107 protein-coding genes and 1 pseudogene (2 of these 108 running past the window's edge) are annotated in these 113200 nt (G+C 60.0%); 59 read left to right on the top strand and 49 right to left on the bottom strand.

Features of this window, described 5'->3' with window-relative positions; genetic code table 11:
• A protein-coding gene (locus H097_RS05900) for a hypothetical protein (protein ID WP_032858198.1) crosses the window boundary here: on the bottom strand, positions 1 to 312 show its 5' portion. It extends 33 nt beyond the left edge of the window; only the first 312 of its 345 coding nucleotides appear in the window; the start codon lies at positions 310 to 312; its stop codon lies off the left edge, out of view.
• Between the two features lie 201 nt (positions 313 to 513).
• Between H097_RS05900 and ppc the strand changes: the two genes are divergently transcribed.
• The 6 genes from ppc to H097_RS05870 all read left to right on the top strand — a co-directional run bounded on the left by ppc (position 514) and on the right by H097_RS05870 (position 7085).
• On the top strand, positions 514 to 3159 hold the full coding sequence (ppc, locus tag H097_RS05895) for a phosphoenolpyruvate carboxylase (RefSeq protein ID WP_032858196.1): 2646 nt from the start codon (positions 514 to 516) through the stop codon (positions 3157 to 3159).
• Positions 3160 to 3452: 293 nt separating this feature from the next.
• Positions 3453 to 4100: an adenylate kinase gene (gene adk / locus H097_RS05890; RefSeq protein WP_032858195.1), complete on the top strand. Its 648-nt coding sequence runs from the start codon at positions 3453 to 3455 to the stop codon at positions 4098 to 4100.
• 90 nt (positions 4101 to 4190) lie between these two features.
• The gene (gene tsaB, locus H097_RS05885; protein ID WP_032858193.1) at positions 4191 to 4877 is read left to right on the top strand and encodes a tRNA (adenosine(37)-N6)-threonylcarbamoyltransferase complex dimerization subunit type 1 TsaB; all 687 of its coding nucleotides are present in this window, start codon (positions 4191 to 4193) and stop codon (positions 4875 to 4877) included.
• 159 nt (positions 4878 to 5036) lie between these two features.
• Positions 5037 to 5357, top strand: a complete 321-nt coding sequence (locus H097_RS05880; RefSeq protein ID WP_032858192.1) for a hypothetical protein — start codon at positions 5037 to 5039, stop codon at positions 5355 to 5357.
• Positions 5357 to 6217 (top strand): DUF72 domain-containing protein, encoded by an 861-nt coding sequence (locus tag H097_RS05875; RefSeq protein WP_032858191.1) that lies wholly within the window; start codon positions 5357 to 5359, stop codon positions 6215 to 6217. Before H097_RS05880 ends, H097_RS05875 begins: the two co-directional genes overlap by 1 nt.
• A 25-nt stretch (positions 6218 to 6242) precedes the next feature.
• Complete coding sequence (locus H097_RS05870; protein ID WP_032858190.1) at positions 6243 to 7085, top strand: isocitrate lyase/phosphoenolpyruvate mutase family protein; 843 nt, start codon at positions 6243 to 6245, stop codon at positions 7083 to 7085.
• Positions 7086 to 7215: 130 nt separating this feature from the next.
• Here the strand turns inward: H097_RS05870 and H097_RS05865 are convergent, their stop codons facing one another.
• Positions 7216 to 7836: a hypothetical protein gene (locus H097_RS05865; RefSeq protein WP_032858189.1), complete on the bottom strand. Its 621-nt coding sequence runs from the start codon at positions 7834 to 7836 to the stop codon at positions 7216 to 7218.
• 95 nt (positions 7837 to 7931) lie between these two features.
• Here H097_RS05865 and H097_RS05860 point away from each other — a divergent pair, with 95 nt between their 5' ends.
• Positions 7932 to 8714, top strand: a complete 783-nt coding sequence (locus H097_RS05860; RefSeq protein WP_032858188.1) for a class I SAM-dependent methyltransferase — start codon at positions 7932 to 7934, stop codon at positions 8712 to 8714.
• Here the strand turns inward: H097_RS05860 and H097_RS05855 are convergent.
• Positions 8704 to 9378, bottom strand: a complete 675-nt coding sequence (locus tag H097_RS05855) for a TetR/AcrR family transcriptional regulator (RefSeq protein ID WP_032858187.1) — start codon at positions 9376 to 9378, stop codon at positions 8704 to 8706. The two genes, H097_RS05860 and H097_RS05855, sit on opposite strands and share 11 nt — an antisense overlap.
• Before the next feature lie 92 nt (positions 9379 to 9470).
• Between H097_RS05855 and H097_RS05850 the strand changes: the two genes are divergently transcribed.
• The 3 genes from H097_RS05850 (at position 9471) to H097_RS05840 (ending at position 13979) form a co-directional block, all read left to right on the top strand.
• The gene (locus H097_RS05850) at positions 9471 to 10574 is read left to right on the top strand and encodes an efflux RND transporter periplasmic adaptor subunit (protein WP_032858186.1); all 1104 of its coding nucleotides are present in this window, start codon (positions 9471 to 9473) and stop codon (positions 10572 to 10574) included.
• A 6-nt stretch (positions 10575 to 10580) separates the two neighbouring features.
• A complete protein-coding gene (locus H097_RS05845) occupies positions 10581 to 13646 on the top strand; it encodes an efflux RND transporter permease subunit (protein ID WP_032858185.1) in 3066 nt (1021 codons plus the stop codon).
• A 138-nt stretch (positions 13647 to 13784) separates the two neighbouring features.
• Complete coding sequence (locus H097_RS05840; RefSeq protein ID WP_032858184.1) at positions 13785 to 13979, top strand: hypothetical protein; 195 nt, start codon at positions 13785 to 13787, stop codon at positions 13977 to 13979.
• A 95-nt stretch (positions 13980 to 14074) separates the two neighbouring features.
• Here the strand turns inward: H097_RS05840 and H097_RS05835 are convergent, their stop codons facing one another.
• From H097_RS05835 to plsB, 3 genes are read right to left on the bottom strand one after another with little or no spacing between them, the layout of a single operon-like run.
• Positions 14075 to 14761, bottom strand: coding sequence for a DUF4197 domain-containing protein (locus H097_RS05835; RefSeq protein ID WP_032858183.1), 687 nt, complete (start codon positions 14759 to 14761; stop codon positions 14075 to 14077).
• A 25-nt stretch (positions 14762 to 14786) separates the two neighbouring features.
• Positions 14787 to 15191 (bottom strand): YbaY family lipoprotein, encoded by a 405-nt coding sequence (locus H097_RS05830; RefSeq protein WP_029300136.1) that lies wholly within the window; start codon positions 15189 to 15191, stop codon positions 14787 to 14789.
• A 51-nt stretch (positions 15192 to 15242) separates the two neighbouring features.
• The gene (gene plsB / locus H097_RS05825) at positions 15243 to 17747 is read right to left on the bottom strand and encodes a glycerol-3-phosphate 1-O-acyltransferase PlsB (protein WP_032858182.1); all 2505 of its coding nucleotides are present in this window, start codon (positions 17745 to 17747) and stop codon (positions 15243 to 15245) included.
• 180 nt (positions 17748 to 17927) lie between these two features.
• Between plsB and H097_RS05820 the strand changes: the two genes are divergently transcribed.
• On the top strand, positions 17928 to 18137 hold the full coding sequence (locus H097_RS05820; protein WP_003189131.1) for a cold-shock protein: 210 nt from the start codon (positions 17928 to 17930) through the stop codon (positions 18135 to 18137).
• 143 nt (positions 18138 to 18280) lie between these two features.
• On the opposite strand, the gene H097_RS05815 is transcribed toward H097_RS05820, so the two are convergent.
• The 4 genes from H097_RS05815 to H097_RS05800 all read right to left on the bottom strand — a co-directional run bounded on the left by H097_RS05815 (position 18281) and on the right by H097_RS05800 (position 23507).
• Positions 18281 to 18658, bottom strand: coding sequence for a hypothetical protein (locus H097_RS05815; protein WP_032858180.1), 378 nt, complete (start codon positions 18656 to 18658; stop codon positions 18281 to 18283).
• Between the two features lie 73 nt (positions 18659 to 18731).
• Positions 18732 to 19541 (bottom strand): putative RNA methyltransferase, encoded by an 810-nt coding sequence (locus tag H097_RS05810; protein ID WP_032858179.1) that lies wholly within the window; start codon positions 19539 to 19541, stop codon positions 18732 to 18734.
• A complete protein-coding gene (gene dapE / locus H097_RS05805; RefSeq protein ID WP_029300128.1) occupies positions 19541 to 20692 on the bottom strand; it encodes a succinyl-diaminopimelate desuccinylase in 1152 nt (383 codons plus the stop codon). The genes H097_RS05810 and dapE overlap by 1 nt, the downstream gene beginning before the upstream one ends.
• 223 nt (positions 20693 to 20915) lie before the next feature.
• Complete coding sequence (locus H097_RS05800) at positions 20916 to 23507, bottom strand: glycosyltransferase (RefSeq protein WP_032858178.1); 2592 nt, start codon at positions 23505 to 23507, stop codon at positions 20916 to 20918.
• A gap of 202 nt (positions 23508 to 23709) precedes the next feature.
• On the opposite strand from H097_RS05800, the gene tcdA reads away from it, so the two are divergent.
• Entirely contained in the window at positions 23710 to 24525 is an 816-nt protein-coding gene (gene tcdA, locus H097_RS05795) for a tRNA cyclic N6-threonylcarbamoyladenosine(37) synthase TcdA (RefSeq protein ID WP_032858177.1), read from the top strand.
• 56 nt (positions 24526 to 24581) lie between these two features.
• Here the strand turns inward: tcdA and H097_RS05790 are convergent, their stop codons facing one another.
• The 4 genes from H097_RS05790 to H097_RS05775 form a co-directional block, all read right to left on the bottom strand.
• Entirely contained in the window at positions 24582 to 24995 is a 414-nt protein-coding gene (locus H097_RS05790; protein ID WP_032858176.1) for a SufE family protein, read from the bottom strand.
• A complete protein-coding gene (locus H097_RS05785) occupies positions 24992 to 26197 on the bottom strand; it encodes a cysteine desulfurase (protein ID WP_032858175.1) in 1206 nt (401 codons plus the stop codon). The genes H097_RS05790 and H097_RS05785 overlap by 4 nt, the downstream gene beginning before the upstream one ends.
• Before the next feature lie 69 nt (positions 26198 to 26266).
• Positions 26267 to 27301, bottom strand: coding sequence for a 2,3,4,5-tetrahydropyridine-2,6-dicarboxylate N-succinyltransferase (gene dapD, locus H097_RS05780; protein ID WP_032858174.1), 1035 nt, complete (start codon positions 27299 to 27301; stop codon positions 26267 to 26269).
• Between the two features lie 32 nt (positions 27302 to 27333).
• The gene (locus tag H097_RS05775; RefSeq protein WP_229689212.1) at positions 27334 to 27642 is read right to left on the bottom strand and encodes an arsenate reductase; all 309 of its coding nucleotides are present in this window, start codon (positions 27640 to 27642) and stop codon (positions 27334 to 27336) included.
• 264 nt (positions 27643 to 27906) lie between these two features.
• Here H097_RS05775 and H097_RS05770 point away from each other — a divergent pair, with 264 nt between their 5' ends.
• Entirely contained in the window at positions 27907 to 29544 is a 1638-nt protein-coding gene (locus H097_RS05770) for a Na+/H+ antiporter (protein WP_032858173.1), read from the top strand.
• A 16-nt stretch (positions 29545 to 29560) separates the two neighbouring features.
• Here the strand turns inward: H097_RS05770 and H097_RS05765 are convergent, their stop codons facing one another.
• The 5 genes from H097_RS05765 to map form a co-directional block, all read right to left on the bottom strand.
• Positions 29561 to 30280: a M12 family metallopeptidase gene (locus H097_RS05765; RefSeq protein ID WP_032858172.1), complete on the bottom strand. Its 720-nt coding sequence runs from the start codon at positions 30278 to 30280 to the stop codon at positions 29561 to 29563.
• A 58-nt stretch (positions 30281 to 30338) separates the two neighbouring features.
• Complete coding sequence (locus H097_RS05760) at positions 30339 to 31091, bottom strand: M12 family metallopeptidase (protein ID WP_050593309.1); 753 nt, start codon at positions 31089 to 31091, stop codon at positions 30339 to 30341.
• 116 nt (positions 31092 to 31207) lie between these two features.
• Positions 31208 to 32407, bottom strand: coding sequence for a succinyldiaminopimelate transaminase (gene dapC, locus H097_RS05755; RefSeq protein ID WP_032858171.1), 1200 nt, complete (start codon positions 32405 to 32407; stop codon positions 31208 to 31210).
• A gap of 178 nt (positions 32408 to 32585) precedes the next feature.
• Positions 32586 to 35288 (bottom strand): [protein-PII] uridylyltransferase, encoded by a 2703-nt coding sequence (locus H097_RS05750; RefSeq protein WP_032858169.1) that lies wholly within the window; start codon positions 35286 to 35288, stop codon positions 32586 to 32588.
• 67 nt (positions 35289 to 35355) lie between these two features.
• Positions 35356 to 36138 (bottom strand): type I methionyl aminopeptidase, encoded by a 783-nt coding sequence (gene map / locus H097_RS05745; protein ID WP_032858167.1) that lies wholly within the window; start codon positions 36136 to 36138, stop codon positions 35356 to 35358.
• Positions 36139 to 36524: 386 nt separating this feature from the next.
• Between map and rpsB the strand changes: the two genes are divergently transcribed.
• The 23 genes from rpsB (at position 36525) to ispD (ending at position 62686) form a co-directional block, all read left to right on the top strand.
• A complete protein-coding gene (gene rpsB, locus H097_RS05740; protein WP_029297291.1) occupies positions 36525 to 37265 on the top strand; it encodes a 30S ribosomal protein S2 in 741 nt (246 codons plus the stop codon).
• 193 nt (positions 37266 to 37458) lie between these two features.
• Positions 37459 to 38322, top strand: a complete 864-nt coding sequence (gene tsf / locus H097_RS05735; RefSeq protein ID WP_003172264.1) for a translation elongation factor Ts — start codon at positions 37459 to 37461, stop codon at positions 38320 to 38322.
• 211 nt (positions 38323 to 38533) lie between these two features.
• Positions 38534 to 39277, top strand: a complete 744-nt coding sequence (pyrH, locus tag H097_RS05730; RefSeq protein ID WP_019692086.1) for a UMP kinase — start codon at positions 38534 to 38536, stop codon at positions 39275 to 39277.
• On the top strand, positions 39274 to 39831 hold the full coding sequence (frr, locus tag H097_RS05725; protein ID WP_032858165.1) for a ribosome recycling factor: 558 nt from the start codon (positions 39274 to 39276) through the stop codon (positions 39829 to 39831). Before pyrH ends, frr begins: the two co-directional genes overlap by 4 nt.
• A 17-nt stretch (positions 39832 to 39848) precedes the next feature.
• Complete coding sequence (uppS, locus tag H097_RS05720) at positions 39849 to 40604, top strand: polyprenyl diphosphate synthase (protein WP_029297283.1); 756 nt, start codon at positions 39849 to 39851, stop codon at positions 40602 to 40604.
• Positions 40604 to 41410 (top strand): phosphatidate cytidylyltransferase, encoded by an 807-nt coding sequence (locus H097_RS05715; RefSeq protein ID WP_032858164.1) that lies wholly within the window; start codon positions 40604 to 40606, stop codon positions 41408 to 41410. The genes uppS and H097_RS05715 overlap by 1 nt, the downstream gene beginning before the upstream one ends.
• Entirely contained in the window at positions 41407 to 42597 is a 1191-nt protein-coding gene (gene ispC / locus H097_RS05710; protein WP_032858163.1) for a 1-deoxy-D-xylulose-5-phosphate reductoisomerase, read from the top strand. Before H097_RS05715 ends, ispC begins: the two co-directional genes overlap by 4 nt.
• 35 nt (positions 42598 to 42632) lie before the next feature.
• Positions 42633 to 43985 carry a sigma E protease regulator RseP gene (gene rseP / locus H097_RS05705; protein WP_029297276.1) on the top strand — a complete coding sequence of 451 codons (1353 nt, stop codon included), beginning with the start codon at positions 42633 to 42635 and terminating at the stop codon, positions 43983 to 43985.
• A gap of 74 nt (positions 43986 to 44059) precedes the next feature.
• On the top strand, positions 44060 to 46447 hold the full coding sequence (bamA, locus tag H097_RS05700) for an outer membrane protein assembly factor BamA (protein WP_032858162.1): 2388 nt from the start codon (positions 44060 to 44062) through the stop codon (positions 46445 to 46447).
• 45 nt (positions 46448 to 46492) lie between these two features.
• A complete protein-coding gene (locus H097_RS05695; RefSeq protein ID WP_003219314.1) occupies positions 46493 to 46996 on the top strand; it encodes an OmpH family outer membrane protein in 504 nt (167 codons plus the stop codon).
• Positions 46997 to 46999: 3 nt separating this feature from the next.
• The gene (gene lpxD, locus H097_RS05690; RefSeq protein WP_032858161.1) at positions 47000 to 48055 is read left to right on the top strand and encodes a UDP-3-O-(3-hydroxymyristoyl)glucosamine N-acyltransferase; all 1056 of its coding nucleotides are present in this window, start codon (positions 47000 to 47002) and stop codon (positions 48053 to 48055) included.
• Positions 48056 to 48165: 110 nt separating this feature from the next.
• Positions 48166 to 48606, top strand: coding sequence for a 3-hydroxyacyl-ACP dehydratase FabZ (fabZ, locus tag H097_RS05685; RefSeq protein ID WP_029297270.1), 441 nt, complete (start codon positions 48166 to 48168; stop codon positions 48604 to 48606).
• Entirely contained in the window at positions 48603 to 49379 is a 777-nt protein-coding gene (gene lpxA / locus H097_RS05680; protein WP_032858160.1) for an acyl-ACP--UDP-N-acetylglucosamine O-acyltransferase, read from the top strand. Before fabZ ends, lpxA begins: the two co-directional genes overlap by 4 nt.
• Positions 49379 to 50521: a lipid-A-disaccharide synthase gene (gene lpxB / locus H097_RS05675; protein ID WP_162237634.1), complete on the top strand. Its 1143-nt coding sequence runs from the start codon at positions 49379 to 49381 to the stop codon at positions 50519 to 50521. Before lpxA ends, lpxB begins: the two co-directional genes overlap by 1 nt.
• Positions 50518 to 51150: a ribonuclease HII gene (gene rnhB, locus H097_RS05670; RefSeq protein WP_032858158.1), complete on the top strand. Its 633-nt coding sequence runs from the start codon at positions 50518 to 50520 to the stop codon at positions 51148 to 51150. Before lpxB ends, rnhB begins: the two co-directional genes overlap by 4 nt.
• Positions 51151 to 51227: 77 nt before the next feature.
• Positions 51228 to 54749, top strand: coding sequence for a DNA polymerase III subunit alpha (dnaE, locus tag H097_RS05665; protein WP_032858156.1), 3522 nt, complete (start codon positions 51228 to 51230; stop codon positions 54747 to 54749).
• Between the two features lie 139 nt (positions 54750 to 54888).
• Positions 54889 to 55836 carry an acetyl-CoA carboxylase carboxyltransferase subunit alpha gene (locus tag H097_RS05660; RefSeq protein WP_032858155.1) on the top strand — a complete coding sequence of 316 codons (948 nt, stop codon included), beginning with the start codon at positions 54889 to 54891 and terminating at the stop codon, positions 55834 to 55836.
• Positions 55837 to 56010: 174 nt separating this feature from the next.
• Positions 56011 to 57330 (top strand): tRNA lysidine(34) synthetase TilS, encoded by a 1320-nt coding sequence (gene tilS, locus H097_RS05655; RefSeq protein ID WP_032858153.1) that lies wholly within the window; start codon positions 56011 to 56013, stop codon positions 57328 to 57330.
• 273 nt (positions 57331 to 57603) lie between these two features.
• Positions 57604 to 59235, top strand: a complete 1632-nt coding sequence (locus H097_RS05650) for a CTP synthase (RefSeq protein WP_029297256.1) — start codon at positions 57604 to 57606, stop codon at positions 59233 to 59235.
• Between the two features lie 5 nt (positions 59236 to 59240).
• A complete protein-coding gene (gene kdsA, locus H097_RS05645) occupies positions 59241 to 60086 on the top strand; it encodes a 3-deoxy-8-phosphooctulonate synthase (RefSeq protein WP_010212442.1) in 846 nt (281 codons plus the stop codon).
• Positions 60087 to 60242: 156 nt separating this feature from the next.
• A complete protein-coding gene (eno, locus tag H097_RS05640; RefSeq protein ID WP_032858151.1) occupies positions 60243 to 61532 on the top strand; it encodes a phosphopyruvate hydratase in 1290 nt (429 codons plus the stop codon).
• Between the two features lie 171 nt (positions 61533 to 61703).
• Positions 61704 to 61982, top strand: a complete 279-nt coding sequence (gene ftsB / locus H097_RS05635; RefSeq protein WP_029297251.1) for a cell division protein FtsB — start codon at positions 61704 to 61706, stop codon at positions 61980 to 61982.
• Positions 61979 to 62686 carry a 2-C-methyl-D-erythritol 4-phosphate cytidylyltransferase gene (gene ispD / locus H097_RS05630; protein ID WP_032858149.1) on the top strand — a complete coding sequence of 236 codons (708 nt, stop codon included), beginning with the start codon at positions 61979 to 61981 and terminating at the stop codon, positions 62684 to 62686. Before ftsB ends, ispD begins: the two co-directional genes overlap by 4 nt.
• A gap of 118 nt (positions 62687 to 62804) precedes the next feature.
• On the opposite strand, the gene H097_RS05625 is transcribed toward ispD, so the two are convergent.
• Complete coding sequence (locus H097_RS05625) at positions 62805 to 63701, bottom strand: LysR substrate-binding domain-containing protein (RefSeq protein ID WP_032858147.1); 897 nt, start codon at positions 63699 to 63701, stop codon at positions 62805 to 62807.
• Between the two features lie 109 nt (positions 63702 to 63810).
• On the opposite strand from H097_RS05625, the gene H097_RS05620 reads away from it, so the two are divergent.
• The 8 genes from H097_RS05620 to rpoS all read left to right on the top strand — a co-directional run bounded on the left by H097_RS05620 (position 63811) and on the right by rpoS (position 71011).
• Entirely contained in the window at positions 63811 to 64923 is a 1113-nt protein-coding gene (locus H097_RS05620) for an S-(hydroxymethyl)glutathione dehydrogenase/class III alcohol dehydrogenase (protein WP_032858146.1), read from the top strand.
• Positions 64924 to 65007: 84 nt separating this feature from the next.
• The gene (gene fghA, locus H097_RS05615; protein WP_191982818.1) at positions 65008 to 65859 is read left to right on the top strand and encodes an S-formylglutathione hydrolase; all 852 of its coding nucleotides are present in this window, start codon (positions 65008 to 65010) and stop codon (positions 65857 to 65859) included.
• 54 nt (positions 65860 to 65913) lie between these two features.
• Complete coding sequence (gene ispF, locus H097_RS05610; protein WP_012722614.1) at positions 65914 to 66387, top strand: 2-C-methyl-D-erythritol 2,4-cyclodiphosphate synthase; 474 nt, start codon at positions 65914 to 65916, stop codon at positions 66385 to 66387.
• A complete protein-coding gene (gene truD / locus H097_RS05605) occupies positions 66384 to 67442 on the top strand; it encodes a tRNA pseudouridine(13) synthase TruD (RefSeq protein ID WP_032858141.1) in 1059 nt (352 codons plus the stop codon). Before ispF ends, truD begins: the two co-directional genes overlap by 4 nt.
• Positions 67430 to 68179: a 5'/3'-nucleotidase SurE gene (gene surE, locus H097_RS05600; protein WP_029297237.1), complete on the top strand. Its 750-nt coding sequence runs from the start codon at positions 67430 to 67432 to the stop codon at positions 68177 to 68179. Before truD ends, surE begins: the two co-directional genes overlap by 13 nt.
• Before the next feature lie 41 nt (positions 68180 to 68220).
• Entirely contained in the window at positions 68221 to 68856 is a 636-nt protein-coding gene (locus H097_RS05595) for a protein-L-isoaspartate(D-aspartate) O-methyltransferase (protein WP_169865481.1), read from the top strand.
• Positions 68857 to 69067: 211 nt separating this feature from the next.
• Positions 69068 to 69901 (top strand): peptidoglycan DD-metalloendopeptidase family protein, encoded by an 834-nt coding sequence (locus tag H097_RS05590; protein ID WP_032858339.1) that lies wholly within the window; start codon positions 69068 to 69070, stop codon positions 69899 to 69901.
• 105 nt (positions 69902 to 70006) lie between these two features.
• Positions 70007 to 71011, top strand: coding sequence for an RNA polymerase sigma factor RpoS (gene rpoS, locus H097_RS05585; RefSeq protein ID WP_032858137.1), 1005 nt, complete (start codon positions 70007 to 70009; stop codon positions 71009 to 71011).
• Positions 71012 to 71205: 194 nt separating this feature from the next.
• On the opposite strand, the gene H097_RS05580 is transcribed toward rpoS, so the two are convergent.
• Positions 71206 to 71415 (bottom strand): cold-shock protein, encoded by a 210-nt coding sequence (locus H097_RS05580; RefSeq protein ID WP_002554837.1) that lies wholly within the window; start codon positions 71413 to 71415, stop codon positions 71206 to 71208.
• A gap of 390 nt (positions 71416 to 71805) precedes the next feature.
• Here H097_RS05580 and dcd point away from each other — a divergent pair, with 390 nt between their 5' ends.
• Positions 71806 to 72372 (top strand): dCTP deaminase, encoded by a 567-nt coding sequence (gene dcd / locus H097_RS05575; protein ID WP_003219273.1) that lies wholly within the window; start codon positions 71806 to 71808, stop codon positions 72370 to 72372.
• A gap of 107 nt (positions 72373 to 72479) precedes the next feature.
• Positions 72480 to 72677, top strand: a complete 198-nt coding sequence (locus tag H097_RS05570) for a hypothetical protein (RefSeq protein ID WP_032858134.1) — start codon at positions 72480 to 72482, stop codon at positions 72675 to 72677.
• A 3-nt stretch (positions 72678 to 72680) separates the two neighbouring features.
• Here the strand turns inward: H097_RS05570 and H097_RS05565 are convergent, their stop codons facing one another.
• The 11 genes from H097_RS05565 to H097_RS05515 all read right to left on the bottom strand — a co-directional run bounded on the left by H097_RS05565 (position 72681) and on the right by H097_RS05515 (position 82335).
• A complete protein-coding gene (locus H097_RS05565) occupies positions 72681 to 73442 on the bottom strand; it encodes an ATP-binding cassette domain-containing protein (RefSeq protein ID WP_032858133.1) in 762 nt (253 codons plus the stop codon).
• 13 nt (positions 73443 to 73455) lie between these two features.
• Positions 73456 to 74574, bottom strand: a complete 1119-nt coding sequence (locus H097_RS05560) for a succinylglutamate desuccinylase/aspartoacylase family protein (RefSeq protein ID WP_032858131.1) — start codon at positions 74572 to 74574, stop codon at positions 73456 to 73458.
• Between the two features lie 9 nt (positions 74575 to 74583).
• Entirely contained in the window at positions 74584 to 75294 is a 711-nt protein-coding gene (locus H097_RS05555; protein ID WP_032858129.1) for an ABC transporter permease, read from the bottom strand.
• On the bottom strand, positions 75291 to 76019 hold the full coding sequence (locus H097_RS05550) for an ABC transporter permease (protein WP_032858127.1): 729 nt from the start codon (positions 76017 to 76019) through the stop codon (positions 75291 to 75293). Before H097_RS05550 ends, H097_RS05555 begins: the two co-directional genes overlap by 4 nt.
• Positions 76020 to 76079: 60 nt before the next feature.
• Positions 76080 to 76862: a transporter substrate-binding domain-containing protein gene (locus tag H097_RS05545; protein ID WP_032858125.1), complete on the bottom strand. Its 783-nt coding sequence runs from the start codon at positions 76860 to 76862 to the stop codon at positions 76080 to 76082.
• A gap of 243 nt (positions 76863 to 77105) precedes the next feature.
• On the bottom strand, positions 77106 to 79547 hold the full coding sequence (locus H097_RS05540) for a penicillin acylase family protein (RefSeq protein WP_032858124.1): 2442 nt from the start codon (positions 79545 to 79547) through the stop codon (positions 77106 to 77108).
• Positions 79548 to 79754: 207 nt separating this feature from the next.
• Positions 79755 to 80399 (bottom strand): glutathione S-transferase N-terminal domain-containing protein, encoded by a 645-nt coding sequence (locus H097_RS05535; protein WP_032858123.1) that lies wholly within the window; start codon positions 80397 to 80399, stop codon positions 79755 to 79757.
• A gap of 152 nt (positions 80400 to 80551) precedes the next feature.
• Complete coding sequence (locus H097_RS05530) at positions 80552 to 80752, bottom strand: SEC-C metal-binding domain-containing protein (RefSeq protein WP_032858122.1); 201 nt, start codon at positions 80750 to 80752, stop codon at positions 80552 to 80554.
• Positions 80749 to 81240 (bottom strand): LEA type 2 family protein, encoded by a 492-nt coding sequence (locus H097_RS05525; RefSeq protein WP_032858121.1) that lies wholly within the window; start codon positions 81238 to 81240, stop codon positions 80749 to 80751. The genes H097_RS05530 and H097_RS05525 overlap by 4 nt, the downstream gene beginning before the upstream one ends.
• Positions 81241 to 81364: 124 nt before the next feature.
• Complete coding sequence (locus tag H097_RS05520) at positions 81365 to 81835, bottom strand: YchJ family protein (protein WP_032858120.1); 471 nt, start codon at positions 81833 to 81835, stop codon at positions 81365 to 81367.
• Between the two features lie 2 nt (positions 81836 to 81837).
• The gene (locus H097_RS05515) at positions 81838 to 82335 is read right to left on the bottom strand and encodes a DUF6231 family protein (protein WP_032858119.1); all 498 of its coding nucleotides are present in this window, start codon (positions 82333 to 82335) and stop codon (positions 81838 to 81840) included.
• 190 nt (positions 82336 to 82525) lie between these two features.
• Here H097_RS05515 and H097_RS05510 point away from each other — a divergent pair, with 190 nt between their 5' ends.
• From H097_RS05510 to H097_RS05500, 3 genes are all read left to right on the top strand, one after another.
• Positions 82526 to 83221, top strand: coding sequence for an OmpA family protein (locus H097_RS05510; RefSeq protein ID WP_032858118.1), 696 nt, complete (start codon positions 82526 to 82528; stop codon positions 83219 to 83221).
• A 180-nt stretch (positions 83222 to 83401) separates the two neighbouring features.
• Entirely contained in the window at positions 83402 to 83698 is a 297-nt protein-coding gene (locus tag H097_RS05505; RefSeq protein ID WP_032858117.1) for a DUF1145 domain-containing protein, read from the top strand.
• Positions 83691 to 84449 (top strand): hypothetical protein, encoded by a 759-nt coding sequence (locus H097_RS05500; RefSeq protein ID WP_032858116.1) that lies wholly within the window; start codon positions 83691 to 83693, stop codon positions 84447 to 84449. The genes H097_RS05505 and H097_RS05500 overlap by 8 nt, the downstream gene beginning before the upstream one ends.
• A gap of 110 nt (positions 84450 to 84559) precedes the next feature.
• Here H097_RS05500 and H097_RS05495 read toward each other — a convergent pair whose 3' ends face one another.
• A complete protein-coding gene (locus tag H097_RS05495; RefSeq protein ID WP_032858115.1) occupies positions 84560 to 85024 on the bottom strand; it encodes a CopD family protein in 465 nt (154 codons plus the stop codon).
• Between the two features lie 99 nt (positions 85025 to 85123).
• Between H097_RS05495 and dinG the strand changes: the two genes are divergently transcribed.
• The 5 genes and pseudogenes from dinG (at position 85124) to pdxH (ending at position 92610) form a co-directional block, all read left to right on the top strand.
• Positions 85124 to 87268 (top strand): ATP-dependent DNA helicase DinG, encoded by a 2145-nt coding sequence (dinG, locus tag H097_RS05490; RefSeq protein WP_032858113.1) that lies wholly within the window; start codon positions 85124 to 85126, stop codon positions 87266 to 87268.
• An 89-nt stretch (positions 87269 to 87357) separates the two neighbouring features.
• Positions 87358 to 89562 (top strand): annotated as a pseudogene (locus H097_RS05485) (beta-galactosidase); the annotation flags it as partial.
• A gap of 77 nt (positions 89563 to 89639) precedes the next feature.
• Complete coding sequence (locus H097_RS05480) at positions 89640 to 90785, top strand: EstA family serine hydrolase (RefSeq protein WP_032858336.1); 1146 nt, start codon at positions 89640 to 89642, stop codon at positions 90783 to 90785.
• A gap of 139 nt (positions 90786 to 90924) precedes the next feature.
• Positions 90925 to 91935 carry an OmpA family protein gene (locus H097_RS05475; RefSeq protein WP_032858111.1) on the top strand — a complete coding sequence of 337 codons (1011 nt, stop codon included), beginning with the start codon at positions 90925 to 90927 and terminating at the stop codon, positions 91933 to 91935.
• Positions 91936 to 91962: 27 nt separating this feature from the next.
• A complete protein-coding gene (pdxH, locus tag H097_RS05470; RefSeq protein WP_032858109.1) occupies positions 91963 to 92610 on the top strand; it encodes a pyridoxamine 5'-phosphate oxidase in 648 nt (215 codons plus the stop codon).
• Between the two features lie 60 nt (positions 92611 to 92670).
• Here pdxH and H097_RS05465 read toward each other — a convergent pair whose 3' ends face one another.
• On the bottom strand, positions 92671 to 92916 hold the full coding sequence (locus tag H097_RS05465; protein WP_032858107.1) for a hypothetical protein: 246 nt from the start codon (positions 92914 to 92916) through the stop codon (positions 92671 to 92673).
• Positions 92917 to 93073: 157 nt separating this feature from the next.
• Here H097_RS05465 and H097_RS05460 point away from each other — a divergent pair, with 157 nt between their 5' ends.
• A complete protein-coding gene (locus H097_RS05460) occupies positions 93074 to 93538 on the top strand; it encodes a glycine zipper 2TM domain-containing protein (protein WP_029297142.1) in 465 nt (154 codons plus the stop codon).
• Positions 93539 to 93620: 82 nt separating this feature from the next.
• On the opposite strand, the gene nhaA is transcribed toward H097_RS05460, so the two are convergent.
• Positions 93621 to 94808, bottom strand: a complete 1188-nt coding sequence (gene nhaA / locus H097_RS05455; RefSeq protein WP_032858105.1) for a Na+/H+ antiporter NhaA — start codon at positions 94806 to 94808, stop codon at positions 93621 to 93623.
• Between the two features lie 216 nt (positions 94809 to 95024).
• Here nhaA and H097_RS05450 point away from each other — a divergent pair, with 216 nt between their 5' ends.
• Positions 95025 to 96119 (top strand): PLP-dependent cysteine synthase family protein, encoded by a 1095-nt coding sequence (locus H097_RS05450; protein ID WP_032858103.1) that lies wholly within the window; start codon positions 95025 to 95027, stop codon positions 96117 to 96119.
• An 82-nt stretch (positions 96120 to 96201) separates the two neighbouring features.
• Here H097_RS05450 and H097_RS05445 read toward each other — a convergent pair whose 3' ends face one another.
• From H097_RS05445 to H097_RS05435, 3 genes are all read right to left on the bottom strand, one after another.
• On the bottom strand, positions 96202 to 97815 hold the full coding sequence (locus H097_RS05445; RefSeq protein ID WP_032858102.1) for an NAD(P)/FAD-dependent oxidoreductase: 1614 nt from the start codon (positions 97813 to 97815) through the stop codon (positions 96202 to 96204).
• Between the two features lie 106 nt (positions 97816 to 97921).
• Complete coding sequence (locus tag H097_RS05440) at positions 97922 to 98593, bottom strand: membrane protein (RefSeq protein ID WP_032858100.1); 672 nt, start codon at positions 98591 to 98593, stop codon at positions 97922 to 97924.
• Positions 98594 to 98668: 75 nt separating this feature from the next.
• Entirely contained in the window at positions 98669 to 99268 is a 600-nt protein-coding gene (locus tag H097_RS05435) for a short chain dehydrogenase (protein ID WP_032858098.1), read from the bottom strand.
• Positions 99269 to 99373: 105 nt separating this feature from the next.
• Here H097_RS05435 and H097_RS05430 point away from each other — a divergent pair, with 105 nt between their 5' ends.
• Positions 99374 to 100282, top strand: a complete 909-nt coding sequence (locus H097_RS05430) for a LysR family transcriptional regulator (RefSeq protein WP_032858096.1) — start codon at positions 99374 to 99376, stop codon at positions 100280 to 100282.
• On the opposite strand, the gene H097_RS05425 is transcribed toward H097_RS05430, so the two are convergent.
• The 9 genes from H097_RS05425 to H097_RS05385 all read right to left on the bottom strand — a co-directional run bounded on the left by H097_RS05425 (position 100279) and on the right by H097_RS05385 (position 107994).
• Positions 100279 to 100764: a DoxX family protein gene (locus tag H097_RS05425; protein ID WP_032858094.1), complete on the bottom strand. Its 486-nt coding sequence runs from the start codon at positions 100762 to 100764 to the stop codon at positions 100279 to 100281. The two genes, H097_RS05430 and H097_RS05425, sit on opposite strands and share 4 nt — an antisense overlap.
• Positions 100761 to 101525, bottom strand: a complete 765-nt coding sequence (locus H097_RS05420; RefSeq protein WP_032858092.1) for a DNA-binding domain-containing protein — start codon at positions 101523 to 101525, stop codon at positions 100761 to 100763. The genes H097_RS05425 and H097_RS05420 overlap by 4 nt, the downstream gene beginning before the upstream one ends.
• Positions 101522 to 102403 (bottom strand): DUF692 domain-containing protein, encoded by an 882-nt coding sequence (locus H097_RS05415; RefSeq protein ID WP_032858090.1) that lies wholly within the window; start codon positions 102401 to 102403, stop codon positions 101522 to 101524. The genes H097_RS05420 and H097_RS05415 overlap by 4 nt, the downstream gene beginning before the upstream one ends.
• Positions 102404 to 102425: 22 nt before the next feature.
• On the bottom strand, positions 102426 to 102728 hold the full coding sequence (locus H097_RS05410; protein ID WP_032858087.1) for a DUF2282 domain-containing protein: 303 nt from the start codon (positions 102726 to 102728) through the stop codon (positions 102426 to 102428).
• Between the two features lie 270 nt (positions 102729 to 102998).
• Entirely contained in the window at positions 102999 to 103700 is a 702-nt protein-coding gene (locus tag H097_RS05405) for an ABC transporter ATP-binding protein (protein WP_029297115.1), read from the bottom strand.
• A complete protein-coding gene (gene livG / locus H097_RS05400) occupies positions 103701 to 104468 on the bottom strand; it encodes a high-affinity branched-chain amino acid ABC transporter ATP-binding protein LivG (protein ID WP_032858084.1) in 768 nt (255 codons plus the stop codon).
• Positions 104465 to 105718, bottom strand: a complete 1254-nt coding sequence (locus H097_RS05395) for a high-affinity branched-chain amino acid ABC transporter permease LivM (protein WP_032858082.1) — start codon at positions 105716 to 105718, stop codon at positions 104465 to 104467. The genes livG and H097_RS05395 overlap by 4 nt, the downstream gene beginning before the upstream one ends.
• Positions 105715 to 106638, bottom strand: a complete 924-nt coding sequence (livH, locus tag H097_RS05390; protein ID WP_032858079.1) for a high-affinity branched-chain amino acid ABC transporter permease LivH — start codon at positions 106636 to 106638, stop codon at positions 105715 to 105717. The genes H097_RS05395 and livH overlap by 4 nt, the downstream gene beginning before the upstream one ends.
• A gap of 228 nt (positions 106639 to 106866) precedes the next feature.
• Complete coding sequence (locus tag H097_RS05385) at positions 106867 to 107994, bottom strand: branched-chain amino acid ABC transporter substrate-binding protein (RefSeq protein ID WP_032858077.1); 1128 nt, start codon at positions 107992 to 107994, stop codon at positions 106867 to 106869.
• Between the two features lie 183 nt (positions 107995 to 108177).
• Here H097_RS05385 and H097_RS28395 point away from each other — a divergent pair, with 183 nt between their 5' ends.
• Positions 108178 to 108339 (top strand): hypothetical protein, encoded by a 162-nt coding sequence (locus tag H097_RS28395; RefSeq protein WP_167360813.1) that lies wholly within the window; start codon positions 108178 to 108180, stop codon positions 108337 to 108339.
• On the top strand, positions 108336 to 108641 hold the full coding sequence (locus H097_RS05380) for a DUF2288 domain-containing protein (protein WP_032858075.1): 306 nt from the start codon (positions 108336 to 108338) through the stop codon (positions 108639 to 108641). The genes H097_RS28395 and H097_RS05380 overlap by 4 nt, the downstream gene beginning before the upstream one ends.
• Positions 108642 to 108946: 305 nt before the next feature.
• Here H097_RS05380 and H097_RS05375 read toward each other — a convergent pair whose 3' ends face one another.
• Positions 108947 to 111127 carry a hypothetical protein gene (locus H097_RS05375; RefSeq protein WP_032858072.1) on the bottom strand — a complete coding sequence of 727 codons (2181 nt, stop codon included), beginning with the start codon at positions 111125 to 111127 and terminating at the stop codon, positions 108947 to 108949.
• A gap of 208 nt (positions 111128 to 111335) precedes the next feature.
• Positions 111336 to 113200 carry the 3' portion of an EAL domain-containing protein gene (locus tag H097_RS05370; RefSeq protein WP_032858071.1) on the bottom strand. 361 nt of this gene lie beyond the right edge of the window, so the window shows 1865 of its 2226 coding nt (coding positions 362–2226); the start codon falls outside the window, past its right edge; it ends in the stop codon at positions 111336 to 111338.

The raw sequence follows: 113200 nt of genomic DNA, 5'->3' as shown, positions 1-113200 counted from the left end.
GTCGTGCAGATAGCGCCGTGACAGCGACAGGAAACGCGGCGTCGGGCCTACGTCTTCATACAAGGGATCACCTTCTTCATCGGTGGCCACCACGTTTCGGCCCTGGATATACGGAAAGCTGGCTTCCAGCTCTTCCAGGGCGGCGCCGATCAGTTCGCCGAGCAATTCCTCGGTGCTGCGCTTGGGGTACATCTCGCGGATGGCCGCCAGCCGTGCGGCGGCCTCTACATCCAGGTGGATGGCATATTCGGTCTTGGTCAATCGACCCTTGGCGGTCTCTTCCCATTGCTGGGCCAGTTCTCGGATTTTCATGGCAACCTCAGTAAAGCCCAGGGTAGCGGGCGGTGATGAGTGACCGGTCGCGGCGTGGATAACGCGTCGACGTAACCTTGAGACTAGCTGCAACCCACAAAGTTGTAGGAGCCGGCTTGCCGAACATTGCTTGTAAGACCGCGCCTTGATCGGCACTCTTGAAGGTCAAAGCATCCCGGATTCCTGGCTGGAGATTGGCTGATGAGCGATATCGATGCACGTTTGCGTGAAGATGTTCACCTGCTGGGTGAGCTGCTGGGCAATACGATTCGAGAACAATACGGTGATGAGTTTCTCGACAAGATCGAGCAGATTCGCAAGGGCGCCAAGGCCGATCGCCGTGGCGGGGCAACGGAGGCGGCGGCTGGCGAAGAGCTCAGCGCCAGCCTCAATCAGTTGCAGGAAGACGAACTGCTGCCAGTGGCGCGTGCGTTCAACCAGTTCCTTAACCTGGCCAATATCGCCGAACAGTACCAACTGATTCATCGACGCGATGAATCCCAGCCGGCGCCGTTCGAATCGCGGGTGCTGCCCGAGTTGTTGGCGCGTTTGCAACGTGAAGGCCATAGCAGTGAATCCCTGGCCCGGCAGTTGGCGCGCCTGGACATCGAACTGGTGCTCACTGCCCACCCCACCGAAGTTGCGCGCCGTACCCTGATCCAGAAATACGACGCCATCGCCGCACAATTGGCCCTGCAGGACCACCGTGACTTGACCTGCGCCGAGCGCGAGCAGATTCGCCAACGCCTGCAACGCCTGATCGCAGAAGCCTGGCACACCGAAGAAATCCGTCGTACCCGGCCCACGCCGGTGGACGAGGCCAAGTGGGGTTTTGCGGTAATCGAGCATTCGCTGTGGCATGCCATCCCCAACTATCTGCGCAAGGCCGATCAAGCCTTGCATGCCGCCACTGGCTTGCACCTGCCCCTGGAGGCGGCACCGATCCGTTTCGCTTCGTGGATGGGCGGCGACCGTGACGGCAACCCCAACGTCACCGCACCGGTCACCCGCGAAGTGCTGCTGCTGGCGCGCTGGATGGCGGCAGATCTGTACTTGCGTGATATCGATCACCTGGCGTCCGAATTGTCGATGCAGCGGGCCAGCCCCGAGTTGCAGGCCAAGGTCGGTGATAGCGTCGAGCCTTACCGGGCGTTGCTCAAGCAATTGCGCGAACGCCTGCGTGCCACCCGCAAGTGGGCGCATGCGGCGTTGACCAGCAGCCTCCCGGCGCCGGCCGATGTACTGCAAAACAATCGTGACCTGCTGGAGCCGCTGGAACTGTGCTATCAGTCCTTGCACGCCTGCGGCATGGGGGTAATTGCCGACGGCCCGCTGCTTGATTGCCTACGTCGCGCGGTAACGTTCGGTCTGTTCCTGGTGCGCCTGGATGTGCGCCAGGATTCCAGCCGGCATTCGGCGGCGATGACCGAGATCACCGATTACCTGGGCCTGGGTCGCTATGAAGACTGGGACGAGGATGCGCGCATCACCTTCCTGATGAAGGAGCTGGCCAACCGCCGCCCCTTGTTGCCGGGCTATTTCAAGCCTTCGGCCGATACCGCTGAAGTGCTCAATACCTGTAAGGAAATTGCCGCCGCGCCGGCGGCCTCCCTTGGCTCCTATGTCATCTCCATGGCGGGCGCGGCGTCCGATGTGCTGGCGGTGCAGTTGTTGCTCAAGGAGTCCGGGGTGCAGCGGCCAATGCGCGTGGTGCCGTTGTTCGAGACCCTGGCCGACCTGGACAACGCCGGCCCGGTGATCGAACGCCTGTTGCTGTTGCCTGGCTACCGTGCGCGGTTGCAAGGTCCGCAGGAGGTGATGATCGGTTATTCCGACTCGGCCAAGGACGCAGGCACCACCGCTGCGGCCTGGGCGCAATACCGCGCCCAGGAACGCCTGGTGGATATCTGCCGCGAGCAGCAAGTGGAACTGCTGTTGTTTCATGGTCGCGGCGGCACCGTTGGCCGTGGCGGCGGCCCGGCCCACGCGGCGATTCTGTCGCAGCCGCCGGGTTCGGTGGCAGGGCGTTTCCGTACCACCGAGCAGGGCGAGATGATTCGCTTCAAGTTCGGCTTGCCGGATATCGCCGAGCAGAATCTCAATCTGTACCTGGCCGCAGTGCTGGAGGCGACCTTGTTGCCACCACCGCCACCTGCGCCGGCCTGGCGGCATTTGATGGATGAATTGGCGGCTGATGGCGTCCGTGCTTATCGTGCGGTGGTGCGGGAAAATCCGCAGTTCGTCGAGTACTTCCGCCAGTCCACACCCGAGCAGGAACTGGGCCGTCTGCCCCTGGGCAGTCGTCCGGCCAAGCGCCGTGCCGGGGGGATCGAGAGCCTGCGGGCGATCCCGTGGATTTTCGGCTGGACCCAGACCCGCTTGATGCTGCCGGCCTGGCTGGGTTGGGAGGCGGCGTTGAGCAAGGCGCTGGAGCGGGGCGAAGGTGAGTTGCTGGGGCAGATGCGTGAACAATGGCCGTTCTTCCGCACCCGTATCGACATGCTGGAAATGGTCCTGGCCAAGGCTGACGCGGATATCGCCCGGCTGTATGACGAGCGTCTGGTACAGCCCGACCTGCTGCCATTGGGTGCGCATTTACGCGACCTATTGTCGCAGGCGTGCGCCGTGGTGCTTGGCCTGACCGGCCAGTCGCAGTTGCTGGCCCACAGTCCCGATACCCTGGAGTTCATCCGCCTGCGCAACACCTACCTCGACCCGTTGCACCTGTTGCAGGCCGAGCTGCTGGCCCGGTCCCGCCAACAGGAAGCGACACAGGACAGCCCTCTGGAACAGGCGCTGCTGGTGTCCGTGGCCGGTATTGCCGCCGGGCTGCGTAACACCGGCTGACATTTGTCGCGTGTTCTCAAGGGCTTGCAGACAAAACCGCCGGCTGACCCGAAAGGGCTGTGCCGGCGGTTTTGTGTCGGGGTTGCACCAAGGGATACCGCGACCAAAAGGCTTGTGTGGTGCGGGTTCTTCCGACTTTTGGCGGCTTGTGTGGTTAGGGCTCGCTGTGTATCTTGATCAGCCTTTGGCCGTTTGGGCGGCCTGGATTCGTATTTTTACGAGCATATTCTACGAGATTGGCCCCATGCGGCGAATCCGAGCGTCATCTCTATAAAAAATTGAGGAGCACATCGATGCGCGTCATTCTGCTGGGAGCTCCCGGGGCCGGTAAAGGTACTCAGGCAAAGTTCATCACTGAAAAGTTCGGCATTCCACAAATCTCCACTGGCGACATGCTGCGCGCAGCCGTCAAGGCCGGCACCGAACTGGGCCTGATCGCCAAGAGCGTGATGGACAGCGGTGGCCTGGTCTCCGACGACCTGATCATCAACCTGGTCAAGGAACGCATCAGCCAGGACGACTGCAAGAACGGTTTCCTGTTCGACGGTTTCCCTCGCACCATTCCCCAGGCCGAAGCCTTGGTGAAAGCCGGTGTTGAGCTGGATGCCGTGATCGAAATCGCGGTTGAAGATGAAGAGATCGTCCAGCGTATCGCTGGTCGTCGCGTGCACGAAGCCTCGGGCCGCGTTTACCACATCGTCTACAACCCGCCAAAAGTGGCTGGCAAGGATGATGTGAGCGGTGACGACCTGGTGCAGCGCAAAGACGACACCGAAGAAACCGTGCGTCATCGCCTGTCGGTCTACCACTCCCAGACCAAGCCACTGGTGGAGTTCTACCAGAAGCTGTCGGCAGCCCAGGGCAAGCCGAAGTACAGCCACATCCCAGGCGTGGGCTCGGTTGAAGCCATCACTGCCAAGGTGATGCAAGCGTTGAGCTGATCTGACGATTGGCTTGATGTTCAACGGCCCGCTTGCGGGCCGTTGTTGTTTATACTGGCGAACTTTTTTTCGATTTGGACACCCACACCGATGAGCACCCTGCTGGCCCTGGACACCGCGACTGAAGCTTGCTCCGTTGCCCTGCTGCATGACGGCAAGGTCACGAGCCACTATGAGGTGATCCCGCGCCTGCATGCGCAAAAGCTGTTGCCGATGATCAAGCAGTTGCTGCTCGATGCCGGCACCACTTTGTCGGCGGTGGACGCCATCGCCTTTGGCCGCGGCCCGGGTGCGTTCACGGGGGTGCGTATTGCTATTGGCGTAGTGCAGGGGCTGGCGTTCGCCCTGGAGCGGCCGGTATTGCCGGTGTCCAACCTGGCCGTGCTGGCCCAGCGCGCGCTGCGCGAGCATGGCGCGCAGCAAGTCGCGGCAGCCATTGATGCGCGGATGGATGAGGTCTATTGGGGCTGCTACCGCGAGACTGCCGGCGAGATGCGCCTGGTGGGTATCGAAGCCGTGCAGCCACCCGAGGCCACTGCATTGCCGGCCGAGGCCACGGGTGACTGGTTTGGCGCCGGCACAGGTTGGGGTTATGGCGAGCGCATCGCCGTACCCACGGTCGGCCAGGATGCCGCGATGCTGCCCCATGCCGAAGACCTGCTGACCCTGGCGCGTTTTGCCTGGGAACGCGGCGAGGCGATTCCCGCCGACCAGGCCGCGCCGGTATACCTGCGCGATAAAGTGGCGCAGACCAAGGCCGAACGTGGGATTGTTTGACGTCAAAAAACGGGGATTTAGCGACGAATTTCACCAATCGTCAGAATTTGGCCGGGTGTTTAAACCTTTCTTCATTTATGTGTTCTAGTTATCACCAGAGCATTTGCGTGCCAAGGAAAGTGCCGCTAAATTGCCATCATTGATCGCGGATCTGCATGCATGCGTATAGACGGCTTTTCCTCCCAGTCCTACCCCCTCAAGCGCAAGCCACGCAAGGCGAACGTGACGGTAGATGAGTCCGTCGAAGAATCCCCCGACTTTATTGAAGTCCAGCCCGAAACATCCCAGGGCGCGGCGCTTTCCGCACGTTCCCAAGGGGCCAGCGGTGCGCGTATCGGCGGCGTTCCGGCCCGCCAGCAAGACATGGTCTTCCCGCGCTCCATGAGCAAGAACGTCGCCACGGCCCTGGCCAGCTACCTGACCACAGCCGGCTTTGTCGAATGGGATATGGAAGTGCTGGGTCTCGATATCCACATCTGATGTTGCTGCCTTATTTCCTCGGTTGCCCGTCCTGGAGTGAAAACGCCTGGCGCGAGTACCTGTACCCACAGGACGCCCGCACCACGGATTTTCTCGGCCTGTATTGCCAGGTGTTCAATGCCTGCGAAGGCAACACCACGTTCTATGCGCGGCCTTCGGTCGCGACGGTGCAGCGCTGGGCCGAGATCATGCCCGCGCACTTTCGGTTTACCGCCAAGTTTCCCGGTGATATCAGCCACAGCGCTGACCTGCGCGAACAACTACCCGCTGCCGAAAGCTTCCTCGGCTTGATGAGCCCGCTGGGCGGGCGGGTTTCACCGCTGTGGCTGCAACTGCCGGCCAGCTTCACCCCACAGCGCCTGGGTGAGTTGGCAGGCTTTATTGACGGCCTGGAGCGCCCGCTGGCGGTGGAAGTGCGTCACCGCGACTTCTTTGCCAAGGGTGAAGCCGAGCGCAGCCTCAACCGCCTGCTGCGTGACCGTGGAGTGGAGCGCATCTGCCTGGACCCTCGGGCCTTGTTCAGTTGCACTTCAACCTCGGCCGCCGTGCTCCATGCCCAATCGAAAAAGCCCAAGGTGCCACCGCGTCCGGCCGCGTTGACGCAGTTTCCCCAGGTGCGTTTTATCGGCCATCCAGAGTTGGAGGCCAACGATCCGTTCCTGGTGCCGTGGGTTGAGAAAGTTGCGGGCTGGATCGAGGAGGGGCGAACGCCCTACGTGTTCCTGCACACCTCGGATAATCGCCTGGCGGCCCAGTTGGCGATGCGCTTTCATCAGCAATTGATGGCGCGTTTGCCGGGGTTGCCGGCGTTGGCGCAACTGCATCGGGAGCCCGCGGTGGAGCAGTTGGGGTTACTCTAGGATTCTTTTGTGCCTGGAGTCAGTCATGGATGCCCAAACCCTTCGCGCCGAATCCTTTAGAGCCCTGCACGAGCGTGATCGTGCATTCGTGATGCCCAATCCCTGGGACGCCGGCTCCGCCAAGATGCTCGCCAGCCTCGGCTTTGAAGCCTTGGCCACTACCAGTGCGGGGTTTGCCTTCAGTCTTGGGCGTCCGGATGCCGAGGGTGCGCTTTCGCTGGAAGATACCCTGGGCAACGCTGAGATGATCGTCCAGGCTACCGCGTTACCGGTGGCAGCGGATCTGGAAAACGGCTTCAGCGATACGCCTCAGGGTTGCGCCCAGAGCCTGTTGCGCGCCGCCGCTACCGGCATCGTTGGTGGCTCCATAGAAGACGCCACCGGGATTGCGGTCGATCCAATCTATCCTTTTGACCTGTCCGTTGAGCGGATTGAAGCGGCCGTCGTCGCCGCGCGCAGCTTGCCATTCCCCTTCATGCTGACGGCCCGTGCGGAAAACCTCCTGCATGGTCGCCTGGATTTACCCGACACCATTCGCCGTTTGCAGGCCTACGCTGAAGCGGGCGCCGACGTGCTATATGCCCCCGGCCTGCGCAGTGCCGAGGAAGTATTGGCGGTGGTGCGGGCGGTGGCACCCAAACCAGTGAATGTGTTGATGTCCGGTGGCCTCAAGCTCTCGGTGGTGCAATTGAGCGAGATGGGCGTCAAGCGCATCAGCGTCGGCTCGGCTATGGCCCTGGCTGCCTATGGCGAGTTCTTCAGGGCCGCACGGGAGGTTCAGGAGCTGGGAACCTTTACCTTTACCGAACGCTCGATGCCGTTCAGCCAGGCCAATCAGTTGTTCAAGGGGGAAGCGCCGAGTACGTAAGTGTCGTCGCCGTTACCGAGCTTGGGCGAGCCAGCGTTTTGCCGCGAAGCGGTCGTAAGCCATCTTGCACGGTCTAGCGGGTGGAGTGAGATCACCTGGATGGCGAGTGCTACGCGAAGGCGTAATCTGATCAAGCCGCCAGGCGCAGGTTCTGCAGGATCAGCGGGCGCGCCCAGCCGCAGTCGAAGTCCAGGGCCTTTTGCTGCTGCACCAATTCTTCTTGCGGGTACGGTTCGGCCGCAGGTGGCAGCAGGTCCAGTTCGAATTCGGCAATCGGCAGAAACAGCGGCTTGGGTTGCGGCGCAGGGCCGGGCTCGGGCAGTGGCTGGCCGGCAGTCAGCACGATTGGCCGCACCCAGCCACTTTCGAAGTTCTGCTGGCGCTGCTGGGCGACGATTTCATCCTCGGGGAACGGCACGGCCGCCGGTGGCAGCAATTGCAGTTCGAACTCGGCAATTGGCAGGAACAGCGGTTCAGGCGGGGCGATCTCGGTGTCCTGAACATCGCAATGGCGCTGGGTAACGATTTGCGTCAGCAGGTCGCTGCCGGCGCTGGGTTCGACCGAGGCGTCCACCGGCACCGGATCTGCGGCCACCTGCGCACCTGGCTCCTGGCCAAGCTGCTCGGCCAGCGCCCGGGCGAAGAAGTCCTGCCACACATGACTGACGCCGGCCAGCGCTTGGGTATTGCGCAGGCCGAAGTGGTTGTGGGTCGGCAGTACACCGGTGAATAGGGAATGAATGTCTGACATTTCTCTCGGTCGACGCTCAGGGTCTGGCAAAATGCCTGATCCTTTTTTATCGGCCGCTGTTTGCCGATCCTTAATATTTTTGAGCGTAGTAAACGATGAGCGAACAACCTGCGGCCAGCCGCATTCGGGTCGAGGCCCTGGCCGATGGTTTCCAGGCCCGTGCCGAGCACTGGGCCGAGCAGTTGGGTCTGCCCTTACAGTTGGCAGACGCCGATTTTTCCCTGCAAGTGGGGGAGCATGGCTTGCAACTGCAACAGCTGGGGCCTGATGCACCGGGTGCGGTGCGGGTGGATTTTGTCGAAGGCGGCGCAGCTCATCGCCGGCTCTATGGCGGGGGCAGTGGGCAGATGATCGCCAAGGCCGTGGGGGTGTCTCAAGGCGTGCGCCCGCGAGTACTGGATGCCACGGCTGGCCTGGGCAAGGACGCGTTTGTGCTGGCCAGCCTGGGTTGCGAGATGAGCCTGATCGAACGTCAGCCGTTGATTGGTGCCTTGCTTGAGGATGGCTTGGCGCGCGCGGCAGATGATTTTGAAGTGGCGCCGATTGTGGCGCGGATGACCTTGCTCAAGGGCAACTCCATCGAGGTCATGCGCAACTGGGAAGGTGAGCCACCGCAAGTGATCTACCTGGACCCGATGTTTCCCCATCGTGAGAAAACCGCTTTGGTGAAGAAGGAAATGCGCCTGTTTCGCCCGCTGGTGGGCGACGACCCGGATGCCCCGGCGCTGCTGGCCGCGGCATTGGCCCTGGCCAGCCATCGGGTGGTGGTCAAGCGCCCGCGCAAGGCACCGTGCATCGATGGGCCCAAGCCGAGCCACGCGCTGGATGGCAAATCCAGCCGGTACGATATTTATCCTAAAAAAGCGCTCAAGAATTAAGCGACAAGCACTGGCCGCTTGCCGCTGCGTCAGCCCTATAAGCCCGCATAAACAACCCCACCACTTCCTGCACGTGCTCCTCGGCGGCCGCTTCGCTCAAGCGTTCGCCACAGCCATACAGCAAGCGGAAATTCGCCGTGCCCTTGAGCAGGCAAAAGAAGTGCTCGGCAGCGGTAAACGGTTTGTCGATATTCAGCGCCCCGCTCTGGTTGATCTTGCCCAGCAAGCGCTCCATCCCCTGCAACATCCGCATGGGGCCGGCTTCGAAGAAAATCTGCGACAGCTTGGGATCCTGATTGCCCGACGTCATCATCAGGCGATGCAGGTTCACTGATTCATCGCTGTTGATCAGCAGGTGAAAGCCACGGGCGATGTTCAGCAGCACCTTCTCCACCGGCACGCCGTCTGGCAGCTCGAAATACATCACCGGCAGTTGTGCTTCGCACTTGGCTTCGACGGCAGCGGTGAACAGTGTCTCTTTGTCGGTGAAGTGGCTGTAGACCGTCAACTTTGACACGCCAGCCTCAAGGGCCACGGCATCCATGCTGGTGCTTGCATAACCGTTGCTCAAGAACAGGATTTTCGCTGCGTCGAGGATTGCCTGGCGTTTTGCCATGTCCTTGGGACGCCCGGGGCTATTGGTGTTTACAGGATTGTCAGACATTTTCACTTTAATACTGGACTGGTGAGTTTGGTATTAATAACATACTGACCAGTATAATTACTCCAAGCACCATTTGCGAAAGGTCCTTCAGCATGCGCAGCACTTTCCTGCCCCTCGCGTTGCCTGTCAGCCTGGCTTTTTTATTGGCCGCCTGCGGCCATGAAGAAGTGCCCCCAACCACCGTGCGCCCGGCGATGGTGGTGCAGCCGCAGCCCTCGGCGCTGGCAATGGACAGCTATCCTGGCGAGGTGCGTGCCCGTTATGAGCCGGACCTGGCCTTTCGCATTGGTGGCAAAGTCAGTCGACGACTGGTGGAGGAGGGCGAGCGCGTCAAGGCCAACCAACCGCTGGCAGAGCTCGATCCCCAGGATGTGCGCTTGCAGCTGCAGGCCACGCGGGCCCAGGTCACGGCAGCCGAGGCCAACCTGAGCCTGGTGCGGGCCGAGCGTGATCGCTACAAGACCCTGATGGACCGTCAGATGGTCAGTCGTTCCCAGTACGATAATTCCGAAAACCTCTACCGCGCAGGTGTCGCGCGCTTGCAGCAGATCAAGGCCGAATTCGACGTGGCCAACAACCAGGCCGGGTATGCCGTGCTGCGCGCCCCCCAGGACGGAGTGGTGGCCAAGCGTGCGGTGGAAGTCGGGCAAGTAGTGTCTGCCGGGCAAACCGTGTTCACCCTGGCCACCGATGGCGAGCGTGAAGTACTGATCAGTTTCCCGGAACAAAGCTTCGGCCGCTTCAAGGTGGGCCAGCCGGTCTCGGTGGAGTTGTGGAGCCAACCCGAACAGCGTTTCGAGGGGCGCATTCGCGAGCTGTCGCCAGCGGCGGATCCCAAATCGCGCACCTTTGCCGCCCGTGTGGCCTTCAACGCCGGCAAAGTCCCGGCAGAGCTGGGGCAAAGCGCGCGGGTCTTCATACAGGCCGACGGTGTCATTCCCCTGTCGGTGCCGTTGTCTGCCCTCAGTGCAGAGAACGGTGCGTCCTACGTCTGGTTGGTAAAGCCGGACAACACCCTCAAGCGCACAGCCGTGCGTATCGGCGCGTTCGGTGAGAAAAACGTGCCGGTGCTGGAAGGCCTGAGCCCGTCCGACTGGGTGATTGCCGCCGGTGTCCATGTGCTCCATGAGGGCCAGCAGGTGCGCCCGGTGGATCGTTCCAACCGGGTGGTGAATCTGGCGGCCAACAAGGAGTAGTCCCCGATGGGTTTCAATCTTTCCGAATGGGCGTTGCGAAATCGCCAGATCGTGCTGTTCCTGATGCTGTTGCTGGCTGTTGTCGGTACGTTGTCCTACACCAAACTGGGGCAAAGCGAAGACCCGCCGTTCACCTTCAAAGCCATGGTGATCAAGACCAACTGGCCCGGTGCTACAGCCCAGGAAGTCTCGCGCCAGGTCACCGAGCGCATTGAAAAGAAATTGATGGAAACCGGCGAGTACGAACGCATTGTCTCGTTCTCCCGTCCGGGCGAATCCCAGGTTACGTTCATGGCCCGGGACTCGATGCACTCGGCGCAGATTCCTGACCTCTGGTACCAGGTGCGCAAGAAGATCAGCGATATCCGCCAGACCCTGCCGCCGGATATCCAGGGCCCGTTTTTCAATGATGAGTTCGGCACCACCTTCGGCAATATCTACGCCTTGACCGGCGAGGGTTTCGACTACGCAGTGCTCAAGGACTACGCCGACCGCATCCAGATCCAGCTGCAACGGGTGCCGGATGTAGGCAAGGTCGAGTTGCTCGGGTTGCAAGACGAGAAGATCTGGATCGAACTGTCCAACCTCAAGCTCGCCACTCTCGGCCTGCCCCTGGCGGCGGTGCAGCAGGCGTTGCAGGAGCAGAACGCGGTGTCCACCGCCGGCTTCTTTGAAACCCCGAGCGAGCGCGTGCAACTGCGGGTGTCGGGTAACTTCAAGACGGTCGAAGAAATCCGCAATTTCCCGATCCGCGTGGGTGATCGCACCTTCCGTATTGGCGATGTGGCCGAGATTCACCGTGGCTTCAACGATCCTCCCGCGCCGCGTATGCGCTACATGGGGGACGACGCGATCGGCCTGGCCGTGGCCATGCGCGATGGCGGTGACATCCTGGTGCTGGGTAAGGCTCTGGAAGGTGAATTCGCACGTCTGCAGAAGAACCTTCCGGCCGGGATGGAACTGCGTAAGGTGTCGGATCAGCCAGCGGCGGTGAAGACCAGTGTGGGCGAATTCGTCCAGGTGCTGGCCGAAGCGTTGGCGATTGTGTTGCTGGTGAGTTTCTTCTCCCTTGGCGTGCGTACTGGCATGGTGGTGGCACTGGCGATTCCGCTGGTGTTGGCGATGACCTTTGCCTGCATGTATTACCTGGGGATCGGCCTGCACAAGATTTCCCTCGGCGCCTTGGTCCTGGCCCTGGGCTTGTTGGTGGATGACGCGATCATCGCCGTGGAAATGATGGCGATCAAGATGGAGCAAGGCTACGACCGGCTCAAAGCCGCCAGTTTCGCCTGGACCAGTACAGCGTTTCCGATGCTGACCGGCACGTTGATCACTGCGGCCGGCTTCCTGCCAATTGCTACCGCGCAATCGAGTACCGGCGAATACACTCGGTCGATCTTCCAGGTAGTGACCATTGCGCTGCTGGCCTCGTGGGTGGCGGCCGTGGTGTTTGTGCCTTACCTTGGGGAAAAGCTCCTGCCAGATCTGGCGAAGATTCATGCAGCCAAGCACGGCACCGATGGCCCGGATCCCTACGGCACGCCGTTCTATCAGCGCGTACGGCGCTGGGTGGAATGGTGCGTGCGCCGCCGCAAAACCGTGATCGTGCTGACGGTGCTGCTGTTTATCGGCTCGGTGGCGCTGTTCCGCTTTGTCCCGCAACAGTTCTTCCCGGCCTCCGGGCGCCTGGAGCTGATGGTCGACCTGAAACTGGCTGAAGGCACCTCCCTGAGCAATACCGCCGAGCAGGTCAAGCGCCTCGAAGGTTTGCTCAAGGAACATGCGGGGATCGACAACTATGTGGCCTATGTCGGCACCGGCTCACCGCGTTTCTACCTGCCGTTGGACCAGCAACTGCCGGCGGCCAGCTTTGCCCAGTTTGTGGTACTGGCCAAGACCATCGAGGAGCGTGAAAACCTGCGCACCTGGTTGATTGAGACCCTCAACGAGCAATTCCCCGATGTGCGCTCGCGGGTTACCCGCCTGGAAAACGGCCCACCGGTTGGTTATCCGGTGCAGTTTCGCGTGACTGGCGAGCACATCGAAGAAGTGCGGGCCCTGGCGCGTAAAGTTGCAGCCAAGGTCCGTGAAAACACTCATGTGGCCAATGTGCATCTGGATTGGGAAGAGCCGAGCAAGATCGTCTACCTCAATGTCGATCAGGACCGTGCTCGTGCCCTGGGCGTGAGCACGGCCAACCTGTCGAAATTCCTCCAGAGTTCCCTGACCGGTTCCAGCGTCAGCCAATACCGGGAGGACAACGAGTTGATCGAGATCCTCCTGCGCGGCACCGTGCATGAGCGCACCGAGTTGTCGCTGCTGCCGAGCTTGGCGGTACCGACCGACAACGGCACCAGCGTGGCGCTGTCGCAGATTGCCACCCTGGAGTATGGTTTCGAGGAAGGCATTATCTGGCATCGTAATCGCCTGCCGACGGTGACTGTGCGTGCCGATATCTACGGCAAGGAGCAACCCGCGACCCTGGTCCAGCAGATCCTGCCGACCCTGGCCGAGGTGCGTGCCGAACTACCGGACGGTTATCTGTTGGACGTAGGTGGCACCGTGGAGGATTCCGCCCGTGGGCAGAACTCGGTGAAGGCCGGTGTGCCGCTGTTCATCGTGGTCGTACTGACCTTGCTGATGCTGCAACTGCGCAGTTTTTCGCGCACGGCCATGGTGTTCCTTACCGCGCCGCTGGGGCTGATCGGCGTGACGCTGTTCCTGTTGGTATTCCGCCAGCCGTTTGGTTTTGTGGCCATGCTGGGGACTATCGCGTTGTCGGGGATGATCATGCGTAACTCGGTGATCCTGGTGGATCAAATCGAGCAGGACATCAAGGCCGGCCTGGATCCGTGGCAGGCAATTATCGAGGCCACCGTGCGGCGCTTCCGGCCGATTGTGCTGACGGCACTGGCGGCGGTGCTGGCGATGATCCCGTTGTCGCGCAGCGTGTTCTTCGGGCCGATGGCGGTGGCGATCATGGGCGGGTTGATTGTGGCGACGGCGTTGACCTTGCTGTTTTTGCCGGCGCTTTATGCGGCGTGGTTCCGGGTCAAGCCGAAGTCGGTATAGGCCTGCGTAAATCGGCTACAGGATTAGGAACTGTTTCTTGCGGATCTGCCACTCAGGGAAACCTGGAATGCAGGTACCTTTTTCTGGGTGACGGAGTTGCCACAGGACTAGGTTCTATTAAACCGTGAGGAGTTACCTATGGGCTTATTTGCGATGGGTGGAATAGGTATTGGTATCGGTATGATGCCGATGATGGGCTTCAAAATGGGGAAAGGTTTCGGCAAGGGCAAGGGCAAATCCAAGCCTCCGCCCTGCCATCATCACCACCACCACCACGCTCAACCGCCGTTTTCTAATAGCGTAAAGTTCGAGGGAAAAATCACCTACGGCTGATGATGGCCAGGTGCATACCCCTCGTGCAGTAACACAAACGCCCCGATTATTCGGGGCGTTTGTGTTTTGTGTCCGGCAGGCTGGGTGCAGCGTACTTACAGCGCGCCAAACACTTTTTTTGCCAGGCTGGTCGCGGCGGCTGCCGGGTTCTGGCGAATGCTTTCTTCCTGTTGGGCAATCATCTTGAACAAACCGTCCAGCGCTTGTTCAGTCACGTAGTTTTCGACGCTGTCGGCCTTGCCACCGAGCAAGCCCATTGGGGCTTTTTTGGCGAGTGCGTTGTACTGCTGGGCGACACCGACCTTGTCCGTGGATTGCTTGACGATCGGCAGGAACTTGGCGCGGATCTGCTCACGGCTGCTTTTGTCCAGGTATTGGGTCGCCGAGTCCTGGCCGCCGCTGAGGATGCCCTTGGCATCGCTCACGCTCATGTTTTTCACGGCATTCACCAGAATCGGCTGGGCCTGGGTCACGGCGGATTCGGCCGCTTTGTTCATGCTGGCTTCAAGTTGGGTGATCTGATCGCCCATGCCGAGCATTTTCAGGGCGCCGGAGGCTTTTTCCAACTTGCCGGGCAAGCCGATCTTGACCTCGGGGTTATTGCTGAAACCACCAGGAGCTCCCAGTTGCTTGACGGCAATCTGCGCGCCCTGGGTCAGTGCGTCCTTGAGGCCACCGGTTGCGTCGCCCTGGGACAGATCGCCCAGGGACAGGGCCATGGCGTTGGCGCCGAGCAGCAGGCCGGCACACAAGGTGGTGAGGCGAAGAGAGGTACGGAGCATGGGCGCTTCCTTTTAGTCGACGGGATCAGTGGGCAACGGCGTCAACGCGCAGGCGAAGCGGCTGCGGATCCTGGCCGTTCAACTGCACCGAATGGCGCTCGGTGGTGATAAACATTAGCTTGCCATCCAGCTCGATGCGAGCACTGACCGAATAGCTGTGGCCAGGCTTGACCTGTGCAGGGTCGTAGCTCAGGTGGAAGGGCAGCGGTACCTGCTTGCCATTGACCGGGCCTTTTTGCTCGGCCAGGGTGACGGCCGGTGCATCGGCCAGCGAAACATCTTGCAGGCTCACGCTCAGGGTCGCGGTAGGTGGCAGGGCTATGCGTTGCAGGTAGAACACTTCGCCATCAAGGCTGGCTTTAGGGGCAGGGTTCATCGAGTGACAGGCTCCCAGCAGGGCGGTCAGGCCCAGGAGAATGATTTTTTTCATGGTACAGCTCCTTGTCAACGGCGCCAGAAACACCCTGGCGCCTGGGTAAATCTAGCGGGTTTCGACCGGCTCGGCGTCCGGCGCGGACGTTTCCTCGTTGCGGTGCAACGCCACCTGGCGAATCGACAGGCGAATTTCCGCCGGCAACACCCGTTTGGCCGCGCCTTCGGCCAGCTCGCCGAGCAGGTCGTGGTAACTCAACTTACCGGCTTCATCGCGGCGCAGCACATCTTGCTCCAGCAACGTCTGAATGAAATGTCGGAAAAGGCTCTTATCGAAGAACTCCGGGGCATTCAAACCATGCAGGATCGACAGGCGCTGGGCCATGACCGTGCACAAGTCTTCCAGCTCTTCGGCGCTGATGCTGTTCTGGCCACTGTTGAGCAGCAGGGAAATGGCCATGTAGAAGCGTTGCAGGGTCTGGGCAATGCTCTTGGACAGCAGGGTCAGCAGTACAAAGTTGCGTGAGCTGGGGGCCGGGCGCAGGTAGATGTTGTTTTCAAAACGCAGCAGGCCTTGTTCCACCAGGGCTTGGAGCCATTGATCGACCACGGCGTCCAACTCGTCCAGGGACCAGCGGATAAACAGTTCCGACTGCAGGTACGGGTAGAGCGCGCGGGTGTAGCGCAGGATCTGTTCGCGGCTCATGCGCGAGCTGCTCTGGAAGAAGCTGGCGAGCAGCGCAGGCAGGGCGAAGATGTGCAGCACGTTGTTGCGGTAATACGTCATCAGGACCGCATTTTGCTCGTCCAGATACAGGATCTTGCCCAGGGCATCGCTTTGTTCCGACAGCAGGTCCATGTCCTTGACGTGCTTGATCAGGGCCTGGCCATCGCCCTCGGGCAGCGTGGTGTGGGGCGAGTAGGGCACCCGGCGCAGCAGCGCCAGGTACAAGTCCAGCACCCGCGCCATGGCCTGGTCGTCCAGGGCCAGGCGGCTGGTAGACAACAGCGCCAGCGCCACCAGGTTCACCGGGTTGATCGCGGCGGCCTCGTTGAGGTGCTGGGCCACGCGCTCGCCGAGGCGGTTGGTGGTTTCATTGAGCCAGGCCGGCTTGTAGTTCGGTGCCAGTTCCTGGGCGCGCCAGTCTGGTTGTTCCTGGTCGAGGAACTCAGCCAGCTTGATCGGCTCGCCAAAGTTGACCGCCACCTGGCCAAAACGCTGTTTCAAGGCGCCAATGACCTTGAAGATATCGAAGATCGACTCTTTCTTTTTCGTCGCGCCACGCAGCTCGCCCAGGTAGGTACGGCCTTCCAGCACCCGCTCGTAGCCGATATACACCGGTACAAACACAATCGGCATGCGTGAGGAGCGCAAAAAGCTGCGCAGGGTGATCGCCAGCATCCCGGTCTTGGGTTGCAGCATGCGCCCGGTCCGTGAACGTCCGCCCTCGACGAAGTACTCCACCGGAAAGCCTTTGGTGAACAGGGTGTGCAGGTATTCGTTGAACACTGAGGTGTACAGCGGGTTGCCCTTGAACGTACGGCGCATGAAAAACGCCCCGCCACGGCGCAGCAGGCTGCCGATCACCGGCATATTGAGGTTGATCCCAGCGGCAATGTGCGGCGGAGTCAGGCCGTTCTTGAACAGCAGGTACGACAGCAGCAAGTAGTCGATATGGCTGCGGTGGCAGGGCACGTAGATCACTTCGTAACCCTGGGCGACCTTTTGCACACCCTCGATATTGTTGACCTTGATGCCGTCGTAGATCTTGTTCCAGAACCAGCTCAGGACCACTTCGAGGAAGCGGATCGCGGTGTAGGTGTAGTCCGAGGCGATTTCGTTGCCATAGCGCAGGGCCTGGGCCTTGGCTTTTTCCGGGGCGATATTTTCCCGTTCGGCTTCATCGAGGATCGCCTGGCGCACCAGCGGCATATTGACCAGGCCTTTGACCAGGTTGCGTCGGTGGGACAGGTCGGGGCCGATCACCGCGGTCTTCAGGTTGCGAAAATGCACCCGCAGGATCCGTTGGGCCATGCGCACCGTGCGTTCGTGGCCTTTATTGTGCTCGATCAATTCACGCAGGTTGATTGGCGCGGAGAATTGCACCCGAGTCTTGCGCCCCAGGATCAGGATGCTCAACAGACGGCGCAGGCGCCCGGTGACGGCCCAGCTGTCGGCGAACAGCAGTTTCCAGGGGCTCGACTCACTGGCTGGCGACTGGCCCCAGAACACACTGACCGGGATGATCTGCGCATTTTCTTCGGCATGTTCGGTCAAGGTGTTGACCAGGCGCGTCAAGGTCGGCGGTGCGCCGCGCTTGTCCTGGCGGCCGAGCCAGTCCGGGTCGGGGGTCAGGTAAAAGAATGCCGCCGGCTCCATCAATGGGCCAACGGACACCGGCAGCACCGGGCGCGGCAAGCCGGCCTTGGTGCACTCGGCATCCACTACGGCCAGTTCGGTCAGGGAGGGCGATTGCAGGACGTAGAACACCGGCCGGCTGCGGTCCAGGTTAAGGGTGAGGGACGACTGGTTGATCGTCTCGGAGCGAACCCAGAGGTACAACAGTCGGCGCAAGGTGCCAAATACCAGACGGCGGAACGGGGAGCGGGTCATAGGCGTGCTGCTTTGAGTGGAAAAAACCGAGCAGGCGCTCGGGCGGGTAGTGTGCCGTATTCGCCGAAAATCGGCAAAAAAGCAGCGATGTAAACTTGAGTTGATCGTTTTTGAGCCTGTCTTATACTCGGCAGTTCAATGCGAGCGACTCAACAATAAAAAGCATGTGGGAGTAAACAGATGACAACGCGCGAAACCGGTAATGTGAAGTGGTTCAACGACGCCAAGGGTTATGGCTTTATCCAGCGTGAAGATGGCAAGGATGTGTTTGTACACTACCGCGCCATTCGTGGTGAAGGCCACCGCTCCTTGGCAGAAGGCCAGCAGGTGGAGTACGCCGTGGTGACCGGCGAGAAGGGCTTGCAGGCTGAAGATGTAGTCGGTCTTTAAAGCAGATTTCTGCACCGCTGCTGAACCCATGTGGGCGCGGGCTTGCTCGCGATAGCGGTGAGTCAGTCACTGTAGAGGTTGACTGATTGACCGCTATCGCGAGCAAGCCCGCTCCCACATTTGATTGGGTTCACAGGTCAGGATCAGGCAGTTTTCCAGGTGATCTGTTCTTCACCGTCTTCGCTGATGCGGATCCAGGTATCGGCGCTTTCTTCACCTTCCTCTTCGACCCACGTACCCGGCGCGCAGCGCACTTCAACGTTCAGTGCGGCAAAGGCGGCACGCGCGCAGGCGATGTCGTCGTCCCACGGGGTCTGGTCGCTTTCCAGGTACAGGCTGTTCCATTTGCCCACGGCTTTGGGCAGCCAGGTCACAGGCACGTTGCCGGCCTTGCACTTGTAGGTCTGGCCCTTTTGTACCCAGTCAGTACACGGCCCCAGGGCGCCGCCGAGCCAGGCAGCGATGGCCTTGTAGTCGACGTCGGCGTCCTTGAGGTAAATCTCGATATCGGGTTGGCGCATGGATGTTCCTCGTTGCGGGATTCGAAAATCCATTCGCGGATTCAGGTTGGGCATTGAATGCCCGGAAAGTCGGTTATTGAAGCACGAAATAGTCGTAGCGCATGGATACGGTGACCAGCAGCGGTTCGTCCTGCTCGATCACCTGGGCGCGGCGCTCGGCACTGGCACGCCAGCCGTGGGGCGTCATCGCCAGTAGGTTGGCGCGGTCCCTGGGCTCGGCCAGGCTGAGCTGGAACTCCAGGACTTCGCTGTGTTGCAGGCTCATGCCATCCGGTACCAGGGCCAAATGCTTGTCGTCGGTGTATTCGCGCACTTCGTCGTACAGGCGTTCGCGCAACTCCATCAGGTGGCCGCTGGTCGGGCCGACCTTCATCAAGCCGCCGCCCGGGCTGAGCAGGCGCTTGGCCTCTTGCCAGTCCAGCGGGCTGAACACACTGGCGAGGAATTGGCAGCTGGCATCGGCCAGCGGCACACGGGCCATGCTGGCGATCAGCCAGGTCAGTGTCGGGTTGCGCTTGCAGGCGCGCTTGACCGCTTCCTTGGAGATATCCAGGGCATAACCATCGGCGCGCAGCAGGGCGTCGGCGATTTGCGCGGTGTAATAACCTTCGCCACAGCCGATATCCAGCCAGCGCTGGGGCTTGCGCTCGGCGGCAAGTGCCGCCAGGCGTTTGGCCACGGGGGCGTAATGCCCGGCATTGAGAAAGTCGCGGCGCGCTTCAACCATCGCCAGGTTATCGCCTGGGTCACGGCTGTTCTTGTGCTGCACCGGCAACAGGTTCAGGTAACCCTGGCGAGCCCGGTCGAAACGATGCCCGGCCGGGCAGGCCACGCCGTTGTCCACTTCATTGAGTGGCGCGCTGCAAATGGGGCAAGCGAGCATCAGGCGAGCAACTTGATCAGGGTCTGGTAGTAGATTTCGGTCAGCACATCGAGGTCGCTGGCCAGAATGCGTTCGTTGACCTGATGGATTGTCGCGTTGACCGGGCCCAGTTCCACCACTTGGGTGCCGAGGGTCGCGATAAAGCGCCCGTCGGAGGTGCCGCCACTGGTGGACGCCTTGGTCTCGCGCCCGGTGATGGCCTTGATGCTGGCCGACACCGCGTCGAGCAACGCGCCCGGCTCGGTGAGGAACGGCAGGCCCGACAGCGCCCACTCCACATGCCAGTCCAGGCCATGTTTGTCGAGAATCGCCGCGACCCGCTGTTGCAGGCCTTCGACGGTGGACTCGGTGGAGAACCGGAAGTTGAACACCGCCGTCAGGTCGCCGGGGATCACGTTGGTCGCGCCGGTGCCGGAATTGAGGTTGGAGATCTGGAAACTGGTCGGCGGGAAGAAGGTGTTGCCGTCGTCCCAATGTTCGGCGGCCAGTTCGGCCAGGGCCGGGGCGGCCAGGTGGATCGGGTTTTTGGCCAGGTGCGGATAGGCCACATGGCCTTGCACGCCGCGTACGGTCAGGGTGGCACCGAGGGAGCCACGACGACCGTTCTTCACCACGTCGCCCACCAGGGTGGTGCTCGACGGTTCGCCAACGATGCACCAGTCCAGGCGCTCCTTGCGCGCGGCCAGGCGCTCGATCACGGCCTTGGTGCCGTGGTGGGCCGGGCCTTCTTCATCACTGGTGATCAGGAAGGCTACCGAGCCCTTGTGATCCGGGTAGTCCTTCACGAAGCGCTCGGAGGCGACGAGCATGGCGGCCAGGCTGCCTTTCATGTCGGCGGCGCCACGTCCGCAGAGCATGCCGTGCTCGTCGATCAGCGCGTCGAACGGGTCATTCTGCCAGGCTTGCACCGGGCCGGTCGGGACCACATCGGTATGGCCGGCGAAGCACAGCACCGGGCCTTCGTGCTTGCCGTGGGTGGCCCAGAAGTTATCCACATCTTCGATACGCATCGGCTCAAGCGCAAAGCCGGCGTCGCCCAGGCGCTGCATCATCAGCTTCTGGCAATCAGCGTCAACAGGTGTCACCGACGGGCGACGGATCAGGTCGATAGCGAGTTGGAGGGTCGGCGAAAGGTCGGCGTGGGCCGTCATGGGAAAACTCCGGAAATCGAGGCGGCGATGTTCTAACTGTAGGAGCGAGCTTGCTCGCGAAAAACGCCAAGGCACCGTGTGCATTCAGGATGCACACGTCATCGTTAGCGATTTTCGCGAGCAAGCTCGCTCCTACAGTGATGGGCGTAAGGCACACAAAAGGGCCGTTATCTTATAGCAAAACGGCGGCCAGAGGCCGCCGTTTAGTGGATTGCGCAAGTTTTTACGCCGCCGTTGCAGGCTCCGGCGCTGCCGCCGGCTTGGGCAGCGATGACAGGAACGCCATGATCAGCGCGGCGACATACGGCAGCGACTGCACCAGCAGCATCACCACCCAGAAGCGCATGTCATTGCTCGGCAGGCCTTGCACCAGGTAAATCCCCAGTGCTGCGCCCCACAGCAGCAACATGATGAACATTTCTTCGCGGGCTTCGGAAATCGCGACCCAGAAGCCGTGGTTATCCGCGTTTTTCGGTGTACGAAAGAACGGAATACTGGTGGTGAAGAAACCATACAGCACCGCCTTGGCAATGGTATGGGACAACGCCAATCCGGCCAGGGCCGCGCAGAACGCATCCTTGAGGTTCACGCCAACGGCGCGACGGTAGAGGAAGATGATCTTGCCGACCTTGAACACGAACAACGCCAACGGCGGGATCGCGAAAATCAGCAACGGCGGATCAACCCGCGTTGGCACAATGATCATCGCCGCCGACCACAACAGGGCACCGACGGTGAAGAAGATGTTCATGCCATCGGCCACCCACGGCAGCCAGCCCGCGAGGAAGTGATAGCGCTGGCCACGGGTCAGTTCGGTGTCCTTGCCGCGCAGCAGGCTGGCGGTGTGGCGCTTGATGATCTGAATCGCGCCATAAGCCCAGCGGAAGCGCTGTTTCTTGAAGTCGATAAAGGTGTCGGGCATCAGGCCCTTGCCGTAGCTGGTGTGGTAGTACGCAGCCGACAGACCTTTCTCGAATACCCGTAGGCCCAGCTCGGCGTCCTCACAGATGCACCAGTCGGCCCAGCCCAGTTCTTCGAGCACCGAGCGCCGGGTCATGGTCATGGTGCCGTGCTGGATGATCGCGTCACGGTCGTTACGCGTGACCATGCCGATATGGAAGAATCCCTTGTATTCGGCGTAGCACAGCTTCTTGAAGGTGCTTTCGTTCTGGTCGCGATAATCCTGGGGCGATTGCACCACGGCAATTTTCGGGTCGGCGAAGTGCGGCACCATGTGTTTGAGCCAGTTCGGCGATACGCAGTAGTCGGAGTCGATCACCGCGATCACTTCGGCATCCTTGGCGGTATGCGGGATCAGGTAGTTCAGCGCGCCGCCCTTGAAACCGGCCAGGGGCGCGACGTGGAAGAACTTGAAGCGCGGGCCTAGCGTCTCACAGTAGTCGCGCACCGGTTCCCACACGGCAGGGTCCTTGGTGTTGTTGTCGATGATCAGGACTTCGTAGTCCGGGTAATCGAGGGCGGCCAGGGCGTCGAGGGTCTGTTTGACCATCTCGGGGGGCTCGTTGTAGCAGGGCACATGGATCGACACTTTCGGGCGGTAGTCCGAATCCCCCTCAACCGGCAGGAATTCACGCCGGCGCTTGTGGGTCCAGACCGCTTCCGCCAACTCATGAGCCTCGGTCAGCAGCACGATAAACACCCCGAGCGCACCGAGTGCCAGGAGGAAACCCACTGTCAGGCTGAACCAGGTGCTGTATTGCTGGCTGTAGTCGTAGCCGATCCATACCAGCACCGAGCCACACAGGAACGCGATAAAGGTCAGGAAGGTGCGGCCACGCTGGCGCAGGGCCGAGCCGTCGATCATCAGTAAGGTCAGCGACAACAGCGCCAGCACCACCGAGCCGATGGCCAGCACCCGCCATTGCGGAATCGCCACCACCGGGCCTTCGAAGTTGAATTTCTGCTGGCGCGCGGCGTTGAACACGCCCCAATAGGCGCCGACCGAGCCTTCATCACTGGCTTTCCAGGGTTGGTCGAAGGCTTCGATCACGAAGTAGTTGTAGCCCTGGCGATTCAGCTTGTTCACCAGGGTACGCAGGTAGATCGCCTGGTCGGCAGGGGACGCGTCCGCGCCACCGCGCATCCGGCCATTGCTCGGCCAGCCGACTTCCGACAGCAGCAGCGGCTTTTTCGGGAAGGTCTTCTTCAGATCCTTGGCGCGGTCAAGGACGAATTGCCCGGCCTGGGCCATCGGCACATGTTCCCAATACGGCAGGACGTGCGCGGCGATCAGGTCGACATGCTTGCCCAGTTGCGGGTTGTGTTCCCAGATGTGCCACTGCTCGGAGGTGGTCACGGGCACTTTGACGGCGGCGCGCACCCGGTCCAGCAGGACAATCAGCTCTTCGGGGGTGATCTCCTTGCGGAAGATCGCCTCGTTACCAACCACCACGCGGACCACGCTACGCGAGCTGTTGGCAATCTCGATGGCGCGCTGGATTTCCCGCTCGTTGCGCTCAAGGTCCGGGCTGATCCAGATCCCCAGGGTCACCCGCAGGCCGAACTCTTCCGCCAGCTTGGGGATATTCCCCAGCGGGCCGTCGACCGAATAGGTCCGGATGTTGTCCGTCAGCTTGCTCATGATCGCAAGGTCCTGACGCATCTGCTCGTCGGTCGGGTACTGGTCTTTCTGCGGGTACTGGCCTTGCTGGAACGGCGAGTAGGAAAAACCGGAGATTTGCTGTGGCCAGTTGGGGGTGGTGACCGGGCGGTTGATCAGCGCCCAGAAACCGGTGAACAGCGCGGCAATCGCCAGCACTACCACCAGGTTGAGTCCAAATTTACGCGATGACATAGCTGTTTCGGGTTCCAAAGGGTGTGGAACGAATGGAGGTGTCGAACGGCGCGCATCCTACACCGGCCCTTCCCTGACCGTACAGCAAGCCAGGAAAAACCGGGCATTGGGCAGCGAAAGCACGAGTAAGTTCTTTACTTATAGCTTGTAGCTTAGAACTTATCGCTGCGTAGCCCTATAATGCGCGCCGGTTTTTGGGGTAATGGTCATGAGTACAGAAGATCCACGGTTTGCAGGCGTCGCCCGTCTCTATGGCATTGACGGCCTGGAGCGCTTGAAAGCGGCCCATGTGGCCATCGTCGGCGTGGGCGGTGTCGGCTCGTGGGCGGCGGAAGCCATGGCCCGTTGCGGTGTGGGCGAAATCTCGCTGTTTGACCTGGACGATGTGTGCGTCAGCAACAGCAATCGTCAGTTGCATGCGCTGGACAGTACGGTGGGCAAGCCCAAGGTCGAGGTAATGGCCGAACGCCTGCGCGCGATCAACCCCGATTGCACCGTGCATGCGGTGGCGGATTTTGTGACCCGCGACACCATGGCCGAGTACATCACGCCTGACATTGATTGCGTGATCGACTGCATCGACGCGGTCAACGCCAAGGCGGCGCTGATTGCCTGGTGCAAGCGTCGCAAGATCCAAATCATCACCACCGGCGGCGCGGGCGGGCAGATTGATCCGACGCTGATTCAGGTGTGCGACCTGAACCGTACCTTCAATGACCCGCTGGCTTCGAAAGTGCGCTCCACCTTGCGCCGCGACTATGGGTTCTCGCGCACCGTGACCCGCCATTACAGCGTGCCGTGTGTGTTTTCCACCGAACAGCTGCGCTACCCCAAGCCGGACGGCAGCATCTGTTTGCAGAAGAGTTTTGTCGGTGATGGCGTGAAGTTGGACTGCGCCGGCGGATTTGGCGCGGTGATGATGGTCACCGCGACGTTCGGCATGGTCGCGGCGACCAAGGCGGTTGACAAGATTGTGGCCGGGGTGCGCAGGCCTTCGGAACGGGTCAAGCCTGCATAAATATCACGACCCTGCATCAGTCAAAAATGTGGGAGCGAGCAAGCCCGCTCCCACATTTAGTGTTGTGTATGGCTCAAGTCGCGCATGCGTTGCAGGACTGCGTTCAGGCCATTGCTGCGCGACGGCGACAACTGGCGGGAAAGCCCCAGTTGGTTGAACCAGTCGGGCAGGTCGACCGCTTGTAACTCGTCCGCCGACAGCCCATTGACCCGCGCCAGTAGCAAGGCCACCAACCCGCGAATCAAGCGCGCTTCGCTGCTGGCAGCAAACTGCCAATGGCCGTCGTGCAGTCGCCCCACCAGCCACACCAGGCTTTCACAGCCTTGTACCAGATTGGCGTCGACCTTATCGGCATCAGCCAATGCCGGCAGCCGCTCACCCCATTGCATCAGCATTCGCGCGCGTTGTTCCCAGCTTCCAACGGCCTGAAAGGCTTGCAGCGCGGCCAGCGCATCCACTGGCACGTTCATCGCAGCATGTCCAGCGCCTGATCCAGCGCTTCAAAAAAGCGCTCCAGGTCGTCGGAGTCGTTGTACAGCGCCAAGGACACCCGGATTGCCCCCGAGAGCTGCAGGCGTTTGAGCAGCGGCATCGCACAGTGATGACCGGCGCGCACGGCGATGCCTTGTTCGGTCAGCAAGTGGGCGAGGTCGGCGTTGTGTACGCCCTCGACGACGAAGCTGGCCAGGGCCACTTGGGGCGCACCCAGCAGGCGCACGCCATTGCGTGCCCGCAAACCGCGCAGCAGATAGTCGTGCAGCGCGGCTTCATGGGCGATCACCGCCGATTGATCCAGGGAACTCAGGTAATCCAGGGTCGCGCCCAGGCCAATCACCCCGGCAATCGGCGGCGTACCGGCTTCGAAGCCCAGGGGGGCGGGACGGAAGCTGGCACTGTGGTAATCCGCCTGTTGCACCATCTCGCCACCAAACTGCCAGTGGCGGAGCAAATGCAAGGCTTCGATGCGGCCGTAGAGCACGCCGACGCCGTCCGGGCCATAGAGCTTATGGCTGGAAAATACATAGAAATCACAGCCCAGCGCCTGCACGTCGTGGCGCCCGTGGACAATGCCCTGGGCGCCATCGACCACGGTCAGTGCATCGTGGGCCTTGGCCAGCGCCAACAGTTGCGGCAGGGGTTGCCAGACGCCCAGTACATTGGACAGTTGGCTCACCGCCAGCAAGCGGGTCTGCGGGCCGATAAGCTGGGCTGCGGCTTGTAGGTCGATCAAACCCTCGTCATCGAGGGGCAGCACCACCAGCTTCAGCTCGCGACGCTTGGCCAGTTGCTGCCAGGGCAGCAGGTTGGCGTGATGCTCCAGGGCGCTGATGACAATCTCATCGCCCGGGTTGAAAAGGGGCTCAAGGCCATAGGCCAGGAGGTTCAGCGCAGATGTCGCGCCGTGGGTAAAGATGATCTGCCCGCTGTCACCGACGTTGAGCCATTGCGCCACTTTGCTGCGACTGTCCTCGAACCCTTGAGTCGCATGGGCGCCCGGCAGATGCTGGGCGCGATGCACATTGGCTGCGCCATTGGCGTAGTAATGGTTCAGGGCGTCCAGCAGGGCTTGAGGTTTTTGCGTGGTGGCGGCGTTGTCCAGGTAGGTCTGGTCTTGCCGTTGCAAGGTAGCGATAGCCGGGAAGTCGGCGCGCCAGGGCGAGGGCACAAGCATGGTTTCAAGACTCATATGAACAGGCCGCGTTTTCGAGCGCGGCCTGTTCCGGTGGCATCGAGTCGCTGCTTAGTTGTGAGCGTGCAGCGCTGCGTTCAGTTCGATGGCCGACTTGTGGGTTTTGCACTCCACGGCACCGGTCTCGGAGTTACGACGGAACAGCAGGTCTGGTTGACCGGCCAATTCGCGGGCCTTGACCACCTTGACCAGTTGGTTCTGCTCATCGAGCAACGCCACTTTAGTGCCGGCAGTCACGTACAGGCCGGACTCCACGGTGTTGCGATCGCCCAACGGGATGCCGATACCGGCGTTGGCGCCGATCAGGCAGCCTTCGCCCACCTTGATCACGATATTGCCGCCACCCGACAGGGTGCCCATGGTGGAGCAACCGCCGCCCAGGTCCGAACCCTTGCCGACAAATACGCCGGCCGATACACGACCTTCGATCATGCCCGGGCCTTCGGTACCGGCGTTGAAGTTGACGAAACCTTCGTGCATCACGGTAGTGCCTTCACCCACGTAAGCGCCCAGGCGCAGGCGCGCGGCATCGGCGATACGCACGCCAGCCGGCACCACGTAGTCGGTCATTTTCGGGAACTTGTCCACCGAGAACACTTCCAGCAGCTCGCCACGCAGGCGCGCTTCCAGTTGACGCTCGGCCAGTTCGCCGATGTCGATCGCACCCTGGCTGGTCCAGGCCACGTTCGGCAGTTGCGGGAACACACCGGCCAGGCTCAGGCCGTGAGGCTTGACCAGGCGATGGGACAGCAGATGCAGCTTGAGGTAGGCCTCGGGGGTAGAGGTCAGCGCAGCATCTTCGGCCAGCAGCGTGGCGACCAACGGCTTGTGGCTTTCGGCCAGGCGCGTCAGCAGGGCAGCTTGGGTGGCATCTACATTTTTCAGGGCGTCAGCCAGTTGCGAGGCTTGGGCAATGGTGAAAGTGATGGCCTGGTTGCCTTCGCTATAGCCGAGGATCGGCGCGATGGCGGCCACGATTTCAGCCGAAGGATTGAGCAACGGTTGCGCGTAAAACACTTCCAGCCAAGCACCTTGGCGGTTCTGGGTGCCGACGCCGAAGCCCAGGCTGAACAGGGAATTGGACATGTTGTTACCTCTACAAAAATGAAATGGCTGGCCTACTTGAGGGCCGCCGAATAACTATCTGGCTTGAAGCCAATCAGGGTTCTGTCACCGAGATCGAGCACCGGGCGCTTGATCATCGAGGGTTGTGCGAGCATCAGTTCAATAGCTTTCGCCTGGTCGAGATCGGCTTTGCGTTCGTCTTCGAGTTTGCGAAAGGTCGTGCCTGCACGGTTCAAAACCACCTGCCAACCGTGCTCGTTGCACCATTGGGTCAAGTGTTCGCGGTCGATACCGGCCGTCTTGTAGTCATGAAACTCATAGTTGACAGCGTGTTCATCAAGCCAGGTGCGCGCCTTTTTCATGGTGTCGCAGGCTTTGATGCCGAAAAGGTGCAAGGTTTTACTTGAATCGGTCAAGGAACTGCCCCCTTTGGGCTGATGGAAATGTAGGATCACGGATTATGCCATGACCGAAGGGTTTCGGTGCCGCTCGTCACGCCATACGTGATCGGGTGCGACTTATGTGCAACGGTCAGCCGGCAGCATAGGCGGCTAATATGGCACTTCAAAGGCGCGCTGTTGCCTGATGTGTGTCGTAGTAAGTCGATTGTCCGGGAACTCCGCGTTATGCAAACCGCCTACACCGTTCTTATCCTGCTGATGCTGGTCAGCGTTTCGCGTCTGGTCGGGCGTGTTATCCCACTGCCGTTGCCGTTGGTGCAGATTGCCGCTGGTGCCTTGCTGGCCTGGCCAACCCTGGGGCTGCATGTGGCCCTGGACCCCGAGTTGTTTCTGTTCCTGTTCCTGCCGCCACTGCTGTTTTCCGATGGCTGGCGCATGCCCAAGCGCGAACTGTGGCGCCTGCGCGGGCCAATCCTGACGTTGGCGGTGGGCTTGGTTCTGTTTACTGTGGTGGGTGCCGGTTACTTCATTCATTGGTTGCTGCCGAGCATCCCTTTGCCGGTGGCCTTCGCCCTGGCGGCCGTATTGTCACCGACGGATGCCGTGGCGGTGTCGGCTATTTCTCAGAACCGTTTGCCCACGCCCCTGATGCATATGCTTCAAGGCGAGGCCTTGATGAATGATGCGTCGGGCCTGGTGACGTTCAAGTTCGCCCTTGCGGCAGCGTTGACCGGGGTGTTTTCCCTGGCCGATGCCAGCCTGACTTTTGTGTTGGTGGCGGTAGGCGGCCTGGCGGTGGGCGTGGCGTTGAGCTGGCTGGTCGGTCGCCTGCGGGCCTGGATGATTGCCCGGGGCTGGGATGACCCGGCAACACACGTGGTGTTCATGTTGCTGTTGCCATTTGCCGCTTATGTGCTGGCGGAGCGTCTGGGCGCTTCGGGGATTCTGTCGGCCGTCGCGGCGGGCATGATGCAAAGCTGGCTGGACCTGTTGCCCCGCCAGACCAGTACACGTTTGCTCAACCGCAGTGTCTGGTCGCTGCTGGAGTTTGCCTTCAACGGTTTGATCTTCCTGCTGTTGGGCCTGCAATTGCCGGACATCATCAAGGCGGTGGTCAGTCATGAGCCAACCCTGTGGCCGACCTTGTTCTATCGCTGCCTGGATGTGGTCGCAATTTTCCTGGTGCTGCTGGTGTTGCGGTTTATCTGGGTGCAGAGCATCTGGCGCCTGTCGGGCCTGCTGCGACGCCTGCGTGGTAAAAGCGAGTTGACGTTGGTACCGACGGCGCGTTCCTGCTGGCTGTTGACCGTGGGCGGCGTGCGTGGGGCGGTGACCCTGGCCGGTGTGATGTCGGTGCCGTTGCTGCTGGCGCCAGGCGAGGCTTTTCCGGAGCGCGATCTGCTGATTTTCATCGCCGCCGGGGTGATTCTGCTGTCACTGGTGGCGGCCTGCATTGCATTGCCGCTGTTGCTGCGAGGGATTGAAAAAAGCCCGGACGACAAGCGTCGCGGAGAGATCCGCGATGCCTGGAAAAAAACCGCCGAGGCCGCCATTCATGCGCTGGAGGCCGAAGAAGCCAGCGAGCCCCAGGATGCTGCCCAGGCTGCATTGGCTGCCGAACTCAAAGCGCGGATCATGTCGGAGTATCGCCATCAACTTGACGTGTTCAACGACTCGGCCGAAGCCCAGGCGCTGGCGCTGCAGATGGACCAACTGGAACGCAAGTTGCGCCTCAAGGCACTGCGGGCGCAACGCTTGGAGCTGTATAGCCTGAGCCGTCATCACCAGATTGGTGATGACGTGCTACGGGAAGTGTTGGCAGACCTGGATATGAGCGAGGCCAATCTGGGTACTCAGAAATAGTCACGAACGGCCTTGTTCAATTCGCCCCGGTTATTTGGGGGGTGTACAGCCTTCTGATCGCCTCCTGGTCACCTTTGGAAAGGGATATGTTCTCAGAGCCTGTATGCCCGTTCTCGGTCAATTGTGCAGGGAAGGCATAGTGCATCACTGACTTGGGGTCGTAAGGCGTGATCTGTAAGTTGGGACCGGAAACAGGGTCGAGTATTTGTCTCTGAACGATCTCTTCGGGGTAGGCGTCGCTGACAAAATAGTCATGCACCGCTTGTTTGTTCCATTGCAGGGTGTTTTGCGGGTGTTGATGCTCATGCAGCAAGCCCAGGGCATGGCCGAACTCATGCAAGGCATTTGCGCGAAACTGCTTCGAGTTTTCCGTTCTGTCCAGGTGCAAGGTGGGCTCGTTTTTATCTCGCCATAATGCGTCTGTACCGATGTCGGACCAGTCGCCTTTTATGTTCTCGTCATCCGAGACACGAATATCCCCCTGTTTCCCGTCGACGACTTCAAAGCGCAGGTCGGGCGTGTGATGGGCCCACTCCTTGAGTGCATCGACTACCAGGGCTTTGCTTTTTTTATCCTTCAAGTCCAAGGCCACTGTAATAATGCCGGCCGGCCAGCGTGCGGAGATGTCTGCGACGCCTCTTTTCTTTCGCGCTGCACGTTCGGGAGGTGTGTTGTCGCTGAGGCGGGCAGGGTGGTGGATGGGAATATTGGGAGATAGTGGGGTTATCAGGCTCATGTTCTTTACTCGCCGAAGGGTTGTCGGGGGGAGTTAAAAGTGGGGCATATCAATTGAGTCAGGAACTCACCAGTTTCCTGATGGTGGTATTGAGCAGCTTGCCCAGCAATGAGTTATCTGCGGGATAAAGTGACTGGATAAAGTTTTTATCGCTCTCGGACAGTTGTGTGGGCTTGGAAATCGCTTTTGCGTCGTTGACTAATGACTCGGAAAAACCGTAATGCATGATGGAGTTTTGGTCGTAGGTGGAGAGCTTGACCTCGCGGCGTGGGAACGGCCTGATGATGTCGTGATTAGCCTCGTATCGTTCTTTTTCTAGTGACTTATACTTTTTGTAAATCTGCGCTTTATTGAGTTCCAGCGTGCGGTCAGGGTGTTGGTGCTCATGCTTCAAGCCCAGGGCGTGGCCGAACTCATGCTGTATCGTGGTAGCCACCGAGGCTGGCGGCCTGTCAAAACCAATGCTCATGGTCGGTTCTGGAGCGGGTATGCGCTGCGCATCGGTACCGATCCGTGACCATGCGGCTTTGGTTTTATTGTTGGCAGTGATGCGTATATCACCGTCGGGCTTGTCGGTGAACTTGAAGAACAGGTTGGTGTGTGGCGCCCATTTGTTGATGTTCTCTTTGGTGACCTGCTTCTGTTCTGCGGTCATGTTCAGCAAAGAGATCTTCAGCACTGAATGTTGCGGCCAGGTTTTGTCCGGGCTGGCGACACCGCGCTTGTTTCTGGTGAGAGGGGGCTCGGTGAGTTGCGATTGTTCGCCGAGAGGTTGTTGGGAGGGCGTGGCGGGCGAGATGGTAAATGTCATGAGCGTGCACCAAGCAGCTGAAAACAGTTAGCCATTGGTGGGGGCTTCAAGCCTTTGTGTTCCAACTCAAAGGTGTGCAGATGTTGGCCGCTCCCGCACGGGAGCGGCCCTGGTGATCAACGACGACGCTGGATGAAGTTGCGAATTCGCTCTGCGGCTTCAACACACTCGGCCAGTGGCGCAACCAGTGCCAAGCGCACTCGGCCGGCACCTGGATTGAAACTGTCCACTTCCCGCGACAGGTACGAGCCCGGCACCACGGTCACGTGTTCTTCCACGAACAGGTCGCGGCAGAATGCGGCGTCGTCACCCTCGACGTTCGGCCACAGGTAGAAGCCACCGTCAGGGTTCTGTACGTCCAGCACCGGCTTGAGAATCGCCAGGACGGCCGCGAATTTTTCCCGGTACAGATCACGGTTGGCCAGTACATGGGCCTCGTCCTGCCACGCGGCAATGCTCGCCAGTTGGGTTTGCACCGGCATCGCACAGCCGTGATAGGTGCGGTACAGCAGGAAGGCCTTGAGGATCTCGGCATCGCCGGCCACAAACCCGGAACGCAGGCCCGGCAGGTTGGAGCGCTTGGACAGGCTATGGAACACCACGCAGCGCTTGAAATCCTGGCGACCGAGTTCCACACAGGCGCTGAGCAGACCTGGCGGCGGAGTCTGTTCGTCGAAGTACAGCTCGCTGTAGCACTCGTCGGCGGCGATCACGAAGTCGTATTGGTCGGCCAGGGCGATCAGTTTTTTCAGGACTGCGACGGGGATCAGGGCACCGGTCGGGTTGCCTGGGGAGCACAGGAACAGGATCTGGCAGCGTTTCCAGATATCCGGCGTCACCGCATCGAAATCCGGGTTGAAGCCGTTCTCATCCAGGCACGGCAGGTAATGCGGCTTGGCCCCGGCGAGGAACGCTGCGCCTTCGTAGATCTGGTAGAACGGGTTCGGGCTGACCACCAGGGCATCGTCGCCACGGTTGACCACGGTCTGAGTGAAGGCGAACAGCGCTTCACGGGTGCCATTGACCGGCAGGATACTGCGCGCCGGGTCCAGCCAGCCCTTGGGCACGTTGAAGCGTCGTTCGCACCAGGCACCAATCGCCTCGCGCAATGCGGGAATGCCCAGGGTGGTCGGGTACACCGCCATCTGGTCGAGGTTGGTGGCCAGGGCCTGGGCAACGAAATCCGGGGATTTGTGCTTGGGTTCGCCGATGGACAGGGCAATCGGGCGCTTGTCCGGGTTCGGCGTGACGCTACCCAGCAGGGCACGCAGTTTCTCGAACGGGTAGGGTTGCAGCTGGTTCAGGGCGTTGTTCATCGCAAATCTCGTTCAATTCGGTTGAAAGCATGCGGCTTGCCAGGCAAAGCCATTCAAATGTGGGAGCGGGCTTGCTCGCGAAAGCAGAGTGTCAGTCGATGCTTCATTGACTGAATCACCGCATTCGCGAGCAAGCCCGCTCCCACATAAGCCAGGTTCCACTGGACTGGCCGGGTGTTCATAGGGTCAGGCGCGTCAGCTCGACTCCGGGCTCCTGGTTCACGCTCAATTGCGCGACGATGGCGTCCTGCAAGCGGCGGCACAATTCAGGGTCGGACAGGGGTTGGTTGTCGGCGTCGGTAATAAAGAACACGTCTTCGACCCGCTCGCCCAGGGTGGCAATCTTGGCGTTCTGCAGCGACAGGTCGAACTCCAGGAAAATCCCGCCGATCCGTGCCAGCAGGCCAGGGCGATCCGGTGCGCTGAGTTCCAGTACCGTCACGGGGCGCTGGGCGTCGTTGTGGATTGTCACCTGTGGCGCAAAGGCGAAGTGCTTGAGCTGGCGCGGTACCCGACGTTGGATGATAGTCGGGTAGTCGTCGGGGTTGCGCAGGGCTTCGGTCAGGCCTTCGCGGATCTTTTTCACGCGCTCGGGGTTGTCGCCGATGGACTCGCCTTCGGTGTCGAGCACGATATAGGTGTCGAGGGTGAACTGGCTGCTGGAGGTAATGACCCGTGCGTCATGAATGTTCAGGTTGAGCTGGTCCATTGCGGCCACGGTCACGGCGAAGAAGTCATGCTGGTCCGGGGCATAGATGAATATCTGCGTACCGCCTTCGAATTCGCGCTGAGTGGTTTCCTTGATCAACACCAGCGGGCCGCCGTCGGCCGGTTGCTGGAGGATGGCATCGGTATGCCAGGCTACGTCACCTGCGGTGTGACGCAGGAAATAGTCATCGCCCAGTTGGGACCAGAGCTGTTCGACATCATCCGGGTCATTGCCGCCGCGTACCAGGATATCCAGGGCCGCGCTCTGGGTGCGGCGGATCTGCTCTTCGCGATCCACCGGGTTTTCCAGGCCCCGGCGCAGCGCGCGCTTGGTCTCGGTATAAAGCTGGCGCAACAGGCTGGCGCGCCATGAGTTCCAAAGGGTCGGGTTGGTGGCATTGATGTCGGAGACGGTCAGCACGTACAGGTAGTCGAGGCGGGTTTCGTCGCCGACGATCTGTGCAAAGTCGTGGATGACCTGCGGGTCGGACAAGTCCTTGCGCTGGGCGGTGGTGGACATCACCAGGTGGTTCTGCACCAGCCACACGATCAGGCGGCTGTCCCACTGCGGCAGTTGGTGGCGCTGGCAGAAGGCTTCGGCGTCCACTGCGCCGATTTCCGAGTGGTCGCCATGCCGGCCCTTGCCGATATCGTGGTACAGGCCGGCCAGGTAGATCAGCTCAGGCTTGGGCAGCTTGGCCATCAACTTGCTGGCTAGCGGGAATTTCTCTGACACTTGGGTGTATTGCAGCTTACGCAGGTGCTTGATCAGGTTCAGGGTGTGGGCGTCGACCGTATAGATGTGGAACAGGTCGTGTTGCATCTGCCCGACGATAAAGCCGAACTCCGGCAGGTAGCGCCCAAGGATGCCGTAGCGGTTCATCCGGCGCAGGTTGCGGTGGATGCCGATCTTGCACTTGAACAGTTCGATAAACAGGCTGGTATTGCGGATGTCGTGGCGGAACTCGTCATCGATCAGATGACGGTTTTCCCGCAGCAAACGAATGGTGTCGGCGCGCACGCCCTTGATTTCCGGCTGCTGGGCCATCAACACGAAGATTTCCAGCATGGCAAATGGCGTACGCTTGAACACGTAGTCGTTGCGCGCCTCGATATAGCCGTCGTGCAGTTGGAAGCGTGCGTTGATCGGTTGCGGTGGCGCTTCGTCTTCGGGGGCCAGGATCACTTCTTCAAAGTGCTGGATGATCAGGTCGCTGAGCTGGGCGATGCTCATGACCACCCGGTAGTACTGCTGCATGAAGCTTTCGATGCTGGTCTTCGCGTCCTCGCCCTCGAAGCCCAGCAGGGCGGCGATGGAACGCTGGTGGTCGAACAGCAAGCGATCTTCGGAGCGTCCGGCCAGCATATGCAGGGCATAACGCACTTTCCACAGGAACTCCTGGGACGAGGCCAGCAGGGCGTTTTCGCTCTCTACCAAAAAGCCTTCGCCGGCCAGGGCCCGCAGGTTCAGGGTGCCGTACTGACGACGGGCGACCCACAAAATTGTCTGGATGTCCCGCAGTCCGCCAGGCGAGCCCTTGACGTTGGGTTCCAGGTTGTACTCGGTGTCGTTGTACTTGTGATGCCGGGCTTTCTGCTCGGCGCGCTTGGCCAGGAAGAACTCCTTGCTCGGCCACATATGCGCGGTACTGGTGACTTCCAGCATGCGCTGGCGCAGGCGCTCGGGGCCGCAGATGGTGCGGCTTTCCATCAGGTTGGTGACCACCGTCAGGTCGGCGCGGGCTTCTTCGGCGCATTCATCCACTGAGCGAACGCTCTGACCGACTTCCAGGCCGATATCCCACAACAGCGTCAGAAAACGCTCGATGGAATCGCGAAAGATCTCGTGGTCGGCACTGTCCAGCAGGATCAGCAGGTCGATATCGGAGTAGGGGTGCAGTTCGCCCCGGCCATAGCCGCCGACGGCCACCAGGGCAATATCGGCGTCCTCGCTCCAGTCGAACTGCTCCCAGGCCTTTTGCAGGATGTTATCGACGAACCATGCGCGATCCTCGATCAGCCGGCGGATGTCCCGACCGCTGCGAAAGCGCTCGTCGAGCACCTCGCGGGCCTGGCGGATGGCCTTCTTGAAGGCGGCAATCGGGCTTGCCTTCAGTGCCAGTTCCGCCTGGAACTGGCCACGGTCGAAGAGTTCGGGATCCACCTGGGGCATCGATCGGCTTTCCTTTCTATCTATCTGGAGGTCACAGCGTTGCTATCTGGAAAGCCCGCTGCAAGCATCAGGCCGAAACGCGGGGAATCGTGTCATCGGCGCGCAGGGTGAAGATCTCGTAGCCGGTCTCGGTGACCAGCAGGGTGTGTTCCCACTGTGCCGAGAGCTTGCGGTCCTTGGTGATGGCGGTCCAGCCGTCGCCCAGTACCTTGGTGTCGGCCTTGCCCTGGTTGATCATCGGCTCAATGGTGAAGGTCATGCCTGCCTTGAGCTCCATACCGGTGCCAGCACGGCCGTAGTGCAGGATCTGTGGCTCTTCGTGGAACACTTTGCCGATGCCGTGGCCGCAGAATTCGCGGACGACCGAGAAACCGTTCTTTTCGGCGTGTTTCTGGATCACTTCACCGATATCGCCCAGGCGGCAGCCCGGCTTGACCAGTTCAATGGCCTTGTACATGCATTCCTGGGTGACCTGGGACAGGCGTTCGGCCCATACCGGCACGTTGCCGACGTGGAACATGCGGCTGGTATCGCCGTGGTAGCCGTCCTTGATCACGGTGACGTCGATGTTCAGGGTGTCGCCGTCTTTCAGCGGCTTGTCGCCTGGGATCCCGTGGCAGACCACGTGGTTGATCGAGGTGCAGATCGACTTGGGGAAGCCTTTGTAGTTCAGTGGCGCAGGGATGGCTTTCTGCACGTCAACAATATAGTCGTGGCAGATGCGGTCCAGGGCTTCGGTGGTCACGCCGGGTTTGACATGTTCGGCAATCATTTCCAGAACGTCGGCAGCCAGTTTGCCGGCAACGCGCATGCCTGCGATATCTTCGGCGGTTTTCAGGGTAACGGTCATACAGGCTCTCTCTAGCGCGACGCGCTGAAATCAGTACGGTTTACGGGCGTGCGACAAAAAGGTGCAACGTTCGCACAAGCCCAAAAAACGCGATTCTAACAGACGCAAGGTGCAAACCATGAGTGTCTGGCTATCGCTTCTCTCTATTAGATGTGGGTATTTTCACCCGATTCAATGGCTTGGGTGGCGACGACGGGAGGTAAGTGCGATTGCGGGTTTCGTTTTTGTCGTTGCTGTGGTATAAAATGCGCCGCTTTCCGGGGATACCCCGCAAAGCTTAAATCCACACACGTGTCGACACGATGACCTGGGTGCCGGAGGCCTTGATGCCGCTGGTTGGTCATTGGGATACGTGGAGGCCAAACCCGACTTATTAAGGAACTATCATGTCCCAAGTCAACATGCGCGATATGCTGAAGGCCGGTGTGCACTTCGGTCACCAGACCCGTTACTGGAACCCGAAAATGGGTAAGTACATTTTCGGCGCGCGTAACAAGATCCACATTATCAACCTTGAAAAAACCCTGCCAATGTTCAACGAAGCTCTGACTTTCGTAGAGCGCCTGGCCCAGGGCAAAAACAAGATTCTGTTCGTCGGCACCAAGCGTTCCGCTGGCAAGATCGTTGCTGAAGAAGCAGCACGTTGCGGTTCGCCGTACGTCGATCACCGCTGGTTGGGCGGCATGCTGACCAACTTCAAAACCATCCGTGCTTCCATCAAGCGTCTGCGTGACCTTGAAGTGCAAGCCGAAGACGGTACTTTCGCCAAGCTGACCAAGAAAGAAGCGCTGATGCGCTCCCGTGACCTGGAAAAGCTCGATCGTTCCCTGGGTGGTATCAAGGACATGGGCGGTCTGCCTGACGCACTGTTCGTTATCGACGTTGATCACGAGCGCATCGCGATCACCGAAGCCAACAAGCTGGGCATCCCGGTTATCGGCGTAGTCGATACCAACAGCAGCCCGGAAGGCGTTGACTACATCATCCCAGGCAACGATGACGCAATCCGCGCTATCCAGCTGTACATGGGTTCGATGGCTGACGCTGTAATCCGTGGCCGCAACAATGTTGGCGGCGGCACCGTAGAGTTCGCTGCTGAAGAAGCACCGGTCGCTGCAGCTGAGTAATTGACGCCCTGGCGTTGACTCAGTAAGCAAAAAGGGGGCTTGGCCCCCTTTTTGCCACCTCGAAAACCATTTGTGAGCGGCACAGCTACAGCATCTGTAACGTGCAGCGGTTAACAAGGGTGGTTCGGGAAGAATTGAACGCCCGTACAAGTCGGGTGGAATGGTTGAAAACCTATCCAAGAGGAATTTGAAAATGGCAGCAATTACTGCAGCGTTGGTTAAAGAACTGCGTGAGCGTACTGGCGAAGGCATGATGGATTGCAAGAAAGCCCTGGAAAAGGCTGACGGCGACATCGAAAAAGCCATTGATGACATGCGTGCTTCGGGCGCGATCAAGGCTGCCAAGAAAGCAGGCAACGTCGCTGCTGAAGGCGCTATCGCTCTGAAAGAAGACGGCAAGTCCGCCGTTCTGCTGGAAGTGAACTCGCAGACCGACTTCCTGGCCCTGCAGGACGACTTCAAGGCATTTGTTGCTGCTAGCGTTGAAAAAGCGTTCGCCGACAAACTGACTGACGCCGCTCCGCTGATCGCCGCTCAAGAAGCCGATCGCCTGGTACTGGTCGGCAAGGTTGGCGAAAACGTCAACATCCGTCGCCTGGTACGTGTTGAAGGTGATGTTGTTGGTGGTTACCTGCACGGTAACAAGATCGGTGTTGCAGTTGTCCTCAAGGGCGGCAACGTTGAGCTGGCCAAAGACATCGCTATGCACGTAGCGGCCAGCAACCCTGAGTTCCTGCTGCCTTCGGAAGTTTCTGCCGAAGCGATCGAGCGCGAAAAAGCTGTGTTCCTGCAGCTGAACGAAGAAAAAATCAAAGGCAAGCCAGAAAACATTGTTGAGAACATGGTCAAAGGCCGTATCAGCAAGTTCCTGGCTGAAGCAAGCCTGGTTGAGCAGGCGTTCGTCAAGAACCCTGAAATCAAGGTTGGCGAACTGGCCAAGAAAGCCGGTGCTGAAATCGTTTCCTTCACCTACTTCAAAGTAGGCGACGGCATCGAGAAGCCGGTCGACAACTTCGCTGAAGAAGTTGCTGCCCAGCTGGCTGCCGCCAAGCAGTAAGACAGTTTTCAACTGTCGCCCAAGAGAGGCTGCCCGCTCACGCGCGCAGCCTCTTTTCAAATGGGATGTTCAATTTTATTTGGCTTCCCTTTGGAACTGGCTTACAAAGCCGTGTTCCGATGGCGCTGTGACAGCGTCCAGCTAGAGTGAACGCAAGCCGTAAACGGCTCGCCAAGAATTTTTTAAAAATACGCCGCAGGAGAGATTCGCAATGGCTCAGCAGGGCAGTGGTTATCAGGCTCGCTATAAACGCATTCTACTCAAGCTTAGCGGCGAGGCCCTGATGGGCTCGGAAGAGTTCGGGATCGATCCCAAGGTGCTTGACCGCATGGCACTGGAAGTCGGCCAACTGGTCGGCATCGGTGTCCAGGTCGGCCTGGTGATTGGGGGGGGCAACCTGTTCCGTGGCGCAGCGCTCAGTGCTGCTGGCATGGATCGGGTCACCGGCGACCACATGGGCATGCTGGCCACTGTGATGAACGCCCTGGCCATGCGCGACGCCCTGGAGCGTGCCAATATCTCGGCCATCGTGATGTCGGCCATTTCCATGGTTGGTGTGACCGATCATTACGATCGTCGCAAAGCCATGCGCCACCTGAACGCCAAAGAGGTGGTGATCTTTGCTGCCGGCACCGGCAACCCGTTCTTTACCACCGACTCTGCTGCCTGCCTGCGCGCCATCGAAATCGATGCCGACGTAGTGCTCAAGGCCACCAAGGTTGATGGTGTCTACACCGCTGATCCATTCAAGGACCCGCATGCCGAGAAGTTCGATCATCTGACTTATGATGAAGTGCTGGATCGCAAGCTGGGCGTGATGGATCTGACGGCAATCTGCCTGTGCCGCGACCACAAGATGCCGCTGCGCGTATTTAACATGAACAAGCCCGGCGCCCTGCTGAATATCGTACACGGCGGCGCAGAAGGGACTCTGATCGAGGAAGGCGAACAATGATCAACGAAATCAAGAAAGACGCCCAGGCGCGTATGCAAAAATCCCTGGAGTCTCTGGCCCACGCATTTGGCCAGATTCGTACCGGCAAGGCCCACCCAAGCATCCTGGGTAGCGTGATGGTGCCTTACTACGGCTCCGATACTCCGCTGAGCGGTGTTGCCAACGTTACCGTCAAGGACTCCCGGACCCTGCAGGTCGTGGCGTTCGAGCGCAACATGCTGGCCGCTGTCGACAAGGCGATCCAGAGCGCTGGCCTGAACCTCAACCCAACCAACCTGGGTGAGTTGCTGCTGATCTCCATGCCTGCCCTGACTGAAGAAACCCGCAAGGGCTTCACCAAGCAGGCGCGCAGCGCGGCTGAAGATGCCCGTGTTGCCGTGCGCAACATCCGTCGTGATGCCCTGGGTGACCTGAAGAAGCTGGTCAAGGACAAGGAAATCAGCGAAGACGAAGAGCGCCGTGCCGTCGCCGATATCGACAAGCTGACCAAGGACGCCGAGGCCCAGATCACCAAGGCCACGGAAGAGAAAGAAAAGGACCTGATGGCCGTATAAGGGGTCAGGACGCCTTCATGGAAAAGACCAAGCAGACTGTACCCTCTGTGGTGCCGCGCCATGTCGCGATCATCATGGATGGGAATAATCGCTGGGCGAAGAAACGCTTTATGCCAGGTGTTGCCGGGCATAAAGCGGGTGTCGATGCGGTACGGGCCGTGATCGAGGTGTGTGCCGAGGCCAAGGTCGAGGTCTTGACCTTGTTTGCCTTCTCCAGTGAAAACTGGCAGCGGCCGGCCGACGAAGTCAGCGCCTTGATGGACCTGTTCTTCAAGGCTTTGCGTCGCGAGGCCAAGCGCCTGAACGACAACAACATCAGCCTGCGCATCATCGGCGACCGCTCGCGGTTCCATCCGGAACTGCAGGCGGCCATGCGTGAAGCCGAGGCAATCACGGCTGGCAGCAACCGCTTCGTCCTGCAAATCGCCGCCAATTATGGTGGCCAATGGGATATCGCCCAGGCTGCACAGCGCCTGGCGCGTGAAGTGCAGGCCGGCCATCTGCGCCCGGAAGACATCACGCCCGAGTTGTTGCAAACCTGCCTGGTGACCGGCGACCTGCCGTTGCCGGACCTGTGCATCCGTACCGGTGGCGAACACCGCATCAGCAACTTCCTGTTGTGGCAGTTGGCCTATACCGAGCTGTACTTCTCCGACCTGTTCTGGCCGGACTTCAAACACGATGCCATGCGCAATGCGCTGGCCGATTTCGCTTCCCGTCAGCGTCGCTTCGGTAAAACGAGCGAGCAGATCGAAGCTGGAGCCCGGGTTTAATGCTTAAACAACGAATCATCACGGCACTGATCCTGCTGCCAATCGCCCTGTGCGGGTTTTTCCTGCTCGAAGGTGCAGGCTTTGCATTGTTCATCGGCCTGGTCGTGACCTTGGGCGCCTGGGAATGGGCACGCCTGGCAGGGTTTGCCGAGCAATTGCCGCGTGTGGTGTACGCCGCCATTGTCGCGCTGTTGCTGTTCCTGATGTATATCCTGCCGGATGTCGCCCCTTGGGTGCTGGGGGCTGCGGTACTGTGGTGGGCGTTGGCGACGTTCCTGGTGTTGACCTACCCGCGTACCAGTGGCCAGTGGTCCAGCGTCGCCTGCAAGCTGGTGATCGGTCTGCTGATTCTACTGCCGGCCTGGCAGGGACTGGTCTATATCAAGCACATGGCCCTGGGTAACTGGTTGATCATGGCGGTGATGGTGTTGGTCTGGGGCGCGGATATTGGCGCGTACTTCTCCGGCCGTGCCTTTGGCAAGCGCAAGCTGGCCCCGGCAGTCAGTCCCGGCAAGAGCTGGGAAGGGGTGTACGGCGGTCTGGTGCTGACACTGGTGATTACCGCTGTTGTCGGCGTCGTACGTGATTGGAGCGTCAAACAGATACTTCTGGCGCTGATTGCGGCGGCAGTGGTGGTGCTGATCTCGGTGGTCGGCGACCTCACCGAAAGCATGTTCAAGCGCCAGGCAGGTATCAAAGACAGCAGTAATTTGCTGCCCGGGCATGGCGGTGTGCTGGATCGCATCGACAGCCTGACGGCGGCGATCCCGGTCTTTGCCGTGCTGTTGTGGATGGCTACCTCGTGAGCCGCTTGCAGCAGGTTACCGTGCTGGGGGCCACTGGCTCGGTCGGGTTGAGCACGCTGGATGTGATTGCCCGTCACCCTGAGCGCTATCAGGTGTTTGCCCTGACCGGCTTCAGTCGCTTGAGCGAGCTGTTGGCGCTGTGCGTTCGGCATGTGCCGCAGTTCGCAGTGGTACCGGATGCCGTTGCTGCTCGTGGCTTGCAGGATGATCTGCGGGCAGCAGGGTTGTCGACCCAGGTGCTGGTCGGCGAGGAGGGCTTGTGCCAGGTGTCTGCCGCTTCTGAAGTGGATACCGTGGTCGCGGCCATTGTCGGCGCCGCCGGCTTGCGTCCAACCCTTGCGGCGGTCGATGCTGGCAAGAAGATCCTGTTGGCCAATAAAGAAGCGCTGGTCATGTCCGGCGCGCTGTTTATGCAAGCCGTGCGCAAGAGCGGTGCCGTGCTGTTGCCGCTGGACAGCGAGCACAACGCGATTTTTCAATGCATGCCTGGCGATTTCGCCCGCGGCCTGAGCCAGGTGGGCGTGCGCCGCATCCTGCTGACCGCCTCCGGCGGCCCGTTCCGTCAGACACCGTTGGCTGAACTGGAGCACGTTTCTCCGGATCAGGCTTGTGCTCATCCCAATTGGTCGATGGGGCGCAAGATTTCGGTGGATTCGGCGAGCATGATGAACAAGGGCCTGGAGCTGATCGAGGCCTGCTGGTTGTTCGATGCCCGGGCTGAACAGGTCGAGGTGGTGATTCATCCGCAAAGCGTGATTCATTCCCTGGTCGATTATGTGGACGGTTCGGTTCTGGCCCAGTTGGGCAACCCCGACATGCGCACGCCTATCGCCAATGCCCTGGCCTGGCCCGAGCGTATCGACTCCGGTGTTGCGCCCCTGGACCTGTTTGCCATTGCGCGCCTGGATTTCGAAGCGCCGGATGAGCAGCGCTTCCCTTGCCTGCGCCTGGCGCGTGAGGCGGCAGAGGCAGGCAACAGCGCGCCGGCGATGCTTAACGCGGCAAATGAGGTGGCGGTTGCTGCGTTTCTGGATCGACGCATCCGTTTTCCACAGATCGCGCGTATCATCGAGGAAATTTTGAGCCTGGAGCCCGTGGTTGCCGTGAATGATTTGGGCGCCGTGTTCGAGGCGGATGCCAAGGCCCGGGTCTTGGCCGAGCAATGGTTGAAGCGTCACGCGGGTTAGTCGCCAGGCGCTGGATTGGAATGCGGAGAGATTAGATGAGTGCGCTCTATATGATTGTCGGCACCCTGGTTGCTCTGGGTGTGCTGGTCACTTTCCACGAATTTGGTCATTTCTGGGTGGCGCGCCGTTGTGGCGTCAAGGTCCTGCGCTTCTCCGTGGGCTTTGGTATGCCGCTGCTGCGCTGGCATGACCGGCGCGGCACCGAATTCGTGATTGCAGCCATTCCCCTGGGCGGCTACGTCAAGATGCTCGACGAGCGCGAAGGCGAAGTGCCGGCTGATCAACTGGATCAATCCTTTAACCGCAAGACCGTCCGTCAGCGTATCGCCATCGTGGCGGCTGGTCCGATCGCCAACTTCCTGCTGGCCATGGTGTTCTTCTGGGTCCTGGCCATGCTGGGCAGCCAGCAGGTGCGCCCGGTCATCGGTGCGGTCGAGGCGGGCAGTATTGCCGCCAAGGCCGGATTGAGCGCCGGCCAGGAAATCGTTGCCATTGATGGTGAGCCGACCACGGGTTGGGGCGCGGTCAATCTGCAATTGGTCCGGCGCCTGGGCGAAAGCGGCACGGTGCAACTGGTGGTGCGCGAGCAGGACTCGACAGCCGAGACACCGCGTGAACTGGTGCTGGACAAGTGGCTCAAGGGCGCCGACGAGCCTGATCCGATCAAGTCCCTGGGCATTCGTCCGTGGCGCCCGGCACTGCCGCCAGTATTGGCAGAACTCGATCCCAAGGGCCCAGCCCAGGCTGCCGGCCTGAAGACCGGCGACCGCTTGCTGGCCCTGGATGGCCAGGCACTGGGTGACTGGCAGCAAGTGGTCGATCTGGTTCGTGTACGTCCTGATACGAAAATTGTGCTGAAAGTTGAGCGCGATGGTGCTCAAATCGACGTCCCTGTCACGCTTGCGGTGCGTGGGGAGGCCAAGGCGGCCGGCGGGTATCTGGGCGCCGGGGTCAAAGGTGTCGAATGGCCGCCATCGATGGTGAGGGAGGTCAGTTTCGGGCCGTTGGCAGCCATTGGCGAGGGCGCGCGACGCACTTGGACCATGAGTGTGCTGACCCTCGATTCCCTGAAGAAAATGTTGTTCGGCGAGCTCTCGGTAAAAAACTTGAGTGGACCGATAACCATTGCTAAAGTGGCGGGCGCTTCTGCCCAGTCGGGTGTTGCTGATTTCCTGAATTTCCTGGCTTATCTGAGTATTAGCCTTGGGGTTCTGAATTTGTTGCCCATTCCAGTATTGGATGGGGGGCATCTGTTGTTTTATCTCGTCGAGTGGGTGCGTGGTCGCCCCTTGTCGGATCGGGTGCAGGGTTGGGGGATACAGATCGGTATCAGTTTGGTGGTCGGGGTGATGTTGTTAGCCTTGGTCAACGATCTGGGACGACTGTAACGCTTCGCTGAATTGCGAATCTGCCGCATTTTGCGGCAGTTTGTTTATTGCCAGTTGGAATAAGAAAGGACTTCATGAAACGTCTGCTGCTAACTGCGGTTCTCACCGTATTGATGATCGCCGAAGTTCACGCCGAGTCCTTCACCATCTCCGATATTCGCGTCAACGGCCTCCAGCGGGTTTCCGCGGGTAGCGTGTTTGGCGCCTTGCCGTTGAACGTTGGGGAACAGGCTGACGACCGTCGCCTGGTGGAATCCACTCGTGCGCTGTTCAAAACCGGCTTCTTTCAAGATATCCAACTGGGTCGTGAAGGCAACGTCCTGGTCATCACTGTCGTGGAGCGGCCTTCTGTCGCCAGTATCGAGATCGAAGGCAACAAGGCGATCTCCACTGAAGACTTGATGAAGGGTCTCAAGCAATCCGGCCTGGCCGAAGGCGAGATCTTCCAGCGTGCCACCCTCGAAGGCGTACGTAACGAGCTGCAACGTCAGTATGTTGCCCAGGGCCGTTACTCCGCTTCCGTGGAAACCGAAGTGGTACCGCAACCGCGCAACCGTGTCGGCCTGAAGGTCAACATCAACGAAGGCACCGTGGCGGCGATCCAGCACATCAACGTGGTGGGCAACACCAAGTTCGCCGACGAAGACCTGATCGACCTGTTCGAACTCAAGACCACCAACTGGCTGTCGTTCTTCAAGAACGACGACAAGTACGCTCGTGAAAAACTCTCCGGTGACCTGGAGCGTCTGCGCTCCTACTACCTGGACCGTGGCTATATCAACATGGATATCGCTTCGACCCAGGTGTCCATCACGCCGGACAAGAAACACGTCTACATCACCGTCAACGTCAACGAAGGCGAGAAGTACCGCGTACGTGACGTGAAGCTCAGCGGCGACCTGAAAGTGCCTGAAGACCAGGTCAAGTCCCTGCTGCTGGTCGAGAAGGACCAGGTGTTCTCGCGCAAGCTGATGACCACCACCTCTGAACTGATCACCCGTCGCCTGGGCAACGAAGGCTATACCTTCGCCAACGTCAACGGCGTGCCGACCCCCCATGATGATGACCATACCGTGGACATCACCTTTGTCGTCGATCCGGGCAAGCGTGCCTACGTCAACCGCATCAACTTCCGTGGCAACACCAAGTCCGAGGACGAAGTGCTGCGTCGTGAAATGCGCCAGATGGAAGGTGGCTGGGCTTCGACCTACCTGATCGACCAGTCCAAGACCCGTCTTGAGCGTCTGGGCTTCTTCAAGGAAGTCAACGTCGAGACCCCGGCCGTACCGGGTGTGGATGACCAGGTTGACGTGAACTACGCCGTGGAAGAGCAAGCGTCCGGTTCGATCACCGCCAGCGTCGGTTTTGCACAGAGTGCCGGCCTGATCCTCGGTGGCTCGATTACCCAGAACAACTTCCTGGGTACCGGTAACAAGGTTTCCATCGGCCTGACCCGCAGCGAATACCAGAGCCGCTACAACTTCGGTTATGTGGACCCCTACTGGACTGCTGATGGCGTGAGCCTGGGCTACAACGCCTTCTATCGCACCACCGACTACAAAGACCTCGACGTCGACGTTGCAAGCTATGCGATCGACAGCCTGGGTGCCGGTGTCAACGTGGGCTACCCGATCAGTGAGACCTCGCGCCTGACCTTCGGCCTGACTGCGCAGCAGGATGAAATCAAGACCGGTGTCTACACCGTGGACGAGATCTTCGACTTCACCCGCCGTGAAGGTGACAAGTTCCTCAACTTTAAGGCCTCGGCCGGTTGGTCCGAGTCCACCCTGAACAAAGGCGTGCTGGCCACCCGTGGTCACTCCCAGAGCCTGACCCTGGAAGCCACCACCCCAGGTAGCGACCTGTCGTTCTTCAAGCTCGACTACCGTGGCCAGTTGTTCACGCCGTTGAGCGATAACTACACCATGCGCCTGCACACGGAATTGGGCTATGGTGATGGCTACGGTTCGACCGACGGCCTGCCGTTCTACGAGAACTACTACGCGGGTGGCTTCAACTCGGTACGTGGTTTCAAGGACAGCACCCTGGGCCCTCGTGGTACGCCGAGCCGTGGTGTTGGCATTACCGGTAATACCGGCACCGTAGCTGACTCCGACAACGACCCGCTGCCGTTCGGTGGTAACGTATTGATTCAAGGTGGTGCGGAAATTCTGTTCCCGCTGCCATTCGTCAAGGATCAGCGTTCCCTGCGTACTTCGGTCTTCTGGGATGTGGGTAACGTATTCGACTCCAAGTGCGAGCAGGTCCGGAACCCATCGGGTATCAAGTCCAACACTCAGTGCAACGATGTCAGCCTGAGTAACCTGGCCAGTTCCGTGGGTGTAGGTGTGACCTGGATTACTGCCCTGGGTCCATTGAGCTTCGCCTTGGCGATGCCGATCAAGAAACCGGATAACGCTGAAACCCAGATTTTCCAATTTTCCCTCGGCCAGACGTTCTAAGCGTCCGACCCAAGATAACGACAACGGATTCTGTAGGAGTGCATCGTGCGTAAGTTGACTCAATTGGTTCTTCTGGCAACCGTGCTGGTCGCAACCCCGGCGTTTGCCGAAATGAAAATCGCCGTCCTGAACTATCAGATGGCCCTGCTGGAATCCGACGCGGCCAAGAAGTACGCCGTGGATGCCGAGAAAAAATTCGGCCCACAACTGACCAAGCTCAAGACACTGGAAAGCAGTGCCAAGGGTATTCAGGATCGTCTGGTCGCCGGTGGCGATAAAATGCAGCAAGGCGAGCGCGAGCGTCTGGAGCTTGAATTCAAGCAAAAGGCCCGTGACTATCAGTTCCAGTCCAAGGAGCTGAACGAGGCCAAGGCTGTTGCTGACCGTGAAATGCTCAAGCAACTGAAGCCAAAACTCGACAGCGCTGTGGAAGAAGTCATCAAGAAAGGTGCCTTTGACCTGGTCTTCGAGCGTGGCGCCGTGATCGACGTCAAGCCTCAATACGACATCACCCGCCAGGTGATCGAGCGCATGAACCAGCTGAAGTAAACCATGACCGCGACTATCAAACTCGGCGAGTTGGCCGAGTTCCTGGGGGCCACCTTACGTGGCTCCAAGGAGAAAGAAATCACTGGGCTAGCCACCTTGCAGGAGGCTGGCCCAGCTCAGTTGAGCTTCCTTGCAAACCCCCAATACCGTAAATACCTGGGCGACAGCCAGGCCGCAGCAGTATTGCTGAAGGCCGCTGACGCCGAGACGTTTGCCGGGGATGCGCTGGTGGTGGCAGATCCTTATGCGGCTTACGCGCGGGTGTCCCACCTGTTTGACCCGAAACCCAAGGCCGCTCCAGGCATACATCCTTCTGCGGTCATCGCCGATGACGCACAGGTAGATCCTGCGGCGAGCATCGGTGCTTTTGCGGTGATCGAGAGTGGTGCACGCATTGGCGCCGGTGTGACGGTAGGGGCTCATTGCTTTATCGGTGCGCGCAGTGAAATCGGTGCAGGCGGTTGGCTCGCACCACGCGTGACCCTCTACCACGATGTGCGTATCGGGCAGCGTGTGGTGATTCAGTCCGGTGCCGTGATCGGCGGCGAAGGCTTCGGCTTCGCCAATGAGAAGGGCATCTGGCAGAAGATTGCCCAGGTTGGCGGTGTGCTGATTGGTGATGATGTGGAGATTGGCGTCAACACTGCTGTCGATCGCGGGGCTTTGGCCGATACCGTGATTGGCAATGGTGTGAAGCTCGACAACCAGATCCAGATCGCCCACAACGTACAGATTGGCGATCATACGGCTATGGCTGCGTGCGTCGGCATTTCCGGCAGCACCAAGATCGGCAAGCACTGCATGCTGGCCGGCGGTGTCGGTCTGGTGGGCCATATCGATGTGTGTGACAACGTTTTCATTACCGGCATGACCATGGTGACCCATTCGATTACCGAGCCTGGGGCCTATTCTTCCGGCACGGCGATGCAACCCGCGGCCGAGTGGCGCAAGAGCGCGGCCCGTTTAAGGCAGCTCGACGACATGGCGCGGCGCCTGAAACATCTGGAAAAGCGTGTTGGGGACGTGACCCCTGGCAGTAATGTTTCATCAGATGGCTGATACCATTTCCATATCAAGTGTGCACAGCAGCTAGACTGCCTTCTTGATTTGCTAGAGGGGCGTGCCTTAGTCCGCGCGCTCCCAATCTTTATTACAGGCTTCCCCCCGAAATGATGGACATCAACGAGATTCGCGAATACCTGCCTCACCGTTACCCGTTCCTGCTGGTGGACCGTGTAGTGGAGCTCAATGTTGAGGAAAAGCGCATTCGTGCCTACAAGAATGTCAGCATCAACGAACCCTTCTTCAATGGCCACTTCCCGGCGCATCCGATCATGCCGGGCGTGTTGATCATCGAAGCAATGGCGCAGGCTGCTGGTATCCTGGGTTTTAAAATGCTCGACCTGAAGCCTGCCGATGGCACGCTTTACTATTTCGTGGGCTCCGACAAACTGCGTTTCCGCAACCCGGTTACCCCGGGTGACCAGTTGATCCTGGAAGCCAAGTTCGTGAGCTGCAAGCGCCAGATCTGGAAATTCGAGTGCCAGGCGTCGGTTGACGGCAAACCTGTGTGCTCCGCCGAAATTATCTGCGCGGAACGCAAACTATGAGTTTGATTGACCCTCGCGCAATCATCGATCCGACGGCCGTGCTGGCCGCCGACGTTGAGGTCGGCCCGTGGTCGATCATCGGCGCAGGTGTGGAAATCGGCGAGGGAACAGTCATCGGGCCGCACGTGATCCTCAAGGGTCCGACCCGCATCGGCAAACACAATCGTATCTACCAGTTTTCCTCGGTAGGCGAAGATACGCCGGACATGAAGTACAAGGGTGAAGAAACCCGCCTGGTAATCGGTGATCACAACATCATTCGTGAAGGCGTGACCATTCACCGTGGCACTGTGCAGGACCGGGCAGAAACCACCCTGGGCGATCACAATCTGGTGATGGCCTATGCGCACATCGGCCATGACAGTGTGATTGGCAACCACTGCATCCTGGTCAACAACACTGCATTGGCCGGCCATGTACACGTTGACGACTGGGCGATCCTGTCCGGTTTCACCCTGGTGCATCAGTATTGCCATATCGGCGCCCACAGCTTTTCCGGCATGGGTACTGCTATTGGCAAGGATGTGCCGGCGTTCGTCACGGTATTTGGCAATCCTGCCGAAGCCCGCAGCATGAACTTCGAAGGCATGCGCCGCCGAGGTTTCAGCGAAGATGCAATCCACGCCCTGCGTCGCGCCTACAAGGTGGTGTATCGCCAGGGCCTGACGGTTGACCAGGCGTTGGCAGAGCTGGCTGAGCCGGCGGCGTTGTTTCCTGAAGTTGCCATATTCCGTGATTCGATCCAGGCATCGACTCGCGGCATCACCCGCTGATCATGGTCACACTGCGTATTGCATTGGTGGCCGGAGAAGCTTCCGGCGATATATTGGGCGCTGGCCTGATGCGCGCGCTCAAGGCGCAGCATCCATCGGTGGAATTCATCGGGGTCGGCGGCCCATTGATGCAGGCCGAAGGCCTGACTTCCTACTTTCCCATGGAGCGTTTGTCGGTCATGGGGCTGGTGGAAGTGCTCGGGCGCCTGCGCGAGCTGCTCGCTCGACGCAAACTGCTGATCCAGACCCTGATTGCAGAGAAACCGGATGTCTTTATCGGTATCGATGCACCGGACTTCACCCTCAATATCGAACTCAAGCTGCGTCAGGCCGGGATCAAGACCGTGCATTACGTCAGCCCGTCCGTGTGGGCGTGGCGACAGAAGCGTGTCTTGAAGATCCGTGAAGGCTGCGACCTGATGCTGACCCTGCTGCCTTTCGAGGCACGGTTCTATGAAGAAAAGGGCGTGCCGGTAAGGTTTGTCGGCCATACCCTGGCCGATACCATCCCGTTGCAGGCCGATCGTGCCGCAGCCCGCGCCGAGCTGGGCTTGCCCGAGGGGCCGCTGGTGGCGTTGATGCCCGGCAGTCGTGGCGGTGAGGTCGGTCGTCTGGGCGCACTGTTCTTTGATGCGGCTGAGCGCCTGCAGGCCCTGAAGCCTGGGGTGCGTTTTGTGCTGCCGTGCTCCAGCCCGCAGCGACGCGCACAAATCGAGGCTTTGTTGGTGGGGCGCGACCTGCCGTTGACACTGCTCGACGGTCACTCGCACCTGGCCCTGGCCGCCTGCGATGCGGTGTTGATCGCTTCCGGTACCGCCACGCTTGAGGCCTTGCTCTATAAACGCCCGATGGTCGTGGCTTATCGCCTGGCGCCGCTGACCTACTGGATTCTCAAGCGCATGGTCAAAAGTCCCTACATCTCCTTGCCCAACCTGCTGGCCCAGCGTTTGTTGGTGCCGGAGTTGTTGCAGGACGCGGCAACGCCCGAAGCATTGGCCCAGACCATTGCGCCGTTGATCGACGGTGGCGAAGAGCAGACCCGTGGGTTTGACGAAATTCACCGTACCTTGCGCCGTGATGCGTCGAACCAGGCAGCAGATGCCGTGTTGACCTTGATCGGCCGCCAGCAGGAAACCCTATGAAGACGCAAATCGGCCTGGATTTCAGCCTGGTTGCCCAAACCCACGAACTGGTTGCCGGTGTCGATGAAGTAGGGCGTGGCCCGCTGTGCGGCGCGGTGGTCACGGCGGCGGTGATTCTGGATCCGAATCGTCCGATCCTCGGCCTCAACGACTCGAAGAAACTGACCGAGGCCCGTCGGGAAAAGCTGTTTGACGAAATTTGCGAAAAGGCCCTCAGTTGGCATATCGCCAGGGCCGAAGTCGAGGAAATCGACGAGCTGAATATCCTGCACGCCACGATGCTGGCCATGCAGCGCGCCGTCGAGGGGCTGCACATTACCCCGAAACTGGCGATGATCGACGGTAATCGCTGCCCGAAGCTGGCGATGCCGGCCGAAGCGGTGGTCAAGGGTGATAGCAAGGTTCCGGCGATTGCCGCCGCCTCGATCCTGGCCAAGGTCAGTCGTGACCGTGAAATGGCGGCGTTCGAATTGATCTATCCGGGCTACGGCATTGGCGGCCATAAAGGCTACCCGACGCCCGTTCATCTGGAAGCCCTGGCCCGATTGGGCCCGACACCGATCCACCGCCGCTCGTTTGCCCCGGTACGCCTGGCTTATGAGGCGCGCGAAAACCTGGCCGAGCGTTAGGCGCAGGCTGATGTTTTACTCAAGGCCCGGTACAATCCGGGCCTTGTTGTTTTCACACGTATCTAGACAGGATCACTATGCCGGCTTCATTCGTTCACCTGCGCCTGCACACTGAATATTCCCTGGTCGACGGCCTGGTACGGATCAAACCGCTGGTCAAAACCCTGGTGGGCATGAACATGCCTGCCGTTGCGGTCACTGACCAGAACAACATGTGTTCCCTGGTCAAGTTCTACAAAAATGCCATGGGCGCCGGGATCAAGCCGATCTGCGGTGCCGACCTCTGGCTGTCCAACAAAGACCCGGACAACGCCCTGAGCCGTATCAGCCTGTTGGCGATGAATGGCGTGGGTTATCGCAACCTGACTGAACTGATTTCCCGTGGTTTCATCGACGGCCAGCGCAATGGCTCGATCATCATCGAGCGTGAATGGGTTGCCGAGGCCAGCGAAGGCCTGATCATGCTGTCGGCGGCTAAAGAGGGCGAGATCGGGATCGCGCTGCTCGGCGGTAATCCGCACGAGGCAGAGGTACTGGCGAGCGAGTGGATGCAGGTCTTCCCGGGCCGCTTCTACCTGGAAGTGCAGCGCACCAACCGCCCCAACGACGAAGAACACTTGCATGCCGCCGTGGCCCTGGCCGAAAAGCTGGGTGCGCCGCTGGTGGCCACCAACGATGTGCGCTTTATCAAGAAAGAAGACTTCGAGGCCCACGAAACCCGCGTCTGCATCGGTGAAGGCCGGGCGCTGGACGATCCACGTCGCTCGAAGAACTATAGCGAAGAGCAATACCTCAAAAGTGCCGAAGAAATGGCCGAGCTGTTCAGTGACCTGCCCGAGGCGCTGGAAAACTCCGTCGAAATTGCCAAGCGCTGCAATATTGAAGTGAAGCTGGGCAAGCACTTCTTGCCCAACTTCCCGATTCCCGATGGCATGACCATCGATGAGTATTTCCGCAAGGTGTCCTTTGATGGCCTGGAAGAGCGTCTTTCCGTTCTGCTGCCCAAGGACACCACTGAAGATTACGAAGCCAAGCGCCAGGTGTATGTCGACCGGCTGAATTTCGAGCTGGATATCATCATCCAGATGGGGTTCCCCGGTTACTTCCTGATCGTAATGGACTTTATCCAGTGGGCCAAAAGCAACGGGGTGCCGGTGGGGCCTGGCCGGGGGTCGGGTGCCGGGTCGCTGGTGGCCTATGTGCAGAAGATCACCGACCTTGATCCGCTGGAATATGACCTGCTGTTCGAACGCTTCCTGAACCCGGAACGGGTATCGATGCCCGACTTCGACGTCGACTTCTGCATGGATGGTCGCGACCGGGTCATCGAATATGTGGCCGAAAAATACGGGCGTAACGCGGTAAGCCAGATCATTACTTTCGGTTCCATGGCGGCCAAGGCGGTCATCCGCGACGTGGCGCGGGTGCAGGGCAAGTCCTACGGCCTGGCGGACCGTTTGTCGAAGATGATTCCCTTTGAAGTCGGCATGACCCTGGAAAAGGCCTACGAGCAGGAAGAAATCCTGCGCGACTTCATCAAAATCGATGAAGAAGCTGCCGAAATCTGGGACATGGCCCGCAAGCTCGAAGGCGTGGTACGTAACGTCGGTAAGCACGCCGGTGGTGTAGTAATCGCGCCGACCAAGCTGACAGACTTTTCGCCGATCTATTGCGACGAAGAAGGCGGTGGCCTGGTAACCCAGTTCGACAAGGATGACGTGGAGGCGGCCGGCCTGGTGAAGTTCGACTTCCTCGGCCTGCGGACCCTGACGATCATCGATTGGGCGCTCAAGACGATCAACCGCGAGCGGGCCAAGGTCGATGAGGCGCCGCTGGACATCGCGTTTATCCCGCTGGACGACAAGCCAACCTACGCCCTGCTGCAAAAAGCCGAGACCACCGCGGTGTTCCAGCTTGAATCGCGCGGCATGAAGGAGCTGATCAAAAAGCTCAAGCCCGACTGCCTGGAAGACTTGATCGCACTGGTGGCCCTGTTCCGTCCGGGCCCGCTGCAATCGGGCATGGTTGATGACTTTATCAATCGTAAGCACGGGCGCGCCGAACTGGCCTACCCGCACTCCGATTACCAGTACGAGGGCCTCAAGCCAGTACTGGCACCGACCTACGGCATCATCCTGTATCAGGAACAGGTGATGCAGATCGCCCAGGTCATGGCCGGCTACACCCTCGGCGGTGCAGACATGCTGCGTCGCGCCATGGGTAAGAAAAAGCCCGAGGAAATGGCCAAGCAGCGCGGCGGTTTCATTGAAGGCTGCGCCACCAACAACATCGACGCTGACCTGGCCGGTAACATCTTTGACCTGGTGGAAAAATTCGCCGGTTATGGCTTCAACAAATCCCACTCCGCCGCCTATGGCCTGGTGTCGTACCAGACTGCCTGGCTGAAAGCCCACTATCCGGCGCCGTTCATGGCGGCGGTACTTTCGGCGGATATGCACAACACCGACAAGGTCGTGACCTTGATCGAAGAAGTGCGGACCATGAAACTGCGCCTCGACGCGCCGGATGTGAACGCCTCGGAGTTCAAGTTCACGGTGAACGACGAGGGCCGCATCATCTATGGCCTGGGCGCGATCAAGGGCGTGGGCGAGGGCCCGGTCGAGGCGATTACGGAGGCGCGCCAGGACGGCCCGTTCAAGGATCTGTTCGATTTCTGCGCTCGGGTCGATCTCAAGCGCATCAACAAACGTACCCTCGATGGCCTGATCCGCAGCGGTGCCCTGGATCGCCTCGGGCCGTATTTCCATGACGAGCCGAAGGCCTACCAGGCCAATATCGACCGTAATCGCGCGGTGCTGCTGACCGCCATGGAAGAAGCGATCAAGGCTGCCGAACAAACCGCCCGTACCCACGACAGCGGGCATGCCGACCTGTTTGGCGGGCTGTTTGTCGAAGAAGATGCCGATGTGTACGCCAATCACCGCAAGGCCAAGGAACTGACCCTCAAGGAACGCCTCAAGGGTGAGAAAGACACCCTGGGCCTGTACCTCACCGGTCACCCGATTGACGAATATGAAGGCGAGATCCGTCGTTTTGCCCGCCAGCGCATCATCGACCTGAAGCCGGCGCGCGATACCCAGACCGTTGCCGGGATGATCATTGCCCTGCGGGTGATGAAGAACAAAAAGGGCGACAAGATGGGTTTCATCACCCTCGACGACCGCTCGGGCCGTATCGAAGCGTCGCTGTTTGCCGACGCCTTCCACTCCGCGCAGTCGCTGTTGCAGACCGACGCGATGGTGGTGGTGGAGGGGGAGGTCAGCAATGATGACTTCTCCGGCGGCCTGCGCCTGCGGATCAAGCGCGTGATGAGCATGGAAGATGCCCGTACCAACCTGGCCGAAAGCCTGCGCCTGAAGGTTAAAACCGAAGCCCTCAAGGGCGATCAGCTACGCTGGCTGGGGGATCTGCTCAAGCGCCACCGTGGCGCGTGCCCGGTGACCATGGAGTACACCGGCAGCGATGCCAAGGCGATGTTGCAGTTTGGTGAGACGTGGCGAATTGACCCGGCCGATGGCTTGATTCAAGCATTGCGTGACCAGTTCGGGCGTGACAACGTCTTCCTCCAATACCGTTGACGGTCAGGGCCATTGTTTTGCCCCTGACCTCGACTCAACATTTAATCTCGACCTTGACGCGCCTCTCCCTTAAGGTAGGGCGCGAATAGACCACCGGCAGGCCTGGCACTCCCTGGCCGTCGACCCAAGACGGACGCTTATGAACCCGAATTTTCTTGATTTCGAACAGCCGATCGCTGACCTGCAAGCCAAGATCGAAGAGCTGCGCCTGGTCGGCAATGACAATTCGCTGAATATCGGCGATGAAATCTTGCGCCTGCAAGACAAGAGCAAGACGCTGACCGAAGACATCTTTGGCAAGCTGACCAGCTGGCAGATCGCGCGCCTGGCCCGCCACCCGCGCCGTCCGTACACCCTGGACTACATCGATCACATCTTCACCGAGTTCGACGAGTTGCATGGCGACCGTCACTTCTCCGATGACGCGGCGATTGTCGGCGGTATTGCCCGCCTGGACGACCAGCCCGTGATGGTGATCGGTCACCAGAAAGGCCGTGAAGTGCGCGAGAAAGTGCGTCGCAACTTCGGTATGCCGCGTCCGGAAGGCTACCGCAAGGCCTGCCGCCTGATGGAAATGGCCGAACGCTTCAAAATGCCGATCCTGACCTTTATCGACACCCCGGGCGCCTACCCTGGCATCGACGCCGAAGAGCGTAACCAGAGCGAAGCGATTGCCTGGAACCTGCGGGTGATGGCGCGCCTGAAAACCCCGATCATCGCGACTGTGATCGGTGAAGGCGGTTCCGGCGGTGCGCTGGCCATCGGCGTCTGCGACCAGTTGAACATGTTGCAATACTCCACCTACGCGGTGATCTCGCCGGAAGGCTGTGCCTCGATCCTGTGGAAAACTGCAGAAAAGGCCCCGGATGCTGCCGAAGCCATGGGGATCACCGCTGATCGCCTCAAAGGCCTGGGCATTGTCGACAAAGTGATTGCCGAGCCACTGGGCGGCGCTCACCGCGACCCGGCCGCTGTTTCTGCAACCATTCGCGCCGAACTCTGCGAACAGCTGGCTATGCTCAAGAAGTTCGACAACGAAGCGCTGCTGGCTCGTCGCTACGAGCGCTTGATGAGCTACGGCCTGTAAGATACCGCATAGCCATATGGATTCGGGCTTGTGTGGGAGCGGGCTTGCTCGCGATAGCAGTGTGTCAGTGCCAGATTAACTGACGGATACACCCCTATCGCGAGCAAGCCCGCTCCCACATTTGCTTTGTGTATGCTTGGCTACCGTATTTCAGTTTTGCGGCGGTAACGTGCGATGAAACCAGCTCTACCCGCCAAACTCCTGCAATCCCTCGCCCCCTGGCGCAACGCCCCGGCCTGGCATATCGCCTACTCCGGTGGACTCGACTCCACTGTCCTGCTGCACCTGCTCGTCGACCTGGCAAAAACCCAACCCCTGCCGCCACTGCGGGCTATCCATGTTCATCATGGCCTTCAGGCTGCGGCTGACGCGTGGCCAGCCCATTGCCAGGCGGTCTGTGATGCCGCAGGGGTGGCGCTGCGCGTCATGCATGTGCAAGTGCTGCCTGGTGCAAGTCTTGAGCGTGCGGCTCGTGATGCGCGCTACCAGGCGTTCGCCGAGGCGATCAGCCCAGGGGAGTTGCTACTCACAGGCCAGCACCGTGATGATCAGGCTGAAACCCTGTTGTTCCGTCTGCTGCGAGGCGCTGGGGTGCGCGGTCTGGCCGGCATGCCGGCGCAGCGTCCCTTGGGCGCGGGGGGGCTGGCGCGGCCGTTGCTGGACGTATCGCGAACCGAGTTGGAAGCCTACGCCCGCGACCATCAACTGACCTGGATCGAAGACCCATCCAACAGCGATCCACGCTTCTCGCGCAATTACCTGCGCCATCAACTGTTCCCGCTGCTCACCGCACGCTGGCCTCAGGCTGTGAATGCCCTGGCGCGTACCGCCGGGCATTTGGCAGAGGCCCAGGGGCTGCTCGATGAGTTGGCGCAACTGGATGTACAGGCCGCCAACCAGCCGTCGGGGCTTTCGTGGCTGGCGCTGCCATCGTTGAGCATTGCACCGTTGCGCACTCTTTCCGACGCCCGGCAGCGCAACGCCTTGCGGTACTGGCTGGCGCCTTTGACACGCTTGCCCGATAGCGAGCACTGGGTTGGCTGGAGTGCCTTACGTGATGCCAAGGCGGATGCACAACCCATCTGGCGTTTGGCCGACGGCCAATTGCACCGTTGCAACGATCGCATTTGGTGGTTGCCTACCCAGTGGTCAGAGTTTTCCGACAGTCCATTGAGCTGGTCGCGCCCGCAAAACCCACTACAGTTACCCGGCAACGGCCAACTGCATTTCAGCGGATGTGCCCCTGATGGGCCTTTGAGCATTGGCTACCGCCTGGGCGGTGAAATCATGGAAGTGCCAGGCCGTGGCCGGCGTGACCTCAAGCGTTTGCTCAACGAAAGTGCGGTGCCGGGCTTTGTCCGTGGCAGATTGCCGCTGCTGTACCAGGGCTCCCGTTTGCTGGCTGTGGCCAACCTGGCCAGGGCCTCGACAGGGCAGGGGGATGACTGGCAATTACATTGGACGCCACCAACCTGCGATCAAGGTTTGAGCTGATAGCGCCTTTCCGGTAGACTACGCTCCCTTCTTGATACAACTTCTGTGGATTCTCCTGAAACACAGTCGTTGCCGATTACCAAGCAGTCTTTGCTGGGCGATTCCAAAAAATGTGTAGCGATCAACGTACCGGTGTTCCATTGCTGGTCTGTCACAACGCGGCGGTTTTTTTGAAAGGTGCACTGTGATTAATGCAGGTGATCGGGGGCTTCGGCCTTCCTTCGCTTTCCCCGGCGGCTCCGACCGCTTTAACGCAGACTTCTAGGGTTTTTCATGACGCGCTACATATTCGTCACGGGCGGTGTTGTTTCTTCATTGGGGAAAGGCATTGCCTCCGCTTCGTTGGCGGCCATCCTGGAGGCGCGGGGACTTAAGGTCACCATGCTCAAGCTGGACCCGTACATCAACGTCGACCCGGGCACCATGAGCCCGTTCCAGCACGGTGAAGTGTTCGTCACCCACGACGGCGCCGAGACCGACCTGGACCTGGGCCACTACGAGCGGTTCATCCGCACGACCATGACCCAGAACAACAACTTCACCACTGGCCGTGTCTACGAGCACGTGCTGCGCAAAGAGCGCCGTGGTGACTACCTGGGTGCAACCATCCAGGTGATCCCGCACATCACCGACGAAATCAAGCGCCGCATCATCAAGGGTGCAGGCGATGCCGACGTGGCGATGGTCGAGATCGGTGGCACCGTGGGTGACATCGAATCGCAACCGTTCCTCGAAGCCATCCGCCAGTTGCGTTTCGAAGTCGGCGCCAAGCGCGCGATGCTGATGCACCTGACGCTGGTGCCGTACATCGCCACTGCCGGCGAAACCAAAACCAAGCCAACCCAGCACTCGGTCAAGGAACTGCGTTCCATCGGCCTGCAACCGGACGTGTTGGTGTGCCGCTCCGATCACCCGATCGACATTTCCTCGCGTCGCAAGATCGCCCAGTTCACCAACGTTGAAGAGCGTGCGGTGATTGCCCTGGAAGACGCCGACACCATCTACAAGATCCCGGGCATCCTGCATTCCCAAGGCCTGGATGATTTTGTGGTCGAGCGTTTCGGCTTGCAGTGCAATGGCGCGGACCTGTCCGAGTGGGAAGCGGTGGTTGACGCCAAGCTCAACCCTGAGCACGAAGTGACCATCGCCATGGTCGGCAAGTACATGGAACTGCTGGACGCGTACAAGTCGCTGATCGAAGCGATGAGCCACGCCGGCATCAGCAACCGGACCAAGGTCAACCTGCGCTACATCGATTCCGAAGATATCGAGAACCAGGGCACCGCGCTGCTCGAAGGTGTTGACGCGATCCTCGTTCCAGGCGGTTTCGGCCTGCGTGGCGTGGAAGGCAAGATCACCGCCGTGCAGTACGCTCGTGAGAACAAAGTGCCGTACCTGGGTATCTGCCTGGGCATGCAAGTGGCCGTTATCGAGTTCGCCCGTAACGTGCTGGGCTGGAAAGACGCCAACTCCACCGAGTTCGATCACACCAGCGGCCATCCGGTCGTGGGCCTGATCACCGAGTGGGAAGATGCCACCGGCGCTGTTGAAACCCGTACCGAAACCTCCGACCTGGGCGGCACCATGCGCCTTGGCGCACAGGATTGCCTGCTGGAGTCCGGTTCGCTGGTGCACGACTGCTACGGCAAGGACGTGATTGTCGAGCGTCACCGTCACCGTTATGAGGTGAACAACAACCTGCTGCCGCAGATCAAGGAAGCTGGCCTGAAAATCTCCGGTCGCTCCGGTGATGGCAAGTTGGTTGAAGTGGTCGAGGCACCGGATCATCCATGGTTCGTCGCGTGCCAGTTCCACCCTGAGTTCACCTCGACTCCACGCGACGGTCACCCGTTGTTCAGCGGCTTCGTCAAGGCTGCACTGACGCAACATCAGAAGAAGGCGTAAACCTGATGGCCCAGAAGATCATTCGCGTAGGCGACATCGAGATTGCCAACGACAAGCCCATGGTGCTGTTTGGCGGCATGAACGTGCTGGAAAGCCGCGACATGGCGATGCAGGTCTGTGAAGAGTACGTCAAGGTTACCGAGAAACTGGGTATCCCTTATGTATTCAAGGCCAGCTTCGACAAGGCCAACCGTTCGTCCGTGACCTCCTATCGCGGCCCGGGCCTTGAAGAAGGCATGCGGATCTTCCAGGACATCAAGCAAGCCTTTGGCGTGCCGATCATCACCGACGTCCACGAGCCTGAGCAGGCTGCGGTGGTCGCCGAGGTGTGTGACATCATCCAGTTGCCGGCCTTCCTGTCGCGCCAGACCGACCTGGTTGTCGCGATGGCCAAGACCGGCGCTGTGATCAATATCAAGAAAGCCCAGTTCCTTGCACCCCAGGAAATGAAACACATCCTGAACAAGTGCGTGGAAGCGGGTAACGACCAGTTGATCCTCTGCGAGCGTGGTTCGAGCTTTGGCTACAACAACCTCGTGGTGGACATGCTCGGTTTCGGCATCATGAAACAGTTCGAGTACCCGGTATTCTTCGACGTGACCCACGCGCTGCAAATGCCGGGTGGTCGCGCAGATTCTGCTGGTGGGCGACGTGCCCAGGTGCTGGACCTGGCCAAGGCGGGCATCAGCCAGTCCCTGGCCGGCCTGTTCCTGGAAGCCCATCCCGATCCGGACAACGCCAAGTGCGACGGCCCATGCGCCCTGCGCCTGGACAAGCTGGAGCCATTCCTGGCCCAGCTCAAGCAGTTGGACGAACTGGTCAAGAGTTTTCCGACGGTAGAAACCGCGTAACCCGCGTTTCTCCGGTAAACTTTCCGCGCTTTATGCTCAGGCCCTAGGGCCTGAGCCTTGTCGTCTGCAAGCCTGCCCCGTTGTTCCACCCTTGCGGTCGGTCAAAAGATTTCCTTCAGCTGCGTCGTTTTCGTCAACTTTGGAGTGTTTACAACAATGGCAAAAATCGTCGACATCAAAGGTCGTGAAGTTCTCGACTCCCGTGGCAACCCCACCGTCGAAGCCGACGTGCTTCTCGATAACGGTATCATCGGCAGCGCCTGCGCGCCGTCCGGTGCTTCCACCGGTTCGCGCGAAGCGCTGGAACTGCGTGATGGCGACAAGAGCCGTTACCTGGGCAAGGGTGTCCTCAAGGCGGTAGCCAACATCAACGGTCCGATCCGCGACCTGTTGCTGGGCAAGGACCCGCTGGACCAGAAAGCCCTGGACCACGCGATGATCAAGCTCGACGGCACTGAAAACAAAGGCAGCCTCGGCGCCAATGCGATCCTTGCTGTGTCCCTGGCGGCTGCCAAGGCGGCTGCGCAGGATCAGGACCTGCCGTTGTACGCGCACATTGCCAACCTGAACGGTACTCCGGGTGTCTACTCGATGCCGGTGCCGATGATGAACATCATCAACGGTGGCGAGCATGCGGATAACAACGTTGATATCCAGGAATTCATGGTACAGCCGGTTGGCGCCAAGACCTTCTCCGAAGGCCTGCGCATGGGCACCGAGATTTTCCATCACTTGAAAGCTGTGCTGAAGGCCCGTGGCCTGAGCACTGCCGTAGGCGATGAGGGTGGTTTCGCACCGAACCTGGCGTCCAACGAAGATGCACTGAAAGTGATCTCCGAAGCCGTGGCCAACGCTGGCTACAAGCTGGGCACCGACGTGACCCTGGCCCTGGACTGCGCGGCCAGCGAGTTCTACGAAGATGGCAAGTACAACCTGTCCGGCGAAGGCCAGGTGTTCACCGCCGAAGGTTTTGCTGACTACCTCAAAGGCTTGAGCGAACGTTACCCGATCATCTCCATTGAAGATGGCCTGGACGAGTCCGACTGGGACGGCTGGAAGATCCTCACCGACAAGATCGGCGAAAAAGTCCAACTGGTAGGCGACGACCTGTTTGTGACCAACACCAAGATCCTGAAAGAAGGCATCGACAAGAAGATTGCCAACTCGATCCTGATCAAGTTCAACCAGATCGGCACCCTGACCGAAACCCTGGAAGCCATCCAGATGGCCAAGGCTGCCGGCTACACGGCTGTGATCTCGCACCGCTCCGGCGAAACCGAAGATTCGACCATTGCCGACCTGGCTGTGGGCACCTCGGCGGGCCAGATCAAAACCGGTTCGCTGTGCCGTTCCGACCGCGTTTCCAAGTACAACCAACTGCTGCGTATCGAAGAGCAATTGGGCGGTAAAGCCAAATACAACGGTCGCGGTGAGTTTCGCGGCTGAGTAGTTGATGGTAAAAAGACAACAGATTGTGTCGGAAAACTCACTGTAGAGTGAATTTGCGCACTAATCTGATGCCTATCAAGCACAAGCCTGGTTCTTCCAGGCTTCGTGCTATCAGTTGTTTCAAAAGTTTTGCATGGCTGTCTTTTTTCACTGGATACCCGATATTCGATGCGCAGTCCCAATTGGTTGTTCCTCGTCTTGCTCTTGCTGCTGGCTGGCCTGCAGTACCGCCTTTGGGTGGGCAATGGCAGCCTGGCGCAGGTAACCGACCTGACCCAGCAAATTGCCGCACAGCACGCCGAGAACGAGGTGTTGCTGGAGCGCAACCGTGTGCTCGATGCCGAAGTGCTTGAGTTGAAAAAAGGCATGGAGACCGTTGAAGAACGGGCTCGTCATGAGTTGGGCATGGTCAAGGAGGGCGAAACCCTCTACCAGTTGGCCCAATGAGTTTCTGTTTGCCGGCCTTCTGGGCCGTGATTCCTGCCGCGGGCGTCGGTGCCCGTATGGCTGCTGACCGTCCCAAGCAATATCTGCAACTGGGCGGGCGCACTATTCTCGAACACAGCCTTGGCTGTTTTCTCGACCATCCGAGCCTCAAGGGTTTGGTAGTCAGTCTGGCTGTCGATGATCCTTACTGGCCAAGCCTGGCATGCGCTGGCGACCCGCGTATCCAGCGCGCAGACGGTGGTTCGCAGCGTTCAGGCTCGGTACTCAATGCGTTGCTGCAACTCAATGCCCTGGGCGCCAGCGATGACGACTGGGTGCTGGTGCATGATGCTGCACGGCCGAACCTGAGCCGCGAGGACCTCGACAAGTTGCTGGCGGAGCTGGCGGACGATCCAGTCGGTGGTTTGCTGGCCGTACCGGCCCGCGACACTCTCAAGCGTGTCGACAAGCACGGGCGGGTCGTGGAAACCATTGACCGCAGCCTGATCTGGCAAGCCTATACGCCGCAGATGTTTCGCCTTGGGGCCTTGCACCGTGCCTTGGCCGATAGCCTCGTGGCCGATGCGGTCATCACCGACGAAGCCTCGGCCATGGAATGGTCCGGCCAGGCGCCACGCCTGATTGAAGGGCGAGCGGACAATATCAAGGTGACCCGGCCGGAAGACTTGGAGTGGCTCAGGTTGCGGTGGGCGAATCGTCGCTAGTCAGTTACACCGAGTTGACTCTATCGCAGGCACTTGACCGCATCCCACCAAGTATATGCGGTCCAAAGTGTGGGAGCTGGCTTGCCTGCGATGAGGCCGGGCCTGACACCCCAGCAGATCACCCGCCATACTCCGCTCGCCCAGCCAACCCTTCCTTCAGGTAATCCACCAACTTGCGCACCTTCGGCGACAAATGCCGCTGCTGCGGATATAGCGCCCACACTGCGGTATTCGGCGGTTGATGGGCCTCAAGCAGCGAAACCAGCGCCCCGTTGTGCAAGTGCTCCAGCACGTAATAATCCGGCAACTGGCACAACCCGACCCCCTGCAACGCCGCATCCAACACCGCCTGCCCACTGTTGCAGCGCCAGTTTCCCTGCACCCTTTGGGAAAACTCGCGCCCATCCTGGGCCAACTGCCAAATATCCGAGCTGCCGATCAGGCAGTTATGCCGGCTCAGCTCCGACAAGCTATGTGGGCGTCCATACCGCTCCAGGTAGGACGGCGACGCGCACAGGTACATGCGCCGGGGTGCCAGGCGGCTGGCGACCATCCGCGAATCCTGCAGGCGGCCCAGGCGAATCGCCAGGTCCAGGCCTTCATGCACCAGGTCGAGCGGGCGATTGCTCAGTTCGATGTCCACCCGCAATTGCGGATACAGCCCCATGAAGCGGGTGACCAGCGGCACGATGAAGCGTTCGCCATAAGCCACGGCGCAGGTCATGCGCAACATGCCTTTGGGTTCGCTGGTCAGGTCGCCCACGGCGCGTAGGGCTTCTTCGCGCCCGTCTTGCAGGCGCTGGCAATGCTGTAGGAAGGTCTGCCCGGCCTCGGTCAGCGTCACGCGCCGGGTACTGCGATAGAGCAAGCGGGTTTGCAGGCGTTCTTCCAGGCGTGCCACCTGGCGGCTGATATGGGATGAGGACACGCCAAGGCGCTCGGCAGCGGCGGTGAATTGGCTGCATTCGGCCACGGCGACGAATTCATCGATGCCTTCCCAGCGGTTCTCCAGCATGTTGATTATCCCTGTGTAGCAATAATGTTTTGCTTTTGCCTGGATTATTAATCAGTGGGCCATGTTTTACACTGCCCGTCTCACTTTTCAAGCCCCTGGAGAAACCCGGATGATCAAGTCACGCGCCGCTGTCGCCTTTGAAGCCAAGAAACCGCTGGAGATCGTGGAAGTGGATGTCGCCATGCCCAAGGCTGGCGAAGTCCTGCTGCGGGTGGTCGCTTCCGGGGTTTGCCATACCGATGCCTACACCCTGTCGGGCGCGGATCCGGAAGGCATCTTCCCGTCGATCCTCGGCCACGAAGGCGGCGCAGTGGTCGAAGCGATTGGCGAGGGTGTGACCTCGGTAGCGGTGGGTGACCACGTGATCCCGCTCTACACCCCGGAATGCGGCAAGTGCAAATTCTGCCTGTCGGGCAAGACCAACCTGTGCCAGGCCATCCGTGCGACCCAGGGCAAAGGCCTGATGCCGGACGGCACTACGCGTTTTTCCTACAAGGGGCAGCCGATTTTCCACTACATGGGGACTTCGACCTTTTCCGAGTACACCGTGCTGCCGGAAATCTCCGTGGCCAAGATTCCTAAAGAAGCGCCGCTGGAAAAGGTCTGCCTGCTGGGCTGTGGTGTCACCACCGGGATCGGTGCAGTGATCAACACCGCCAAGGTCAAGCCGGGCGATACCGTGGCTATCTTCGGCCTGGGCGGGATTGGCTTGTCGGCTGTGATCGGTGCGGTGAAAGCCAAGGCCGGTCGTATCATCGCCATCGATATCAACCCGGCCAAGTTCGAGATCGCCAGGCAACTGGGCGCCACCGACTGCATCAACCCGAAAGACTACGATCGTCCGATCCAGGATGTGATTGTCGATTTGACCGACGGCGGCGTGGACTTTTCCTTCGAGTGCATCGGCAATGTACAGCTGATGCGCGCAGCGCTTGAGTGCTGCCACAAAGGCTGGGGCGAGTCGGTGATCATCGGTGTCGCCGGTGCCGGCCAGGAAATTGCCACCCGTCCGTTCCAACTGGTGACCGGCCGCGTCTGGCGCGGTTCGGCATTCGGTGGCGTGCGTGGCCGCAGCGAGTTGCCAAGCTACGTGGCGATGGCTCAGACCGGCGAAATCCCGTTGGATACCTTCATCACCCACACCATGGGCCTGGAAGATATCAATAAGGCGTTCGACCTGATGCATGAAGGCAAGAGCATTCGTACCGTCATTCATTTTTGAAGCAGCGGTAAGCGGAAAGCTATAAGCGGCAAGGTGGAGTGCATCTTACTTGTCGCTTGAAGCTGGCTGCTTGTAGCTGGGAGCATTCCCATGACCCTGGAAAATATTTCCTGCCAGAAAAGTTTTGGTGGCTGGCATAAACGCTATAAACACCGCTCCCATATGCTGGACTGCGACATGACCTTCGCCGTCTACCTGCCGCCCCAGGCGGAGCAGGGCGGCAAGTTGCCGGTGTTGTACTGGCTGTCGGGGCTGACCTGCACCGATGAGAACTTCATGCAGAAGGCCGGCGCGCAACGCATGGCTGCCGAACTGGGGTTGATCATCGTCGCGCCGGATACCAGCCCCCGTGGGCCGGGTGTGCCGGGTGACCCGGACAATGCCTGGGATTTTGGCCTGGGTGCCGGGTTCTACCTGAATGCCACGCAGGAACCTTGGAGCAAGCATTATCGGATGCATGATTATGTAGTGCAGGAGTTGCCGGCATTGGTTGAGGCGCATTTCCCGGCTTCTGACAAACGCGGCATCAGTGGTCATTCCATGGGCGGCCACGGCGCACTGGTGTGTGCCTTGCGTAACCCGGGGCGTTATCAGTCGGTGTCGGCATTTTCGCCGATCAATAACCCGATGGATTGCCCTTGGGGCCAAAAAGCCTTTTCTCGCTACCTGGGCGAAGAGCGCTCCAAGTGGCGCGAATGGGACGCCTGTGTGTTGATCAGCGAAGCCTCGGAAAAACTGCCATTGCTGGTGGATCAGGGCGATCGCGACGACTTCCTGGCCAACCAGCTCAAGCCCGAGGCCTTGCAGCAAGCTGCCAAGACTGCCGGCCACCCGCTGGAGTTACGCCTGCAACCGGGCTATGACCACAGCTACTTCTTTATCGCCAGCTTCATCGAGGACCACTTGCGTCATCATGGACGTGCTTTGCTCGGTTAATGTCTGGCAAAAGTAGGTAGAATCACGCCCTGAATTAAATCGGGGCGTTTTTTTATGCGTATTGGCCACGGCTATGATGTGCACCGTTTCGCCGAAGGCGACTTCATCACCCTGGGCGGCGTGCGTATTGCACACCACCATGGGTTGCTGGCTCATTCCGACGGCGACGTTGTGCTGCATGCCTTGAGCGATGCCTTGCTCGGCGCGGCGGCGTTGGGGGATATCGGCAAACACTTTCCGGACACTGACCCCACTTTCAAGGGCGCAGACAGCCGCGTGCTGCTGCGCCATGTGGTCGGCCTGATCCATGCCAAGGGCTGGAAGGTCGGCAATGTCGATAACACCATTGTTGCCCAGGCGCCGAAAATGGCCCCGCATATCGAATCGATGCGCGCACTGATTGCCGCTGACCTGCAAATAGAACTGGATCAAGTCAACGTGAAAGCCACCACTACCGAAAAACTCGGGTTTACCGGTCGTGAAGAGGGCATCGCGGTGCACTCCGTCGCTTTGTTGCTGCGCGCATGAACGAGGCGCAACTGTTGGGCCCGCGGGCCTATGGCGAGGCACTGGGCAGTGCGGTGCTCAAGGCAACGGCCGAAGACTTCCAGGTGGATGAAGTGCTGGATATCCCGCTGACCGGCGAGGGTGAACACCTGTGGTTATGGGTGGAAAAGCGCGGCCTGAACACCGAAGAGGCTGCGCGACGCATTGCCAAGGCTGCCGGCGTGCCTTTGCGCACGGTGAGCTATGCCGGCCTCAAGGATCGCCAGGCACTGACGCGCCAGTGGTTCAGCGTGCAGCTGCCGGGCAAGGCCGATCCAGACCTCAGTGGCGCGGAAAACGACACCCTGAAGATCCTCAAGATCGCCCGCCACAAGCGCAAGTTGCAGCGCGGTGCGCATTCGGCCAATGGTTTTACCCTACGCCTGACCCAACTGGCGGGCGACCAGGCCGCGATCGATGCGCGCCTGCAATTGATCGCCAAGCACGGTATCCCCAACTATTTCGGCTCCCAGCGCTTTGGCCACAACGGCGGCAACGTCGTCGATGCCCGCGACTGGGCGGCCCGCAAGGCGTTGCCGGAGCAGCGCAATGTGCGTTCGCGCCTGCTGTCGACGGCGCGCAGTTTTGTGTTCAATAAAGTGCTGGCGGCGCGGGTTGCCGATGGTTCGTGGCAGCGGGCCCAGGTCGGTGACCTGCTGGCATTCACCGACAGTCGCAGTTTCTTCCCGGCCGGGGAGGCGGAGTGCAGCGATCCACGCCTGGCGATCCTCGACCTGCATCCCACCGGCCCGCAATGGGGGGAAGGCGATTCGCCCGCCACTGGCGCCACTCATGAACTGGAGCAAGCCATCGCTGCGAGCGAAGCAGACCTGTGCGATTGGCTGGCCAAAGCCGGCATGAGCCAGGAACGTCGCATTCTGCGGCTGCCCATTGGCGGGTTGACGTGGCATTATCCCTCGCTGGACATTCTGCAATTGGAATTCGTCCTGCCGGCCGGATGCTTCGCCACTGTCTTGGTGCGCGAGCTTGTTGATCTGGTGCCGGTGGGGCAGACGGACAGCCCATGCGTATTCTGATATCTAACGACGACGGGGTCACCGCACCCGGCCTTGCCGCGCTTCATGCTGCGCTGGCGGATTACGCCGAGTGCGTGGTGGTTGCCCCGGACCAGGACAAAAGCGGCGCCAGCAGTTCGCTGACGCTCGACCGTCCTTTGCACCCGCAGACGCTGGCCAACGGCTTTATCAGCGTTAATGGCACGCCGACCGATTGCGTGCACCTGGCGATCAACAGCTTGCTGGCCGATGAGCCGGACCTGGTGGTTTCCGGGATCAACCTGGGCGCCAACCTGGGCGATGACGTGTTGTACTCCGGCACTGTGGCGGCGGCCCTTGAAGGGCGCTTCCTGGGACGCACGGCATTCGCCTTTTCGCTGGCGTCGCGGCAGGTGGATAACCTGGCGACCGCGGCGTATTTCGCGCGCAAGCTGGTCGAGGCCCACGGCACTCTGGTGTTGCCGCCGCGTACGGTGCTCAACGTCAATATCCCCAATCTGCCCCTGGACCATATTCGCGGCATCCAGTTGACCCGCCTGGGCCATCGCGCGCGCGCGGCGGCACCGTTGAAGGTGGTCGATCCGCGTGGCAGGGAGGGCTACTGGATTGCCGCAGCGGGCGACGCCGAGGATGGCGGGCCGGGCACGGACTTTCATGCGGTGATGCAAGGTTATGTTTCGATTACTCCGTTACAGCTTGATCGCACCTTCAATGATGCCTTCGGTGGTCTCGATCCCTGGCTGGAGGGGCTGCGCTGATGGCTCGTGAACAGGACGACCTGTTGCGCCGGGGCATCGGCATGACCTCTCAACGCACCCGTGAACGCTTGATCCAGCGGCTCTACGAAGAGGGCCTGTCCAACGCCCAGGTGTTGGAAGTCATCCGTCGAACCCCGCGCCATCTGTTTGTCGATGAGGCCCTGGCCCATCGCGCCTACGAAGACACCGCGTTGCCCATTGGCCATAACCAGACCATCTCCCAGCCCTATATGGTGGCGCGGATGAGCGAGCTGTTGTTGGCCGCGGGGCCATTGGACAAAGTGCTGGAGATTGGTACGGGCTCCGGCTACCAGACCGCTGTGCTGTCGCAATTGGTTGAGCGGGTGTTTTCCGTCGAGCGGATCAAGGTTCTGCAGGATCGGGCCAAGGAGCGCCTGGTGGAGCTGAACCTGCGCAACGTGGTCTTTCGCTGGGGCGACGGCTGGGAAGGCTGGCCGGCATTGGCGCCTTACAACGGTATTATCGTGACGGCCGTGGCCACCGATGTGCCCCAGGCGCTCCTCGACCAATTGGCTCCGGGCGGGCGCCTGGTGATTCCGGTGGGGTCGGGCGAAGTGCAACAGTTGATGTTGATCGTGCGTGAAGAAGAAGGCTTTTCCCGGCATGTTCTGGGGGCGGTGCGTTTCGTTCCGTTACTCAATGGCCCATTGGCCTGATCATTTATGACGGCATACTGAATTCTATCCTTGGGTATGTGTCTTACAGCGGGGTTCATTGAGTCAACATCAAGTTGGGTAGTTATTAAACGAGATGAATTTTTCGTTTCTACCTTGTTGCCGGTTAAAGTCCGGCAGCCAGTTATACTTGCAGCATATTTCAAGCCTGATACAGGCGTTCATGTTTCAGCCACCACAAAGGGAGCGGCGGGTGAGTCTCACAGTCATTGCGCAGCGTATGAGTAAAACGAGCTTTCAGCGACTGGTGATTGGCCTTGTCTTGAGTTCCTTGTTGGCCGCCTGCTCCAGCACGGGCAGCGGGGCGCGGGTCGTCGACCGCAATAATGCGGCACCGCAACGGCCTACAGTGACCACCGGGCAATACGTGGTGCGCAAGGGCGATACGATGTTCTCGATCGCCTTCCGGTATGGCTGGGACTACAAGGCGCTCGCCGCGCGTAACAATATTCCTGTGCCTTATACGATACATCCTGGGCAGACCATTCGCTTCGATGGCCGCACCGGTTCAACGCCTACGGCAGTTGTGACAAAATCCGGTTCCTCGCCTTCCTCTTCCAGCAAAACCACGGTCTTTACGCGCCCCGCCGGCACTGCGGCGCCGGCCGCTGCGAGCAAGCCGGCACCCGCGCCGTTGCCACCTGCAGGGCCTGCACCGAAGGGGTGGGGATGGCCCTCAAATGGCATCCTTATTGGGAAATTCTCCTCAAACGGTAGTTTGAATAAAGGCATTGATATCGCCGGGGATTTGGGACAGCCTGTTTTAGCTGCGTCTGATGGGACGGTTGTATACGCCGGGAGTGGTTTACGGGGCTACGGCGAATTAGTCATCATCAAACACAGCGATACCTACGTCAGTGCCTACGGTCATAACCGCAGGTTGTTGGTTCGGGAGGGGCAGCAGGTCAAAGTCGGACAGACAATTGCCGAAATGGGGTCAACTGGTACAGACCGGGTGAAACTGCACTTTGAGATTCGCCGCCAAGGGAAACCTGTAGATCCGCTGCAATTCCTACCCCGTCGTTGATGTGTTGCCAGCCTGTTCCCTCACGTAGAAGGAACAGGCTCCAGCGTTGCCAAGGATAAAGGCGTCGCTTGAGCTTGAGGTCGAACTCACCAAAGGACTATAACAATGGCTCTCAGTAAAGAAGCGCCGGAGTTTGACATCGACGATGAGGTTCTCCTTATGGAGACCGGCATCGGGACGGAATCGATGTCGAATGAGGGACCCGCTGTACCTTCAGTTCGCACCAAGTCCAAAAACTCCACAGCGTTAAAACAGCATAAGTATATTGACTACACCCGGGCGCTTGATGCGACCCAGTTGTACCTCAATGAAATCGGCTTTTCCCCCTTGCTCACTCCCGAAGAAGAAGTCTTTTTTGCGCGCTTGTCGCAGAAGGGCGATCCGGCTGGGCGCAAGCGCATGATTGAAAGCAACTTGCGACTGGTGGTGAAAATCGCCCGACGCTACGTCAATCGTGGGCTTTCCCTGTTGGACCTGATCGAAGAGGGCAATCTCGGCTTGATCCGGGCAGTCGAGAAGTTCGACCCTGAGCGGGGTTTCCGCTTCTCGACCTACGCGACATGGTGGATTCGCCAGACCATCGAGCGGGCAATCATGAATCAGACCCGGACCATCCGGTTGCCGATTCATGTCGTCAAGGAGCTTAACGTCTACCTGCGGGCAGCGCGTGAGCTTACCCAGAAACTTGATCATGAACCTTCGCCTGAAGAGATCGCCAACCTGCTGGAAAAACCAGTGGGCGAGGTCAAGCGCATGCTGGGTCTCAATGAGCGTGTGTCTTCGGTCGATGTCTCGCTGGGTCCGGATTCGGATAAAACCCTGCTGGACACCCTGACGGATGATCGTCCAACAGATCCTTGTGAGCTGTTGCAGGACGATGATCTGTCGCAAAGTATCGACCAGTGGCTTTCAGAGCTGACGGACAAGCAGCGTGAGGTGGTGATTCGCCGCTTCGGGCTGCGCGGCCATGAAAGCAGCACCCTGGAAGATGTTGGCCTGGAGATCGGCCTGACCCGTGAGCGGGTGCGGCAGATCCAGGTGGAGGGTCTCAAGCGCTTGCGGGAGATCCTGGAGAAGAATGGTCTGTCGAGCGAGTCGTTGTTTCAATAGCGACGCTTGACCCAATGTGGGAGCGGGCTTGCTCGCGAACGCGGAGTATCAGTCGACAGATGTACTGACTGATCCACCGCATTCGCGAGCAAGTCCGCTCCCACATTTTTTATGCTCGACCATAACGGTCGAATGACAGGCATAAAAAAACCCCGCTTTTAAGGGCGGGGTTCTTTCGACTAAGTCAGTACAAGTTAGATAACTTGAACTTCTTCAGCTTGCATGCCTTTCTGACCGCGGGTAGCGATGAAAGAAACCTGTTGGCCTTCTTTCAGGCTTTTGAAGCCGTCGGATTGGATAGCTTTGAAGTGAACGAACAGGTCGTCACCGGATTGTGGAGTGATGAAGCCGAAGCCTTTTTCATCGTTGAACCACTTAACGGTACCAGTTTGGCGATTAGACATGGTGTATCTCCTTGGACAAAGTTAACTGCGACTCAGGAAAAGCCCTGGCCGAGACTGAGTGCAAAGAGCAGGAAAAATTCTTGGAGATGGTTGGATCGAAATTCAACATCGTGTAGAGATTCTCAGTGACACAAGCAGCACAGTGGCGCCACCTTAACCCTTTTTCCGGAACGTGCCAATGGTATTTCCGAAGGTTTCTCTATTTTCGTGACTGGCGGTGCCCTTTACAGGCCCGCGTGCCATCAATTCAGGGTCAGGGCCCGGTCTACACGGCTGACAGTGACCGGGCGCAACTTAATCAAGAAAAACCCCCGCGTCCTTTGAACCGCGAGGCCAGCCCCGGTAAGATGCCCAACAGAATTTTCCACCTCGCTATTCAGGACACCCGCCATGAGCATCAAATCGGACAAGTGGATTCGCCGCATGGCGCAAGAGCACGGCATGATCGAACCCTTCGTCGAGCGCCAGATGCGCGGTGAAGGCGCCGAACGCCTGATCTCGTTCGGGGTTTCCAGCTACGGCTACGATGTGCGTTGCGCCGATGAGTTCAAGGTCTTCACCAACATCAACTCGGCCACCGTCGATCCGAAAAACTTCGACGAGAAGAGCTTCGTCGATGTGAAGAGCGACGTGTGCATCATCCCGCCAAACTCCTTTGCCCTGGCGCGCACTGTCGAGTTCTTCCGTATTCCGCGCAACGTCCTGACCATCTGCCTGGGCAAGAGCACCTACGCGCGCTGCGGCATCATCGTCAACGTGACGCCGCTTGAGCCGGAATGGGAAGGCCACGTGACCCTGGAGTTCTCCAACACCACCACCTTGCCCGCCAAGATCTACGCCAATGAAGGTGTGGCGCAGATGCTGTTCTTCGAATCCGATGAAGAGTGCGAAGTGTCCTATAAGGACCGTGGCGGCAAGTACCAGGGCCAGCGCGGCGTCACTCTGCCACGCACCTGATAGAAACGTCTTACAGATCAAGGGAATTTGTCAGCGGGCAGGCACTCTATTGGGTGTACTGCCTCGGCGCGTGCACAGCGCGCCGAGCCACGCTTGAGGAGTACCCTATGAAGATCGACCCGCGAATCAGCGCCGAACTTGCCCGGCTGGAACCCAATCAGATTGGTGTTCTGGCCTGGTCCCTGATGGCCGACCCCGCCGCCGGCGGCATTCCAGGCCAGCCAGACCCCGACACCCCGGAACAACCCTCCGAACCTGGCGTTCCGACCCTGCCGGACGAGCCACCTCCCGCACCTGTGGCCTGACGCCTACACGTGTCCCGTCAGAAACTGTTGCAGCCGCTCGCTTTTCGGGTTGCCCAGCACGTCTTCCGGTGCGCCATGCTCCTCCACCAGGCCTTGGTGCAAAAACAGCACCTGGCTCGATACCTTGCGTGCAAAGCTCATCTCGTGGGTCACCATGATCATGGTCCGCCCCTCTTCAGCCAAGCCCTGGATCACCTTCAGCACTTCGCCGACCAATTCCGGGTCCAGGGCTGAGGTCGGCTCGTCGAACAGCATCACTTCCGGCTCCATTGCCAGGGCGCGGGCGATAGCCACCCGCTGCTGCTGGCCACCCGAGAGGAACGCCGGATACTGGTCGGCCACCCGTGCGGCCAACCCCACCTTGTCCAGATAGCGCCGGGCACGCGCCTCGGCGTCCTTTTTGCTGCACCCCAAGACCCGGCGCGGGGCCATGGTGATGTTTTCCAGCACGCTCATATGGCTCCACAGGTTGAAGTGCTGGAACACCATCGCCAGACGGGTGCGCAGGCGCTGCAGCTCATCTTCGTCGGCCACGCGCATGCCGTTGCGGTCGCTGACCATGCGGATTGGCTGGCCGTCGAGGCTCATGGCACCGTCATTGGGTTGTTCAAGGAAGTTGATGCAACGCAAGAAGGTGCTTTTCCCCGAGCCGCTGGCGCCGATCAGGCTGATCACATCACCGCTTTTGGCCTTGAGCGAAACACCTTTGAGCACTTCATGGTCGCCATAGCTTTTATGCAGGCCTTCAACGGTCAGTTTGTACATGGGGCGTGCATCCTCAAGGCGATAGTAAATAGCCGCTGCGATAGGGCGTAAGCCCGGCGATATGGGCAATGACCATGCCGGCCGTGGCCATGCGCCGCAACGATCGGGCATACATCAGGCCGGCGTGGCGGTTGTGAATGGGGGTGACGCGGTCGTGAATAGGGTCGATGACCTCGGCGACCAACTGCCCGGCGTCCAGGTATTCCCCTGGCAATGCGTGGAACACCAGCAGGCCACCCTCCGGGGTGGCTACCGGCTCGACGGCGGCCAGTGGCGTGGCGGGGTAGGGCAGGTCGGGCAGCGGGGCAGGCTCGCCGCTGATGGCGCCGAACTGGATCAGGTAGTCGATGATCGCCTGGCAGTCGAGGCTGGCCAGGCCGTGATTGACATCGCCCTGGCCGCGTAACTCCAGGGTCACGGAAAAGCTGCCGAGGGGAATCTCGAAGCGTTCGCCAAAACGTTGCTGCAACTGCCACCAGAGCAGGGTGAAACACTCATCGAAGGATTGCCCGCCGGAGTCGGTGGCCAACAGGCTGGCTTCGGCGCCGATGTAGCGGGCCAACGGCTCGACCTGGGGCCAGGCCTCGGGTGTGGTGTACAGATGGGCGACGGCTTCGAAGTCGCAATGCAGGTCCAGCACCATATCGGCATCACAGGCCAGGCGTTGCAGCACCAGGCGCTGGGATTGCAGTTGCGTGACCGGTGCATGGCGGTCGAGAGCCTGGCGCAGGCTGTCGCGGATCAATGCGACGTTAAGCCTGGGATCATCCCCCAGCAGGCCTTCGACCTGGTTGCCGACCTCTTCGCTGAGGTCGATAAACAGGCGATTGAAGTTCTGCCCGCTCTCCAGTTCGTAGCGGCCCAGGGGAATATCCATCAGCACCTGCTCCAGGCCCACCGGGTTGGCCACGGGCACCAGCACGATTTCGCTGCGCAGGCGCCCGGCGGCCGCCAGTTCTGCCAGGCGGGCCTTCAAGTGCCAGGCCACCAGCATGCCCGGCAGTTCATCGGCGTGCAGCGAGGATTGGATGTAGATTTTGCCTTCGGCCTGCTCGGGCCCGAAATGGAAGCTGTGGATCTGCCGTGCCGTGCCCGGCACGGGCGCCAGGAGGGGATAAATCTGTTGCCGCATAGGGGCTCCTTAATGGCTCGGCCCGAGAAAGGCCAGCCAGCGACGCTCCGCCAGACGAAACAGACCGACCAGGGCAAAGGTCACGGTCAGGTAGATCAGCGCAGCGATACCGAACGATTGGAAGGTCAGGAAGGTAGCCGAGTTGGCATCCCGGGCCACTTTGAGAATGTCCGGGATCGTCGCGGTAAAGGCTACCGTCGTCGAGTGCAGCATCAGGATCACTTCATTACTGTAGTACGGCAATGAGCGGCGCAGGGCCGAGGGCATGATCACGTAGGCGTACAGTTTCCAGCCGCTCAGGCCATAGGCTTTGGCCGCCTCGACTTCGCCGTGGGCCATGCTGCGGATGGCGCCGGCGAATATTTCGGTGGTGTAGGCGCAGGTGTTGAGGGCGAATGCGAGCAGGGTGCAGTTCATTGCGTCGCGAAAGAACGCATCCAGCACCGGTTGCGCGCGAATGGCGGCAAGGCTGTAGATGCCGGTGTAGCAAATCAGCAACTGGATATAGAGCGGTGTGCCGCGAAACAGATAGGTGTAGAACTGCACCGGCCAGCGCACCCAGCGGCTGGGCGAGACGCGGGCGATGGACAACGGGATCGACACCACGAAGCCGATGCAGAGCGAGGCCGTGAGTAGCCACAGCGTCATGGCAAGGCCGGTGATGTGGCTACCGTCGCTGTAGAGGAAGGGGCGCCAGTATTCCTGCAGCAGTTCGATCATCGCACCGCCTCCCGTACGCCTGCGGAGTAACGGCTTTCCAGCCAGCGCAGGACGAGGTTGGAGACGCTGGTGATGACCAGGTAGATCAAGGCCGCGACCACCAGGAAAAAGAACAGTTGGTAAGTGCTCTTGCCGGCGTCCTGTGCGGCCTTGACCACGTCGGCCAGGCCGATGATTGATACCAGCGCCGTGGCCTTGAGCATCACCATCCAGTTATTGCCGATGCCCGGCAGGGCGAAGCGCATCATTTGCGGGAAGGTCACGTAGCGAAAACGCTGCCCGCGCTTGAGGCCATAGGCGGTGGCGGCTTCCAACTGGCCACGGGGTACGGCGAGGATCGCACCACGAAAGGTCTCGGTGAAATAGGCGCCGTAGATAAAGCCCAGGGTAATCACCCCGGCGCCGAACGGGTTGATCTCGATGTACTCCCATTCCATGTAGTCGGTGAACCCGGTCAGCCAGGTTTGCAGGCTGTAGAAAATCAGCAGCATCAGCACCAGGTCCGGCACCCCGCGAATCAAGGTGGTGTAGAGCTGTGCGGGAATGCGCAATAACGCCAGGCTGGACAGCTTGGCGCTGGCACCGATCAGCCCCAGCACGACGCTGACGGCCAGGGACAGCACCGATAACTTGAGGGTCATCCAGGTACCTTGCAGCAACAGCGGGCCAAACCCTTTCAGGCTGAACGCGCCAAGCCCGAGGGTCTGCAACAGGTCTTCAAACATAGGGTATGCCTTTGGCCATCGGTCGTGCGCCCGCCCCTTGCCGGAGCGGGCACCGCAGCATTACTTGCCGCTGAACAGGTTCAGATCGCCAAAGTGCTTTTTCTGGAGGGTGGCGTAGGTGCCGTCATCGTGTAACGCTTTGATACCTTTATCCAGAAGGGCTTTCAGCTCTTTGTTACCTTTTGCGATGCCCACGGCGGTCTTGGAGGGCAGCAGTTCGCTGTCCACCGGCTTGCTGACTTCGTAGTCCGCGCCTTGTGGCGATTTCAAAAAGCCCAGTTCGGCTTGCAGCATGTCCTGGATCGATGCATCGAGGCGGCCCGACGTCAGGTCGGCATAGACCTGGTCCTGGTTCTGATAGGCCTGGGTTTTCACCCCGGCCTTATCCAGCACGGCCTTGGCGTAGGCTTCCTGGATGGTGCCTTGCTCATACCCCACCGTCTTGCCTTTGAGGGATGCGGTGTCTTCGCTCAGGCCCGAACCTTTTTTGAAGACATAGGAGGTGGGCCCGGAAAACAGCTCATTGGAAAAATCGATGACTTTTTCGCGGGCCGGGGTCACGGTCATGGAGGAAATCACACCGTCGAATTTCTTGGCTTTCAGGCCCGGGATCATGCCGTCGAAGTCGCTTTCCACCCACTTGCACTTGACCTTCAGCTCCGCACAAATGGCATTGCCCAGGTCGATGTCGAAGCCCACCAGGCTGCCGTCGGCGGCCTTGGATTCAAACGGCGCGTAGGAAGGATCCACACCAAAACGCAATTCTTTGTATTCCTTGGCCAAGGCGGTACCGGCGGCCATGCACAGCGCGAGTGCAGAAAGGGTCAGCAATGCTTTTTTCATTAAGTAATCCCTGGAAACCAAGATAAGCGCTTGTGGCGCGATTAGGACTGTTACTGAACGGTGTCAGACGTATCCCAGGTAGCAATTTCTGCACCATAGTTCTGAACAGTCTTTTAAATTGGCAGGATTACGCGAAGGGCAACGTGGTAAGCGCCCGATATCGGGCGCTACAGATCTTCAGCACCATTGCAGTGCGGGCGGGTCACGAACTGTAGGAGCTGGCTCGTCAGCTCCTACATGGGGTTATTTCCCAGGGACCAGAGTCAATCGAGTCTTGCCGTACACCTTGTCAAAGTTCTGCGGCTGCATCGGGAAGCTCAAGTATTGCGCCTTGAGCCACGGATCGATGCCATTGGCATAGTTCGGGCTGGCGGGGTTGCCGGATTGGCCGATACCGCCCTGGCCCATCATCGGTTCCACCTGGCCGAAATCCACAATCATGCGCAGGGCCTGGACCTGAGTGGTGGCGAAGTCCTGCCCCCAGTTGTAGGGCGATGCATTCAAGGTGGTGTGATCGCCACCTGCCGCCACCGGACCACGCAGGGTCTGGCCGCTGGTGTTCTTCCAGGTGTAGCTGTGCAATTTGCCCCATTGCCAGGCCTTGTGATCTGCGCCCAGCAGGCTGTCGCCGGCGGTGATCGCAGCGGCCAGGCTGCGGGCGAGGATCACCGGTTTGTCTTCTTTTTGCGCAGTGCGCAGGTCGTCCCAGAATGGGCTGTCTTCGCGCCCCAACAGATGATCGGCCTGGGCGGCGTAGGACAGGTTGGCGTTGCTGACAAAGGCTTTCCAGGTGGCACTGGTTTGCGGGCCCAGTTCATCGAGGAAAATCTGCTTGGCGCTTTCCTGCAGGAACAGTTGGTAGATCGCAGCATCGCTCGACGTGGCGGCCAGGCGCCCGTCGAACGCCATCAGGCGGCCCAGGGCCTCCTGCGCCTTGGCCCGATCGGCAGCAGGCAGGGCATCGATCGCCTGTTTCAGTGGCTGGGCCATACCCGGCGCCTGGAACATGCTTTTGAGCTTGGCAGCGAACAGCGTGGTCTGGTCGTACTGCATGGCGATTACGCTACGGCTGTCGTGCTTGCCGTTACCGGCCAGTTGCCCCAGGCGTTCGCTGCGCTCTGGCGCGGCCCAGGAGTTGGACAGTTGCATGCCATAGCCGTGGGGCACGGTGCGCTGGTTGGCCGTGCCGACCCAACCTTGTGGCGGGTCCTGGTCATAGGGGTGCAGCATCGCGTCGGCGTAGCCATCCCAGTCAAAGCGCCCGTCCCAGCCTGGCGACGGCAGCAGGCCTTCGCCTTCGCGGCGGTTGGGGAAGCGCCCGGTGACCTGCCAGCCGATATTGCTGGCGTCGGCAAACACCATGTTCAGGGGGATCGCACGAATTTCGCGGCTGGCGTCCGAGGCTTTTTCCACGTTCTGCGCCCGGGACAGGTCGAAAAACGCATCCAGGCTCTTGTCATCCTTGAAGTCGGCGGTTTGCAGGGCCAGGCCATAACCGCTGGTCAGCGACTGGGCGCTGTTGAGCAGCGGCCCGTGGCGGGTTTCGTACACCGCCTCGCGGATCGGTCGCTGGCCCTTGGCGAAGAAGGTTTCGTTACGCACGATGGTCGGCAGCCATTTGCCATTGTGTTCGTAGTACAGCGCGCTGCCCTGGCGTTTGACCTTCTCCAGGAACAGGTCCTGGGTATCGCCGGACACCTGGCTCATGCTCCAGGCCACCTTGCCGTTGAAACCCGACAGCAGGGTAGGAATCCCGGCAATCGACACCCCGGCCGCCTGGTATTTCGGCGCGCGGATTTGTACGAAAGTCCACAGGGACGGCGCCTGCATTGGCGTCGACAGGTCGTTCGCCAGCAGGCTGCGGCCACTGCGGCTGCGTTGCGGGGCGATGGCCCAGTTGCTGGAGGTGGAAACCCCGAGGGTGTTGAGGCTGCCGAGGCGCTCGTTGATGCTGGTGAGCGTGGCGAGACCGGGAATCTGGCCGAGGTTGACGCCCTTGAGCTTGTCGGACTCCGCCGCAGGCAGCGGCTCGTCCGGGTAGCTTGGGGTCAGCCAGGCGAGTTTGTCGGCGCCGATTTTTTGCGCCAGTACCAGGGCGGACAGTTCTTCCTGCAGGTTGGCCGACTCACTGAAGTTGAGCAGGCAGAACAGCAGCGCCGAATCCTCCGGCTTCCAGTATTCGGGCTTGTAGCCGGTCTGGGCAAGGTCTGCCGGCAGCTTGTCGCGGTAGCGGAACAGGTAGGCGTTGACCCCGCGTGCATACACTTCGAAGAAGCGCTTGAGGCGCGGCGACGAGGCGTTGTACAGCTCGCTGGCGCTTTTCTTCAGGTTGACGGCACGCATGAAACGGTCGACATCCAGCACATCCGGCCCGGACATTTCCGCCAGACGGCCCTGGGCCAGCAGGCGCAGGGTGACCATCTGGTTGATCCGGTCGCTGGCGTGCACATAACCGAGGGTGAACAGCGCATCGTGGAACGTGCTGCTTTCAATCAGCGGCATGCCCTGGCTGTTGCGTCGTACGGAAACATTTTGCGCCAGGCCCTTGAGCGGCTGTACGCCGGAGACGGGAGGCAGGGTGTCCTGGCTGTTCAGTGACTGGCAACCGGCCAGGCCCAAGGCACTGGCCACTGCCGCGGCAACGCCGAACCGGGGAAGAAAACGTGAGAGGGCTGGCGAGGCCATGGCAAAGCTCCTGCGGGGGGTAACGTCAGTAAAGGCGCTACGTTAGTGAGCGCGGCGAACCGACGCAAGCGGGAGGCGATGCTAATTTTTTCAAATCCCTGTAGGAGCCGGCTTGCCGGCGAAAAACTACCCGGCGCCACGTTTATCCAGGCACTCAGCGTTTTCGTTAACGATCTTCGCCGGCAAGCCGGCTCCTACAGGGCACGATCAGGATTTTGGCGGGTTGACCTTCTGCACCCAATCATAGGCCCGCACCGTCGCCGGACGCTCCTTGATCAGGTTGAACCAGCGATGCAGGTGGGGAAAATCTTCCAGGCGCTGGCTCTGCCATTTGTGGGAAACGATCCACGGGTAGATCGCCATATCGGCGATGCTGTAGGCCTCGCCGGCGACGAAGCTGCGATCGGCCAGGCGTCGGTCCAGTACGCCATAGAGGCGGGCGGTTTCATCGACGTAGCGTTTGATGGCGTAGGGGATTTTTTCCGGGGCGAACTGGCTGAAATGGTGATTCTGCCCGGCCATCGGCCCCAGGCCGCCCATTTGCCAGAACAGCCATTGCAGCGCTTCCTGGCGACCGCGCAGGTCCTTGGGCAGGAACTGGCCGGTCTTTTCCGCGAGGTACAGCAGGATGGCGCCGGATTCAAACAGGGAAATCGGTGCACCACCGTCGCTCGGCTGCTGATCGACAATGGCGGGAATACGGTTGTTGGGCGCGATCTTCAGGAAGTCTGGCTTGAAATGGTCGCCCTGGCCAATGTTGATCGGGTGCACCTCGTAGGGCAGGCCGGCTTCTTCCAGGAACAACGAAATCTTGTGACCGTTGGGTGTGGTCCAGTAATACAGGTCGATCATGAAGCTCTCCAGGATTGGTGATGCTTGAACGGGCAGGACGCCCGATGATGTGCCTGTAGGTATAGGTAATGTTCGACTACCGAAAATTCAATGAAATATTTGGGTCTATCGATAGAACTATAGGAGCCGGCAAGCCGGCTCCGTGGGGCGTATCAGACGCCGTGGCACTTCTTGAACTTCTTGGCGCTGCCGCATGGGCATGGGTCGTTGCGGCCCACATCCTTCAGGGCATTACGCACGGGTTCCTGGTGGGCATGGCCGCAGTTCGGGCCGTGGACATGACCATGGTCGTGATCGTGGTGATCGTGATCGTGGTTGCAGTCAGGACCATGGACATGGGGTTGCTGAGTCATTGGTGTCGCTCCGGAATAAAATCGCCGGGGATTATCTCGTCATTGCGCATCACGTGCACGTCGTTACCGATGAATAATCCGGTTTTCAACTCACCTTCCAGGCGATAGGGGATGGGACGATCCGGATTTTTCAGCAGGTCGGCGATTTCCCGCACCTGCGGCCACAGGTTGGTGCGCACCGTGACTTTGAAAAATCCCCGGCCATGGGGCGCAATGGTCAGCCATTCGTTGGACTCGCCTTCGGTCAGTTCCACATTGGCCAGGCTTATCTTGTAGATCAGGCCGCGCACGGTCAGGTCCGAGTCACTGCGGTTATCCACACGAAAGTGCAGTTTGAATTTCTGCTCCAGCAGCTTGGCGCGCACCAACTCGACCTTGACCAGGTGAATTTGCGGTGGCGGCGTGTCATCGGCGAACCAGGACGCGCAACCCGAGAGGCCAACGGTCACTGCGAGCAGGCAGCTATACGCGAGTAACCGGCTAACCATGGCGTGGTCCCTGTAGGAGCGAGCTTGCTCGCGAAAGACGTTAACGATAACGCACGTAGCCTGGATAAACGCGATGCCCTTTAGTTCTTCGCGAGCAAGCTCGCTCCTACAAAGAAGCGGGATTTTACAGATAGCTGGAACAGCACTTCTTGAACTTCTGCCCGCTGCCGCACAGGCAAGCATCATTGCGACTGGCCTTCACTTGTACCGTGGGATCAATGAAGTACCAGCGCCCATCGTTCTGTACGAAGGATGACTGTTCCCGGTGGCTGTGTTCTCCGGTGCTGTCATGCCAGCGCGCGGTAAAGGTGACGAAGGCGTGTTCAGGCTGCCCGCCAAACACCTCGGAGCTTTCCACTTCCAGGCCCAGCCAGGTGCTTTGGGCGCTCCAGGCGCCGATGGCGTCACGGTCCAGGCCGCTCTGTTGCGCCGGTAGCGTGGTCGCCACCAGATAATCCACCAGCCCCAGCACATAGGCGCTGTAGCGCGAGCGCATCAACGCGGTGGCGCAGGGCGCGGGGTGGCCGGTGTGGTAATGGCCGCAGCAGGCGTCCAACAGGTTGCCGCTGCCGCAAGGGCAAATGGATGTACTCATGGTTACCACCAATACTTTCCGAAATTTTCCGGGTTGGCCCAGAACCGAGCGTTCAACCAATCCGGTACTTGTTTGTATTCAAGCAGATCGTAGGTAAATAGCGTCAGTACCTGATTGTCGCGGCAAAAGTGCTCGCTGGTCTGTAGGGCCAGGGAGAAAAAGTCGGTGTCCTTCCAGCCGCAGGCAGCCAGGTCGGCGAGGACGGCGATGCGGCTCGCGTTCAGGTTGCGTACCCCACCGAGTAACTCCAGCCCTGCACGTTTTGACAGGTGCTCCAGGCAGTCGACCACCAGGGCCAGGTCAAATCGCTGGGCGGCCAGTTCGCCAGGCAATGGTCCTGGCCCTGCGACGCAGACGACCGTATCAGGGTGTGCCTGCTTGAACGCATCCAGCGCCGGGAAGTGGCCGGCACCCAACACCAGCAGGCGTTTGGGGGCTTGTCGATCAAGTAGGGCAGCCAGTGCTTGCTGCGGCGTACGGGAAGAATTGCCGGCGGTCATCGAAGATCCTCACATCAGAACCGTGAAGACTAGCCTGCTTGAGCGTGCGGGCCTAGAGCGGGTGATGGCTTGTTGCTCGGTAAAAGCAGCCTGGGCCAATGAATACGGGCTTTTACGGGCTGGCGCAGATGAAAAGAGCGGTCTTTACTCCACCCATCGGCTTGCGGCCGATCCCCTCAGGAGAAATCAAATGAGCATCATGCGGACAGCTCTACCCTTGGTTCTGCTAACCGGAGTATTGACAGGTTGCGCAGGCTTGCAAAAAACCGACTGGCCCACCTGTGCAGCCCTCGGCGGCGTCACCGGTGCCGCGCTTGGCGCTACCGAAAGCTCGTCATGGGCTGGCGGCGGCGCGTTGTTGATTGGCGGGATGGCCGGCGCCTATTGCTGGGTGCATGGCGACGGTGACGAAGACGGCGATGGCGTACCGGACAGCCGTGACAAGTGCCCGGGCACCCCCAAAGGCGTGCAGGTCGATGCCAATGGTTGCCCGCCGGAACCTGAGGTGGTCGTCGTGGAAGAGGTAGTGGTGATCAAGGAAGAGACCATCGTGATCCGTGACGTGCACTTCGAGTTCGATTCGGCCAGGCTCACGGCGGCCGATAAAACCAAGCTCGACACGATTGCCACGCGCCTCAAACAGGAAGCACCGAGTGCGCAACTGCGGGTCAGTGGGCATACCGACAGCGTCGGTAAAGACGCCTACAACCAGAAACTCTCGCAAAAGCGCGCACATTCGGTGACCGAGTACCTGGTCCACTCCGGTGTGCCCCGCAGCAACTTTGTGTCCGTGACCGGGGCCGGTGAGAGCCATCCGGTGGCCGACAATAAAACCGCTGACGGGCGAGCCCTGAACCGCCGCGTGGAAATCCAGATCAACCGCTAGGGCATTTGCGATATGCCCTTGGGTAACTCCAAGGGCATTTCTGACGGCTGATTCCGACAAATCTCGGCGATCAGGACGCCAAGTTGTACGTTTCTCAAGTTTTTTAATCCTTCACTGGCAAATCGCCTGTAGAACTCGTTACTGTGCGCCCAAAGAATAATGTGCAAGGGGGCATGGGGCATGAAGCTGTTTTTGCGAGTGGGGAAGTTGCTGGCGTTGCTGTTCTGGGCGGTTGTATTGGTCAATCTGTTCAAACCTCTGACCAATCCATTTCATCTGTTGGTCAACCTCGTCGGCAGCCTGCTGTTGCTGACCCATCTGCTGGAGTTGGTGTTATTCAACGCCAGCGTCAAACATCGTGCCCACCCCTGGCGTGACCGCCTGCTGATCCTGTTGCTGGGGATGTTCCATATAAAGAGCCTGCCTGCGCCTACGGCTGTTGATGATCAAGACAACAAGGATGCCAATCATGCGTAAGGTTTTTTTCCTGGCCCTGCTGGTCAGCCCCATTGCCCTGGCCGAAAGCGTCAGTGTCGAGACTCACTCGTTGCTGCGCCTGCCCAACAGCACCAGCGTGCTGCAGTTGGAGCGCCTGGAAGTGGCCGACTACGGCACCTTGTTGATTCCGGCGAATATCACACAGGTCACTGTCGACGAACTGCATCTGGGGCGAGAGGCACGGATTGCCATCGTGCCCAGCGCCTCGGCCCTGCAATTGCAGGTGCGGCATGCGCAGTTGGAGCATGGCAGCCAGATCACTTCCCGTGGCGCGCCTGGTACCCATGAAAAACCGGCCAAGCCGGGGCGTGACCTGACCTTGCGGATCACCCAGTTGAGCGCGGATGAACTGTCGGTTGATGCCCGTGGGGGCACGGGTGCCCAAGGCTATGCCGGCCTGGATGGCGCCAATGGCGAAGACCCGGGTTGCACCTGGGGTTCGGCCGGGCGTGGTGCCAATGGTGACAACGGCGGCGACGGGCTGCCAGGCGCTGCGGGTGCGGCAGTGCGCATCGAGTTGCCGCAGGATTATCCGCGCGAGCAGATCAAAGTCTGGGTTGATGGCGGTGCTGGCGGCTTGCCAGGTGTTGCCGGCAAGCCGGGCAAGGGCGGGCAGTCCAAGGGCTGCCTGGTGTACCGCGCCGATGGGGGCGAGAAGGGGCGGCCGGGGCTCGAAGGGCAGTCGGGGCCGGCGGGGCCTGCCGGTTCAGTGACCATCCAGCGGCTTTGATTCGCTGGGGCTGACGCTATCGCGAGCAAGCCCGCTCCCACACTTTGATTTGTGAATACCTTCAAAATGTGGGAACGGGCTTGCTCGCGATGAGGTCTTGAAGCACACCCTCAGAACATCGGCCGAGCCGAGGCAATCGCCACCACCACCAACCCGACAATCAGATTGATCCCCACCAACTTTCGGATTCTTCCCAGCACCTGCGCGCCTGTCGCCCAGTCCTCGGCTGCCACAGCCGTGCGCAGTTCAGGCAGTTGCAACGCCTGGATCCGGATAAACAGCGCCGTCATCACCACATACAACCCCATCATCACCTGCACATAACGCGGTGCGGTTTCAAACCCGCTGAAGCGCAGTTGCAATAGGCCGACGCCACTGATCGGCAAGATCAGCACCGCCACCCAGACCCACACGAAAAAACGCGGAAACACATTCGCCCACAGTTTCAGCCGCGCCGGCCCCTCAAGCGCCGCCACAGCGGCCGGGCGCAGGATCATCCAAGCGAAAAACATACCGCCGACCCATATCAGGGCGGCTAATACATGCAGGGTGTAGGCAAGGCTAAAGACGGTCATTGAGGTACTCCGTTCTGCGCGGGATTAATTAGCGGGGTATGATAGCGGCCGATCCGAACCACTGAAAATTTATCCAGCGTTTTTTGCGCCCGACTATCCATGATCAGCACTGAACTCAAAACCACGATCCAGGGCGCCTACTCGCGTTTTCTCGAAGCCAAGAGCTTGAAACCGCGCTACGGCCAGCGCCTGATGATCGCCGAAGTGGCCAAGGTCCTCGGGGATATCGACACCGACGACGAAGGCCGGCGCAGCGGCGACCCTGCGGTCGTGGCCGTCGAGGCCGGCACCGGTACCGGCAAGACCGTGGCCTACAGCCTGGCGGCGATTCCCACCGCCAAGGCCGCCGGCAAGCGCCTGGTGATTGCCACCGCCACCGTGGCCCTGCAAGAGCAGATCGTCTACAAAGACCTGCCGGACCTGATGCGCAACAGCGGCCTGAGCTTTACCTTTGCCCTGGCCAAGGGCCGTGGCCGCTATATGTGCCTGTCCAAGCTGGATGTGTTGCTGCAGGAAGGCCATGCGCAAACCGCCACGGCCTCGCTGTTCGAAGAAGAAGGTTTCAAGATCGAAGTCGACGAAGCCAGCCAGAAGCTGTTTACCAGCATGATCGAGAAACTGGCCGGCAATAAATGGGATGGCGACCGCGACAGCTGGCCCAATGCCCTGGAAGACGCCGACTGGGCGCGCCTGACCACCGATCATAGCCAGTGCACCAACCGTCATTGCCCCAACTTCGGCCAGTGCGCCTTCTACAAGGCCCGCGAAGGCATGGGCAAGGTTGACGTGATTGTCACCAACCACGACATGGTCCTTGCCGACCTGGCCCTTGGCGGCGGCGCGGTGCTGCCTGACCCGCGCGACACGCTGTACGTGTTCGACGAAGGCCACCACCTGCCGGACAAGGCCATCGGCCACTTCGCTCACTACACCCGCCTGCGTTCCACTGCCGATTGGCTGGAAACCACCGCCAAGAACCTCACCAAGCTGCTGGCCCAGCATCCGTTGCCGGGCGACCTGGGCAAGCTGATCGAACAGGTGCCGGAGCTGGCGCGGGAGATCAAGACCCAGCAACAGTTCATGTTCAGCGCCTGCGAGCAGGTGGCGGACTTCAAGCCCGGCGAAGACGTTGAAGGCCGCGAACGGCCACGCCATCGCTTCGTTGGCGGGCTGATCCCCGAGCATATGCGCGAGATGGGCGTCGAGTTGAAGAAGGGTTTTTCGCGCCTGACCGATTTATTCACTCGTCTGACCGACCTGCTCAAGGAAGGCATGGACGGCGAGGTCAATATTGGCATCGCCAGCAACCAGGCCGAGGAGTGGTATCCGCTGTTTGGCAGCCTGCTGTCCCGTGCCCAGGGCAACTGGGAGTTGTGGACTGCCTTCACCGTCGAAGACCCGGAAGACAATCCGCCCATGGCCCGCTGGCTGACGCTGTCGGAGAGTGGTGCGTTGTTCGATATCGAAGTCAACGCGAGCCCGATCCTTGCGGCGGAAATGCTCCGGCGCAACCTGTGGAACGTGGCCTACGGCGCCTTGGTGACCTCGGCCACCCTGACTGCCCTGGGCACTTTCGACCGTTTCCGCATGCGTGCCGGCCTGCCGAAAAAAGCCGTCACCGCCGTGGTGCCCAGCCCGTTCCATCATGCCGATGCTGGCGTGTTGCGGGTGCCGGACCTCAAGGCCGACCCACGGGATGCGCCGGCCCATACCGCGGCAATCATTCGTGACCTGCCGTCGCTGGTGGAGGGTTCCAAAGGCACGCTGGTGCTGTTCTCGTCACGCAAACAGATGCAGGACGTGTTCGACGGCCTTGACCGCGACTGGCGCAAGCAGGTGTTTATCCAGGGCAACCTGTCGAAACAGGAAACCCTGAACAAGCACAAGGCGCGGGTCGATGGTGGGGACTCCAGCGTGCTGTTCGGCCTGGCGAGTTTCGCCGAAGGTGTCGACTTGCCCGGGGCTTACTGTGAACACGTGGTGATCGCCAAGATCCCGTTCTCGGTGCCGGACGATCCGGTCGAGGCCGCACTGGCCGAATGGATCGAAGCCCGCGGAGGCAATCCGTTCATGGAAATCTCAGTGCCGGATGCCTCGTTGAAACTGGTCCAGGCCTGTGGTCGCTTGCTGCGTACCGAAGAAGACCGGGGCACCATCACCTTGCTCGACCGCCGCCTGGTTACCCAGCGCTATGGCAAGGCTATCCTGAATGCCCTGCCGCCTTTCCGGCGCGAAATTTCTTAATCCACAGTGGGCGATTTCGCCCACTTCGTGGTCTATCTCATGTATGTCATCAGGCCATTCACCGGCCGAATTGGGAGAACCTTGTTCGTATGATTCGCACGCTGCCTGCTCTTTTTGCCCTGTTGTTCGCTGCGCCATTGCTGGCCGCGCCAGCCGGGCAACAGACGCTGTTCAACTTTGTCCGGCCGGCCGACGTGGTCAAGGTGGCGACCCAGGACGCCAGCCTGCCGCAATACAATGCCGAACAGACCCCGGAGGGCGAGGTGCTGCGCCGCATCACCTTCAACCCGGCGGCGGAACCGAGCCTGGTGCTCAGCCCGCAGAACGGCGTGTGGGACTGGTCGCAATCGAGTGCCATGAGCCTGCGTATCCAGAGCGCGATGGACTGGGCGCTGACGTTGTACGTCAAGGTGCAGAGCAGCGACGGCAAGACTCTGGTCAGTCGTATTGATTTGCCAGCGGGGCCTGCGCAAACCCTGCTGGTGCCGCTGCAAGCCAACTCGCCCTTGAGCCAGGGCATGAAGGCCGGGCCGCCGATGCCGGTCACCGTGGACGGTCAGCGCGTGATGCTGGCCGGCAGTGCGGGTGAAATCGATCGCAGCCAGGTGGTTTCGGTCACCCTGTCGATGATCAAGCCGGTTGCAGCGCAAAGCATCCTGCTGGAACGCTTTGGCGTGCAGGACAGCGAACCGGTGCTCAAGGCCGCCTACAGTGAGCTGGTCGATGCCTATGGGCAGTCCAACCGTGCGCGCTGGCCGGAAAAAGTCAGCAGCGACGAGCAGTTGAAAGCCGCTGCCGCCAAGGAGCAGCTACAGCTCAAGGGCTGGCTTGCGGAACATGACAAGGCCGCCCTGGACAAGTTTGGCGGCAGCACCAAGGGCCCGGCCTTTGAGGCCAGCGGTTTCTTCCGCACCCAGAAGCGTGATGGGCGCTGGTACCTGGTGACACCGCTGGGGCATCCGTTCTACTCCCTGGGTGTCAACACCGTGACCCCGGACAACAGCCAGACTTACGTCGCGGGGCGCGAATGGATGTTTGGCGCACTGCCCAAGGCGGGTGAGCCCTTCGACAAGTATTACGGCAGCGGCGACAACCGTGGCGGCAATGGTGCCGATGCTGGGCGCGGCTTCAATGTGGGGCGCTGGTACGATTTCTACGGTGCCAACCTGCAACGTACTTATGGCACCGAAGGTGGCACCGAAGGTTTCGACCAGGCTCGCTGGCTCGGCCACACCCTGGACCGCCTGCAAGCCTGGGGTTTCAACACGGTCGGCAACTGGAGCGCCCCGCAATTGGGTGATGCTGATCGCGTGCCTTACACCATGCCCCTGTCGATCATTGGCGACTACACCAGCATCAGCACCGGTATCGATTGGTGGGGCGGCATGCCCGACCCCTTCGACCCGCGCTTTGCCATGGCCACCGAGCGGGCTGTGGCGATCGCCACCCGTGACCATCGCGACGACCCCTGGTTGATCGGCTTCTTTGCCGATAACGAGCTGGCGTGGGCCGGTCCCGGCGACGATGCGAAATCCCGCTACGCCTTGGCCTACGGCACCCTGCGCATGACCACGGATGTCCCGGCCAAGCGTGCGTTCCTCAAGCAACTGCGCGACAAGTACCGCAACGAAGAGGGCCTTTCCAAAGCCTGGGGCATCCACCTGGCTGGCTGGGAATTGATGGAAGATCCCGGTTTCGAACCGCCGGTTCCGAACGCCGAGCACCCGGAAATCGAGGCCGATTTCCAGTATTTCCAGAAAACCTTCGCCGACACCTACTTCAAGACCATCTCCGATGCGCTGAAATGGCATGCGCCCAACCAGTTGCTGCTGGGGGGACGCTATGCGGTCAGTACCCCGGAGGCCGTGGCGTCCTGCGCCCAATATTGCGATGTGTTGAGCTTCAATATGTACACCCTGGCCCCTCAGGACGGCTACGACTTTGCGGCCTTGCGCGCACTGGACAAACCGGTGTTGATCACCGAGTTCAACGTTGGCTCGGTCGACCGTGGTCCGTTCTGGGGCGGTGTGACGCAATTGGCCAGGGAAGAGTTGCGCGGCCCGGCCTATGCGACCTTCCTCAAGCAGGCCATGGCCGAGCCGTCGATTGTCGGCGTGCACTGGTTCCAGTACCTCGACCAGCCGGTGACCGGGCGTTTGCTGGATGGTGAAAATGGTCACTTCGGCCTGGTGGGAATCACCGACGTGCCGTTCCAGGGCTTCGTCGAGAGTGTGCGTAAAAGCAACCTGGCGGCGATCCGGCAACTGGGCCGGGAAGCCGAAAAAGCCAAGGCTGCAGCGGGTTCCCAAACCCAGTAATGACTGGAACAATGGGCGCCACTTTACGTAGGTCTTTTCCGAGGGGGATGCAGGTGCAGATTCAGGGTCATTACGAGCTTCAATTCGAAGCGGTGCGTGAAGCCTTCGCCGCACTGTTTGACGACCCTCAGGAGCGCGGCGCGGCGCTGTGTGTGCAGATTGGCGGCGAAACCGTCCTCGATCTGTGGGCCGGCACTGCCGACAAGGATGGTGCCGAGGCGTGGCACAGCGACACCATCGCCAACTTGTTCTCCTGCACCAAGACATTCACCGCCGTTGCCGCTCTGCAACTGGTTGCCGAAGGTAAATTGCAGTTGGACGCCCCGGTTGCCAACGACTGGCCGGAGTTTGCCGCTGCCGGCAAGGAAAACATTACCCTGCGCCAACTGCTGTGCCATCAGGCCGGGTTGCCAGCGCTGCGCGAAACATTGCCCGCCGAGGCCCTGTATGACTGGCCCTTGATGACGGCGGCCCTGGCTGCCGAGGCCCCTTGGTGGACGCCCGGTGAAGGCCATGGTTACGCCGCCATCACCTATGGCTGGCTGGTCGGTGAACTGCTGCGCCGCGCCGATGGGCGGGGGCCGGGAGAGTCGATTGTGGCCCGGGTTGCCCGGCCGCTGGGCCTGGACTTTCATGTCGGGTTGGCGGACGAAGAGTTTTATCGTGTAGCCCACATTGCCAGGAGCAAAGGCAATATGGGCGATGAGGCAGCCCAGCGCTTGTTGCAGGTCACCCTGCGAGAACCCGCGGCAATGAGCACCCGGGCGTTTACCAATCCGCCTTCTATACTAACCAGCACTAACAAACCCGAGTGGCGTCGTATGCAGCAGCCTGCGGCAAATGGGCATGGCAATGCGCGCAGTTTGGCCGGCTTTTATAGTGGTTTGTTGGACGGAAGTTTGTTGGAAGCCGATATGCTTGAACAATTGACCCGTGAGCACAGTATCGGGCCGGATAAAACCTTATTAACGCAAACCCGCTTTGGCCTGGGCTGCATGTTGGATCAGCCTGGCGTACCCAATGCAACGTTTGGCCTTGGTCCACGTGCATTTGGGCATCCTGGGGCCGGAGGCTCGGTGGGATTTGCCGATCCGGAACATGATGTAGCATTTGGTTTTGTGACCAATACTCTGGGGCCGTATGTACTTATGGACCCACGTGCGCAAAAGTTGGTAAGAATATTGGCCGGTTGTCTGTAAATAGCTTGCTGTCTGGTGTTTTTTTGTTAAAAAGGCACCTACAAAAGGCGCTGGAAAAGTATTGTTACTTTAAACTTCGTGAAGCGTCTGTTTAACGGGTCATTCAGACCCCTGTATTTTCTCATTTTGTGGATATCTCATGTTATCGAACAAGTCCTTGGCACTGGCGCTCTGCCTCACTCTTACTGGCTGTGCACAAACTCCACAAAATGATGCGTCTGGCGAGCATTGGTGGGCATTCGGGTTCGACAAGTCGGCGGCCAAGGATGTTACTGCCAAAACCGATGCCAAGGCGGCTGATGCAAAGGCTGACCTCAAGGCTGATCTGAAGGCGGCCACACCTGCCCCGACGACTGCCCCGGTCGTCGCCAAGACTGAAACCGACACCAAATGGTGGTGGCCGTTCGAAAGCAAGCCAAAACCCCTGAGCAAAGTCGATGTGACCAACATCCCGATGCCAGATCCGAAAATCACCCAAGCCTGGCTGGACGACTACGAGCCGCGCCTGCGGGCTGCGATCAAGGACAGCAACCTGCAACTGGAACGTCGCGATAACGTGTTGGTGGTGATTGCCCCGGTCGATGGTTCCTATAACCCGAAACGCCCGGCGATGCTGCTGCCAGTGACCCTGGGTCCGTTCACCCGTGTAGCCAAGGCCGTTGAAAGCGATCCCAAGACCGCCGTGCTGGTACTGGGCCACATCGACACCGTACAAAACCAGCCCCTGACCAAGGAACGTGCCCAGTCCATTGCGTCGATCTTCAGCCTCAGTGGCTTGAAGCAGGATCGCCTGATGTTGCGTGGCATGGGTGACCTGATGCCTCGCGCCGCCAACGACAGTACCCAGGGCCGCGCCTTGAACCGTCGCATGGAAATCATGTTCACCCAGCGCACCACCATGCTGGCACTGCTGAGCAAGTACAACTCGCCAAACCCGCCGAAGCCTGAACTGGTTGCGGTACAGGACGTAGTTGCCCCAGCGCCGGTCGCCAAGAAAGCCGCTGCTGCCAAGAAAGCACCTGCCAAGAAGGCTGCCGCCAAGCCCACCGCGAAAAAAACGGCCGCCAAGCCCGCCGCGAAAAAGCCGGTTGCCGCCAAGGCTGCAGCACCTGCGAAAAAAGTAGCGGCAAACGACCAGGCGAAAAACTGAGCAGTTGAGCAAGAAGGATAAAGCCGCATGACCCAGACACTGGCTGATATGCGCCGTGACTACACACGGGACGGTTTGAGCGAGGCCCAGGCCCCGGACGAGCCGTTTGCCTTGTTCCACCAGTGGTTCGCCGATGCGGTCAAGACCGAGCAACCGCCGGTGGAGGCCAACGCCATGACCCTGGCGACCGTGGACAAGGAGGGCCGTCCGCACTGCCGTATCTTGCTGCTCAAGGGCCTGGACGCCCAGGGTTTTACCTTCTTTACCAACTACCAGAGCGCCAAGGGTGAGCAATTGGCGGCACGCCCCTTTGCTGCCATGACGTTCTTCTGGCCGACCCTGGAGCGCCAGGTGCGCATCGAGGGGCGGGTGGTCAAGGTCACGCCCCAGGAGTCGGACGCCTACTATCAGGTGCGTCCGCTGGGCAGCCGGATTGGTGCCTGGGCATCTCCCCAGAGCCGGGTGATTCGGGATCGCGAAGAGTTGCAGGACCTGCTCAAGGCCACCGAGCAACGCTTCAGCGATACCCAGCCGGATTGCCCTGAGCATTGGGGCGGCTATCGCCTGCTACCGGAGCGCATCGAGTTCTGGCAGGGCAGGACCAGCCGTTTGCATGATCGCTTGAACTATCGTTTGCAGGGGGCCAACTGGACCCGCGAGCGACTGGCGCCCTGAAGACATCACACGTGTAGGCGCCGGCAAGCGGACTCCTACACGTCCTTCACTAAGAAGTTTCTACTCTGTGGCTTTGACCACATATTGCCGGGCTGCATCCTGCAGCCACTGCGGCAAATCCTTACGCTTGACCTTCTCCGCCTTGGCGCGGTCCAACTGTTGCAGCATAAAGATGCGCTTGCGCTGATCGTCTCCTGCCAGGGACAACGCAAGGTCGCGGTCTATCCAGCGCTTGATCCGCCGGTACAGCCACCAGTGGAAATACAGGCCGGCGGCGGTAGTCGCTACAATAATGAAGTAGTCCATGAAATTCCTTGTCTGGGGGCAGGTGCTACCGTTCGTCGATTTTCGCGATACAGCCTGTCTGTACTGGGGCTGAATGAAAGCAATTTTCTCCGGGCCGTGTCGTGACAGGCGTCAAGCAGCGGAGTCTAATAAAGATATGTCCTTTGGAGTTGATGCTATGCGTAAGTCTGTTCTGCTGGTTGCCTGCTTTACCACCATGTCGTTGCTGCTGGGTGGCTGCGCCTCCAGCCTGACCGGCGACTCGTACTCCCGTGACGAAGCCCGTCGCGTACAGAGCGTACGCATGGGCACCATCGAGTCCCTGCGTCCGGTCAAGATCGAAGGCACCAAGACCCCAATCGGTGGTGCAGCGGGTGCAGTTATCGGTGGTGTGGGCGGTAGTGCCATCGGTGGCGGTCGTGGCAGCATCGTGACAGCCGTTATCGGTGCCGTGGCTGGCGGCCTGCTGGGCTCGGCCACCGAAGAAGGCCTGACTCGCACCCAGGGTGTTGAAATCACCGTGCGCGAAGACGACGGCAGCATGCGCGCCTACGTCCAGGCTGTGCAGGAAAACGAAATCTTCCGCATCGGCGACCGCGTGCGCATCATGACCGTTGATGGGACCAGCCGCGTTACCCGTTAAGGGTTGGCAGGCGGTAAAAGAAAAACCCCGACCGGGTGACCGGGCGGGTTTTTTTATTGCGCGCTCAGGTGAACAGAGCGCGTTACGCGTTGACCGTCGCCTGTTTGCGACTGGCCATCGCCGTCACGGCATAACCAATCAGTGCCGCAAGGATCGAGCCGGTGAGAATGCCCATCCGGTCCATCCCGGCGTATTCGCTACTGCCCGGCAGGAACGCCAGCGAGCCGACAAACAGACTCATGGTAAAGCCAATGCCACACAGGATGGCCACGCCCATGACCTGGCCCCAATTGGCGCCGGTCGGCAGGGCCGCAAGGCCGGTTTTCACCGCAAGCCAGGTCAGGCCAAACACGCCGACGGTCTTACCCACCAGCAGGCCAGCGGCGATACCCATTGGCACATGATGGGTGAAGCTCTCCAGGTTGACGCCGGTCAGGGATACGCCGGCGTTGGCAAAGGCGAACAGTGGCAGGATGCCGTACGCCACCCAGGGATGCAGGGCATGTTCCAGGCCCAGCAGGGGCGACGGCTCGGCGTTCTTGGTGCGCAGCGGAATGCAGAACGCCAGGGTGACGCCAGCCAGGGTCGCGTGAACACCACTCTTGAGTACGCAGACCCACAGGATCAGGCCGATGATCAGATACGGCCCGAGCTTCACCACCCCCAGGCGGTTCATGGCGATCAAGGCGACAAGACAGGCGCCGGCGCCTGCCAGCGACGCGGTGGACAGGTCGCCGGAGTAGAAAATCGCGATGACGATGATGGCACCCAGGTCATCGATGATCGCCAGGGTCATCAAGAACAGCTTCAGCGACACCGGCACACGCTTGCCCAGCAGCGCCAATACCCCGAGGGCAAAGGCGATATCGGTGGCCATCGGGATGGCCCAGCCGCCCAGGGCGGCCGGGTTATCCTTGTTCAGTGCCCAGTAGATCAGCGCCGGCACCACCATGCCGCCAATGGCCGCAGCGCCTGGCAGCACGACCTGGGAAGGTTTGGACAGGTGGCCGTCGAGCAACTCGCGCTTGACCTCCAGGCCGATCAGCAGGAAGAACAGGGCCATCAGGCCATCATTGATCCACAGCAGCGAGGGCTTGGCGATTTGCAGGGCGCCGATCTGGACGGCGACGGGCACTTCAAGAAAGCTGTTATAGAACGAGGACAGCGGCGAATTGTTGATGATCAGGGCCAAGGCGGCTGCAGCGATCAGTAACAGACCACTGGCCGCTTCGAGCTGGAAGAAACGGGTAAACGTGCTACGCAGAGGCAAGGGATGCTCTCCAATCAAAGTTCAATAGGGGCGTACCCTAACCCGTACTGTTAGTTGTTAAAACAAAAGTTATATTCTTTTTTGTTATATAAAAGCGCCGTTGTATGGATTGCGTCAACGCCTGGCAATTATGTATCGAATTGAGTCATGACTGTATCTGTGTGCAGTGTAGGAAACACCCTAAGATCAAGCCTGAAAACTTAATGGAACTTGAGCATGAACGACCACCGTCCGTGGGCCCGAGAGGCCATCCGCATTATTGAAGCGGACTTCCAGCGCAGCGCCGACACCCACCTGATCCCACTACCGTTGCCGGGCTTGCCGGGAATCGAGTTGTATTTCAAGGATGAGTCCAGCCATCCCACCGGGAGCCTGAAGCACCGGCTGGCCCGTTCCTTGTTCCTGTATGCCCTGTGCAATGGCTGGCTCAAACCGGGCGCGCCAGTGATCGAAGCTTCCAGCGGTTCGACGGCGATCTCCGAGGCGTACTTCGCGCGCTTGTTGGGCCTGCCGTTCATTGCGGTGATGCCGGCCACCACCTCCCAGGAAAAGATTGCGCAGATCGCCTTTTACGGCGGCAAGAGCCACCTGGTGCAGGATCCCACGCAGATCTACGCCGAATCCGAACGCCTGGCGCAGGAAAGTGGCGGGCACTTCATGGACCAGTTCACCTACGCCGAACGGGCCACCGACTGGCGGGCGAACAACAATATTGCCGAATCGATCTTCCAGCAGTTGCGCTTCGAACGGCATCCCGAGCCGAGCTGGCTGATTTCCAGCCCGGGTACCGGCGGTACCACCGCAACCCTGGGGCGTTATGTGCGTTATCGCCAGCATTGCACCCGGGTGTTGTGTGCCGACGCCGAGCGTTCAGTGTTTTTTGAGTACTACCAGAGCGGTGATGCCAGCTTGCGCCTGGACTGCGGTTCGCGGATCGAGGGCATCGGCCGGCCACGAGTAGAGGCATCGTTCTTGCCCAAGGTGATCGATGCGATGGTCAAGGTGCCAGATGCCTTGTCGCTGGCGGCCATGCATTATCTGGCGCAACGCTTGGGACGGCGGGTCGGGGGGTCCAGCGGCACCAACCTGATTGGCGCATTGATTGCCGCGCAGCAGATGCAGGCGGCGGGGGAGTCGGGGTCTATCGTGGCGATTCTGTGTGATGGGGGCGAGCGTTATGCCACAACCTATTACGACGATGCGTGGTTGATCGGGCAAGGGTATGAGCTGGAAGTGTTGATTGACGCGGTGGCTGCCACTGTCGAACGGGGCGAGCCGTTGCCGGACAGCATCCTGCGCGCCAATATCTAAAATTTCCTGTGTATGGAAACCATTGTGGGAGTCGGGCAAGCCCGGCTCCCACAATAGAGAGGGGTCGTTTACGAGTGAACTGTCAGGCCTCGATACCGAGGATGTTGCGCGCCACGGCTTCAGCAATCCGAATCCCGTCAACGCCTGCCGACAAGATCCCACCGGCATAACCGGCGCCTTCACCAGCCGGGAACAGGCCTTTGACATTCAAACTCTGCATCGACGCGTCGCGGGTGATCCGCAGCGGCGACGAGGTGCGAGTCTCGATCCCGGTCAGTACTGCGTCATGCAGCGAGTAGCCCTTGATCTGCTTCTCAAAGGCCGGCAGCGCTTCGCGGATGGCCTCGATGGCGAAGTCTGGCAACGCCAGGGCCAAATCACCGAGTGCTACACCTGGCTTGTAGGACGGTTCCACAGTGCCAATGGCGGTGGACGGCTTGCCGGCGATGAAATCACCGACCAGTTGCGCCGGTGCTTCGTAGTTGCTGCCGCCAAGGATGAATGCGTGGGATTCCAGGCGCTCCTGCAACTCGATCCCGGCCAGCGGGCCGCCCGGATAGTCCACTTCCGGGGTGATGCCGACCACGATCCCGGAGTTGGCATTGCGTTCGTTACGCGAGTACTGGCTCATGCCATTGGTCACGACCCGATTCGGCTCGGAGGTGGCTGCCACCACCGTACCGCCCGGGCACATGCAAAAGCTGTACACCGAACGGCCGTTCTTGGCGTGGTGCACCAACTTGTAGTCGGCCGCGCCCAGTTTCGGGTGCCCGGCATACTTGCCCAGGCGTGCGGCGTCGATCAGCGATTGTGGGTGTTCGATGCGAAAACCCACCGAAAACGGCTTGGCTTCCATGTACACGCCACGACCGTGGAGCATGCGGAAGGTGTCGCGGGCGCTGTGGCCGAGGGCAAGGATCACGTGCTTGGAGAGGATCTGCTCGCCACTATCGACCACCACGCCATTCAACTGGCCATCTTCGATCAGCACGTCGGTGACCCGCTGTTCGAAACGCACCTCACCGCCCAGGGCGATGATCTGCTGGCGCATGTTTTCCACCACGCCGGTCAGGCGGAAGGTGCCGATGTGCGGTTTGCTGACGTAGAGGATCTCATCTGGCGCGCCGGCCTTGACGAACTCATGCAAGACCTTGCGCCCGTGGAATTTCGGGTCCTTGATCTGGCTGTAGAGCTTGCCGTCGGAAAAGGTCCCGGCGCCACCCTCGCCGAACTGCACGTTGGACTCGGGATTGAGTACGCTTTTGCGCCACAGGCCCCAGGTGTCCTTGGTGCGCTGGCGCACTTCGCGGCCGCGTTCGAGGATGATCGGCTTGAAACCCATCTGCGCCAGCAACAACCCGGCAAAGATCCCGCAAGGGCCGAAACCGACAACGATGGGCCGCTCGCTCAGGCCTGCCGGCGCCTGGCCCACGACCTTGTAGCTGACATCGGGCGCGGCATTGATATTGCGGTCGTCGGCGAACTTGAGCAGCAGGGCGGCTTCACCCTTGACCTCAAGGTCGACGGTGTAGATGAAGCACAGCTCCGACGATTTCTTGCGCGCGTCGTAGCTGCGTTTGAACAGGGTGAAATCGAGCAGATCATCACTGGCGATGCCCAGGCGCTGCACGATGGCAGGCCGCAGGTCTTCTTCGGGATGGTCGATGGGCAGCTTGAGTTCGGTGATTCGTAGCATGACAGGATCCGATATGCGGCGTTTGGTAGGGCCGGCGGTTTTGCAAACCGGCGATTATAAGCCCCAACGGCGCTTTCCCGTCATGCTAAAACAGCGCAGGGTCGAATCAGTCGTCCCGTGAGCCACCAAATGCCGCGCAGCCACGCTGTACCTGACCGTTGATCCGAAGTTCGGCGCTCATGTGTTGCAGGCTGCCGCTGACGCTGTCGATGCAGCGCTGGGGCGCGACCCACAATTCAATTTGCTGGCCGTTGGCTTCGGTGGTGAGGTTGAAGCGGCCATCACCCAGTTGCTCTTCCACATAAGGCACCGGCAACGGTGGCTGGCCTTCGCGTTGCAGGACCATGCCCTTGTTGGTCACATTCAGTGCCCAGGCTGGCTTATGCCCGTTGGCGCGCAGGATCATGCGCTTGAAGTCCGGGTCGTCACAGGCTGAGGTCGAGCGTTCGACGCGGTACAACTGTTGCAGGTCAACCTGGCCCTGGGTACCGCTGGCGACCCCGGAGAACTTGCCGCGCAAGTCGGCAAACAACGCCCCTTGCTGGCCGGCCAGGGACGCTGCTTCCTGGAGGATGCTGGTGCCGCCGGTATCGCTGACCACGTAGTTGCGCTGATCATGGCAGGGCTGGAACAGCAACTTGTCGCCGATGGCCGTCAACTCGCCCTGCATGCGAGTCAGGCCCGCAGTGGAGGACGTCTCCGGATCGTTTTCAAACACCTGGCAGGCGGCGAACAGGGGCAGCAGGGCAAACAGAGCAAGGATACGGGCGGCAAGCATTATCGGGTCTCCTGATAAGTGCCGCCACGTTACGCAGGCTGGCGCTGCATCACAAGCCTGGAATACAGGTTGAATTCATCCAACGATGTAAGTCTGCCCTGTCTGTAAACCTTCAACGCTTTTTGCGTAGGACAATGCCACATCCGCCGCAGGAACCGGCTTAAAACCCCTGAAATAAGGGGCATAGCTACCCATGGCTTCAACCAGCACGTTCGGGCTGACCGAGTTGATGCGCAGACCCCGTGGCAACTCTATCGCTGCAGCCTTCACGAAGGCGTCTATGGCGCCATTGACCAGCGCGGCAGAGGCGCCGGTGCGGATCGGATCGCGATTGAGGATGCCGCTGGTGAAAGTGAACGACGCACCGTCGTTGGCGAACTCGCGGCCTATCAGCAGCAGGTTGACCTGGCCCATCAGCTTGTCTTGCAGGCCGAGGTCGAAGTGGCTGGCGTCCATTTCGCCCAGGGGCACGAAGTTGACGCTGCCGGCGGCGCACACCAGGGCATCGAACTTGCCGGTTTGCGCAAACAGTTGGCGGATCGACGCGCTGTCGCTGATATCGACCTGAAAGTCGCCACTCTTGCGGCCAATAGTGATCACTTCATGGCGTTGGGACAGCTCGGTCTTGACCGCAGAACCGATGGTGCCGCTGGCGCCAATCAACAGGATTTTCATGGTGTCGTTCCTCCAGATACTCAGATGAGCCTTGAGTCTAGAGTGGTTTTTTCTGCGGATAAGCGCACTAATAGGCAACCTTTGGTTTTCAAATGGAAACAATCCATGAGCGAAATGGATGATCTGGCGGCGTTTGCGGTGTTGATCGAAGCCGGCAGCTTTACCTTGGCAGCCCAGCAACTGGGCTGCAGCAAGGGCCAGTTGTCCAAGCGTATCAGCCAGTTGGAGGCGCAGTTTTCGGTGGTGTTGTTGCACCGCACGACCCGGCGACTCAGCCTGACGGCCGCAGGTGCAGCGCTATTGCCCCAGGCGCAGGGGCTGGTGATTCAGGTCGAGCGTGCCCGACAGGCATTGGCGCGACTCAAGGACGATTTGGCCGGGCCTGTGCGTATGACGGTTCCGGTGTCCTTGGGTGAGACTTTTTTCGATGGCCTGTTGCTGGATTTTTCCAGGCGGTATCCGCAGGTGCAGATCGAGTTGGATCTCAACAACAGCTATCGCGACCTGGCCCGGGACGGTTTTGACCTGGCGGTGCGCTCAGAGGTGGCCAACGATGAGCGCCTGGTTGCCAAGCCACTGTTGGCCTGGCATGAAATGACCTGTGCCAGCCCGGCCTATCTGGAGCAATACGGTGAACCGCTGACGCCGGCCGACCTGGTTGGCCACCGTTGCTTGCTCAACAGCCACTACAGTGGGCGTGAGGAGTGGTTGTATCACCAGCAGCACGAGTTGTTGCGGGTGCGGGTGGATGGCACCTTTGCCTCCAACCACTACAACCTGCTGAAAAAGGCTGCGCTGGTGGGCGCCGGTATTGCCCGGCTGCCATCCTATCTGTTGCAGATGGAATTGGCTGACGGCCGGCTTCGTTGGCTCCTGCGTGATTATCAGACCCGCAGCATGCCGATGTACCTGGTCCATCCGTATCAGGGCGGGCTACCACGTCGTACCCAGGTGCTGGCCGATTACCTAGTGGGCTGGTTCAAGCGCAACGGTGAGGCACTGGACCGGCTTTAGCGCCAGCGCCGGGCAATCCAGTGATCAATCGATACCCGTCCTGGCCCCTTGGCCATCAACACCAGTAGCAAAGCGATCCAGGTGCCGTGGGTCGGGTACGCGTCGGGGTAGACAAACAGCTGAATCACCAGCGTCATGCCCAGTAGTGCCAGGGCTGAAAAACGCGTGGCAAGCCCCAGCAAAATCAGGATCGGGAAAAAATGCTCGGCGAACGTGGCCAGGTACGCGGCCACTTCTGCAGGCACAAACGGTATCCGGTATTCACTTTGAAACAACGGCACGGTGGAGTTGGCCAGGTGGGGTACGCCGAGTTCGAAGGTGCCGTCTACCAGATCGACAGCAAACCCCTGGACTTTGGTCTGGCCGGACTTCCAGAACACCGCCGCAATGGAAAAGCGTGCGACAAGGGCAATCAGGCTGTAGGGGATTTTCTCGAAGGTTTGAATGACGCGTGCAATCAGACTCGGGGCGGTAGTGTTCATGGTTGTACCTTGATATGGGTGATGGCGCGGTGGCTGATCAGCAGCCCCAGGCATTGGTGCAGGTCAAATTCGCTGGACGCATCCAGGGCATACGCCACCGCCATTTCCAGAGGCCAGGCGTTGTTCAGGCTGTTGATAAACGTCACGCAACCGGCGTCGATGCAGAACACTTCGACTTCCAGGCCGTTGCGCAGGACCAGCGCACTTTGCCCATGCCATGGATCAAGGCTGGCGACGCTATCGGTGGTTTGATGCGCGGCCCATAACGCCACCACGGCATAGTTCGATTGCAGGGTGGCAACGGATGGATGCAATTGCAGGCTTACGCTGCCCAGGCTGGGGAGTTGTTGCAGTTGATTGATGACGGCCTCTGGGTCAGCGACAGGGGTGTCGGCGGCGTGATACGCATTGACCCGCAAGCGCTCCAGCCGGGCGATGTCGGCCAGGTACGGCACAGTGGCGGCGGGGGCGAACCCCTGGATAAAGTCGGCCAAGTCACTGCCGTACTCGTTGAGCAGTGGGCTGGTGGGCGGATACGCCTGGACGTACAGCCCGGCCATGGCCCGGAAAAACCCATCGCCCACCAGTTGCCGGGTCACGGGGTAGCTGTCGAGCAGGGCGTTGATCAACGAACTGTGGACGTTGTTGCGGTACACCGCAAAACGACTGGCGGGATCGGCGCCATTGTTGCTGAACAGGCCATCGGGGCAGGGCTGGTCTGGCGCCAGGAGAGCCTTGGCAAAATCCTCCTGCAGATTCATGAGTGCACCGCCACGGCCAGCAGGTGCCGGTCAGCTTGCTGGACCTCAGCCTGTAATACGTGTAATGCCGGTACATCGTTGTCACGCTCAATCAGCGTGGCCACCGGCCCGACCCGTTGCAGTGCCTGCTGATACAGGTGCCATACGGCGTTGTCGATGGGCGCACCGTGATCATCAATCAGCAGGCGGTCACCGAGGCTGTCGGAGTCTTCGGCAAAGCCTGCCAGATGAATTTCACCCACCGCGTGCAATGGCAAGGCGTCAAGGTAAGCCAATGGATCCTGCTGATGATTGATGCAGGACACGTACACATTGTTCACGTCCAGCAGCAAACCGCAGCCGGTGCGCCGGATGACTTCGCTGATGAAGTCGGTTTCATCCAGGGTGGAGCGTTGGAACTGCAGGTAGGTCGACGGGTTCTCCAGCAGCATTCGCCGCTTGAGGGTGGTTTGTACCTGGTCAATGTGCTCGCACACCCGCTTGAGGGCCGCGTCGTCATAGGCCAGGGGCAGCAGATCGTTGAGAAACACCGGGCCGTGGCTGGACCAGGCCAGGTGTTCGGAAAAGGATTGGGGCTGATAGCGTTCTATCAGTACCGCCAGGCGTGCAAGGTGGTCCTGGTTCAGCGGGCCTTCGCCGCCGATGGACAGGCCAACGCCGTGCAGCGACAGTGGGTACTGTTCGCGGATCAATCCCAGGTAGTGATGAAAAGGCCCGCCGGCCACCATGTAGTTTTCGGCGTGGACTTCAAAAAAACCAATATCGGGCAGGGTCGCGAGCACTTCTGCCAAGTGCTCACTCTTGAGTCCCAGCCCAGCCCGGCGCGGAAGGCCGGGCGCCTGAGCCTGGGCGACATCAGGCAGGGATGAAAACGTCATCGTCAGTACTCAGGCGGGGGATTCAGGACTTGGCCTTGAAGGCTTCCAATTGGCCAAAACCGGTCGGCGAGGTTTTGCTTTCCATCTTCACGCAGGTGCCTTCAGGGACCAGATTCCAGGCGTTGGCCTGGTAGTCGGTTTTCGAGGTGCCCGCACAGGTGGTGCCGGCGCCTGCGGCGCAGTCGTTCTTGCCTTTGAGGGCGACGCCAAAGCATTTTTCCATCTTCGCGTCGTCAGCATGGGCAACAGTGGTCAAGGTGCTCAGGCTCAAGGCAGAACCCAGGGCCAGGACGAGGGTGGCGGCGGACAGTGAACGGGTGGTCATGGTGTTTCTCCAGCAGTGAGGTAGGTAAGGAAGCGTTTTTGCTTGCTTACCCCACTAGAGAAAGGGGGGAGGAGATCGTTACAAGGGGATCGAAGAAAATTTAAAACAACGCAAGTTTATCGGAGCACAAAAAGCAAATGTGGGAGCGGGCTTGCTCGCGATGGCGGTGGGTCAGTCAAATATTTATTAACTGACCCACCGCCATCGCGAGCAAGCCCGCTCCCACACAAGCCCGCCCACAGTTAGACCCGGTTTATCCAGCAACCGTTTTTAGCCGCCCAGGTAAGCCTCGCGCACTTTCGGATCGGTCAGCAGTTGTTCGCCGCTGCCCTGCATCACCACCCGGCCGTTTTCCAGCACATAGGCGCGGTCGGCAATCTTCAATGCCTGGTTGGCGTTTTGCTCCACCAAAAACACCGTCACACCGTCCTTGCGCAGTTGCTCGATGATGTCGAAGATCTGCTGGATGATGATCGGGGCCAGGCCCAGGGAGGGTTCGTCCAACAACAGCAGCTTGGGTTTGCTCATCAGCGCACGGCCGATGGCAAGCATTTGCTGTTCGCCACCAGACATGGTGCCGCCGCGCTGGCTGAAACGCTCCTTGAGCCGAGGGAACAGGTGCAGCACCTTGTCCATCTGCTCCTGGTAGTCGCCCTTGTCGGTAAAGAACCCACCCATGGCCAGGTTTTCTTCCACGGTCAGGCGGGCAAACACCCGACGGCCTTCCGGGACCACGGCAATGCTTTTGCGCATGATCGCCGCTGAATGCTGGCCCACCAGTTCCTCACCCATGTAGCGGATGCTGCCGCTGTGAGCCTGGGGCGAACCGCACAAGGTCATCAGCAAGGTGGATTTGCCGGCACCGTTGGCGCCGATCAGGGTGACGATTTCGCCCTGGCGCACTTCCACGTTGACGTCGTGCAGGGCCTGGATCTTGCCGTAGAAAGTGGAAACGTTTTCGAATTGCAGCATTTACGCTTCCCCCAAATAGGCTTTGATCACTTGCGGGTTGTCGCGGATCTGCTCCGGCGTCCCGTTGGCCAACGGCGTACCCTGGTTGATCACGACGATATGGTCGGAAATGCTCATGACCAGTTTCATGTCGTGTTCGATCAGCAGTACGGTGGCGTTGTTTTCTTCACGCAGCACACCGATCAACGCCTTGAGGTCTTCGGTTTCCTTGGGGTTGAGACCCGCAGCCGGTTCGTCGAGCATGAGGATCCGCGGGCGGGTCATCATGCAGCGGGCGATTTCCAGGCGACGTTGCTGACCATAGGCCAGGGTGCCGGCCGGCCGGTTGGCAAACTCGGTGAGGTTGACCTTGTCCAGCCAGTACGCGGCGTACTCCATGGCCTCGCGCTCGCTCTTGCGGAACGCCGGGGTCTTGAACAGGCCCGCGAAGAAGTTGGTGTTCAGGTGGCGGTGCTGGGCGATCAGCAGGTTTTCCACTGCTGTCATGTCCTTGAACAACCGCACGTTCTGGAAGGTCCGCACTACGCCCTTGCGAGCGATCTCGTGACCGGCCAGGCCCTGGATCGGCTGGCCGTCCAGCAGGATGCTGCCACCGGCCGGCTTGTAGAAGCCGGTCAGGCAGTTGAACACCGTGGTCTTGCCGGCGCCGTTGGGGCCGATCAGCGCTACAACCTGCTTCTCTTTCACGGTCAGGGCCACGCCATTGACCGCCAGCAGGCCGCCGAAGCGCATGCTCAGGTTTTCGACTTTCAGGATCTCGCGGCTCATTTGCGCAGCTCCATATGTGGACGTTGCATGGGCAGCAAGCCTTGAGGGCGCCAGATCATCATCAGCACCATCATGGCGCCGAACATCAACATGCGGTATTCGCTGAACTCACGCATCAGTTCCGGCAACAGGATCATCACGATGGCTGCGAGGATCACGCCCAACTGCGAGCCCATGCCACCCAATACCACGATGGCGAGGATGATTGCCGACTCGATGAAGGTGAACGACTCCGGCGTTACCAGGCCTTGGCGCGCGGCGAAGAAGCTACCGGCAAAACCGGCGAACGCGGCGCCCAGGGTGAAGGCCGAGAGCTTGATGACGGTCGGGTTCAGGCCCAGCGCACGGCAGGCGATTTCGTCTTCACGCAATGCTTCCCAGGCACGCCCGATCGGCATGCGCAGCAGGCGGTTGATCACGAACAGCGCGGCCAGGGCCAGCAACAGGGCGACCAGATACAGGAACACCACCTTGCTCACCGGGTTGTAGGCAATCCCGAAGTACTCGTGGAAGGTCTGCATGCCTTCTGCAGCGGAGCGGTCAAACGACAAGCCGAAGAACGTCGGCTTGGGAATGCTGCTGATGCCGTTGGGGCCGCCAGTGATGTCGGTGAGGTTACGCAGGAACAGACGGATGATCTCACCAAAACCCAGGGTCACGATGGCCAGGTAGTCACCACGCAGGCGCAACACCGGGAAGCCCAGCAGGAAACCGAACGTCGCCGCCGCCATGCCCGCCAGTGGCAGGCAGATCCAGAAGCTCCAGCCCAGGTAATGCGAGAGCAGCGCGTAGGTGTAGGCACCCACCGCGTAGAAGCCCACATACCCCAGGTCGAGCAGGCCGGCCAGGCCCACCACGATGTTCAGGCCCAGGCCCAGCAGCACGTAGATCAGGATCAGGGTGGCGATATCCACCGCACCTCGGGAGCCGAAGAATGGCCAGATCAACGCGGCCACGATCAGGCCGATGATGATGTAGCGCTGGGTGCGCGGCAGGGTCAGGAACTGGCTGACCTTGGGCGATACCAGCGGGCCACGATTGGACTTGAGCAGCGCCCCGACCTGCTGGGTGAACAGCACCCGCAGGAACATCAGCACCGAGCACAGGGCAATGATGGTCAGGGTTACTGGCCCGGTGCCGTGTACTTCAAGGTTGATCCCGACAATGCTCAACTTGAGCCCGAGTACCGGAAAGGCCACGGCCCATACCAGCAAGGCGCTGAAAAACGCCGATTTAAGATATCTGCTCATACTTTCTCAACCTCCGGACGGCCCAGGATGCCGGTCGGCCGGAATAACAGCACCAGAACCAATAGACCGAAGGCCACCACGTCCTTGTACTGGTCGCCGAAGATATCGGCCCCAAAGGCTTCGGCCACACCCAGCACCAGCCCACCGAGCATGGCGCCCGGAATACTGCCGATGCCGCCCAGGACCGCCGCAGTGAAGGCCTTGAGGCCCACCAGGAAACCGGCGTTGGGGTTGATCACGCCATACTGCATGCTCAGCAACACGGCGGCGACAGCGGCCAGTGCGGCACCGATGACGAAGGTCAGGGCGATGATGTTGTTGGTGTTGATGCCCAGCAGGTTGGCCATCTTGATATCTTCGGCACAGGCCCGGCAGGCGCGCCCCAGACGGGAGCGGGAGATGAACAGGGTCAGGCCCAGCATCGCCACCAGGGTGACGACAAAGACCAGGATCTGCATGTAGGAAATCAGCACTTCTTGTGCGCCACCTGGGCCGAAGGAAATGCTCCCCGGGATCAGGTTGGGAATGGACTTGTCCTTGGAGTCCTGGGACAGCAATACGGTGTTCTGCAGGAAAATCGACATGCCGATGGCGGAAATCAACGGGATCAGGCGGTTGCTGCCACGCAAGGGGCGGTACGCAACGCGTTCGATACTGTAGCCGTAGGCACTGGTTACGACGATTGACGCAAGGAACGCGGCAGTCATCAACAGCGGCAGGGAGTGGATACCCATCATGGCCAGCCCGGCAATGGCAATGAAGGCCACGTAGGAACCAATCATGTACACCTCGCCGTGGGCGAAGTTAATCATTCCAATGATGCCGTAAACCATTGTGTAGCCAATGGCTATCAAGGCATAGGTGCTGCCAATGGTCAGGCCATTAACCAGCTGTTGGAAAAAATGATAGATCTCAGGCATTACAGCGCTCCTAAAAACCCGATACGCATTTCACTGGTGGAGTCATCTTCCAGCCCGGTGCTGTGTTCTGTGAGCACATTTGCACCAAGCATTTGCCAGCGAACCGCTGGTGACGGTTTTAAGATTTTCAGGTGAACCAGCGCCCGGATCGCGGGTGCGTGGCCCATAAACCTCGTAAAACAAAACCCACTGCTTGCACAGTGGGCTTGTTGTCCAGTAACGCCTGGCTTACTGAGGGGAAACTTCGGTTTTTGGTTGACCGAAGTGCCATTCGTAGACCACGAACTTGAAGTCCTTCAGGTCGCCCTTGGCATCGAAGCTCAGGTCGCCGGTCGGGGTCTTGAAGGTGCCTGCGTGGATGGCCTCGGCCACTTTGGTGGTGTCTTCGCTTTTCGCGGCAGTGATGCCGCCAGCGATGATTTCAACTGCCGAGTAGGCTGGGAACACGAACGGGCCGCTTGGGTCTTTGCCGTCAGCCTTGAGTGCGTCGACGATTGCCTTGTTGGCAGGGTCGGCGTCGAAGGATTTCGGCAGGGTGACCAGCAGGCCTTCGGAGGCTTTCTGGGCGATTTGCGAGATGGAGTCGTTGCCGACGCCTTCCGGGCCCATGAACTTGGCTTTCAGGCCTTTTTCCTGGGACTGGCGCAGGATCAGGCCCAGTTCTGGGTGGTAGCCGCCGTAGTAGACGAAGTCGACGTTGGCTTGCTTGAGCTTCTGGATAATCGAGGAGAAGTCCTTGTCGCCGGCGTTCAGGCCTTCGAAGACGGCGACTTTCACGCCTTTTTCTTCCAGGGTCTTCTTCACGGCAGACGCGATGCCTTCACCGTATTGTTGCTTGTCGTGCAGTACTGCGACGACCTTCGGCTTGACGTGGTCGGCGATGTAGTTGCCGGCCGCAGGGCCCTGGGCGCTGTCCAGGCCGATGGTACGGAAGATCAGCTTGTAGCCACGGGCGGTGATATCCGGGCTGGTGGCAGCCGGCGTGATCATGATCACACCTTCGTCTTCGTAGATGTCGGTAGCGGGTTGAGTGGAGCTGGAGCAGAGGTGGCCGACCACGAACTTGACGCCGTCGTTGACCACTTTGTTGGCTACGGCAACGGCTTGTTTAGGATCGCAAGCGTCGTCGTATTCCTTGGCTTCGAGCATCTTGCCGTTGACACCGCCTTTGGCGTTGATGTCCTTGATGGCTTGCTTGGCGCCCATGAACTGCATGTCGCCGTACTGGGTCACAGGGCCGGTCTTGGGGCCGGCAATACCGATCTTGATGGTGTCAGCTGCGAACGAATGGCCGGCAACCCCAGCCAGGACCATAGCGGCAAACAGTTTGGAAATCTGCTTAGTAGCCTTATTCATAGTGCTCCACTCTTACTGTTGTATTTTTTATAGTTCTAGCGGCCTTGTGAGCTGCAGAACCGGATCAGATATCTCGGATATCCCCCCGGCGGCGGCCTGGCAACTGTACCGGTACAGTGTAGAGCGCCGGTTGATCGCTTGAAAAGCTGGCAGCTGGGGGCAAACGCCGGGTGTGTCGCTTAAATGAAAGAAAAAGACAGAATTGCGGCGGGCTTATGCCAGAGTTTCGGGCAATCCTTGGCATTCCTGACACTTTCAATCGGTGCCTCAATTGCTACTGGGTTTTTCTGGGGAAGTCTCGACGGTATCATTGCGCCGATTTTTTCCTCAGGTGAGTTCCCATGACGCAAGAACCTAGCACCCTCTATGCCAAGCTGCTCGGCGAAACCGCGGAAATTTCCTGGAAGGAGCTTGAGCCGTTCTTCGCCAAGGGTGCCCTATTGTGGGTCGAGGCTGGCCTGGATTTGATCGAGGCCGCCGAGGGCATGGCCGAAGACAAACGTGACAAAGTGGCCGCCTGGCTGGCCTCGGGGAGTCTTGGCGAAGTGTCTGCGACGCGGGCATTGGACTTGCTGGAGCGTGATCCGAGCCTGTGGGCAGTGGTGGTTTCACCGTGGATTCTGATCCAGGAAAGGGCATCGAATTAAATGTGCGCACCGAAATGATGCGTGTTTTTCCCGGTTAGAAGTGTGTAGCGGAGTAACCGCTTTCACCATGATGGCAACTGGCCGTGAAGAAAGGTCACAGGCGAGGGTGACGTAAACGTCATGGGAACAGTTTTGCGGGCCGCGAAGTGCCTGGGGAATTGTTTCTTGGTGTGGCGAACTTGTAGAGGTTTGTTGCCTGTAAGACCGCTTTCGCGAGCAAGCCCGCTCCCACATTCGGCCGCATTCCAAGGGTGGCACTCGGTCAGCTGTGGGAGCAGGCTTGCTCGCGAAGGGCGCGCCTCGGTCTAGGCGGTCTTGCCCGTATGGTTATTCAACGAGATCACCTTAGTCTTGCCAATCCTGTGACGGTAGATCTCACGCAAGTACTTGATCGCCTTCTTCACGCAATCGCGCGACAGACGGATGTCGTTGATCGAGACAAACTTCTCTTTGTCATTGATCAGCTCGCGGTATTTCTTCTCATACATCGGCTTGATCGCGTACCAGTTGGTATCGAGGATCTTTGCCGGGTTTTCGAATTCGTTGAGCAACTCGTCGATACGGTCCTCGTCGAAGTCTTCGTGGATGATGAAGTCCAGGATCGAGTTGTCCAGGGTCTCGTCGAAACGGTACGGGTTGCGGGCAAAGCAGCGTTTGATAAAGGCCACGATCAACGTCAGGAAGTCATCCGACAGGCACGGGCTCTTGGCGATCAGCGTGGTCAGCGACAGGTTGGCCGAAGCACCGATTACCAATGCGTAACGCTTGAGGGTGGTGTTGGGGAACAGGCTGTTGAGGTGAGTCTTGAGCCGGTTCAGGTCCATATAGGACAGCTTGTAGTCCTTGGGCAGGGAGACGATGGACACTACCGACGAGCAGTTCTTGAAGAAGTGCAGGTCATGCAGGGCCGCCGCGTCGTAGCCGGAATTCTTGTACTGCTCCAGCGACGCCCGATAGCGCTTGGACTCGATCGGCAGCAGGCTGATGCCTTCGATGGCCTGGGTGACCTTGTTGAAGTGGGGCAGGTCGATGGAGCGGAAGAACAGGTCGTCGATGTTCAAGCGCTGCGGTTCTTTTTCGAACACCTTGAACTTGTCATTCGACGGCGGCGGGGTTTCCGGGACCACGGATTCGGCATAGGCAATCGCCACCGGCCCGGCCAGGCTCATGAACAGGTCGTTGGCGTCCAGGCGAATGGTTTCGCCGATGTCGATGCCGGCGCGGCGGAAATAGTTCTGGTCGTAGTCGGTGGTGACCGCCTGGGCCGTCAGAATGTTGAAGATCTGCTGTGAGATGTACTGGTTGGCGTGTTTTTCCATGGCATTGACGTCAATGTTCTGGATGTTGCCATCATCACTTTCTTCGGCGTAACGCATGATGTCGTTGGAGATCAGCATCATGGCGTTCCATGGGCGAATACGCCCTTTGACGCTGGCTTCGCTGCTGTCTTCATTGTCGAAGTTGTACGAAAAGTCCCATTCCTCCGACAGGTACTTGCACAGCAACCGTCCGGCGTTGATGTGCAGCGCCTCGGACATTTCACTGCGGTGGTCGGAGATATTCGGCAGCACACAAATGCCGCTGGTGAAGATCGGCTCGAACACAAAGGCGTGGCCGCTCTTGCTGTCGTGCTCGTCGGCGGGCTTGGTGTCGAAGGTCTTGTTCATGTACGAGTGTTGCTGGGCCAGGCCAAACTCCGAGGCCATGCCCGAGCCGGTACCGCCACCGGCGCTGAAAATCGAGAAGTACAGGCGCGACTGGTTGGCTTTGATGCCGCAGGAGTCGATCAGGTACGAATGGATCATCTTCCAGTCGGGGCTGGAAAACCGCTGGGTGTCTTTATTGAGGATGATCTTGGCCAGGTACTGGCCGAGGATCGGTGCGTTACCGGCGCCACCGGCATGGACTTCCGACAGGTCCATGATTTTCATCTTGCTGTAGTCGCGTAAAAAGCCGCTTTTCTCACCCTTGCGCGAAAAGCGGATCCGCCCGGCGATGTCTTTGTCGAGGTCGCCGAGCATCACCAAGGGTTCTACCAGGAACACCGGTTTACTGGCCTTGTTGGCCCCCAGGCGCAAGTTGTTGCGGATCCACTGGGCCGGGCTGTAGCCCTTTTCAGCGTAGGACTTTTCTTCGGTGCTGAACTCGTTCAAGTAGAACTTGCGGGCGTTGTACACCAGCTCCGCGACATCCAGGGCAATGTTGGAGCCGCAGCGCCCGAGGCCGATCAGGCACACCGAGGGAAATTCCTGCTCGCTGCGCAACTCGCTGTCACCCTCAAGGTGGAGCGGGCGCGGGAACACCATGTCGCGCAGGCCGTCGAGGTTATCGAGGATGCGATCAGTATTGGTTTCGGTGAAGTACAGGTATTGCTGGGTGGCCAGCGCACGTTGACCGTTCAATGACTTTGGGCCTGAGGGCTTTTCCGCAGGAGCTGTGAGCAACACGTCGGATACCGCAGTAACAGGATTATTTTTAGAAGTCATTGTGCGCCATGTGCCTGGACGGATGGCTGGAAAGCATCAAAGAGCCATCACCGAGTGAGAGTTCGCGACTTTTACAGTGCGTTTAGGCCTCAGCGAGCGGTCTTAACCTTATTGTTTATAGGGAAAAGCGACGCTGGACTCTCATGAATCGGCCGTTCGTCGGCGTTCTTTAATCAAAATGATGGCGATTTGCCAAGTGCTCTGCACTTCAGCGGATGGGGCGCACAACCGCTGATGTGTCTTTGCCGCCCGCCAGGCTTAACGGTGTCAGCGGGTGGTGCTGGTCAAGCGCCATGATCACCGCGCTGATTTCACTGGCCGGCACCGCGGCACTGAGCAGGTACCCCTGCACGTAATCGCAGCCATGTTTGATCAACAGCTCCAGTTGTTGCGGGGTTTCCACCCCCTCGGTGATGACTTGCAGGTGCAGGGTGTGGGCCATGCCGATGATCGCCTGGACAATCTCCATATCGGTGGTGGATTTGGGAATATCCTGGATAAACGAGCGGTCGATCTTCAGCGTGTTGAGGGGTAGGCGCTTGAGGTAGGAGAGGGAAGAGTAGCCGGTGCCGAAGTCGTCGATGGACAGCGCAACACCCAGCGCGCGGATTTGTCGCAGCAGGATCAGGGTGCTGCTGATGTTGCCCATCAAGGCGTTTTCGGTCACTTCCAGTTCCAGGCGGCTGGCGGCGATGCCACTGCTGCGCAAGGCGTATTCGATTTCATCGGCCAGTTCGTCGCGGGACAGGTTCAAGGCCGAGCAGTTGACGGCCATGATCAGGTCCGGATGACCCTGGTCTGTCAACCAGCCCAGGTCGGCACAGGCTTGGCGTAGCACCCAGTTGTCCAGTTCGGCGATCAGGCCGTTGTTTTCGGCAATGCCGATAAACCGCTCGGGGGCCAGCAGCCCATGTTGCGGGTGTTGCCAGCGCACCAGCGCTTCGAGTCGTGTGACCTTGCCTTTACGCAGGTCCAGAATCGGCTGGTAGTGCAGGACCAGTTCCTTTTGGTTGCGCAGTGCATTGCGCAGTTCCTCTTCCAGCTGCAGTTCTAGAAAGGCTCGGGTTTTCAGGTTGGAACTGAAGAAGTTCAGGCTGTTGCGCCCGCCATCCTTGGATTGATAGAGCGCCAGGTCGGCGGTTTTCAGCAGTTCCTCGCAGGTGGTTCCGTCCTCGGGAAACACGCTGATGCCGATGCTGGTGGTCATCACCATGCGTCGGCCGGCCAGTTCGATTGGCTCTTTCATTTTCTGCATGATGCGCTGGGCCATGTGCCGCGCTTCGTCGCGATGATGGATGTTGATCAGGATGCAGAACTCATCGCCGCCGAACCGGGCCACGACATCATTGTGGCTACGTACCGAACTCTTGATATGGCCGGCCAGGACTTTGAGTAGCTCATCGCCGGCGTCGTGGCCCAGGCTGTCGTTGATCCGTTTGAAGTGATCGATGTCGAGGAAGATGACCGCGAGCATGCCCCCGGTCTGGTTTTTCTCCACGAGTTTTTCGGCGAAGATCTGGTTGAAGCCCCGACGATTGAGCAGGCTGGTCAAGGCATCGTAATGAGCGACTTGCTGCAGGGACGCACGTGCCTGGTCCAGCTCGGTCAGCAAGGCATTGACCCGACGCAGGTCCCGCTCCTTGTGTTGCAACTTCTTGTCGGCGAGGGCCGCGCTGATGCTGCTGCCAATCACCAGTAAAGTGATGACGGCCACCGACAGGCCCAGTTGTGTTGGGTTGTCGTCGATTGGCAATGAGGGCATGGCGCCGTTGGGCACCAGCAATTGCATAGCGGCCATGCCGGTGAAGTGCATGCTGATAATGCCGGCGCCGAGTACCAGGCTGGCTCCGTACTTGAGCAGTTGGTGGAACATGCCGCTGCCATTGCGCAGGTAGCTGGACAGCAGCAAGGCCGCGAGGCTAGCCCCGATGGCGATCGCCACCGATAACACAAACAGCCCTGTTGAAAAATACACCTGCGCCTCGGAACGCATGGCGGACATGCCCACGTAATGCATGAGGGCGATGCCCAGGCCCATCCAGATGGACGCCACCAGGTACCGATTAAAGCGCA

Origin of the sequence: Pseudomonas sp. FH4, assembly GCF_000510915.2 — a bacterium.
Classification (GTDB): domain Bacteria; phylum Pseudomonadota; class Gammaproteobacteria; order Pseudomonadales; family Pseudomonadaceae; genus Aquipseudomonas; species Aquipseudomonas brenneri.
The sequence above is the reverse complement of the archived record's forward strand: the minus strand, read 5'-3'. Positions and strand labels throughout refer to the sequence as shown.

Bases quoted from the DNA above. Each gene is read 5' to 3' on its own strand.
- ppc (WP_032858196.1), top strand. From the start codon at position 514: ATGAGCGATATCGATGCACGTTTGCGTGAAGATGTTCACCTGCTGGGT.
- adk (WP_032858195.1), top strand. From the start codon at position 3,453: ATGCGCGTCATTCTGCTGGGAGCTCCCGGGGCCGGTAAAGGTACTCAG.
- tsaB (WP_032858193.1), top strand. From the start codon at position 4,191: ATGAGCACCCTGCTGGCCCTGGACACCGCGACTGAAGCTTGCTCCGTT.
- H097_RS05880 (WP_032858192.1), top strand. From the start codon at position 5,037: ATGCGTATAGACGGCTTTTCCTCCCAGTCCTACCCCCTCAAGCGCAAG.
- H097_RS05875 (WP_032858191.1), top strand. From the start codon at position 5,357: ATGTTGCTGCCTTATTTCCTCGGTTGCCCGTCCTGGAGTGAAAACGCC.
- H097_RS05870 (WP_032858190.1), top strand. From the start codon at position 6,243: ATGGATGCCCAAACCCTTCGCGCCGAATCCTTTAGAGCCCTGCACGAG.
- H097_RS05865 (WP_032858189.1), bottom strand. From the start codon at position 7,836: ATGTCAGACATTCATTCCCTATTCACCGGTGTACTGCCGACCCACAAC.
- H097_RS05860 (WP_032858188.1), top strand. From the start codon at position 7,932: ATGAGCGAACAACCTGCGGCCAGCCGCATTCGGGTCGAGGCCCTGGCC.
- H097_RS05855 (WP_032858187.1), bottom strand. From the start codon at position 9,378: ATGTCTGACAATCCTGTAAACACCAATAGCCCCGGGCGTCCCAAGGAC.
- H097_RS05850 (WP_032858186.1), top strand. From the start codon at position 9,471: ATGCGCAGCACTTTCCTGCCCCTCGCGTTGCCTGTCAGCCTGGCTTTT.
- H097_RS05845 (WP_032858185.1), top strand. From the start codon at position 10,581: ATGGGTTTCAATCTTTCCGAATGGGCGTTGCGAAATCGCCAGATCGTG.
- H097_RS05840 (WP_032858184.1), top strand. From the start codon at position 13,785: ATGGGCTTATTTGCGATGGGTGGAATAGGTATTGGTATCGGTATGATG.
- H097_RS05835 (WP_032858183.1), bottom strand. From the start codon at position 14,761: ATGCTCCGTACCTCTCTTCGCCTCACCACCTTGTGTGCCGGCCTGCTG.
- H097_RS05830 (WP_029300136.1), bottom strand. From the start codon at position 15,191: ATGAAAAAAATCATTCTCCTGGGCCTGACCGCCCTGCTGGGAGCCTGT.
- plsB (WP_032858182.1), bottom strand. From the start codon at position 17,747: ATGACCCGCTCCCCGTTCCGCCGTCTGGTATTTGGCACCTTGCGCCGA.
- H097_RS05820 (WP_003189131.1), top strand. From the start codon at position 17,928: ATGACAACGCGCGAAACCGGTAATGTGAAGTGGTTCAACGACGCCAAG.
- H097_RS05815 (WP_032858180.1), bottom strand. From the start codon at position 18,658: ATGCGCCAACCCGATATCGAGATTTACCTCAAGGACGCCGACGTCGAC.
- H097_RS05810 (WP_032858179.1), bottom strand. From the start codon at position 19,541: ATGCTCGCTTGCCCCATTTGCAGCGCGCCACTCAATGAAGTGGACAAC.
- dapE (WP_029300128.1), bottom strand. From the start codon at position 20,692: ATGACGGCCCACGCCGACCTTTCGCCGACCCTCCAACTCGCTATCGAC.
- H097_RS05800 (WP_032858178.1), bottom strand. From the start codon at position 23,507: ATGTCATCGCGTAAATTTGGACTCAACCTGGTGGTAGTGCTGGCGATT.
- tcdA (WP_032858177.1), top strand. From the start codon at position 23,710: ATGGTCATGAGTACAGAAGATCCACGGTTTGCAGGCGTCGCCCGTCTC.
- H097_RS05790 (WP_032858176.1), bottom strand. From the start codon at position 24,995: ATGAACGTGCCAGTGGATGCGCTGGCCGCGCTGCAAGCCTTTCAGGCC.
- H097_RS05785 (WP_032858175.1), bottom strand. From the start codon at position 26,197: ATGCTTGTGCCCTCGCCCTGGCGCGCCGACTTCCCGGCTATCGCTACC.
- dapD (WP_032858174.1), bottom strand. From the start codon at position 27,301: ATGTCCAATTCCCTGTTCAGCCTGGGCTTCGGCGTCGGCACCCAGAAC.
- H097_RS05775 (WP_229689212.1), bottom strand. From the start codon at position 27,642: ATGAAAAAGGCGCGCACCTGGCTTGATGAACACGCTGTCAACTATGAG.
- H097_RS05770 (WP_032858173.1), top strand. From the start codon at position 27,907: ATGCAAACCGCCTACACCGTTCTTATCCTGCTGATGCTGGTCAGCGTT.
- H097_RS05765 (WP_032858172.1), bottom strand. From the start codon at position 30,280: ATGAGCCTGATAACCCCACTATCTCCCAATATTCCCATCCACCACCCT.
- H097_RS05760 (WP_050593309.1), bottom strand. From the start codon at position 31,091: ATGACATTTACCATCTCGCCCGCCACGCCCTCCCAACAACCTCTCGGC.
- dapC (WP_032858171.1), bottom strand. From the start codon at position 32,407: ATGAACAACGCCCTGAACCAGCTGCAACCCTACCCGTTCGAGAAACTG.
- H097_RS05750 (WP_032858169.1), bottom strand. From the start codon at position 35,288: ATGCCCCAGGTGGATCCCGAACTCTTCGACCGTGGCCAGTTCCAGGCG.
- map (WP_032858167.1), bottom strand. From the start codon at position 36,138: ATGACCGTTACCCTGAAAACCGCCGAAGATATCGCAGGCATGCGCGTT.
- rpsB (WP_029297291.1), top strand. From the start codon at position 36,525: ATGTCCCAAGTCAACATGCGCGATATGCTGAAGGCCGGTGTGCACTTC.
- tsf (WP_003172264.1), top strand. From the start codon at position 37,459: ATGGCAGCAATTACTGCAGCGTTGGTTAAAGAACTGCGTGAGCGTACT.
- pyrH (WP_019692086.1), top strand. From the start codon at position 38,534: ATGGCTCAGCAGGGCAGTGGTTATCAGGCTCGCTATAAACGCATTCTA.
- frr (WP_032858165.1), top strand. From the start codon at position 39,274: ATGATCAACGAAATCAAGAAAGACGCCCAGGCGCGTATGCAAAAATCC.
- uppS (WP_029297283.1), top strand. From the start codon at position 39,849: ATGGAAAAGACCAAGCAGACTGTACCCTCTGTGGTGCCGCGCCATGTC.
- H097_RS05715 (WP_032858164.1), top strand. From the start codon at position 40,604: ATGCTTAAACAACGAATCATCACGGCACTGATCCTGCTGCCAATCGCC.
- rseP (WP_029297276.1), top strand. From the start codon at position 42,633: ATGAGTGCGCTCTATATGATTGTCGGCACCCTGGTTGCTCTGGGTGTG.
- bamA (WP_032858162.1), top strand. From the start codon at position 44,060: ATGAAACGTCTGCTGCTAACTGCGGTTCTCACCGTATTGATGATCGCC.
- lpxD (WP_032858161.1), top strand. From the start codon at position 47,000: ATGACCGCGACTATCAAACTCGGCGAGTTGGCCGAGTTCCTGGGGGCC.
- fabZ (WP_029297270.1), top strand. From the start codon at position 48,166: ATGATGGACATCAACGAGATTCGCGAATACCTGCCTCACCGTTACCCG.
- lpxA (WP_032858160.1), top strand. From the start codon at position 48,603: ATGAGTTTGATTGACCCTCGCGCAATCATCGATCCGACGGCCGTGCTG.
- rnhB (WP_032858158.1), top strand. From the start codon at position 50,518: ATGAAGACGCAAATCGGCCTGGATTTCAGCCTGGTTGCCCAAACCCAC.
- dnaE (WP_032858156.1), top strand. From the start codon at position 51,228: ATGCCGGCTTCATTCGTTCACCTGCGCCTGCACACTGAATATTCCCTG.
- H097_RS05660 (WP_032858155.1), top strand. From the start codon at position 54,889: ATGAACCCGAATTTTCTTGATTTCGAACAGCCGATCGCTGACCTGCAA.
- tilS (WP_032858153.1), top strand. From the start codon at position 56,011: ATGAAACCAGCTCTACCCGCCAAACTCCTGCAATCCCTCGCCCCCTGG.
- H097_RS05650 (WP_029297256.1), top strand. From the start codon at position 57,604: ATGACGCGCTACATATTCGTCACGGGCGGTGTTGTTTCTTCATTGGGG.
- kdsA (WP_010212442.1), top strand. From the start codon at position 59,241: ATGGCCCAGAAGATCATTCGCGTAGGCGACATCGAGATTGCCAACGAC.
- eno (WP_032858151.1), top strand. From the start codon at position 60,243: ATGGCAAAAATCGTCGACATCAAAGGTCGTGAAGTTCTCGACTCCCGT.
- ftsB (WP_029297251.1), top strand. From the start codon at position 61,704: ATGCGCAGTCCCAATTGGTTGTTCCTCGTCTTGCTCTTGCTGCTGGCT.
- ispD (WP_032858149.1), top strand. From the start codon at position 61,979: ATGAGTTTCTGTTTGCCGGCCTTCTGGGCCGTGATTCCTGCCGCGGGC.
- H097_RS05625 (WP_032858147.1), bottom strand. From the start codon at position 63,701: ATGCTGGAGAACCGCTGGGAAGGCATCGATGAATTCGTCGCCGTGGCC.
- H097_RS05620 (WP_032858146.1), top strand. From the start codon at position 63,811: ATGATCAAGTCACGCGCCGCTGTCGCCTTTGAAGCCAAGAAACCGCTG.
- ispF (WP_012722614.1), top strand. From the start codon at position 65,914: ATGCGTATTGGCCACGGCTATGATGTGCACCGTTTCGCCGAAGGCGAC.
- truD (WP_032858141.1), top strand. From the start codon at position 66,384: ATGAACGAGGCGCAACTGTTGGGCCCGCGGGCCTATGGCGAGGCACTG.
- surE (WP_029297237.1), top strand. From the start codon at position 67,430: ATGCGTATTCTGATATCTAACGACGACGGGGTCACCGCACCCGGCCTT.
- H097_RS05595 (WP_169865481.1), top strand. From the start codon at position 68,221: ATGACCTCTCAACGCACCCGTGAACGCTTGATCCAGCGGCTCTACGAA.
- rpoS (WP_032858137.1), top strand. From the start codon at position 70,007: ATGGCTCTCAGTAAAGAAGCGCCGGAGTTTGACATCGACGATGAGGTT.
- H097_RS05580 (WP_002554837.1), bottom strand. From the start codon at position 71,415: ATGTCTAATCGCCAAACTGGTACCGTTAAGTGGTTCAACGATGAAAAA.
- dcd (WP_003219273.1), top strand. From the start codon at position 71,806: ATGAGCATCAAATCGGACAAGTGGATTCGCCGCATGGCGCAAGAGCAC.
- H097_RS05570 (WP_032858134.1), top strand. From the start codon at position 72,480: ATGAAGATCGACCCGCGAATCAGCGCCGAACTTGCCCGGCTGGAACCC.
- H097_RS05565 (WP_032858133.1), bottom strand. From the start codon at position 73,442: ATGTACAAACTGACCGTTGAAGGCCTGCATAAAAGCTATGGCGACCAT.
- H097_RS05560 (WP_032858131.1), bottom strand. From the start codon at position 74,574: ATGCGGCAACAGATTTATCCCCTCCTGGCGCCCGTGCCGGGCACGGCA.
- H097_RS05555 (WP_032858129.1), bottom strand. From the start codon at position 75,294: ATGATCGAACTGCTGCAGGAATACTGGCGCCCCTTCCTCTACAGCGAC.
- H097_RS05550 (WP_032858127.1), bottom strand. From the start codon at position 76,019: ATGTTTGAAGACCTGTTGCAGACCCTCGGGCTTGGCGCGTTCAGCCTG.
- H097_RS05545 (WP_032858125.1), bottom strand. From the start codon at position 76,862: ATGAAAAAAGCATTGCTGACCCTTTCTGCACTCGCGCTGTGCATGGCC.
- H097_RS05540 (WP_032858124.1), bottom strand. From the start codon at position 79,547: ATGGCCTCGCCAGCCCTCTCACGTTTTCTTCCCCGGTTCGGCGTTGCC.
- H097_RS05535 (WP_032858123.1), bottom strand. From the start codon at position 80,399: ATGATCGACCTGTATTACTGGACCACACCCAACGGTCACAAGATTTCG.
- H097_RS05530 (WP_032858122.1), bottom strand. From the start codon at position 80,752: ATGACTCAGCAACCCCATGTCCATGGTCCTGACTGCAACCACGATCAC.
- H097_RS05525 (WP_032858121.1), bottom strand. From the start codon at position 81,240: ATGGTTAGCCGGTTACTCGCGTATAGCTGCCTGCTCGCAGTGACCGTT.
- H097_RS05520 (WP_032858120.1), bottom strand. From the start codon at position 81,835: ATGAGTACATCCATTTGCCCTTGCGGCAGCGGCAACCTGTTGGACGCC.
- H097_RS05515 (WP_032858119.1), bottom strand. From the start codon at position 82,335: ATGACCGCCGGCAATTCTTCCCGTACGCCGCAGCAAGCACTGGCTGCC.
- H097_RS05510 (WP_032858118.1), top strand. From the start codon at position 82,526: ATGAGCATCATGCGGACAGCTCTACCCTTGGTTCTGCTAACCGGAGTA.
- H097_RS05505 (WP_032858117.1), top strand. From the start codon at position 83,402: ATGAAGCTGTTTTTGCGAGTGGGGAAGTTGCTGGCGTTGCTGTTCTGG.
- H097_RS05500 (WP_032858116.1), top strand. From the start codon at position 83,691: ATGCGTAAGGTTTTTTTCCTGGCCCTGCTGGTCAGCCCCATTGCCCTG.
- H097_RS05495 (WP_032858115.1), bottom strand. From the start codon at position 85,024: ATGACCGTCTTTAGCCTTGCCTACACCCTGCATGTATTAGCCGCCCTG.
- dinG (WP_032858113.1), top strand. From the start codon at position 85,124: ATGATCAGCACTGAACTCAAAACCACGATCCAGGGCGCCTACTCGCGT.
- H097_RS05475 (WP_032858111.1), top strand. From the start codon at position 90,925: ATGTTATCGAACAAGTCCTTGGCACTGGCGCTCTGCCTCACTCTTACT.
- pdxH (WP_032858109.1), top strand. From the start codon at position 91,963: ATGACCCAGACACTGGCTGATATGCGCCGTGACTACACACGGGACGGT.
- H097_RS05465 (WP_032858107.1), bottom strand. From the start codon at position 92,916: ATGGACTACTTCATTATTGTAGCGACTACCGCCGCCGGCCTGTATTTC.
- H097_RS05460 (WP_029297142.1), top strand. From the start codon at position 93,074: ATGCGTAAGTCTGTTCTGCTGGTTGCCTGCTTTACCACCATGTCGTTG.
- H097_RS05450 (WP_032858103.1), top strand. From the start codon at position 95,025: ATGAACGACCACCGTCCGTGGGCCCGAGAGGCCATCCGCATTATTGAA.
- H097_RS05445 (WP_032858102.1), bottom strand. From the start codon at position 97,815: ATGCTACGAATCACCGAACTCAAGCTGCCCATCGACCATCCCGAAGAA.
- H097_RS05440 (WP_032858100.1), bottom strand. From the start codon at position 98,593: ATGCTTGCCGCCCGTATCCTTGCTCTGTTTGCCCTGCTGCCCCTGTTC.
- H097_RS05435 (WP_032858098.1), bottom strand. From the start codon at position 99,268: ATGAAAATCCTGTTGATTGGCGCCAGCGGCACCATCGGTTCTGCGGTC.
- H097_RS05430 (WP_032858096.1), top strand. From the start codon at position 99,374: ATGAGCGAAATGGATGATCTGGCGGCGTTTGCGGTGTTGATCGAAGCC.
- H097_RS05425 (WP_032858094.1), bottom strand. From the start codon at position 100,764: ATGAACACTACCGCCCCGAGTCTGATTGCACGCGTCATTCAAACCTTC.
- H097_RS05420 (WP_032858092.1), bottom strand. From the start codon at position 101,525: ATGAATCTGCAGGAGGATTTTGCCAAGGCTCTCCTGGCGCCAGACCAG.
- H097_RS05415 (WP_032858090.1), bottom strand. From the start codon at position 102,403: ATGACGTTTTCATCCCTGCCTGATGTCGCCCAGGCTCAGGCGCCCGGC.
- H097_RS05410 (WP_032858087.1), bottom strand. From the start codon at position 102,728: ATGACCACCCGTTCACTGTCCGCCGCCACCCTCGTCCTGGCCCTGGGT.
- H097_RS05405 (WP_029297115.1), bottom strand. From the start codon at position 103,700: ATGCTGCAATTCGAAAACGTTTCCACTTTCTACGGCAAGATCCAGGCC.
- livG (WP_032858084.1), bottom strand. From the start codon at position 104,468: ATGAGCCGCGAGATCCTGAAAGTCGAAAACCTGAGCATGCGCTTCGGC.
- H097_RS05395 (WP_032858082.1), bottom strand. From the start codon at position 105,718: ATGAGCAGATATCTTAAATCGGCGTTTTTCAGCGCCTTGCTGGTATGG.
- livH (WP_032858079.1), bottom strand. From the start codon at position 106,638: ATGCCTGAGATCTATCATTTTTTCCAACAGCTGGTTAATGGCCTGACC.
- H097_RS05385 (WP_032858077.1), bottom strand. From the start codon at position 107,994: ATGAATAAGGCTACTAAGCAGATTTCCAAACTGTTTGCCGCTATGGTC.
- H097_RS28395 (WP_167360813.1), top strand. From the start codon at position 108,178: ATGAAAGAAAAAGACAGAATTGCGGCGGGCTTATGCCAGAGTTTCGGG.
- H097_RS05380 (WP_032858075.1), top strand. From the start codon at position 108,336: ATGACGCAAGAACCTAGCACCCTCTATGCCAAGCTGCTCGGCGAAACC.
- H097_RS05375 (WP_032858072.1), bottom strand. From the start codon at position 111,127: ATGACTTCTAAAAATAATCCTGTTACTGCGGTATCCGACGTGTTGCTC.